109 protein-coding genes and 1 riboswitch are annotated in these 113,759 nt (G+C 74.7%); of the genes, 68 read left to right on the plus strand and 41 right to left on the minus strand.

Annotated elements, in window-relative coordinates; all coding sequences use genetic code 11:
* The 3 genes from ACI78Z_RS04690 to ACI78Z_RS04700 all read left to right on the plus strand — a co-directional run.
* Positions 1-143 (plus strand): copper amine oxidase (locus ACI78Z_RS04690; protein ID WP_457035491.1); only part of this gene is annotated, 143 nt, incomplete at its 5' end.
* On the plus strand, positions 140-1,750 hold the full coding sequence (locus ACI78Z_RS04695; RefSeq protein ID WP_457035361.1) for an APC family permease: 1,611 nt from the start codon (positions 140-142) through the stop codon (positions 1,748-1,750). The genes ACI78Z_RS04690 and ACI78Z_RS04695, both read left to right, overlap by 4 nt.
* 81 nt (positions 1,751-1,831) lie before the next feature.
* Positions 1,832-2,452 carry a DUF5134 domain-containing protein gene (locus ACI78Z_RS04700; RefSeq protein ID WP_457035362.1) on the plus strand — a complete coding sequence of 207 codons (621 nt, stop codon included), beginning with the start codon at positions 1,832-1,834 and terminating at the stop codon, positions 2,450-2,452.
* A gap of 46 nt (positions 2,453-2,498) precedes the next feature.
* Here ACI78Z_RS04700 and ACI78Z_RS04705 read toward each other — a convergent pair whose 3' ends face one another.
* The gene (locus ACI78Z_RS04705) at positions 2,499-2,918 is read right to left on the minus strand and encodes a DUF1232 domain-containing protein (protein ID WP_457035363.1); all 420 of its coding nucleotides are present in this window, start codon (positions 2,916-2,918) and stop codon (positions 2,499-2,501) included.
* Positions 2,919-2,988: 70 nt separating this feature from the next.
* On the opposite strand from ACI78Z_RS04705, the gene ACI78Z_RS04710 reads away from it, so the two are divergent.
* Genes ACI78Z_RS04710 through ACI78Z_RS04725 form a run of 4 tightly spaced genes read left to right on the plus strand, consistent with a single transcriptional unit; the run spans position 2,989 to position 6,957 of the window.
* On the plus strand, positions 2,989-3,804 hold the full coding sequence (locus tag ACI78Z_RS04710) for a thymidylate synthase (RefSeq protein WP_457035364.1): 816 nt from the start codon (positions 2,989-2,991) through the stop codon (positions 3,802-3,804).
* 5 nt (positions 3,805-3,809) lie between these two features.
* A complete protein-coding gene (locus ACI78Z_RS04715; protein ID WP_457035365.1) occupies positions 3,810-4,340 on the plus strand; it encodes a dihydrofolate reductase in 531 nt (176 codons plus the stop codon).
* Between the two features lie 9 nt (positions 4,341-4,349).
* Positions 4,350-5,246, plus strand: coding sequence for a 4-hydroxy-tetrahydrodipicolinate synthase (gene dapA, locus ACI78Z_RS04720; protein WP_457035366.1), 897 nt, complete (start codon positions 4,350-4,352; stop codon positions 5,244-5,246).
* Positions 5,247-5,256: 10 nt separating this feature from the next.
* Positions 5,257-6,957, plus strand: a complete 1,701-nt coding sequence (locus ACI78Z_RS04725; RefSeq protein ID WP_457035367.1) for a ribonuclease J — start codon at positions 5,257-5,259, stop codon at positions 6,955-6,957.
* 24 nt (positions 6,958-6,981) lie between these two features.
* Here the strand turns inward: ACI78Z_RS04725 and ACI78Z_RS04730 are convergent, their stop codons facing one another.
* Both ACI78Z_RS04730 and ACI78Z_RS04735 read right to left on the minus strand, forming a co-directional pair.
* Positions 6,982-7,644 (minus strand): anti-sigma factor family protein, encoded by a 663-nt coding sequence (locus ACI78Z_RS04730; RefSeq protein WP_457035368.1) that lies wholly within the window; start codon positions 7,642-7,644, stop codon positions 6,982-6,984.
* On the minus strand, positions 7,641-8,177 hold the full coding sequence (locus tag ACI78Z_RS04735) for a sigma-70 family RNA polymerase sigma factor (RefSeq protein ID WP_457035369.1): 537 nt from the start codon (positions 8,175-8,177) through the stop codon (positions 7,641-7,643). The genes ACI78Z_RS04730 and ACI78Z_RS04735 overlap by 4 nt, the downstream gene beginning before the upstream one ends.
* A 185-nt stretch (positions 8,178-8,362) precedes the next feature.
* On the opposite strand from ACI78Z_RS04735, the gene ACI78Z_RS04740 reads away from it, so the two are divergent.
* From ACI78Z_RS04740 to ACI78Z_RS04785, 10 genes are all read left to right on the plus strand, one after another.
* A complete protein-coding gene (locus tag ACI78Z_RS04740; RefSeq protein ID WP_457035370.1) occupies positions 8,363-10,894 on the plus strand; it encodes a DNA translocase FtsK in 2,532 nt (843 codons plus the stop codon).
* Positions 10,895-11,023: 129 nt separating this feature from the next.
* Positions 11,024-12,451 carry a 30S ribosomal protein S12 methylthiotransferase RimO gene (gene rimO, locus ACI78Z_RS04745; protein WP_457035371.1) on the plus strand — a complete coding sequence of 476 codons (1,428 nt, stop codon included), beginning with the start codon at positions 11,024-11,026 and terminating at the stop codon, positions 12,449-12,451.
* Positions 12,448-13,110 carry a CDP-diacylglycerol--glycerol-3-phosphate 3-phosphatidyltransferase gene (gene pgsA, locus ACI78Z_RS04750; RefSeq protein WP_457035372.1) on the plus strand — a complete coding sequence of 221 codons (663 nt, stop codon included), beginning with the start codon at positions 12,448-12,450 and terminating at the stop codon, positions 13,108-13,110. The genes rimO and pgsA overlap by 4 nt, the downstream gene beginning before the upstream one ends.
* A gap of 180 nt (positions 13,111-13,290) precedes the next feature.
* Positions 13,291-13,698 carry a helix-turn-helix domain-containing protein gene (locus ACI78Z_RS04755; protein ID WP_457035373.1) on the plus strand — a complete coding sequence of 136 codons (408 nt, stop codon included), beginning with the start codon at positions 13,291-13,293 and terminating at the stop codon, positions 13,696-13,698.
* 163 nt (positions 13,699-13,861) lie between these two features.
* Complete coding sequence (locus tag ACI78Z_RS04760; RefSeq protein WP_457035374.1) at positions 13,862-15,097, plus strand: DUF4032 domain-containing protein; 1,236 nt, start codon at positions 13,862-13,864, stop codon at positions 15,095-15,097.
* A gap of 146 nt (positions 15,098-15,243) precedes the next feature.
* Positions 15,244-16,587 carry an extracellular solute-binding protein gene (locus ACI78Z_RS04765; RefSeq protein WP_457035375.1) on the plus strand — a complete coding sequence of 448 codons (1,344 nt, stop codon included), beginning with the start codon at positions 15,244-15,246 and terminating at the stop codon, positions 16,585-16,587.
* The gene (locus ACI78Z_RS04770) at positions 16,584-17,546 is read left to right on the plus strand and encodes a carbohydrate ABC transporter permease (protein WP_457035376.1); all 963 of its coding nucleotides are present in this window, start codon (positions 16,584-16,586) and stop codon (positions 17,544-17,546) included. The genes ACI78Z_RS04765 and ACI78Z_RS04770 overlap by 4 nt, the downstream gene beginning before the upstream one ends.
* Positions 17,546-18,379, plus strand: coding sequence for a carbohydrate ABC transporter permease (locus tag ACI78Z_RS04775; RefSeq protein WP_457035377.1), 834 nt, complete (start codon positions 17,546-17,548; stop codon positions 18,377-18,379). Before ACI78Z_RS04770 ends, ACI78Z_RS04775 begins: the two co-directional genes overlap by 1 nt.
* A gap of 36 nt (positions 18,380-18,415) precedes the next feature.
* Positions 18,416-19,693, plus strand: coding sequence for an ABC transporter ATP-binding protein (locus ACI78Z_RS04780; protein WP_457035378.1), 1,278 nt, complete (start codon positions 18,416-18,418; stop codon positions 19,691-19,693).
* A gap of 83 nt (positions 19,694-19,776) precedes the next feature.
* Entirely contained in the window at positions 19,777-21,432 is a 1,656-nt protein-coding gene (locus ACI78Z_RS04785) for a glycoside hydrolase family 13 protein (RefSeq protein ID WP_457035379.1), read from the plus strand.
* Here the strand turns inward: ACI78Z_RS04785 and ACI78Z_RS04790 are convergent.
* Together ACI78Z_RS04790 and ACI78Z_RS04795 are read right to left on the minus strand one after the other, a co-directional pair.
* Complete coding sequence (locus tag ACI78Z_RS04790) at positions 21,429-21,899, minus strand: GNAT family N-acetyltransferase (protein WP_457035380.1); 471 nt, start codon at positions 21,897-21,899, stop codon at positions 21,429-21,431. The genes ACI78Z_RS04785 and ACI78Z_RS04790 overlap by 4 nt on opposite strands.
* Positions 21,896-22,912, minus strand: a complete 1,017-nt coding sequence (locus ACI78Z_RS04795; RefSeq protein WP_457035381.1) for a carbohydrate kinase family protein — start codon at positions 22,910-22,912, stop codon at positions 21,896-21,898. The genes ACI78Z_RS04790 and ACI78Z_RS04795 overlap by 4 nt, the downstream gene beginning before the upstream one ends.
* Before the next feature lie 149 nt (positions 22,913-23,061).
* Between ACI78Z_RS04795 and ACI78Z_RS04800 the strand changes: the two genes are divergently transcribed.
* Positions 23,062-23,898, plus strand: coding sequence for a PspA/IM30 family protein (locus tag ACI78Z_RS04800; RefSeq protein WP_457035382.1), 837 nt, complete (start codon positions 23,062-23,064; stop codon positions 23,896-23,898).
* A gap of 94 nt (positions 23,899-23,992) precedes the next feature.
* Here the strand turns inward: ACI78Z_RS04800 and ACI78Z_RS04805 are convergent, their stop codons facing one another.
* Positions 23,993-24,847: a DNA-formamidopyrimidine glycosylase family protein gene (locus ACI78Z_RS04805; RefSeq protein ID WP_457035383.1), complete on the minus strand. Its 855-nt coding sequence runs from the start codon at positions 24,845-24,847 to the stop codon at positions 23,993-23,995.
* Positions 24,848-24,961: 114 nt separating this feature from the next.
* On the opposite strand from ACI78Z_RS04805, the gene ACI78Z_RS04810 reads away from it, so the two are divergent.
* Positions 24,962-25,558: an antibiotic biosynthesis monooxygenase gene (locus tag ACI78Z_RS04810; protein WP_457035384.1), complete on the plus strand. Its 597-nt coding sequence runs from the start codon at positions 24,962-24,964 to the stop codon at positions 25,556-25,558.
* 97 nt (positions 25,559-25,655) lie between these two features.
* Here ACI78Z_RS04810 and ACI78Z_RS04815 read toward each other — a convergent pair whose 3' ends face one another.
* Positions 25,656-30,263: an ATP-dependent helicase gene (locus ACI78Z_RS04815; protein WP_457035385.1), complete on the minus strand. Its 4,608-nt coding sequence runs from the start codon at positions 30,261-30,263 to the stop codon at positions 25,656-25,658.
* Between the two features lie 87 nt (positions 30,264-30,350).
* Between ACI78Z_RS04815 and ACI78Z_RS04820 the strand changes: the two genes are divergently transcribed.
* The 5 genes from ACI78Z_RS04820 to ACI78Z_RS04840 all read left to right on the plus strand — a co-directional run bounded on the left by ACI78Z_RS04820 (position 30,351) and on the right by ACI78Z_RS04840 (position 35,026).
* Positions 30,351-31,496, plus strand: a complete 1,146-nt coding sequence (locus ACI78Z_RS04820; protein ID WP_457035386.1) for an acyl-CoA dehydrogenase family protein — start codon at positions 30,351-30,353, stop codon at positions 31,494-31,496.
* 12 nt (positions 31,497-31,508) lie between these two features.
* Positions 31,509-32,786, plus strand: coding sequence for an MFS transporter (locus ACI78Z_RS04825; protein WP_457035387.1), 1,278 nt, complete (start codon positions 31,509-31,511; stop codon positions 32,784-32,786).
* A 156-nt stretch (positions 32,787-32,942) separates the two neighbouring features.
* Positions 32,943-33,137 (plus strand): DUF3046 domain-containing protein, encoded by a 195-nt coding sequence (locus ACI78Z_RS04830; protein ID WP_170856611.1) that lies wholly within the window; start codon positions 32,943-32,945, stop codon positions 33,135-33,137.
* A 186-nt stretch (positions 33,138-33,323) separates the two neighbouring features.
* The gene (recA, locus tag ACI78Z_RS04835; RefSeq protein ID WP_457035388.1) at positions 33,324-34,358 is read left to right on the plus strand and encodes a recombinase RecA; all 1,035 of its coding nucleotides are present in this window, start codon (positions 33,324-33,326) and stop codon (positions 34,356-34,358) included.
* A 2-nt stretch (positions 34,359-34,360) separates the two neighbouring features.
* Positions 34,361-35,026, plus strand: coding sequence for a regulatory protein RecX (locus ACI78Z_RS04840; protein ID WP_457035389.1), 666 nt, complete (start codon positions 34,361-34,363; stop codon positions 35,024-35,026).
* A gap of 45 nt (positions 35,027-35,071) precedes the next feature.
* Here the strand turns inward: ACI78Z_RS04840 and ctaD are convergent, their stop codons facing one another.
* The 6 genes from ctaD to ACI78Z_RS04870 all read right to left on the minus strand — a co-directional run bounded on the left by ctaD (position 35,072) and on the right by ACI78Z_RS04870 (position 40,750).
* On the minus strand, positions 35,072-36,832 hold the full coding sequence (gene ctaD / locus ACI78Z_RS04845; protein WP_457035390.1) for an aa3-type cytochrome oxidase subunit I: 1,761 nt from the start codon (positions 36,830-36,832) through the stop codon (positions 35,072-35,074).
* A 121-nt stretch (positions 36,833-36,953) separates the two neighbouring features.
* Positions 36,954-37,376 (minus strand): hypothetical protein, encoded by a 423-nt coding sequence (locus tag ACI78Z_RS04850; RefSeq protein ID WP_457035391.1) that lies wholly within the window; start codon positions 37,374-37,376, stop codon positions 36,954-36,956.
* Positions 37,377-37,433: 57 nt separating this feature from the next.
* The gene (locus ACI78Z_RS04855; RefSeq protein WP_457035392.1) at positions 37,434-38,333 is read right to left on the minus strand and encodes an amino acid ABC transporter permease; all 900 of its coding nucleotides are present in this window, start codon (positions 38,331-38,333) and stop codon (positions 37,434-37,436) included.
* Complete coding sequence (locus ACI78Z_RS04860; RefSeq protein WP_457035393.1) at positions 38,330-38,980, minus strand: amino acid ABC transporter permease; 651 nt, start codon at positions 38,978-38,980, stop codon at positions 38,330-38,332. Before ACI78Z_RS04860 ends, ACI78Z_RS04855 begins: the two co-directional genes overlap by 4 nt.
* Before the next feature lie 91 nt (positions 38,981-39,071).
* Positions 39,072-39,965 (minus strand): glutamate ABC transporter substrate-binding protein, encoded by an 894-nt coding sequence (locus ACI78Z_RS04865; protein ID WP_457035394.1) that lies wholly within the window; start codon positions 39,963-39,965, stop codon positions 39,072-39,074.
* A 29-nt stretch (positions 39,966-39,994) separates the two neighbouring features.
* A complete protein-coding gene (locus tag ACI78Z_RS04870; protein WP_457035395.1) occupies positions 39,995-40,750 on the minus strand; it encodes an amino acid ABC transporter ATP-binding protein in 756 nt (251 codons plus the stop codon).
* A 120-nt stretch (positions 40,751-40,870) separates the two neighbouring features.
* Between ACI78Z_RS04870 and miaB the strand changes: the two genes are divergently transcribed.
* Both miaB and ACI78Z_RS04880 read left to right on the plus strand, forming a co-directional pair.
* Positions 40,871-42,322 (plus strand): tRNA (N6-isopentenyl adenosine(37)-C2)-methylthiotransferase MiaB, encoded by a 1,452-nt coding sequence (gene miaB / locus ACI78Z_RS04875; RefSeq protein ID WP_457035396.1) that lies wholly within the window; start codon positions 40,871-40,873, stop codon positions 42,320-42,322.
* 43 nt (positions 42,323-42,365) lie between these two features.
* Positions 42,366-43,220 (plus strand): alpha/beta fold hydrolase, encoded by an 855-nt coding sequence (locus tag ACI78Z_RS04880; protein WP_457035397.1) that lies wholly within the window; start codon positions 42,366-42,368, stop codon positions 43,218-43,220.
* A gap of 18 nt (positions 43,221-43,238) precedes the next feature.
* Here ACI78Z_RS04880 and ACI78Z_RS04885 read toward each other — a convergent pair whose 3' ends face one another.
* On the minus strand, positions 43,239-44,726 hold the full coding sequence (locus ACI78Z_RS04885; protein ID WP_457035398.1) for a DUF349 domain-containing protein: 1,488 nt from the start codon (positions 44,724-44,726) through the stop codon (positions 43,239-43,241).
* Between the two features lie 40 nt (positions 44,727-44,766).
* Here ACI78Z_RS04885 and ACI78Z_RS04890 point away from each other — a divergent pair, with 40 nt between their 5' ends.
* Genes ACI78Z_RS04890 through dapF form a run of 3 tightly spaced genes read left to right on the plus strand, consistent with a single transcriptional unit; the run spans position 44,767 to position 47,245 of the window.
* A complete protein-coding gene (locus ACI78Z_RS04890; protein ID WP_457035399.1) occupies positions 44,767-45,456 on the plus strand; it encodes a hypothetical protein in 690 nt (229 codons plus the stop codon).
* Positions 45,453-46,376 carry a tRNA (adenosine(37)-N6)-dimethylallyltransferase MiaA gene (miaA, locus tag ACI78Z_RS04895; RefSeq protein ID WP_457035400.1) on the plus strand — a complete coding sequence of 308 codons (924 nt, stop codon included), beginning with the start codon at positions 45,453-45,455 and terminating at the stop codon, positions 46,374-46,376. The genes ACI78Z_RS04890 and miaA overlap by 4 nt, the downstream gene beginning before the upstream one ends.
* Entirely contained in the window at positions 46,373-47,245 is an 873-nt protein-coding gene (dapF, locus tag ACI78Z_RS04900; RefSeq protein WP_457035401.1) for a diaminopimelate epimerase, read from the plus strand. Before miaA ends, dapF begins: the two co-directional genes overlap by 4 nt.
* Before the next feature lie 23 nt (positions 47,246-47,268).
* Here dapF and ACI78Z_RS04905 read toward each other — a convergent pair whose 3' ends face one another.
* Positions 47,269-47,499, minus strand: coding sequence for a hypothetical protein (locus ACI78Z_RS04905; RefSeq protein ID WP_457035402.1), 231 nt, complete (start codon positions 47,497-47,499; stop codon positions 47,269-47,271).
* 150 nt (positions 47,500-47,649) lie between these two features.
* Here ACI78Z_RS04905 and hflX point away from each other — a divergent pair, with 150 nt between their 5' ends.
* Genes hflX through ACI78Z_RS04920 form a run of 3 tightly spaced genes read left to right on the plus strand, consistent with a single transcriptional unit; the run spans position 47,650 to position 50,981 of the window.
* Positions 47,650-49,140, plus strand: a complete 1,491-nt coding sequence (gene hflX, locus ACI78Z_RS04910) for a GTPase HflX (protein WP_457035403.1) — start codon at positions 47,650-47,652, stop codon at positions 49,138-49,140.
* Between the two features lie 58 nt (positions 49,141-49,198).
* Positions 49,199-49,945 (plus strand): phosphatase PAP2 family protein, encoded by a 747-nt coding sequence (locus ACI78Z_RS04915; RefSeq protein WP_457035404.1) that lies wholly within the window; start codon positions 49,199-49,201, stop codon positions 49,943-49,945.
* Positions 49,946-49,988: 43 nt separating this feature from the next.
* A complete protein-coding gene (locus tag ACI78Z_RS04920) occupies positions 49,989-50,981 on the plus strand; it encodes a hypothetical protein (RefSeq protein ID WP_457035405.1) in 993 nt (330 codons plus the stop codon).
* A 78-nt stretch (positions 50,982-51,059) separates the two neighbouring features.
* On the opposite strand, the gene lexA is transcribed toward ACI78Z_RS04920, so the two are convergent.
* Positions 51,060-51,863: a transcriptional repressor LexA gene (lexA, locus tag ACI78Z_RS04925; protein WP_457035406.1), complete on the minus strand. Its 804-nt coding sequence runs from the start codon at positions 51,861-51,863 to the stop codon at positions 51,060-51,062.
* Positions 51,864-52,158: 295 nt separating this feature from the next.
* On the opposite strand from lexA, the gene ACI78Z_RS04930 reads away from it, so the two are divergent.
* From ACI78Z_RS04930 to ACI78Z_RS04945, 4 genes are all read left to right on the plus strand, one after another.
* Positions 52,159-52,779, plus strand: a complete 621-nt coding sequence (locus tag ACI78Z_RS04930; protein WP_457035407.1) for a LysM peptidoglycan-binding domain-containing protein — start codon at positions 52,159-52,161, stop codon at positions 52,777-52,779.
* Between the two features lie 125 nt (positions 52,780-52,904).
* Positions 52,905-53,573 (plus strand): hypothetical protein, encoded by a 669-nt coding sequence (locus tag ACI78Z_RS04935; protein ID WP_457035408.1) that lies wholly within the window; start codon positions 52,905-52,907, stop codon positions 53,571-53,573.
* Positions 53,574-53,964: 391 nt separating this feature from the next.
* Positions 53,965-54,513, plus strand: a complete 549-nt coding sequence (nrdR, locus tag ACI78Z_RS04940) for a transcriptional regulator NrdR (protein WP_457035409.1) — start codon at positions 53,965-53,967, stop codon at positions 54,511-54,513.
* Positions 54,514-54,610: 97 nt separating this feature from the next.
* Positions 54,611-57,472 (plus strand): vitamin B12-dependent ribonucleotide reductase, encoded by a 2,862-nt coding sequence (locus ACI78Z_RS04945; protein WP_457035410.1) that lies wholly within the window; start codon positions 54,611-54,613, stop codon positions 57,470-57,472.
* Positions 57,473-57,753: 281 nt separating this feature from the next.
* On the opposite strand, the gene ACI78Z_RS04950 is transcribed toward ACI78Z_RS04945, so the two are convergent.
* On the minus strand, positions 57,754-58,377 hold the full coding sequence (locus tag ACI78Z_RS04950; protein ID WP_457035411.1) for an antibiotic biosynthesis monooxygenase: 624 nt from the start codon (positions 58,375-58,377) through the stop codon (positions 57,754-57,756).
* A gap of 749 nt (positions 58,378-59,126) precedes the next feature.
* On the opposite strand from ACI78Z_RS04950, the gene ACI78Z_RS04955 reads away from it, so the two are divergent.
* The 4 genes from ACI78Z_RS04955 to ACI78Z_RS04970 all read left to right on the plus strand — a co-directional run bounded on the left by ACI78Z_RS04955 (position 59,127) and on the right by ACI78Z_RS04970 (position 62,736).
* On the plus strand, positions 59,127-59,885 hold the full coding sequence (locus tag ACI78Z_RS04955; protein ID WP_457035412.1) for a DNA alkylation repair protein: 759 nt from the start codon (positions 59,127-59,129) through the stop codon (positions 59,883-59,885).
* Between the two features lie 51 nt (positions 59,886-59,936).
* Positions 59,937-61,148, plus strand: a complete 1,212-nt coding sequence (locus ACI78Z_RS04960; protein WP_457035413.1) for an MFS transporter — start codon at positions 59,937-59,939, stop codon at positions 61,146-61,148.
* A gap of 226 nt (positions 61,149-61,374) precedes the next feature.
* Entirely contained in the window at positions 61,375-62,319 is a 945-nt protein-coding gene (locus tag ACI78Z_RS04965; protein ID WP_457035414.1) for a quinone oxidoreductase family protein, read from the plus strand.
* A gap of 36 nt (positions 62,320-62,355) precedes the next feature.
* Complete coding sequence (locus ACI78Z_RS04970) at positions 62,356-62,736, plus strand: hypothetical protein (RefSeq protein WP_457035415.1); 381 nt, start codon at positions 62,356-62,358, stop codon at positions 62,734-62,736.
* Positions 62,737-62,797: 61 nt separating this feature from the next.
* Here ACI78Z_RS04970 and ACI78Z_RS04975 read toward each other — a convergent pair whose 3' ends face one another.
* On the minus strand, positions 62,798-63,337 hold the full coding sequence (locus tag ACI78Z_RS04975; RefSeq protein WP_457035416.1) for a hypothetical protein: 540 nt from the start codon (positions 63,335-63,337) through the stop codon (positions 62,798-62,800).
* 691 nt (positions 63,338-64,028) lie between these two features.
* Between ACI78Z_RS04975 and ACI78Z_RS04980 the strand changes: the two genes are divergently transcribed.
* On the plus strand, positions 64,029-64,169 hold the full coding sequence (locus ACI78Z_RS04980; protein WP_457035417.1) for a hypothetical protein: 141 nt from the start codon (positions 64,029-64,031) through the stop codon (positions 64,167-64,169).
* Here ACI78Z_RS04980 and ACI78Z_RS04985 read toward each other — a convergent pair.
* A complete protein-coding gene (locus ACI78Z_RS04985; RefSeq protein ID WP_457035418.1) occupies positions 64,163-65,068 on the minus strand; it encodes a ketopantoate reductase family protein in 906 nt (301 codons plus the stop codon). The two genes, ACI78Z_RS04980 and ACI78Z_RS04985, sit on opposite strands and share 7 nt — an antisense overlap.
* A complete protein-coding gene (locus tag ACI78Z_RS04990; RefSeq protein ID WP_457035419.1) occupies positions 65,065-65,598 on the minus strand; it encodes an N-acetyltransferase family protein in 534 nt (177 codons plus the stop codon). Before ACI78Z_RS04990 ends, ACI78Z_RS04985 begins: the two co-directional genes overlap by 4 nt.
* Before the next feature lie 79 nt (positions 65,599-65,677).
* On the opposite strand from ACI78Z_RS04990, the gene ACI78Z_RS04995 reads away from it, so the two are divergent.
* On the plus strand, positions 65,678-66,247 hold the full coding sequence (locus ACI78Z_RS04995) for a dihydrofolate reductase family protein (protein ID WP_457035420.1): 570 nt from the start codon (positions 65,678-65,680) through the stop codon (positions 66,245-66,247).
* Between the two features lie 139 nt (positions 66,248-66,386).
* Here the strand turns inward: ACI78Z_RS04995 and ACI78Z_RS05000 are convergent, their stop codons facing one another.
* Together ACI78Z_RS05000 and ACI78Z_RS05005 are read right to left on the minus strand one after the other, a co-directional pair.
* On the minus strand, positions 66,387-67,205 hold the full coding sequence (locus ACI78Z_RS05000) for an alpha/beta hydrolase (RefSeq protein ID WP_457035421.1): 819 nt from the start codon (positions 67,203-67,205) through the stop codon (positions 66,387-66,389).
* Positions 67,206-67,305: 100 nt separating this feature from the next.
* The gene (locus tag ACI78Z_RS05005) at positions 67,306-67,461 is read right to left on the minus strand and encodes a hypothetical protein (protein WP_457035422.1); all 156 of its coding nucleotides are present in this window, start codon (positions 67,459-67,461) and stop codon (positions 67,306-67,308) included.
* Positions 67,462-67,545: 84 nt separating this feature from the next.
* On the opposite strand from ACI78Z_RS05005, the gene mgrA reads away from it, so the two are divergent.
* The gene (gene mgrA / locus ACI78Z_RS05010; RefSeq protein WP_457035423.1) at positions 67,546-68,577 is read left to right on the plus strand and encodes an L-glyceraldehyde 3-phosphate reductase; all 1,032 of its coding nucleotides are present in this window, start codon (positions 67,546-67,548) and stop codon (positions 68,575-68,577) included.
* Between the two features lie 77 nt (positions 68,578-68,654).
* Here the strand turns inward: mgrA and ACI78Z_RS05015 are convergent, their stop codons facing one another.
* Positions 68,655-69,128, minus strand: a complete 474-nt coding sequence (locus ACI78Z_RS05015; RefSeq protein WP_457035424.1) for an SRPBCC family protein — start codon at positions 69,126-69,128, stop codon at positions 68,655-68,657.
* Between the two features lie 92 nt (positions 69,129-69,220).
* Here ACI78Z_RS05015 and ACI78Z_RS05020 point away from each other — a divergent pair, with 92 nt between their 5' ends.
* Positions 69,221-69,679, plus strand: coding sequence for an ArsI/CadI family heavy metal resistance metalloenzyme (locus tag ACI78Z_RS05020; protein WP_457035425.1), 459 nt, complete (start codon positions 69,221-69,223; stop codon positions 69,677-69,679).
* A gap of 30 nt (positions 69,680-69,709) precedes the next feature.
* Positions 69,710-70,669, plus strand: a complete 960-nt coding sequence (locus ACI78Z_RS05025) for a hypothetical protein (RefSeq protein ID WP_457035426.1) — start codon at positions 69,710-69,712, stop codon at positions 70,667-70,669.
* Between the two features lie 36 nt (positions 70,670-70,705).
* Here ACI78Z_RS05025 and ACI78Z_RS05030 read toward each other — a convergent pair whose 3' ends face one another.
* The 3 genes from ACI78Z_RS05030 to ACI78Z_RS05040 form a co-directional block, all read right to left on the minus strand.
* Entirely contained in the window at positions 70,706-71,893 is a 1,188-nt protein-coding gene (locus tag ACI78Z_RS05030; protein WP_457035427.1) for an MFS transporter, read from the minus strand.
* Entirely contained in the window at positions 71,890-72,414 is a 525-nt protein-coding gene (locus tag ACI78Z_RS05035; protein WP_457035428.1) for a MarR family winged helix-turn-helix transcriptional regulator, read from the minus strand. The genes ACI78Z_RS05030 and ACI78Z_RS05035 overlap by 4 nt, the downstream gene beginning before the upstream one ends.
* Positions 72,415-72,494: 80 nt before the next feature.
* Positions 72,495-73,013: a DinB family protein gene (locus ACI78Z_RS05040; protein ID WP_457035429.1), complete on the minus strand. Its 519-nt coding sequence runs from the start codon at positions 73,011-73,013 to the stop codon at positions 72,495-72,497.
* Between the two features lie 94 nt (positions 73,014-73,107).
* Here ACI78Z_RS05040 and ACI78Z_RS05045 point away from each other — a divergent pair, with 94 nt between their 5' ends.
* Both ACI78Z_RS05045 and ACI78Z_RS05050 read left to right on the plus strand, forming a co-directional pair.
* A complete protein-coding gene (locus tag ACI78Z_RS05045; protein WP_457035430.1) occupies positions 73,108-74,115 on the plus strand; it encodes a helix-turn-helix transcriptional regulator in 1,008 nt (335 codons plus the stop codon).
* Positions 74,112-74,291, plus strand: a complete 180-nt coding sequence (locus ACI78Z_RS05050) for a hypothetical protein (protein WP_457035431.1) — start codon at positions 74,112-74,114, stop codon at positions 74,289-74,291. The genes ACI78Z_RS05045 and ACI78Z_RS05050 overlap by 4 nt, the downstream gene beginning before the upstream one ends.
* 20 nt (positions 74,292-74,311) lie before the next feature.
* On the opposite strand, the gene ACI78Z_RS05055 is transcribed toward ACI78Z_RS05050, so the two are convergent.
* Positions 74,312-75,187 (minus strand): transposase, encoded by an 876-nt coding sequence (locus tag ACI78Z_RS05055; RefSeq protein WP_457035432.1) that lies wholly within the window; start codon positions 75,185-75,187, stop codon positions 74,312-74,314.
* Between the two features lie 113 nt (positions 75,188-75,300).
* Complete coding sequence (locus ACI78Z_RS05060; RefSeq protein ID WP_457035433.1) at positions 75,301-75,927, minus strand: CAP domain-containing protein; 627 nt, start codon at positions 75,925-75,927, stop codon at positions 75,301-75,303.
* A 136-nt stretch (positions 75,928-76,063) separates the two neighbouring features.
* On the opposite strand from ACI78Z_RS05060, the gene ACI78Z_RS05065 reads away from it, so the two are divergent.
* The 3 genes from ACI78Z_RS05065 to ACI78Z_RS05075 all read left to right on the plus strand — a co-directional run bounded on the left by ACI78Z_RS05065 (position 76,064) and on the right by ACI78Z_RS05075 (position 78,718).
* Positions 76,064-76,870 (plus strand): SDR family oxidoreductase, encoded by an 807-nt coding sequence (locus tag ACI78Z_RS05065; protein WP_457035434.1) that lies wholly within the window; start codon positions 76,064-76,066, stop codon positions 76,868-76,870.
* Between the two features lie 275 nt (positions 76,871-77,145).
* A complete protein-coding gene (locus ACI78Z_RS05070) occupies positions 77,146-77,424 on the plus strand; it encodes a hypothetical protein (RefSeq protein ID WP_457035435.1) in 279 nt (92 codons plus the stop codon).
* Positions 77,393-78,718 carry a DUF222 domain-containing protein gene (locus ACI78Z_RS05075; RefSeq protein ID WP_457035436.1) on the plus strand — a complete coding sequence of 442 codons (1,326 nt, stop codon included), beginning with the start codon at positions 77,393-77,395 and terminating at the stop codon, positions 78,716-78,718. The genes ACI78Z_RS05070 and ACI78Z_RS05075 overlap by 32 nt, the downstream gene beginning before the upstream one ends.
* Before the next feature lie 64 nt (positions 78,719-78,782).
* Here the strand turns inward: ACI78Z_RS05075 and ACI78Z_RS05080 are convergent, their stop codons facing one another.
* Both ACI78Z_RS05080 and ACI78Z_RS05085 read right to left on the minus strand, forming a co-directional pair.
* Positions 78,783-79,712, minus strand: coding sequence for a diguanylate cyclase (locus tag ACI78Z_RS05080; protein WP_457035437.1), 930 nt, complete (start codon positions 79,710-79,712; stop codon positions 78,783-78,785).
* Positions 79,713-79,856: 144 nt separating this feature from the next.
* The gene (locus ACI78Z_RS05085; protein WP_457035438.1) at positions 79,857-80,825 is read right to left on the minus strand and encodes a S1C family serine protease; all 969 of its coding nucleotides are present in this window, start codon (positions 80,823-80,825) and stop codon (positions 79,857-79,859) included.
* A gap of 101 nt (positions 80,826-80,926) precedes the next feature.
* Here ACI78Z_RS05085 and ACI78Z_RS05090 point away from each other — a divergent pair, with 101 nt between their 5' ends.
* From ACI78Z_RS05090 to ACI78Z_RS05110, 5 genes are read left to right on the plus strand one after another with little or no spacing between them, the layout of a single operon-like run.
* Entirely contained in the window at positions 80,927-82,900 is a 1,974-nt protein-coding gene (locus tag ACI78Z_RS05090) for an alpha-amylase family protein (RefSeq protein ID WP_457035439.1), read from the plus strand.
* On the plus strand, positions 82,897-84,021 hold the full coding sequence (locus tag ACI78Z_RS05095) for a carboxylate-amine ligase (protein ID WP_457035440.1): 1,125 nt from the start codon (positions 82,897-82,899) through the stop codon (positions 84,019-84,021). The genes ACI78Z_RS05090 and ACI78Z_RS05095 overlap by 4 nt, the downstream gene beginning before the upstream one ends.
* Before the next feature lie 30 nt (positions 84,022-84,051).
* Positions 84,052-84,843, plus strand: coding sequence for an SDR family NAD(P)-dependent oxidoreductase (locus tag ACI78Z_RS05100; RefSeq protein WP_457035441.1), 792 nt, complete (start codon positions 84,052-84,054; stop codon positions 84,841-84,843).
* A 3-nt stretch (positions 84,844-84,846) separates the two neighbouring features.
* Positions 84,847-86,130 (plus strand): erythromycin esterase family protein, encoded by a 1,284-nt coding sequence (locus ACI78Z_RS05105; RefSeq protein WP_457035442.1) that lies wholly within the window; start codon positions 84,847-84,849, stop codon positions 86,128-86,130.
* Entirely contained in the window at positions 86,130-86,861 is a 732-nt protein-coding gene (locus ACI78Z_RS05110; protein WP_457035443.1) for an alpha/beta hydrolase, read from the plus strand. Before ACI78Z_RS05105 ends, ACI78Z_RS05110 begins: the two co-directional genes overlap by 1 nt.
* Positions 86,862-86,896: 35 nt before the next feature.
* On the opposite strand, the gene ACI78Z_RS05115 is transcribed toward ACI78Z_RS05110, so the two are convergent.
* Positions 86,897-88,321 carry an NAD(P)/FAD-dependent oxidoreductase gene (locus tag ACI78Z_RS05115; RefSeq protein WP_457035444.1) on the minus strand — a complete coding sequence of 475 codons (1,425 nt, stop codon included), beginning with the start codon at positions 88,319-88,321 and terminating at the stop codon, positions 86,897-86,899.
* 119 nt (positions 88,322-88,440) lie between these two features.
* On the opposite strand from ACI78Z_RS05115, the gene ACI78Z_RS05120 reads away from it, so the two are divergent.
* The 7 genes from ACI78Z_RS05120 (at position 88,441) to ACI78Z_RS05150 (ending at position 96,903) form a co-directional block, all read left to right on the plus strand.
* A complete protein-coding gene (locus ACI78Z_RS05120) occupies positions 88,441-89,100 on the plus strand; it encodes an alpha/beta fold hydrolase (RefSeq protein ID WP_457035445.1) in 660 nt (219 codons plus the stop codon).
* 65 nt (positions 89,101-89,165) lie between these two features.
* Positions 89,166-90,332: an ROK family protein gene (locus tag ACI78Z_RS05125; RefSeq protein WP_457035446.1), complete on the plus strand. Its 1,167-nt coding sequence runs from the start codon at positions 89,166-89,168 to the stop codon at positions 90,330-90,332.
* 386 nt (positions 90,333-90,718) lie between these two features.
* Entirely contained in the window at positions 90,719-92,266 is a 1,548-nt protein-coding gene (locus ACI78Z_RS05130; RefSeq protein ID WP_457035447.1) for a sugar ABC transporter ATP-binding protein, read from the plus strand.
* A complete protein-coding gene (locus ACI78Z_RS05135) occupies positions 92,263-93,429 on the plus strand; it encodes an ABC transporter permease (protein WP_457035448.1) in 1,167 nt (388 codons plus the stop codon). The genes ACI78Z_RS05130 and ACI78Z_RS05135 overlap by 4 nt, the downstream gene beginning before the upstream one ends.
* A gap of 100 nt (positions 93,430-93,529) precedes the next feature.
* Positions 93,530-94,582, plus strand: a complete 1,053-nt coding sequence (locus ACI78Z_RS05140; RefSeq protein WP_457035449.1) for a substrate-binding domain-containing protein — start codon at positions 93,530-93,532, stop codon at positions 94,580-94,582.
* A 72-nt stretch (positions 94,583-94,654) separates the two neighbouring features.
* On the plus strand, positions 94,655-95,818 hold the full coding sequence (locus ACI78Z_RS05145) for a Gfo/Idh/MocA family protein (RefSeq protein WP_457035450.1): 1,164 nt from the start codon (positions 94,655-94,657) through the stop codon (positions 95,816-95,818).
* A 77-nt stretch (positions 95,819-95,895) separates the two neighbouring features.
* Positions 95,896-96,903: a sugar phosphate isomerase/epimerase family protein gene (locus ACI78Z_RS05150; protein ID WP_457035451.1), complete on the plus strand. Its 1,008-nt coding sequence runs from the start codon at positions 95,896-95,898 to the stop codon at positions 96,901-96,903.
* 75 nt (positions 96,904-96,978) lie between these two features.
* Here the strand turns inward: ACI78Z_RS05150 and ACI78Z_RS05155 are convergent, their stop codons facing one another.
* From ACI78Z_RS05155 to ACI78Z_RS05165, 3 genes are all read right to left on the minus strand, one after another.
* Complete coding sequence (locus ACI78Z_RS05155) at positions 96,979-97,497, minus strand: cupredoxin domain-containing protein (protein WP_457035452.1); 519 nt, start codon at positions 97,495-97,497, stop codon at positions 96,979-96,981.
* A 105-nt stretch (positions 97,498-97,602) separates the two neighbouring features.
* A complete protein-coding gene (locus ACI78Z_RS05160; protein WP_457035453.1) occupies positions 97,603-98,532 on the minus strand; it encodes an alpha/beta hydrolase family protein in 930 nt (309 codons plus the stop codon).
* A 1-nt stretch (position 98,533) separates the two neighbouring features.
* Positions 98,534-98,872, minus strand: a complete 339-nt coding sequence (locus ACI78Z_RS05165) for a hypothetical protein (protein ID WP_457035454.1) — start codon at positions 98,870-98,872, stop codon at positions 98,534-98,536.
* Positions 98,873-98,935: 63 nt separating this feature from the next.
* Here ACI78Z_RS05165 and ACI78Z_RS05170 point away from each other — a divergent pair, with 63 nt between their 5' ends.
* Positions 98,936-99,463, plus strand: a complete 528-nt coding sequence (locus ACI78Z_RS05170; protein WP_457035455.1) for a helix-turn-helix domain-containing protein — start codon at positions 98,936-98,938, stop codon at positions 99,461-99,463.
* Positions 99,464-99,504: 41 nt separating this feature from the next.
* On the opposite strand, the gene ACI78Z_RS05175 is transcribed toward ACI78Z_RS05170, so the two are convergent.
* From ACI78Z_RS05175 to ACI78Z_RS05185, 3 genes are all read right to left on the minus strand, one after another.
* Positions 99,505-100,005, minus strand: coding sequence for a hypothetical protein (locus ACI78Z_RS05175; protein WP_457035456.1), 501 nt, complete (start codon positions 100,003-100,005; stop codon positions 99,505-99,507).
* Positions 100,006-100,101: 96 nt separating this feature from the next.
* Entirely contained in the window at positions 100,102-101,679 is a 1,578-nt protein-coding gene (locus tag ACI78Z_RS05180) for a DEAD/DEAH box helicase (RefSeq protein ID WP_457035457.1), read from the minus strand.
* A gap of 225 nt (positions 101,680-101,904) precedes the next feature.
* Positions 101,905-102,906, minus strand: a complete 1,002-nt coding sequence (locus ACI78Z_RS05185; RefSeq protein WP_457035458.1) for a GlxA family transcriptional regulator — start codon at positions 102,904-102,906, stop codon at positions 101,905-101,907.
* Positions 102,907-102,978: 72 nt separating this feature from the next.
* Between ACI78Z_RS05185 and ACI78Z_RS05190 the strand changes: the two genes are divergently transcribed.
* The 3 genes from ACI78Z_RS05190 to ACI78Z_RS05200 all read left to right on the plus strand — a co-directional run bounded on the left by ACI78Z_RS05190 (position 102,979) and on the right by ACI78Z_RS05200 (position 105,675).
* Entirely contained in the window at positions 102,979-104,295 is a 1,317-nt protein-coding gene (locus tag ACI78Z_RS05190; protein ID WP_457035459.1) for an MFS transporter, read from the plus strand.
* 135 nt (positions 104,296-104,430) lie between these two features.
* The gene (locus tag ACI78Z_RS05195; RefSeq protein WP_457035460.1) at positions 104,431-105,297 is read left to right on the plus strand and encodes an endonuclease domain-containing protein; all 867 of its coding nucleotides are present in this window, start codon (positions 104,431-104,433) and stop codon (positions 105,295-105,297) included.
* A 105-nt stretch (positions 105,298-105,402) separates the two neighbouring features.
* Positions 105,403-105,675: an FmdB family zinc ribbon protein gene (locus tag ACI78Z_RS05200; protein ID WP_457035461.1), complete on the plus strand. Its 273-nt coding sequence runs from the start codon at positions 105,403-105,405 to the stop codon at positions 105,673-105,675.
* Between the two features lie 146 nt (positions 105,676-105,821).
* Here ACI78Z_RS05200 and ACI78Z_RS05205 read toward each other — a convergent pair whose 3' ends face one another.
* A complete protein-coding gene (locus ACI78Z_RS05205; protein WP_457035462.1) occupies positions 105,822-106,655 on the minus strand; it encodes an aggregation-promoting factor C-terminal-like domain-containing protein in 834 nt (277 codons plus the stop codon).
* Positions 106,656-106,875: 220 nt separating this feature from the next.
* Positions 106,876-107,022, minus strand: a riboswitch (cyclic di-AMP (ydaO/yuaA leader).
* 231 nt (positions 107,023-107,253) lie between these two features.
* On the opposite strand from ACI78Z_RS05205, the gene ACI78Z_RS05210 reads away from it, so the two are divergent.
* Together ACI78Z_RS05210 and ACI78Z_RS05215 are read left to right on the plus strand one after the other, a co-directional pair.
* Positions 107,254-108,357: an LLM class flavin-dependent oxidoreductase gene (locus ACI78Z_RS05210; RefSeq protein ID WP_457035463.1), complete on the plus strand. Its 1,104-nt coding sequence runs from the start codon at positions 107,254-107,256 to the stop codon at positions 108,355-108,357.
* On the plus strand, positions 108,354-108,974 hold the full coding sequence (locus ACI78Z_RS05215) for an FMN reductase (protein ID WP_457035464.1): 621 nt from the start codon (positions 108,354-108,356) through the stop codon (positions 108,972-108,974). The genes ACI78Z_RS05210 and ACI78Z_RS05215 overlap by 4 nt, the downstream gene beginning before the upstream one ends.
* A gap of 45 nt (positions 108,975-109,019) precedes the next feature.
* Here ACI78Z_RS05215 and ACI78Z_RS05220 read toward each other — a convergent pair whose 3' ends face one another.
* The 3 genes from ACI78Z_RS05220 to ACI78Z_RS05230 all read right to left on the minus strand — a co-directional run bounded on the left by ACI78Z_RS05220 (position 109,020) and on the right by ACI78Z_RS05230 (position 113,716).
* The gene (locus tag ACI78Z_RS05220) at positions 109,020-110,594 is read right to left on the minus strand and encodes an FMN-binding glutamate synthase family protein (protein WP_457035465.1); all 1,575 of its coding nucleotides are present in this window, start codon (positions 110,592-110,594) and stop codon (positions 109,020-109,022) included.
* Positions 110,595-110,681: 87 nt separating this feature from the next.
* Positions 110,682-112,139: a GntP family permease gene (locus ACI78Z_RS05225; protein ID WP_457035466.1), complete on the minus strand. Its 1,458-nt coding sequence runs from the start codon at positions 112,137-112,139 to the stop codon at positions 110,682-110,684.
* Positions 112,140-112,168: 29 nt separating this feature from the next.
* Positions 112,169-113,716, minus strand: coding sequence for a gluconokinase (locus tag ACI78Z_RS05230; RefSeq protein ID WP_457035467.1), 1,548 nt, complete (start codon positions 113,714-113,716; stop codon positions 112,169-112,171).
* Positions 113,717-113,759 lie beyond the last annotated feature (43 nt).

Here is a 113,759-nt window from a genome sequence, read left to right on the forward strand (position 1 = left end):
TGCGTCTCGAGGACTGGCCGGTCATGCCCCGCTCGCACGTCGGGTTCTCGATCCAGCCGTTCGGCTTCTTCGACCGCAACCCGGTCCTCGACCTCCCCCGGTCGGCCGGCAACGGCCACTGCCACGCCGGCGGTGAGTCGTGACCGACACCGTCCGCAGGCCCGCCTCCGCCCCCGTGGCGACGGAGGCAGCGCCGGACCGCCTCAAGCCCAACGCGCTCGGGCTCGTCGACGTCGTCTTCATGGCGGTGGCGACCTCGGCGCCGATCACCGCCATGAGCGGCAACGTGCCCTTCTCGGTCGGTTACGGCGTCGGGACCGGGACGCCGTCGACGTACATCTACGCCACGGTGATCCTCACCGTCTTCGCCGTCGGCTACGTGGCGATGGCGCGGTACGTGACGTCGACGGGGGCCTTCTACGGCTTCATCTCCCACGGTCTGGGGCGGATCGTCGGACTGGGCTCCGGTTACATGGTGACGTTCGCCTACACCGTGTTCGAAGCCTCGCTGATCGGGATCTTCTCCTACTTCGGGCAGCAGGTCTTCGCCCAGCAGCTCGGGGTGGACGTGCCGTGGCCGGTGTTCGCCGCCCTGTGCATCGCGGTCAACGCCGTGCTGGCCTACTTCGACATCAGCCTCGCGGCCAAGGTGCTGTCGGTCTTCCTCGTCACCGAGATCGCCATCCTCGCGATCATGGCCGTCGGGGTGTTCGTCGAGGGCGGCGGTCCCGACGGCCTGATGGTCTCGACGCTGAACCCCGCGGGCGCCTTCTCGGCGAACGGCCTGGCGGTGGCGGCACCCGGCTTGGCGATGTTCATCGCCTTCTGGTCGTGGACCGGCTTCGAGTCCACCGCCATGTACGGCGAGGAGTCCCGCAACCCGAGGAAGATCGTCCCGATCGCCACGTTGATCGCGGTGACCGGGGTGGGTGCCTTCTACATCTTCGTCTCGTGGATGAGCGTGGCCGGCAACGGGGCCGAGGGCGCGATCGCACGTGCGCAGAGTGCGGACCCGCTGAGCATGTTCTTCCACCCGACCGAGGTGTTCGTCGGGCACTGGGCCGTGCTCGTCTTCCAGTGGCTGATGATCTCCGGCTCGTTCGCCTGCGCCCTGGCCTTCCACAACTGCGCCTCGCGGTACATGTACGCCCTGGGCCGGGAGGGTCTCCTCCCACGGCCCCTCGGGCGCACCCACCGGAAGCACGGGTCCCCGCACGTCGCGTCGTTCGTCCAGGCGGGGATCGCGACCTGCTGGGTGGCCGGGTTCTGGGTGTTCGACAAGGACCCCTACCTGGACGTCTTCGTGCTGCTGGCGGTGCTCGGGACCTTCTGCCTGCTCATCGTCCAGACCGTCACGATGGTCGCGGTGTTCGCCTACTTCCGGCGGCACCACCCGGGCGAGAGCGTCTGGCGGACGAAGGTGGCACCGGTCGTGGGTGGCGTGGGGATGCTCTCCGTCGTCGTCCTCATGGTGCAGAACCTGTCCACGGCGGCGGGCTCCGCGGCGGAGTCCCTCCTCTTCCGGCTGATCCCGTACATCGCAGCCGGGTTGTTCCTCGCCGGAGCCGGCTGCGCGCTGTACCTGCGCAGCCGCAACCCGGGCAAGTACGCGGTGATCGGGCGGGTGGTCCTGGCCTCGGACGGCCACGGCCCCACCGTCGACGAGGACGGCGAGGGCGACGGTGCCGGCGGCGTGCCGCTGGGCGGTCAGGCCGCTGCCCGGCGCGCTGGCGGAGCGCCGACCGCCTGATCGGCGAGCGCACCGGGCGGGTCCGCGGTCAGGGCCCGCCCGGTGCACCACCTGCGGTCGACGGAGAGACGAGGAGTCGAGATGGGCCTGTCCTGGTGGACCGCCGTCAGCCTCGTGGTCAGCCTCGGGCTGGCAGGGGGCTCGCTCGTCGGCCTCGCGAGGGGATCGGGGGCGCGGGTGCTCTGCGCCGGCCACGCGCTCATGGCCCTCGGGATGGCCGTGATGTGGTCACCGTGGGCTGCGGTCGTACCGCCGGCCGGAGGGGCCGCCGTCTTCGGTGCGTTGTGCCTGTGGAGCGGCGGACTCGTCGTCCGTCGACCAGGGGCGCGTGCCGGCGCTGCCGTGCAGCTGTGCCTGGGCAGCGCGGTCATGGCGGGCATGTACGGACTGGAGCAGCACGGCGGTCACACCCCGGTGCACCCGGACGCCGCGCCGCCGTCCGTCCTCCTGACGCTCGTCGCGCTCGCCTGCGCCGGGGGCTTCGTGCTCCACGTCGGGCGGTGCCTCGGTCGGTTGGCGATGCTGCCCGCCGGCTCCGTGTGGTCGCAGACCTCGGCCGCCGGGCAGCGGACGGATCTCGCCAGGCAGGCCGCCATGAGCGCACTGATGGTCCTCATGCTGGCCTCTCAGGCGGTCGGCCCCGCCCACGACCTCCCGCGACCGGTGGGCGGCGAGCACACCGCGGTCCAGCACACGGGGTGAGCCCCCGGTACCTCCCTCGCCCCCCGGTTCCGCGGGGTGACGGGTGTCAGGACGGGTCGTCGGCGCTGGTGAGGCCGGCCAGGCGCCGGACGACCGCCAGCCCGGCCGCGCCGCCCGGCCAGGACCGCTCCACAGCCGCGTCCCCGGCCGCCCGCACCACCGAGCGCAGGGCCAGCGCGACCACGACGACGTCGTCGGCGTAGCCGAGGACCGGGACGACGTCCGGCACCAGGTCCACCGGCGAGAGCAGGTAGCCCAGCAGGAGCCACAGCCGCACCCGTACACCCCGCGGCAGCGACCGGTCGGCGGCGAGCCGGCGCACCAGGCGCACCAGGTCGGGCAGCAGCCGCAGGGCCTCCCCGACGGTGAGGTCCGCCGGGCGCGCCCGCCACAGCAGCAGGAGCAGCACCGCCCACAGCAGGAGCAGTCCGGCTCCCACCGACAGCACCAGCTCCAGCCACCCCACGTGCTCCAGTCTGGTCGGTGGCTCCGCCTACCCTGGGCCCGGCAGTCGTTCGGCGAGGGGATCGGGTCTGGTGGGCACCTACGGAGAACAGGTCGACACGCAGTACGAGGACCTGCTGCGCCGCGTGCTCGAGCAGGGCACCCCCAAGCAGGACCGGACGGGCACCGGCACGGTGAGCCTGTTCGGCGAGCGGCTGCGCTTCGACCTCTCCGAGCGGTTCCCCCTGGTCACGACCAAGCGGGTGCACTTCCGGTCGGTCGCCTACGAGCTGCTGTGGTTCCTGCGCGGTGACGGCAACGTGCGCTGGCTGCAGGATCACGGGGTCAGCATCTGGGACGAGTGGGCCTCGCCGGAGGGCGAGCTCGGTCCGGTCTACGGCGTCCAGTGGCGGTCGTGGCCCACGCCCGGCGGCGAGCACGTCGACCAGATCGCCGGCGTCCTCGAGACGCTGCGCACCGACCCGGACTCGCGGCGCATGGTCGTCTCCGCCTGGAACGTGGCCGCGCTGCCTGAGATGGCGCTCGCGCCCTGCCACGCGCTGTTCCAGTTCCACGTCGCCGACGGGCGGCTGTCCTGCCAGCTCTACCAGCGCAGCGCCGACATGTTCCTCGGCGTGCCGTTCAACATCGCCAGCTACGCGCTGCTCACCCGCATGGTCGCCGACCAGGTGGGCTTGGCCCCCGGCGACTTCGTCTGGGTCGGCGGCGACTGCCACGTCTACAGCAACCACGTCGACCAGGTCCGCGAGCAGCTCTCCCGCGAGGTGCTGCCCTTCCCGGCCCTCGACCTGGCCCCGGCCCCGTCGCTGTTCGAATACACCTACGAGCACCTCACGCTGCGCGACTACCGGCACCACCCGGCCATCCGCGCCGCGGTGGCGGTCTGACCCGGGTGCCCGTCGGGCTGGTCTGGGCCCAGGCCCGCGGCGGGGTCATCGGCGCGGGCGGCCGGCTGCCCTGGCACCTGCCCGAGGACCTCCGCCTGTTCCGCGAGCTGACGACGGGCAGCACCGTGGTCATGGGCCGCCGCACGTGGGAGTCGCTGCCTGAGCGGTTCCGCCCGCTGCCCGGACGGCGCAACGTCGTCCTCACCTCCGACCGGTCGTGGGCCGCCGACGGCGCCGCACGGGCCGGGAGCGTCGAGGAGGTGCTGGCGGGGGAGGGGGACGGCGACCTGTGGGTGATCGGCGGCGGCCGGGTCTACGCCGCGTTCCTCCCGCACGCCGACCGGGTGGTCGTGACCGACGTCGACACCGACGTGGACGGCGACACGTGGGCCCCGCAGCTGGGCGGCAAGTGGGTGCGGATCTCGCGCGCCCCCGAGACCGGCTGGGCGACGTCGGTCACCGGGCTGCGCTACGCCGTCTCGGAACACCACCGTTCTGCGACCGACGCCGGCGTGCCGTCCGGGGCGGGTCGGTAGATTCGGGGCATGACCAGTGACCCCGCCCGGCCCTTCGGGCGTGTGCTCACGGCGATGGTGACCCCCCTCGCCGAGGACGGCTCGATCGACCTCGCGGGAGCCCAGGAACTGGCCGCCCACCTGGTCGACCGCCAGGCGCACGACGGCCTCGTCGTGCTCGGCACGACCGGCGAGGCGCCCACCCTCAGCGACGGTGAGCAGCACGCCGTCCTCGAGGCGGTGCTCGACGCGGTGGGCGACCGTGCCACCGTGGTCGCCGGCGTCGGCACCAACGACACCGCGCACACCATCGAGAACGCGCGCCGGGCCGAGCGGCTGGGCGCGCACGGCCTGCTGGTCGTGACGCCGTACTACAACAAGCCCCCGCAGGCCGGCCTGCTGCGGCACTTCACCGCCGTCGCCGACTCCACCGACCTGCCGGTGATGCTCTACGACATCCCGCCGCGCTCGGTCGTCCCCATCGAGGTCGACACGCTCGCCCGGCTGGCCGAGCACCCGCGCATCGTCGCGGTGAAGGACGCCAAGGGTGACCTCGGCGCGGTCATGCAGACCCTCGCCCGCACCGACCTCGCCTACTACAGCGGCGAGGACATGCTGAACCTGCCGCTGCTGGCGGTCGGCGCCGTGGGTGTCGTGAGCGTCGTCGGGCACCTCGCCGGCCCGCGGCTGGCCGAGCTGATCGCCGCCGTCGAGTCCGGCGACCTGGTGAAGGCCCGCTCGGTCAACGAGAGCCTGCTACCGCTCTACACGGGCGTCTTCCGCACCCAGGGCGTCATCCTGACCAAGGCGGCGCTGCGCGAGCTGGGCCTCCCGGGCGGACCGGTGCGCCCGCCGCTGGTCGACGCCACCCCCGAACAACTCGCGCAGCTGCGCGCCGACCTCGCCGACGGAGGCATCCACCTGTGAGCGCGACCCCGTGACCACCTCGACCACCCAGCCGCACCTGGACCTGCAGGCCCCGCCCGCGCTGCCCGAGGGCGGCCTGCGGGTCATGGCGCTCGGCGGTCTCGGGGAGATCGGCCGCAACATGGCCGTCCTCGAGTTCGACGGCAAGCTGCTGGTCATCGACTGCGGCGTGCTGTTCCCCGAGGCCGAGCAGCCCGGCGTCGACCTGATCCTCCCCGACTTCGGCATCATCGAGCACCGGCTCGACGACGTGGTCGCCGTCGTCCTCACCCACGGGCACGAGGACCACATCGGCGCCATCCCCTACCTGCTGCGGATGCGCGGCGACATCCCGCTGGTCGGTTCCCGGTTCACCCTCGCGCTGGTCAAGGCCAAGCTGCGCGAGCACCGGCTGGACCCGGTGCTGGTGGAGGTGGCCGCCGGCGACGACCACATCGCGGGCCCGTTCCACTGCGAGTTCATCTCGGTCAACCACTCGATCCCCGACGCGCTGGCCGTCGCCGTGCACACCCCGGCCGGGGTACTGGTGCACACCGGTGACTTCAAGATGGACCAGCTGCCGCTGGACGGCGTCCTCACCGACCTGGGCGCGTTCGCCCGGCTGGGGCTCGAGGGCATCGACCTGCTCCTGGCCGACTCCACCAACGCCGAGATCCCCGGCTTCGTCACCCCCGAGCGCTCGATCGGCCCGGTCCTGGAGGACGTGTTCCGGCGGGCCACCCAGCGGCTGATCGTGTCCAGCTTCGCCAGCCACGTGCACCGCATCCAGCAGGTGCTCGACGCCGCCGACATGCACGGCCGCAAGGTCGCCCTCGTCGGCCGCTCGATGGTCCGCAACATGGGGGTGGCCCGGGACCTCGGGCTGCTGCGCGTCGCACCCGGCCTCATGGTGAGCCTGGACGAGGCCACCAGCATGCCGCCGGAGCAGGTCGTCCTGGTCAGCACCGGGTCCCAGGGCGAGCCGCTGTCCGCGCTCGGGCGGATGGCCCGCGGCGAGCACCACCAGGTGACCATCGAGGCGGGCGACACCATCGTGCTGGCCTCCTCGCTGGTCCCGGGCAACGAGACCGCGGTCTACAAGGTCATCAACGGCCTGGCCCGGCTCGGCGCCACCGTCGTGCACAAGGAGACCGCGCGGGTGCACGTTTCCGGGCACGCGCCGGCCGGCGAGCTGCGCACGCTGCTCAACGTGGCCAAGCCGCGGCACCTGATGCCGGTGCACGGCGAGTGGCGGCACCTGCGGGCGCACGCGGCCCTGGCCGAGGAGACCGGCATGGCCGGCGACCGGGTGTTGCTCGCCGAGAACGGCGTCGTGGTCGACCTGGTCGACGGCAAGGCGACGATCGTCGGGTCGGTGCCGGTGGGCGACGTCTACGTCGACGGGCTCAACGTCGGCGACGTGGGGGAGGAGTCGCTGCAGGAGCGGCGGATCCTCGGCGACGAGGGGTTCGTCGCGCTGACCGTCGTCATCGAGCCCTCGACGCGCACCATCGTCCGGCCGGTGCACCTGTCCGCCCGGGGCTTCGCCGACGACCCCGCGGTGTTCAACCCGGCGCTGCAGCTGGTCGAGGAGGCCCTGCGGCGCACGCTGGGTGACGGCGAGACCGACCCGCACCGGCTGTCCCAGGTGATCCGCCGGACGATGGGCAAGTGGGTGTCGGACACCCACCGCCGCCGTCCCATGATCATCCCGACCGTCCTCGAGGTCTGACGAAGGTCCCGGCACCGCCGCTCGTCAGAGCTCCGAGCTCGCCACCACGGTGCCGTCGGCGGCCAGGACCCGGAACCCGGTGGCGTCCTCGCGCAGCACCGAGGCGTTGAGGTTGCAGCGCAGCTCCGCCGGGCCCACGCCCAGGAACTGGCCGGCGGGCACCGCGGTGCCGTCCTCGTCGGTGACCACGACCCGGTACACGGCACCGGCGGTGAAGCCCTCGCCGGTCAGCTTCACCTCCACCCCCCACGTGTGCGGGACGACGTCGGCCGTGGCCTCGATGCCGGGGCCGGCCTGTACCGCGACCGGCTCCAGCGGCAGCGGGTCGGGCACCGGCCGGGCCAGCCAGCCGACGCCGAAGCCGGCGGCGGCCACGCCCACGACGGCGGCCGCCGCCAGCGCCCGGCGGGACGACGCCCGGCGCCGCCGCAGCGGGGCCTCGGCCGCGATCCGGGCCAGCACGGCCTCACCCAGCCCGGCCGGCGGCGCCGGCTCCTCGTCGAGGCGGTCGGGGTCGGCGCGCCCCAGCCGGGCGGCCAGCGGCGCCAGCCCGGCGAGCTCCGCGCGGCAGGCGGCACACCCGTCCAGGTGCGCGCGGACGCCGGCCCGCTCCTCCGGCGTCCCGTGTCCGAGGGCGTACCAGCCCAGCTGCTCGCGCAGCTCCCGGTGCTCTCCCCGCTCGGTCACGGTTCCACCCCCATCTCCTCCATCGCCAACCGCAGTGCCTTGAGGCCGTAGAACACCCGGCTGCGCAGCGTCCCGACCGGGATCCCCAGCTCGGCGGCCACCTCCGCGTGCGGCCGACCGCGCAGGTGGGTCTGCACGATCGCCGTCCGGTGGTCCTCGCCGATCCGGCGCAGCGCCTCCTCCACCACCCACGCGTCCACGACGGCCTCGTCGATGCCCGCCACGGTGGGCACGTCGGTCCCCGTGCCGTCGGTCAGCGTCCGCTGCCACGGCCGGACGGCGAACCGGCGCGCCTCGTCGACGACGACGTTGCGGGCGATCGCGAACAACCAGGTGCGCAGGCTGGCCAGCCGCGGGTCGTAGGCGCCGGCGGACCGCCAGGCCCGCAGGAACACCTCCTGGACGACGTCCTGCGCGGCCCCGCCGTCCCCCAGCTGGCGCAGCGCGAAGCGGTACAGCTCGGCGCCGTGCGCGGCGTAGGCCGCCCGGACGTCGAGTTCGGGGCTGCCCAGCCGTCCGTGGTCCGGAGCCATCCGCCACCTCCCGTCAGCAGGTGTACGGCTGCCGACGCGTCCTGGTTCACCGGCCGGCGCGGTCGCCGTCGACCGGCCCGGCGCCTCGCTGTAGTCGAAACGTGCCGAACCGTTCCGCGCGGTCCCGGCACGCGGACACGCTGCGCCTTCCGTCGGGGCGGACCCGCGGCCATTACCGTCGACGCATGCCTGCTCGCACGACGACGACCCGACCCTCGGGCCGGTCGTCCGCGCGCGGCCGCTCGGGCTCCGGGTCGACCGCGTCCCGGAAGCGCCCGCCCGCCAAGCGACCCGCCGCCGGCGGCCGCAAGCCCGCCGCCCGCAAGCCCGCGTCGAAGGGGACCGGTCCCGGTCTGTGGGGCGTCGTCAGCGGCGGCTGGTCGCTGCTGGCGCGGGGCGCCGGCGGGCTGGCCCGCTCGGTGGCCCGCCCGGAGGAGGCCGAGCCGCTCGCCCCGGAGCACCGCCGCGACGGCGTCGGCCTGGCCGTGCTCGGGCTGGCCGTCGTCCTCGGCGCGGCCGCCTGGAGCAACGGCATCGGTCCGGTCGGCGCCGCGCTCGCCGGCGGTGTCCGGTGGGTGATCGGCTCGCTAGTCATGGTGCTGCCGGTCGTGCTCTTCCTGGCCGCGCTGCGGCTGCTGCGCCGCGGGCCCCGGCCCGAGGCGCGCGGCCGGCTGGCCATCGGCTGGCTGTGCACGGTGGTGTCGGTGCTGGGCATCGCCGAGGTCGTCGGCGAGGGCGCGGTCGTCGCCGAGGACCGGCCGGGCTCCGGCGGGCTGGTCGGCTGGGCGGCGGCGACCCCGCTGGTCGCGGGCGTCGGCGCCGTCGTGGCCGTCGTCCTGCTGGTGCTGCTGGCCTTCTTCGGCCTGCTGGTGCTGACCGCGACGCCGGTGCACCAGATCCCCGAGCGGCTGCGCGAGCTCGGTGACCGCCTGCTGGGCCAGGCCGACGACGAGGACGCCTACGACGACGAGGACTGGGAGGACGACGAGGAGCCGGTGCAGGCGCCGGCGCCGCGCTCCCGCCGCCGGTCGCTGTCGGACGACCTGATGGACACCGGCCCGGTGGAGACCGTGCCGGCGATCGACCACGCGGCCCTCGACGAGGCGCCGGAGGCCGTGCGCCGCGAGCCCCCGCCGCCGCCCCCGCCGGTCCCGACCCGCCGGCCGGAGGTGGTCGACCGGACCGCCCCGGCGGAGGAGCTCGAGCCGATCACCGAGCCCGAGCAGCTGCGCATCGAGCCGGTCGAGGGCCAGTACACGCTGCCCTCGGTCAGCGTGCTGCGTGCCGGGGACCCGCCCAAGAAGGGCTCGAAGGCCAACGAGGCGGCGATCGAGGCGATCACCGGGGTGCTCGAGCAGTTCAACATCGACGCCGCCGTCACGAGCTTCACCCGCGGCCCGACGGTCACCCGCTACGAGATCGAGCTGGGCCCGGCGGTCAAGGTCGAGAAGATCACCGCGCTGACCAAGAACATGGCCTACGCGGTGGCCAACGACAACATCCGCATCCTCGCGCCGATCCCGGGCAAGTCCGCCGTCGGCGTCGAGGTGCCCAACGTCGACCGCGAGATGGTCAGCCTCGGCGACGTGCTGCGCTCCCAGGTGGCCAAGCAGGACCCACACCCGATGCTGGTCGGGCTGGGCAAGGACATCGAGGGCGGGTTCGTCTGCGCCAACCTGGCCAAGATGCCGCACCTGCTGGTCGCCGGTGCCACCGGTGCGGGCAAGTCTAGCTGCGTCAACTCGCTGCTGACCTCGCTGCTGCTGCGGGCCGCCCCCGATCAGCTGCGGATGATCCTCATCGACCCGAAGATGGTCGAGCTCACGCCCTACGACGGCATCCCGCACCTGATCACGCCGATCATCACCGACCCGAAGAAGGCCGCCACCGCGCTGGCTTGGCTGGTCGAGGAGATGGAGCAGCGCTACCAGGACATGCGGGCCACCGGCGTCCGGCACATCGACGACTTCAACCGCAAGGTGGAGCGCGGCGAGATCGTGGCGCCCCCGGGCAGCGAGCGGGTGTACCGGCCCTATCCGTACATCCTCGCCATCGTCGACGAGCTCGCCGACCTCATGATGGTCGCTCCCCGCGACGTCGAGGAGTCGATCGTCCGGATCACCCAGAAGGCCCGTGCGGCCGGCATCCACCTGGTGCTGGCCACCCAGCGCCCCTCGGTCGACGTCGTCACCGGCCTGATCAAGGCCAACGTGCCGTCGCGGCTGGCGTTCTCCACCTCCAGCCTCACCGACAGCCGGGTCATCCTCGACCAGCCGGGCGCGGAGAAGCTGATCGGCATGGGCGACGCCCTGTTCCTGCCGATCGGCGCGGGCAAGCCGATGCGCGTGCAGGGCGCCTACGTCTCCGACGCCGAGATCGAGGCGGTCGTCGAGTTCACCAAGCGCCAGGCCGAGCCGGAGTACCGCGAGGAGGTCTTCAGCGCCGCCGCCGGCGAGCAGAAGGAGATCGACGAGGACATCGGCGGCGACCTCGAGCTGCTCATCCAGGCCGTGGAGCTCGTCGTCACCAGCCAGTTCGGCTCGACGTCGATGCTGCAGCGCAAGCTGCGGGTCGGCTTCGCCAAGGCCGGCCGGCTCATGGACCTCATGGAGAGCCGCGGGATCGTCGGCCCGTCCGAGGGGTCCAAGGCCCGTGACGTGCTGGTCAAGCCCGACGAGCTGGAGTCGGTGATGTTCACCCTGCGCGGCGGCGAGTAACCGCCGGTGGCCCCGCCGCAGGGGCCCGTCGCCGGCCCCGTCCCGAGCCTCACCCCGAGCGTGCGAGGGGTGAGGGGACGGGGTCTCTCACGGCGGGGGACAGCGGGGTCCTTCACCTACGATGGACCGGTGACACCTCCGAACGACCCTGCCCGCACCGTGGCGGTGGTGACCCTCGGGTGTGCCCGCAACGAGGTCGACTCGGAGGAGCTGGCCGGCCGGCTGGCCGCCGGCGGGTACCGGCTGGTCGAGGACGCCGACGGTGCCGACGCCGTCCTGGTGAACACCTGCGGCTTCATCGAGTCGGCCAAGAAGGACTCCGTCGACGCCATCCTGACCGCCACCGACTCCGGCGCCCGGGTGGTCGCGGTCGGCTGCATGGCCGAGCGGTACGGCTCCGAGCTGGCCGGGGCGTTGCCCGAGGCGACGGTGCTCGGCTTCGACGACTACGCGGCGATCGGCGACCGGCTCGACGACGTGCTGACCGGCCGCGCGCTCGTCCCGCACGACCCCCGCGACCGGCGCACCCTGCTGCCGATCAGCCCCGTGGACCGCACCGCCGCGGTGACTGCCGGCGACGCGCCGGCGATCCCGGGGCACGGCTGGCTGCAGCGGCGCCGGTTGGCGTCGGGCCCGTCGGCGGCGCTGAAACTCGCCTCCGGCTGCGACCGGCGCTGTGCCTTCTGCGCCATCCCGGCCTTCCGCGGCTCGTTCGTCTCCCGCCCGCCGGCGGAGGTGCTCGGCGAGGCGCAGTGGCTGGCGTCCCAGGGCGTCACCGAGCTGGTCCTGGTCAGCGAGAACTCCACGTCCTACGGCAAGGACCTCGGCGACCTGCGCTCGTTGGAGCGGCTGCTCGCGCAGCTGGCCGCGGTCGAGGGCATCGCCCGGGTGCGCGTCGCCTACCTGCAGCCGGCCGAACTGCGGCCGGGCTTGCTGGAGGTCATCGCCGCGACCGACGGCGTCGCCCCCTACTTCGACCTGTCCTTCCAGCACTCCTCGCCGACGCTGCTGCGCCGGATGCGCCGCTTCGGCGGCACCGACGACTTCCTGGCGCTCATCGAGCGGGCCCGCGCGCTGGCGCCGACGGCCGGCTTCCGCACCAACGTCATCCTGGGCTTCCCCGGGGAGACCGAGGACGACGTCGCCGAGCTGGAGCGCTTCCTCGTCGAGGGTCGCCTGGACGCCGTGGGGGTGTTCGGCTACTCCGACGAGGAGGGCACCGAGGCGATGGGGCTGCCCGGCAAGCTCGACCAGGCGGAGATCGAGGCCCGCGTCCGGCGGATCACCGACCTGGTGGAGGAGCTCACCGCCCAGCGCGCCGAGGACCGCGTCGGCGAGCGGGTCGAGGTGCTGCTCACCGAGGACCTCGCCGCCGACGAGGGTCCCGGCGTGTGGGCCGGGCACGCGGCCCACCAGGACCCCGAGGCCGACGGGACGACGACGGTCGCCGGCGTGCCCGACGGCGCTGTCCCGGGCATGCTGGTCGCAGCGGAGGTCGTCGACACCGAGGGGGTCGACCTGGTGGCCACGGCACTGGTGCCCGCGGTGCGCGCATGAGCGCTCCGGTGGACCCGGCCGCCACGCCGCCCCAGTCGGCGCGGGTGGTCAACCTGCCCAACGCGCTGACCCTGTTGCGGCTGGCCGTGGTGCCGGTGTTCGCCGCCCTGCTGCTGGCCGACGGCGGGATGGACGACGAACGCCGCTACTGGGCCACCCTCGTCTTCGCGCTGGCGATCATCACCGACCGCTACGACGGGATGATCGCCCGGCGCACCGGCCAGGTCACCGAGTTCGGCAAGCTCGCCGACCCCATCGCCGACAAGGCGCTGACCGGCACCGCCCTCATCGGCCTCTCGGTGCTGGCGCTGCTGCCCTGGTGGGTCACGCTGACGATCCTCGTCCGCGAGGTCGGCGTGACCCTGCTGCGCTTCTTCGTCCTCCGGCACGGCGTGATCGCGGCCAGCCGGGGCGGCAAGGCGAAGACCGTCGTCCAGTCGCTGGCGATCGGGCTGTACACCCTCCCGCTCGACGGCCTCTTCGGCACGGTCCGCTGGTGGGTGATGGCCGCCGCCGTGGCGCTCACCGTCGTCACCGGCCTCGACTACGTCCACCGCGCCCTCGCGCTGCGGCGCACCAGCATCCGGGCCATGCGTGCCGCGGCCGCCCGCCGCGCGGCCGGGCCGGCCGGCGGGTCGCGGACCGACGCCGCCGCCTGACGGAGGACCGCGTCCCGGGACGCGGCGGCCACGGAAGAGGGCCCCGGCCTCCGGCGTTACGCCCAGAGCGGACGCGCCCCCCACCGTCCGGTGGCTGTCGGTGCCGCCGCGTACCGTGAGCGCACGGCCCCCTCTCACCGGGGTGCCGCCGCTTCCGCACAGGCAGGACAGGAGACGGCGATGACGCTGCTGCGCACCCAGCTCGGGACCACCCTGCGCGGCCACCGGCTGCGCCAGCGTCGGACGCTGCGCGACGTCTCCGGTGCCGCCCGGGTGAGCCTGGGCTACCTCTCCGAGGTGGAGCGGGGGCAGAAGGAGGCGTCCTCCGAGCTGCTCGCCTCCATCTGCGACGCCCTGGAGCTGGAGCTCGCCGACCTGCTCGCCGAGGTCAGCCTGGGGCTGCGCGGCGACGACGTCCGCGTGCGCCCGCTGGTCCCCGCGGCCGATGCCGTCGACGTCCCCGCCGAGGAGCAGACCGCCGCGGCCGCCACCGAGGAGCGGCTGGTCCCCGAGCCCGCCCTCGCGCTGGTCGGCGCGCCGGCCCGGGCCACGGCCCGCCCGTCCGGCGCGGTGTCGCTGGCCGCCTGAGAGAGGCCCCGCCCTCCCCGTCCCTTCGCAGGCCCGGGGCGGGGTCGACCTCCGCATGCCCCGTGGGCGGGACCGGGCGCGCTGCCGCGCTCGGGTCGTGGCAGGCTGACGCGCGGAGTCCACAGCGGGTGACAGGTTGCTGCGCGCCACAACGGAGGTCGCCGTGCGGTACCTCTTCCGGCCACCGGCCACCGACGGTGCAGGCCTGCTGACCCTGCCCTTCCACCTGCCGCTCGAGCAGTGGGACCCCGAGCTGCTGCTCGTGGTCCCACAGCGCGGCATCTCGCGGCACGTCGTCCGCTTCACCGCGCAGGGCGGGCACGTCTACGCGCTCAAGGAGATCCCCGAACGGCTGGCCCGGCACGAGTACGCCCTGCTCGGCCAGTTCGAGGAGGAGGGGCTGCCGTCGGTCTCGGTCCTGGGCATCTGCGTCGACCGCCCCGACGGACAGGACGCCGTCCTGGTCACCCGCTACCTCGAGTACTCGATGTCCTACCGGTACCTGTTCTCCCGGCCCCACGGCGACCACTCCGAGGAGCAGCTGCTCGACACGATGGTGGTGCTGCTGGTCCGGCTGCACCTGGCCGGCGTCTTCTGGGGCGACTGCTCGCTGTCCAACACCCTGTTCCGGCTCGACGCCGGCGCCTTCACCGCCTACCTGGTGGACGCGGAGACCTCCGAGCGGCACCCGCAGCTGAGCCCCGGGCAACGGCGCTACGACGTCGACCTCGCGCGCGAACGGGTGGGCGCCGAGCTGCTCGACCTGCAGTTCGGCGGACTGCTGCCGTCCCACGTCGACCCCATCGAGGTCGCCGACAGCCTGCCGGTGCGCTACGAGGCGCTGTGGGAGGAGGTGACCCGCGAGGAGGTCTTCGCGCTGTCCGAGCAGCGCCAGCGGGTCGCCGAGCGCCTGCAGCGGCTCAACGACCTCGGCTTCGACGTGGGCGAGATCGACCTCGTCACCGACCCCGAGGGCGGCGCGCGGCTGCGCGTGGAGACCCGCGTCTCCGAGCCCGGGCAGAACCGCCGGGAGCTGTTCCGGCTGACCGGTCTGGAGGTGCAGGAGCGCCAGGCCCGACGGTTGCTCAACGACCTGCGCGCCTACCGGGCCACCCTGGAGCAGAAGCTCGGCACGCCGGTCCCGGAGACCGTCGCGGGGTACCGGTGGCTGGCCGAGGCGTACCAACCCGTGGTGGACGCCATCCCGCCGGACCTCGCCGGCCGGCTGGCGCCGGCCGAGGTCTTCCACGAGATCCTCGAGCACCGCTGGTTCCTGTCGGAGAAGGCCGGCCACGACGTCGGGACGACGAGGGCCGCGCGCTCCTACTTCGAGACCGTGCTGCCCCGCACACCCAAGGAAGTGACCACGCCCTCGGCCATCGTCGGGCACCGCGACTGACGCCGGGCGGGGCACCTCCACACGCCGGAGGAGGGGGTCACGACCTCGGTCACGGGCCGGTTTCGTTCGAGTTGACACCCATGGTGACCTGGGCCACGGTACGAAAACCGCGGTGATCTCAAGCTCACTGCTCCCCACGGAGGCGGATGACGGTGTCGAGGAACGGCAAGGGCAGTTCGTCCGGCGGAGCCGCGACGCGGGGGCGCAGACGCCAGCTGGGCGGAGCGGCGGCAGCCGCGGTCCTGGCCTCGACGCTCGCCGCCTGTGGCGGTGGGGAGACGAGTGGCGCCCCGGTGCTCAACTGGTACATCAACCCCGACTCCGGCGGCCAGGCCGAGATCGCGGCCCGATGCTCCGACGAGTCCGGCGGGGCGTACTCGATCGAGGTCTTCCCGCTCCCGCGCAACTCGCCCGGTCAGCGGGAGCAGCTCATCCGCCGGCTGGCCGCCGAGGATGCGTCGATCGACCTGATGAGTCTCGATGTGATCTTCGCGCCGGAGCTGGCCCAGGCCGGCTTCCTCGCCCCCGTCCCGGAGGACGTCGCCCAGCGGGTGTCCGAGGGCGTCGTGGCGAGCCTCGTGGACTCGGCGACCTGGGAGGACGAGCTCGTCGTCATCCCGTTCTGGGCGAACACCCAACTGCTCTGGTACCGGCAGTCGGTGGCCGAGGCAGCCGGGCTGGACATGACGCAGCCGGTCACCTGGGACCAGTTGGTCGAGGCGGCGCGGAGCCAGGACAAGATCCTCAGCGCCCAGGGGATCCGTTCCGAGTCCCTCATGGTCTGGCTCAACGCCCTCATCGAGTCCGCGGGGGGCAGCGTCATCGAGGAGAACTCCGACGACCCCGGGGAGATCGTGTTCGGGCTCGACTCGCCTGAAGGTGAGCGGGCTGCCGAGGTCCTGAACGCGGTCGCCACCTCCGGCGTGGTGGGCGCTGGCTTCTCGACCGCGAACGAGGACACCAACGCGACGCAATTCGAGAGCGAGGACGCCGGCTTCATGGTCAACTGGCCGTTCGTCTACGCGCGGGCACTCTCGGCCGTGGAGGCCGGGACGTTGGACGCCTCGGTACCGGAGGACTACGGCTGGGCGCTCTATCCGCGGGTGGAGCAGGATCAGCCCAGTGCTCCGCCTCTCGGTGGGATCAATCTCGGAGTATCGGCGTTCAGCCCGAACGCCGACCTGGCTTACGAGGCGACCGAGTGCATCACCAGCGACGAGAACCAGGCGTACTACATGATCACCAACGGCAACCCCGCCTCGTCGGTCGCGGTGTACGACGATCCCGAGGTGCAGGAGGCCTACCCGATGGCCGACACCATCCGGGAGTCGCTGGAGGCAGCGGCCCCCCGTCCACTGACGCCCTACTACAGCGAGGTCCTGGGAGCCGTCCTCCGGACGTACCACCCGACGGACGCCGTCGGACCGGACACCGGTGCGCAGGCCCAGGCCCTGATCAGCGCCGTCCTGTCGGGAGATGAGCTGCTATGAGCACCACCACGCTGCCACCCACTGAGAAGACCCAACCGGTCGCGGCTCCACGCGGGTCGATCAGCGACCGCTCGCGCGCCGAACGCCGACTCGGCTGGCTGCTGGCCGGCCCGGCGTTCGTGGTCATGCTGCTGGTCACCGCCTACCCCATCCTGCAGGCGGTCTGGTACTCGCTGTTCAGCTACCGGCTGACCGACCCGGAGAACCGGTCGTTCCGGGGACTGGGCAACTACGCGGTGATCCTGTCCGACGGCCTCTGGTGGCAGGCGCTGCTCGTCACGCTGTTCATCACGGTGGTGACCGTCGTCGTCGAGCTGGTCCTGGGCTTCGCGCTGGCGCTGGTGATGGCCAAGGCCCTCAGTTCCATCCGCCCCGTCGTCCGGGCGGCGATCCTCATCCCGTACGCGGTCATCACCGTCGTCTCCGCCTTCGCGTGGGCGTTCGCGTTCCGGATCGAGACCGGCTTCGTGAACAGCTGGTTCGCCTGGCTCCCCGGGGTCGCGGCGGACACCGACTGGTTCGGCGGCCAGTGGACCTCGCTCCTCGTGATCTGCCTGGCCGAGATCTGGAAGACCACGCCGTTCATCTCGCTGCTGATCCTCGCCGGCCTCGCGCAGGTCCCCGAGGTGCTGCAGGAGGCGGCCAAGGTCGACGGCGCCAGCTGGTGGCAGCGGATGTGGCGGGTGACCATCCCGAACATGAAGGCGGCGATCATGGTCGCCCTGCTGTTCCGCACGCTCGACGCGTTCCGCATCTTCGACTCGATCTTCATCATGACGGCCGGCGCCAACGGCACGGAGTCGGTCTCGTTCCTGGCCTACCGGCAGACGATCGCGCGGGTGGAGATCGGCCTCGGCTCCGCGGTCTCCGTGCTGCTGTTCCTCTCCGTCGTGCTGATCGCGTTCAGTTTCATCAAGGGCTTCCGGATCAACCTGGCGCAGGCGAGGGGTGAGGGCTGATGTCCCAGCGGGAGAAGACCTGGTGGATCGTCGGGGGGATCCTGATCGTCCTCTACGCGCTGTTCCCGATCGCGTGGATCGTGTCGCTGTCCCTCAAGGCGTCGGCGGACATCGCCAACCAGTCGTTCCTACCGACGTCGGCGACCTGGGAGAACTACTCGACGATCCTCACCGGTGCAGCGAGTGACCTCTTCCTCCCGGCGCTGCGGAACTCGTTCGGCATCTGCCTGATCGCGACGTTCATCTCCTGCGTGCTGTCGATGTTCGCCGCGTACGCCATCGCCCGGCTGGACTTCCCCGGGAAGCGGCTGATCCTGTCGACGGCGCTCGGCGTGGCGATCTTCCCGGTGATATCGATCGTGACGCCGCTGTTCAACCTCTGGCGGCAGATCGGCCTCTACGACACCTGGCCCGGGCTGATCATCCCGTACCTGTCGCTGACCCTGCCCATCTCGATCTGGACCATGTCGGCGTTCTTCCGGGAGATCCCCTGGGAGATGGAGCAGGCGGCACAGGTCGACGGTGCGACCACCTGGCAGGCCTTCCGCAAGGTCATCGTCCCGCTGGCCGCACCCGGTGTGTTCACCACGGCGATCATCGCGTTCTTCATCGCCTGGAACGACTTCGCGTACGGCATCTCCCTGACCTCGACGAGCGCCTCCCGGCCGGTGCCTGCCGCGCTCGGCCTGTTCTCGGGGGCGTCGCAGTTCGAGGACCCGACCGGTGCGATCGCGGCGGCCGCCGTGATCGTCACCATCCCGGTCGTCGTCCTGGTCCTGCTCTTCCAGCGGCGCATCGTCGCCGGTCTCACCAACGGCGCGGTCAAGGGCTGACCCCGACCCATCCACCCATCGAGGGGACGAGATCTCATGGCATCGATCGAGATGCGCAACATCGTCAAGCAGTACGGCGACGGCTTCCCGGCCGTGAACGACGTCAGCCTGGACATCGCCGACGGGGAGTTCATGATCCTCGTGGGCCCGTCCGGCTGCGGGAAGTCGACGCTGCTGAGGATGATCGTCGGGCTCGAGGACATCACCAGCGGCGACATGATCATCGGCGGCAAGCGGGTCAACGACCTCGCCCCCCGCGACCGCAACCTGTCCATGGTGTTCCAGAACTACGCGCTGTACCCGCACATGACGGTGTACGAGAACATCGCCTTCCCGCTCCGGCTGTCCAAGACGCCCGACGAGGAGGTGCGCCGCCGGGTCACCGAGGCCGCCGAGGTGCTCGAGCTGAGGGAACACCTGGAGCGCAAGCCGGCGAACCTCTCCGGTGGCCAGCGGCAGCGGGTGGCGATGGGCCGCGCCATCGTGCGCCAGGCGGAGGCGTTCCTCTTCGACGAGCCGCTGTCGAACCTCGACGCCAAGCTGCGCGGCCAGATGCGCACCGAGATCTCCCGGCTGCAGCGCCGGCTGGGCATCACCACGGTCTACGTCACCCACGACCAGACCGAGGCGATGACCCTCGGCGACCGGGTCTGCGTGCTGCGCAAGGGCAGGATCCAGCAGGTGGCGTCGCCGCGCGAGCTCTACGAGCAGCCGGTCAACCTGTTCGTCGCCGGCTTCATCGGCTCCCCGCCGATGAACTTCCTGCCCGCCACCCTCGAGGGCGACCGGCTGCGGACGCCGTTCGGGGAGATCGCGCTCGACGAGCGGCGCGCCGCGGCCGTCCGGGGCCGCGACCTGCTCCTGGTCGGCATCCGGCCGGAGTACTTCGAGGACGCCTCACTGGTCGACGAGGCGAAGCGCCCGCTCGGCTCGCTGTTCCGGGCGCGGGTCGACGTCACCGAGTGGCTGGGCGACTCGCAGTACGCCTACATCCCCTACGAAGCGCCGGAGGCGATCCGCAACCAGTTGCGCGACCTGTCGCGGGAGCTGGACGCCGAGGAGCTGCGCACCCAGGCGATCGTCTCCATCGACGCCACCAGCCGGATCCGGGAGGGGCGCGAGGCCGAGTTCTGGCTGGACGCCCGGAAGGTGCACGTCTTCGACCCGCAGACCGGTGAGAACCTCACCCGGGACGCGGAGGCCGGCGCGCGGCTGACCCAGATGGCCACCGAGGACCGGGTCGAGCAGGTGCAGGAGGCGCAGACCCAGGGGACGACGGTCGGGGGCGGCGCCAGCCGCGCCGGAGCCGCCTAGCCCATCGGCACACGGCGCCGGCGGCCGGAGCGGCCGCCGGCGCCGCTGCACGTACGGAGCGAGCCGGGCACGTCAGGAGCGCCATGCACCCCCCTGACCGGGAGCGGAGCCGTCCGTGGTGGCGGACGGCGGTCGTCTACGAGGTCTACCTGCGCAGCTTCGCCGACTCCGACGCGGACGGCGTCGGTGACGTGAACGGGCTGCGCAGCCGGCTGCCGTACCTCGTCGACCTCGGCGTCGACGCCCTGTGGGTGACGCCCTGGTACCCCTCGCCGATGGCCGACGGTGGCTACGACGTCAGCGACCACCGCGACATCGACCCGCGCCTGGGCACTCTCGCCGACGTCGACGCGTTGCTCGCCGAGGCCCACGACGCGGGCCTGCGACTGATCGTCGACCTCGTCGCCAACCACACCTCCGCCGAGCACCCGTGGTTCCGCGCCGCCGTGGCGGGCGGCCGGGACGCGCCCGAGCGGGCGCGGTACTTCTTCCGGGACGGCCGGGACGGTGGGGACCGGCCGCCCAACGACTGGATCAGCGCCTTCGGTGGTCCGGCCTGGAGCCGCGTCCGCGAGCCGGACGGGCAGCCGGGGCAGTGGTACCTGCACCTGTTCGCTCCCGAGCAGCCGGACCTGGACTGGGACGACCCGGTCGTGCAGGAGGAGTTCGACGGCATCGTGCGGTTCTGGCTCGACCGCGGCGTCGACGGGATCCGGGTGGACGCCGCACCAGCCCTGGCCAAGGTCCCCGGGCTGCCGGACGCCGGCCACGCACCCGGGGCGCTGTTCGAGTCGGCCCGGTGGGTGGACAACCCGCACTGGGACCGCGACGAGGTGCACGAGGTCTTCCGGCGCTGGCGGGCGATCAGCGACGGCTACGACGGGGACCGGTTGTTCGTCTCCGAGGCGGTGGTCGCGGGTCCCGAGCGGCTGGCGCGCTACGTCCGGCCCGACGAGCTGCACACGAGCTTCAACTTCGACTACCTCCGGGCCTCCTGGGACGCCGCGAGCCTCCGGGCGGCGATCGACGGGACGCTCGCCGCGCTGGCACCGGTCGGCGCGCCGGCCACCTGGGTGCTCTCCAGCCACGACGAGACCCGGCACGTCACCCGCTTCGGCCGGGCGGCCAGCGGCGCGGCGACCATGGGTTTCGACGCGTCGGGCCCGGCCGACCTCGTGCTCGGGCTCCGGCGGGCGCGGGCCGCCGCGCTGCTCACACTCGCGCTGCCCGGCGGCGCCTACCTGTACCAGGGCGAGGAGCTCGGCCTGCCCGAGGTCGAGGACCTGCCCGAGGACGTGCTGCAGGACCCGACCTGGGAGCGTTCGGGGCACACCGCCCGCGGCCGGGACGGCTGCCGGGTGCCGCTGCCGTGGTCGGGGGACCGGCCGCCGTTCGGCTTCACCGCGGACGGGGTCCGCCCGTGGCTGCCCCAGCCCGAGGCGTGGCGGGCGCTGACGATGGCCGCGCAGCGGGAGGACCCGGCATCCACCCTGTCGCTGTACCGCGCCGCGCTGGGCCTGCGCCGCCGCCTGCCGGGCCTCGCCGACGACGAGCCGCTGACCTGGTGCGACCTGGGGGACGGCGTGCTCGCCTTCGACCGCGGCAGCCGGTTCCGCTGCGTGGTCAACCTCTCGGGGCGGCCGGTGTCGCTGACCGGTCAGGGCGAGCCGATGCTCACCAGCGAGGCGATCGGCGGGGAGCTGCCGCCGGACACGGCCGCCTGGCTGCGGACGGGCTAGCGGGCGAGCGAGCGGGTCAGGACCAGGCGGTCCTCGCCCGGCCCGGCGCGGTCCGGGGCCAGGTGCGCGCCGGCGCCCAGCGCGGTGTGGAGGGCGACGGCGGCGGTGTCCTCCGGCCGGACGACCGCCTGGACCACCCGGGCACCGGTGGCGCGCGCCAGGTCGTCGAACCACGCCACCAGCCGGCGGCCCAGCCCGGTGCGACGCCGGTCGTCGCGCACGGCCAGCAGGTGCACGAGGGCCAACCGGTCCGCGGTGACCGCTCCGAGGAGGTAGCCGACGTCCTCCCCGCCGGCGCTGCGGGCCAGCGCGCCGAAGCCGCCGAACTGGTCGAACCAGACCGGGTCGTGCATCGGCCGGGTGTCGACGTCCCAGAACCGGTCGTGCGCGGCGAGCAGGCGGGCGCGGACGACGGTGGCCGACAGCTCGGCGAACCCGACCAGCGTCACGTCGTCGGGGGTGCTCACCGGCGGGCCGCCGCCAGCTCGTCGCGGGTCGGCGGGTCGGCGCCCTCGCGGGTGCAGTTCAGCGCCGCGACCAGGGCGGCGTCGTCGACGATGGGCAGCAGCTGCTCGTCGGGCAGCTCCTCCAGGGCGGCGCGGGTGGTGATCCCGGCGTCGAGAAGCCCGGCGAACAGCCCCGCGGCCAGCGAGTCGCCGGCGCCCACGGTGTCGGCCACGGTCACCCGCGGGGGTTCGCGGCGCAGCAGCTCACGTCCGGGCCGCGCGATGCGCAGCGGCGCCCCGCCGTCGGTGAGCAGCACCAGCGCCGCGCCGCGGTCGGCCCAGCGCAGCGCCGTCCCGTCGAGGTCGGCGGCGCTGCCGGGCTCGAGCCAGGCGAGGTCCTCGGCGCTGACCTTGACGATGTCGGCGCGCGACAGCAGCCGGTCGAGCCGGGCGCGCACCGCCGCCGAGGAGTTGCCCAGCGCCGCCCCGACCGGGCCGTCGGCCAGCATCGGGCGGACGTTGGGGTCGACGCTGACCAGCGCCCGGCCGTCGCTGGCCACCTGCTCCACCAGCCGGGCGATCGCCTCGCAGCCGGGTGGGGTCCAGCTGGAGATCGAGCCCACGTGCAGGATCGCCGTCCCGGGAGGGAGGACGGCAGCGAGCTCCTCGTCGGTCCACTGCCAGTCGGCGGCGCCCTGCACGTGGAAGCCGTAGTCCGGCGAGCCGTCGGGGCCCAGACCCACCACGGCGAGACTGACCGGCTCGGTGGCCGGCACCAGCCCGGCGAGGTCGACCCCGGCCAGCTCCACGTGCCGCCGCAGCCCCGTGGCCAGCGGCCCGGTGCCCACCCGGGCCAGCAGCCGCACCGGGACGCCGAGGCGGCCGGCGGCCACCGCGACGTTGAGGGCGTTGCCGCCGGGGCGGGCGACGTAGTGCGGTGCCGTGCCGTGCGGTCCGGCGCCGGCCGCGGCGTCGGGGAGCAGGTCGACGACGAGTTCACCGAGGACGCTCAGCACCGAGCGGTCACTGGTCACGCCCGCGACCCTAGCGATCCGGACCGCCCCGTACCGCGCCGCTGGCCCACCCGCGGTCGCACCTGGGACGATGACGGGGACGACGATCACTGCGGTGCGCCGGACGGGTAGTCCCCTGGCGGACGACCGCTACCTGCGCAGGAGGACCGATGCCGAACCCGTTCGTGAAGCTGTGGAGGTACCTCACGGCCTCCGCCAACGCCAAGATCGACGAGAAGGCCGACCCGAAGATCCAGATCCAGCAGGCGATCGAGGCCGAGCAGCAGCGGCACCAGGCGCTGGCCAACCAGGCGGCCGCCGTGCTGGGCAACCAGCGGCAGCTGGAGATGCGGCTCAACCGGCAGCTCGGCGAGGTGGAGAAGCTGCAGGCCTCGGCGCGGCAGGCGTTGGTCCTGGCCGACCAGTCGCGCGCCGGCGGGGACGCAGCCAAGGCGGGGGAGTACGAGAACGCCGCGCAGGCCTTCGCCACCCAGCTGGTCGCTGCCGAGCAGGCGATGGAGGACCTCAAGCGCAGCCACGACGAGGCGCTGCAGGCCGCCGAGCAGGCGCGCGGCGCGGTCGAGCAGAGCCGGATGCGGCTGCAGACGACGCTGGCCGAGCGCACCAAGCTGATGAGCCAGCTCGAGCAGGCCAAGATGCAGGAGCACGTGGCGGCCTCGCTCAAGCAGGTCAACGAGCTCTCCGCGCCGGGCAACACCCCGAGCCTCTCCGAGGTGCGGGACAAGATCGAGGCCCGCTACGCCAACGCCCTGGGCCAGGCGGAGCTGGCGCAGACGTCGGTCGAGGGCCGGATGCTCGAGGTGCAGAAGGCGACCCTCGACGTCGCCGGCGCCTCCCGGCTGGACCAGATCCGCGCCTCGATGGGGAAGCCGGCGGTCACCGGGGGCCAGAACGCGACCGCGGCGCTGGAGGAGGGGACGCCGTCGGTGCCGACGTCGGCCGCGCAGCCGGCGGCCCAGCCTGCCGACCGCCCCGACCAGCAGTAGGAGCAGGACTCCCCGCTCTGTCCCCCTCGCCACCGGCAGGCTCGTGGCGACTTCTGGACGAGGCCGGCCGTGGCGGGGAGGGGGCCGCCGTCAGTCAGTGCGCGCCGGGCAGCGGCGGGGGGTGGTCGGGCTCGCCGGTCCGTGCCGCCGGGTCGACGGGGGCGTCGGTGGCCTGGCAGGTCGGGCACCAGTAGGTGATCCGCTCCTGAAGGTCCGGACCCTGGTCACCGCGCAGGATCGGCGTGCCGCAGCGGTAACAGGGACGGTCCTTGCGGCCGTAGACCCAGTGGTCCCGGCCGCGGCGCAGGTCGCCGGTGGTGCTCTGCTCCGGACGGTCGCGGTTGGCCAGCATCAGCGAGCGGGTCCGCTCGACCAGCCCCGGCAGGTCCTCGACGTCGGCGACCCGCATCCACGGGTGCACGCCGCAGACGAACAGGCCCTCGACCTTGTAGAGGTTGCCGGGGCCGCACAGGTTGCGCTGGTCGAGGATGGCCACGCCGATCTGCTCGTCGGGCTGCGCCTGCAGTCGGCGCAGCGCCTCGTCGAGGTCCCAGTCGGGGCCGAGGACGTCGGGGCCGAGGTGGCCGACGACCTGGTCCTCGTGCTCGGTGCGCACCATGGCGACGTCGTGCAGCCGGTATCCCACGCACTCCCACTCGTCGGTGGCGAGGACGGCGCGGATGGCGAAGGCCGGTCCGCCGCGCCACCGCGCCCCCTTCCGGTAGATGTGCCAGCTGCCGTCCATGCGGTAGTGGGTGCGCAGCGTCCAGCCGTCGGTGAAGCGGGTGAGCATGTGCTTGCCGCGCGGGACGACCTCGGACACGGTGCGGCCGGCGAGGTCGGTGGCCGCCAGCTGCGGCACGCGCAGCTCGCCGCGGCGCAGGGTGGCGCCGGCGAGGGCGGTGTGCATCCGCTTCGCGGCCAGCCAGACGGTGTCTCCCTCGGGCACGCGCTCCAGTGTCCCGCCTCGCCGGCCCCATCGCCGCGTCCGCCCTGCTCCGACGCGGTGCAGGTCACCCTCCGCCGCGGGAAGGCGGAGGTCCGGCTCGGTGCTGAGCCTGCCGTGCAGCGACGCGACGCAGCTCCGAACGCCCCGGTCACCGCACCCGAGGCGGTGGTCGCCGCCGCCGAGCCGGTGACGGTCACCGTCGCCCGCGACGTGCGCGCCGACCAGCGGGAGGCCTTCGAGGGATGGGCCGCCGAGGTGCTGGAGCTGGCCGCCCGGTTCCCGGGCAACCTGGGCACCAGCCTGCTGCGTCCCGGCCCGGGCTCGACGCGCTACCACCTGGTCTACCGGTTCGCCGACGGCGAGTCGCTGGCCCGCTGGGAGCGCTCGACCGAGCGGCAGGCCGCGCTGCAGCGCGTCGAGCACCTGACCGACCGGGTCGACTACGCACACGTGGCCGGCCTGGACAGCTTCTTCACGGCCCTGACCCCGTCGCGGCCGGGGCCCCGCTGGCGGCTGACGGTCCTCACCGTGGTCGCCGTCTTCGCCATCACGCTGGGCTTCCAGCTGCTGGTCGCCCCGTACGTGTCGGGGTGGCCGGTGCCGGCGCGGCTGCTGCTGTCGGCCGTCGTCGTGGTGGTGCTGCTCGGCTACGTCGTCATGCCGGCGCTGTCCCGCCTGTTCCGCCGCTGGCTGCACCCCTCCCGCGGCTGAGCACGGACCTCCCTGCCTCCGCCCCTCGTCGGAGGACCCCCGTCCTGCGCACCCTCGCATGCTCGTGGCGGGTGCCGGGAAGGTGCCGGCGCCGCTCTCAGGCGCGCACGCGCAGACCCCGGGGGGTGGCGGCGAAGCCGGCCGCCTGGAGGGCGGCCGACAGCGGGGTCGACTCGTGCACCGACGCGCCGTCGGCCTTCTGCACCACCATCCGGCCCAGCGCGCCGGCCGCGACCGCCCCGGACAGCGCCGTCGCGGCCTCCTTGAGCGCGGTCTCGTCCTCGGTCCAGGACAGCAGCGTCTTGCCGCCACGCTCGACGTAGAGCACCAGCTCGCCGTCGACCAGCACGACCAGCGCGCCGGCCTTCCGCCCGGCCCGGTGCCCCGCGCCGCGCCGTCCGCCTCCGGTGCCCTCACCCACGTCGACGGCGCCGGCCGCACCGCCGTCGTCCTCGCCGGTCGTGTTCCCGGGGCGCTCGGGCCACGGCAGGGCCGCGCCGTAGACGTTGGCCGGGTCGGTCGCCGCGAGCACCACCGCACCGCCGGGCACCCGGTCCGGCGAGGCGAAGCTGCGCAGCCGGTCGACCGACCCCGGGGTGCCGAACTGCGCGGCGCCGAGGGTCTCCACGAAGTAGCCGCGCCGGGCCCGGCCGTTCTCCTCGAACGCCCGCAGCACCGGGTAGACTGCGGAGAAGCCGCCGGCCACCTGCTCGGCCACCACCGCGCCGCGGGTGAGGACGCCGTGCCGTTCGAGCAACGCCTCGGCGCGGGCCGTTGTCCGCTTGGTGGCGTTGGCCTCGCGGTCGGGCAGCCGGGACCACCGGCCGGCCATCGTGGGCGGTCCGCTGCGGGTCGGCATGGCCGGCCGGCCGAGCCGGGTGCGGCCGTAGCGGCTGCGGTCCAGCCGGGCCCGGGGCGGGGCGGGCTGGCGCTTGTGCGTGCCGCCGCCGGAGAGGCTGGTGCGCAGCGGCGCCAGGGTGTCGTTGGTGAGCGCGCCGGACCAGACGAGGTCCCACACGAGGTCGGCGAAGGCGGCGTCGTCGGTGGAGCCGGCCAGGTCCGACAGCCCGCGGAAGAACAGCGCCTGCCCGCCGGCCAGGTGCTCGAGCACCGCGGGACCCGCCTCGGGCAGCTCCAGCGGCTCCGGCAGCAGCAGCGGTGCGAGGTCGGCCGGCACGAGGCTGACCCAGCCGTCGCCGCCGGGCAGCCCCCCGGCGCCGGCCCACAGCACCTCGCCGGCGCTGGTCAGCTCGTCGAGCATCGCGGGCGAGTAGTCGCGGACCCGGGCCGGCAACACCAGCGACTCCAGCGCGCTCGCCGGGACCAGCGCCCCGGCGAGCTGCTCGACCACCGCGAGGACGCCGTCCGGACCACGCATCCGGCTGCCCACCGACTGCCAGGACGGCGTGAACCGGGCCAGGGTGTCGACCGGCACCGGCTCGACCTCCTGGCGCAGGCGGGCCAGGCTGCGCCGGCGGACCGACCGGAGCACGTCGGCGTCGCACCACTCCTGGCCGGTACCGCCGGGGCGGAACTCCCCGGTGACCAACCGGCCGGTGCCAACCAGCCGCTGCACCGTGGCCACCACCACCGCGACGCCCAGCCCCAGCCGCTGTGCCACCTCACCGGGCTGGAAGGGGCCGTGCGTCCGGGCGTAGCGGCCGACGAGGTCGCCGAGCGGGTCGGGCACCGGCTCGGTGAAGACCTCGGGCACCCCCACCGGCAGGGCGGTGCCGAGGGCGTCGCGCAACCGGCCGGCGTCCTCGATCGCCACGTACCGCTCCTCGCCGGCGATGCGCACCACCAGCGCGCGGCGGGCGGCCACCAGCTCGTCCAGCCACTCCTGGCTCAGGCCGCGCGCGGCGGCTTCGGCCGGGGTGAGGTCACCGACGATCCGCAGCAGGTCCGCCGCGCCGTCGGGATCGCGCGGGTGCCGTTCGGCGGGCAGTCGCTGCAGCTCGGTCTCGACCTCGGTGAGCGCCTCGGCGTCGAGCAGCTCCCGCAGCTCCGAGCGGCCGAGCAGCTCGGCGAGCAGTCCGGTGTCGAGCGCGAGCGCGTGCGCCCGCCGCTCGGCCAGCGGGGCGTCGCCCTCGTAGAGGAACTGCCCGACGTAGCCGAACAGCAGCGACTGGGCGAACGGGGAGGCCGCCTGGGTCTGCACGTCGACCACCCGCACCCGGCGGGAGCGGACGTCGCGCATCAGCTCCACCAGGCCGGGCACGTCGTAGACGTCCTGCAGCACCTCGCGGGCGGCCTCGAGGGTGATGGGGAAGCTGGAGAACTCGCTGGCCACCGAGAGCAGCTGGGCGGCGCGCTGCCGCTGCTGCCACAGCGGCGTGCGTCGGCGCGGGTCGCGGCGGGGGAGCAGCAGCGCCCGCGCCGCGCACTCGCGGAACCGGCTCGCGAACAGCGCCGAGCTGCCCACCTCGGCGGTCACCTCGCGCTCGACGTCATCGGGGTCGAGGACGGCGAGGTCGGCCTCCGGCGGCTCCCCGGTGGTGTCGGGCAGGCGCAGCACGATGCCGTCGTCGGAGTGCATCGAGGCGACGTCCACGCCGTAGCGCTCCCGCAGCCGGGCGGCGAGCACCAGCGCCCACGGGGCGTTGACCTGGGCGCCGAAGGGGGAGTGGACGACCAGCCGCCAGTCGCCGAGCTCGTCGCGGAAGCGCTCCACCAGCAGCGTCCGGTCGTCGGGCAGGTGCCCCGTGACCTGCTTCTGCTCGGCGAGGTAGGCCAGCAGGTTGGCCGCGCCCCAGTCATCGAGCCCGGCGGCACGGGCGCGGTCGAGCCCGGCCTCGGGCGTCGCGTTGCCGACCTCGCGGAGGAAGGCGCCGAGCGCGCGGCCCAGTTCCAGCGGGCGGCCGGGCGCGTCGCCGTGCCAGAACGGCATCTTCCCGGGCTGCCCGGGCGCCGGGCTGACCAGCACGCGGTCGTGGGTGATCTCCTCGATGCGCCAGGACGACGAGCCGAGGAGGAAGACGTCGCCGACCCGCGACTCGTAGACCATCTCCTCGTCCAGCTCACCCACGCGGCGGCCGCCGCGGCTGTCCTCGCCGCCGACGAGGAAGACGCCGAACAGGCCCCGGTCGGGGATGGTGCCGCCGCTGGTGACGGCCAGCCGCTGGGCGCCACCGCGGGCGGTGAGCGTGTCGGTGACCCGGTCCCACGTCAGCCGCGGCCGCAGCTCGGCGAAGGCGTCGGACGGGTAGCGGCCGGCCAGCATGTCGAGCACCGCGTGCAGCGCGGAGTCCGGGAGCGAGGCGAACGGCGCGGACCGGCGGACCAGCGCGGCGACCTCGTCGACCGTCCGCGGCCGCTCGGAGACGATGGCGACCACCTGCTGGGCCAGCACGTCCAGCGGGTTGCGCAGGTAGCGGATGGACTCGATCGCCCCGGCCTTCATCCGCTCGGCGACCAGCGCACACTGCACCAGGTCGCCGCGGTACTTCGGGAACAGCACGCCCCGGCTCACCGCCCCCACCTGGTGGCCGGCACGACCCACCCGCTGGAGGCCCGAGGCGACGGTGGGCGGCGCCTCGACCTGGACGACCAGGTCGACCGCGCCCATGTCGATGCCCAGCTCCAGGCTCGAGGTGGCCACCACCGCCGGCAGCCGCCCGGACTTCAGGGCCTCCTCCACGATCGCCCGCTGCTCGCGGGACACCGAGCCGTGGTGGGCGGCGGCCACCGGCTGGACGCCGTCGGGCACGCCGCCGCCGGAGCCGGCCTGCGCCATGAGCGCGGCGGCGTTGGTGCCCGGCGGCACCGGCTCCCCGGTCGCCCGCTCGTAGGCCAGCTCGTTGAGCCGGCTGGTCAGCCGCTCGGCCAGCCGCCGGGAGTTGGCGAACACGATCGTGCTGCGGTGGGCTCCCACGAGGTCGAGCACGCGCTCCTCGACCGCCGGCCAGATCGACGTCCGCGGCTGGTCGCCCGCCGCCGAGCCGTCGAGCTCCCCGGTGGGCTGACCCAGGGTGCTCATGTCCTCGACCGGGACGACGACCGAGAGGTCCCACTCCTTGGCCGACCCGGGGGCGACGACCTCCACCGGGCGACCGCCGGCGAGGAACGTGGCCACCTCCTCGACGGGCCGCACGGTCGCCGACAGGCCGATCCGCTGCGCCGGGCGCTCCAGCAGCTCGTCGAGCCGGTCGAGGGAGACGGCCAGGTGGGCGCCGCGCTTGGTGTCGGCCACCGCGTGCACCTCGTCGACGATCACCGTCTCGACACCGCGCAGCGCCTCGCGCGCGGAACTGGTGAGCAGCAGGAACAGCGACTCCGGCGTGGTGATCAGGATGTCGGTGGGCCGCCGGGCGAAGGCGCGCCGCTCCTCGGCGGGGGTGTCGCCGGACCGGGTGCCCACCCGGATGTCCGGGCGCGGCAGGCCCAGCCGCGCCGCGGCCTGTCCGATGCCGGCCAGGGGAGCGCGCAGGTTGCGCTCGACGTCGACGGCCAGCGCCTTCAGCGGCGAGACGTAGAGGACCCGGCAGCGGGCCTGCTCGTCGGCCGGCGGCGGGGTGCCGGCCAGCCGGTCCAGCGACCAGAGGAAGGCGGCGAGGGTCTTGCCCGAGCCGGTGGGGGCCACGACGAGGGCGTGGCCCCCGCTGCTGATGGCCTGCCAGGCGCCCTCCTGCGCGGCGGTGGGCTCGGCGAAGGCGCCGGTGAACCACGCCCGGGTGGGCTCGGAGAACCGGTCGAGGGCGGGCACGGCTCCCAGTGTCCACAGGGGTACGACACTCCGCTGACCTGCGCGGGACCGACCGGGCCCGACCTGGTGTGCGGCACACTGACCGCCATGCGCCGATCCCTGTACGAGGCCGAGCACGAGGACTTCCGGGGGACCGTCCGCGCCTGGGCCGAGAAGCACGTCGTCCCCTTCCACGACCAGTGGGAGCGCGACGGCATCGTGCCCCGCGAGGTGTGGACCTCGGCGGGCGCGCAGGGCCTGCTCGGCACCGACATGGACGAGCGGTACGGCGGTGGGGGCGTGCGCGACTTCCGCTACCAGGCGGTCCTCGACGAGGAGCTCATGCGGATCGGCGCCACCGGCCTGGGCTTCGGCCTGCACAACGACGTCGCCGGGCCCTACCTGCGCGACCTCGGCACCGAGGAGCAGAAGCAGCGCTGGCTGCCCGGGTTCTGCAGCGGTGAGCTCATCACCGCCATCGCGATGACCGAGCCGGCGGCCGGCAGCGACCTGCAGGGCATCCGGACGACGGCCCGCCGCGACGGCGACGCGTGGCTGCTCACCGGCTCCAAGACCTTCATCACCAACGGCATCAACGCCGACCTGGTCATCGTCGTGGCCCGCACCGACCCCGACGCGCCCGGCTCGCGCGGGCTGAGCCTCCTGGTCGTCGAGCGGGACATGCCCGGCTTCACCCGGGGCCGCAACCTCGCCAAGATCGGGCTCAAGGCGCAGGACACCGCGGAGCTGTACTTCGACGACGTGCGGGTGCCGGCCGAGAACCTGCTGGGCACGGAGAACCGCGGCTTCGCGCACCTGATGGAGAACCTGCCGCAGGAACGGCTGTCGATCGCCGTCGGTGCGGTGGCCGCGGCCGAGACCGTCCTGGCCCAGACCATCGAGTACGTCACCGGGCGCACCGCCTTCGGCCGGCCGGTGGGCAGCTTCCAGAACAGCCGGTTCGTCCTGGCCGAGCTCCACACCGAGGTCACCATCGCCCGCACCTTCGTCGACGAGTGCGTGCGGCAGCTCGACGACGGCGAGCTCACCCCGGTGGACGCCGCGATGGCCAAGTACTGGACGACGGAGCTGCAGAACAAGGTGGCCGACCGCTGCCTGCAGCTGCACGGCGGCTACGGCTACATGGACGAGTACCCGGTCTCGAAGGCCTGGCGGGACGCGCGCATCCAGCCCATCTACGGCGGCACCAACGAGATCATGCGGGAGATCGTCGGCCGCTCGCTGGGCCTGTAGGCGGGCCGGGCCGTGACCGCGCAGACCCGGACGGCCGACCCGGCCGCCGTCCAGCGCCGGACCCTCGGCGTGCTCAGCGGGGGAGTCGCCCTGAGCGGGCTCGGCATCACGGTGGGCATCACCGTCGGCGGCCTCCTCGCCCGCGACGTGGCCGGCACTGAGACCGCGGCCGGTCTCGGCCAGACGGCCGGCGTGCTCGGCGCCGCCGTCCTCGCCGTGCCGCTGGCGCAGATCAGCGACCGTGCCGGGCGGCGAGCCGGGCTGGCGGCCGGGTACGCCGTCGCCGTCCTCGGGTCGCTGGTCACCGTGGTGGCGGCGATCCTCTCCTCCCTCCCGCTGCTGCTCGCCGGCCTGTTCGCCTTCGGCGCGGCCACCGCCTGCGGCCTGCAGGCCCGCTACGCCGCGGCCGACCTCGCCACCCCGGAGCACCGGGGGCGGGCGCTCTCCCTGGTGGTGTGGGCGACCACGGTCGGCTCGGTGCTCGGCCCGAACCTCGCCGGCCCCGGCGAGGCGCTCGGCGAGGTCCTCGGACTGCCGCCGCTCACCGGCTCCTTCGCCATCTCCGTGGCCGTCTTCGCCGTGGTCGCGCTGGGCCTGCTGGCCCTGCTGCGGCCGGACCCGCTGCTCATGGCCCGCCGGCTGCGCGGCGCGGGGGTGGACGCCGGCCGGCCCCGACGGGCGACCACGGCCGCCGTCCGCACGGTCTGGGCCGACCCCCGCGGCCGGCTGGGCCTCGCCGCGGTCGTGGTCTCCCACGCCGTGATGGTCGGCGTGATGGTGATGACGCCGGTCCACATGGGCCATGACGGCGGGACGACCCTGCGCGTCATCGGCCTGGTCATCAGCGTGCACGTCGCGGGGATGTACCTCTTCTCGCCGCTGGTCGGGATGCTGGCCGACCGGGCCGGACGGCGGGCGACCGTGGCCGTGGGGGCGGGCCTGCTGCTGGCGGCGGCCCTGCTCGCGGGGACGGCGCCCCCGAGGGCGGCGCTGCAGCTCGGCGCCGGGCTGCTGCTGCTCGGACTCGGCTGGTCCTGCGGACTGATCGCCGGCTCCACGCTGGTCACCGAGGCGGTCGCCGAGGGGCAGCGGCCGGCGGCGCAGGGCGGCACCGACCTGCTCATGGGCCTCGGCGCCGCGGTCGCCGGCGTGGCGGGGGGCCCGCTGCTCGCCCTCGGCGGCTACGGGCTGGTCGCGACGGTCTCGGCCGCGCTCGTGCTGCCGCTGCTGCTGGTGTGGGCGCGCACCGGCCGTCGCCGGGGAGCGGTGAGGGCTCAGCGCCCCCGGTAGTTGCGCCAGAGCAGGACCAGCGAGAGCAGGAGCGCCAGGGCTATCCCGATCTCCAGGACGAGGTCCAGGGTGTCGGAGCCGGTACCGATCACCGCCCCAGCGTAGGAGCCGGACGGCCTGAGCCGGACCCTCCGGGTGCGCGCTAGCGTCGAGGGCGTGCGACTGCAGGATTTCTGGTCCCGGCTCCGCGAGCAGTTCGGTTCGATGCGCGCCGAGAGCGTGGCCCGCGACCACGTCTTCTCCTCGCTGGGCGGTCGCAGCGCCGTCGAGGCGATCGAGGCCGGCCTGCCGGTGCGGCGCGTGTGGCTGGCGATCTGCGAGGAGTTCGACGTGCCGCGCAAGGAGCGCTGAGTCGCAGGAGCGGCGTGTCACGCTGGCAGTCGAACACACGTTCGGGCTAGATTGGGTGCCGCAGTCCACAGGCCGGGCGTTCCTCCACAGGTCGGCCGGATCCCCCGGAAGTGTCAGACCCCCGCTCTAGCGTCGACACCGACCCGCTCGAACACACGGCATCGCGACTTCCCGAAGGTGAGCACCATGGCAACGCTCGACCGCGACAAGGCCCTCGACATGGCCCTCGCCCAGATCGACAAGCAGTTCGGCAAGGGCTCGGTCATGCGGCTGGGCGACAACGCCGCGCAGGCGATCAAGGTCATCCCGACCGGCTCCATCGCCCTCGACATCGCCCTCGGCATCGGTGGCCTGCCGCGCGGCCGCGTCATCGAGGTGTACGGCCCCGAGGCATCCGGCAAGACGACGGTCGCCCTGCACGCGGTGGCCAACGCCCAGGCCGCCGGCGGCATCGCGGCGTTCATCGACGCCGAGCACGCGCTGGACCCCGAGTACGCCCGGGCGATCGGCGTCGACACCGACGCGCTGCTGGTCAGCCAGCCCGACACCGGTGAGCAGGCGCTGGAGATCGCCGACATGCTCATCCGCTCCGGCGCGCTCGACGTCATCGTCATCGACTCGGTGGCCGCCCTCGTGCCCCGCGCCGAGATCGAGGGCGAGATGGGTGACAGCCACGTCGGTCTGCAGGCCCGGCTGATGAGCCAGGCGCTCCGCAAGATCACCGGTGCGCTGAACAACTCCGGCACCACCGCGATCTTCATCAACCAGCTGCGCGAGAAGGTCGGCGTGGTCTACGGCTCGCCGGAGGTCACCACCGGTGGCCGCGCGCTGAAGTTCTACTCGTCGGTCCGGCTCGACGTCCGCCGTATCGAGACCCTCAAGCAGGGCACCGAGGCGGTCGGCAGCCGTGTCCGCGTGAAGATCGTCAAGAACAAGGTGGCCGCGCCGTTCAAGCAGGCCGAGCTCGACCTGCTGTGGGGTCAGGGCTTCAGCCGTGAGGGCGGCCTGATCGACGCCGGCGTCGAGCAGGGCTTCATCCGCAAGTCCGGCGCCTGGTACACGTACGAGGGCGACCAGCTCGGCCAGGGCAAGGAGAACGTCCGCACGTTCCTGCGCGACAACCCCGACCTCGCCGACGAGATCGAGAAGAAGGTCAAGGAGAAGCTCGGCATCGGCGCGAAGCTGGATGAGCCGGCCGCGGCCGACCAGCCCGACTTCTGACGGTGGGCGGCTGGCCCGAGGCCCGGGAGCGCTCGGCTCCCGGACGCCGACGCGGTCGGCGCTCCGGTTCGTCCCCTGACCCGGACGGTCCGGACGCCGCCCCGCCAGCCGGTGGCCCGCACCCCGAGGACGACCCGGGCGATCCCGAGCAGGTCGCCCGGTCGATCTGCCTGCGGGCGCTGACCGGCGCACCCAAGACCCGTCAGCAGCTGGCCGACCTCCTCGCCAGGCGTGGGATCCCCGACGACGTCGCCGAGCTGGTCCTGGACCGCTTCGGCGAGGTCGGGCTCATCGACGACGCCGCCTTCGCCCGGGCCTGGGTGACCTCACGTCAGACCGGGCGCGGTCTGGCCCGGCGCGCACTCAAGGCGGAGCTGCGCGCCAAGGGCGTCGACGGCGAGGTCGCCGAGGAAGCGGTCGCGCTCGTCGACGACCAGGACGAGTGGGACGCCGCCCGCCGCCTCGTGCAGCGCCGGCTGCCCGGGCTGCGGCGGGTCGACCGGGTCACCGCCGAGCGCCGGCTGGTGGGCATGCTCGCCCGCAAGGGCTACGGCTCCGGACTGGCCGCCTGGGTGATCCGGGAGGCCCTCGACGAGGACCGGACCGGCGGGGACGCCGAGGAGCCGGGTGCGCACGACGAGCCGGGCCTGGACGCATACCTGCCCTGACCGGGCGCCCGCGCGTCCCGTGGGGAGCCTGCAGGGGGTCGGTGCTCAGGTCGGGTCGGGGTCCCGGCTGCCCTGCCGCGGACCTGCGCTCAGGCCGACGTCGCTCACGCCGGCGTAGGGCTCGTGCCGCTTCCCGACGTGCTTCTCCTGCTCCAGGCGGTCGATGAGGTGCGGGTAGTGCGCCTCGAACGCCGGCCGCTCGGAGCGGATCTTCGGGATCTCGGTGAAGTTGTGCCGCGGCGGCGGGGACGACGTCGCCCACTCCAGCGAGTTCCCATGCCCCCAGGGGTCGTCCCGCAGCGCCAGGGGGCCGTAGCGCCACGAGTGCACGACGTTGTACAGGAACGGGATGATCGAGGCGCCGAGGACGAACGAGAAGATCGTCGACACGGTGTTCAGCGTGGTGAAGCCGTCGGTGGGCAGGTAGTTGACATAGCGCCGCGGGAAGCCCTCGGCGCCGAGCCAGTGCTGCACCAGGAACGTGCCGTGGAAGCCGATGAACGTCATCCAGAACTGCAGCTTCCCGAGCCGCTCGTCCATCATCCGGCCGCACATCTTGGGGAACCAGAAGTACATGCCGCCGTACGCGGCGAACACGACGGTGCCGAAGACCACGTAGTGGAAGTGGGCCACGACGAAGTAGCTGTCGTTGACGTGCCAGTCCAGCGGCGGTGAGGCCAGCAGCACACCGGTGAGGCCGCCGAGCAGGAAGGTCACCATGAACCCGACGGCGAACAGCATCGGGGTCTCGAAGGTGAGCTGGCCGCGCCACATGGTGCCGATCCAGTTGAAGAACTTGATCCCCGTGGGCACCGCGATCAGGTAGGTCAGGAACGCGAAGAACGGCAGCAGCACCGCGCCGGTCGCGTACATGTGGTGCGCCCACACGGTGAACGACAGGAAGGCGATCGCGATGAGCGCGAAGATCATCCCCTTGTAGCCGAACAGCGGCTTGCGGCTGAACACCGGGACGATCTCGCTGATGATCGCGAAGAACGGCAGCGCGATGATGTAGACCTCGGGGTGGCCGAAGAACCAGAAGAGGTGCTGCCACACCATCGGGCCGCCGTTCTCCTCCGAGTACACGAGGGCACCCAGCTGCCGGTCGGCGAGCAGCGCCATCAGCGCCGCGGTGAGGATGGGGAACGCGACCAGGATCAGGAGGGTCGTGACCAGCGTGCCCCAGCAGAAGATCGACATCCGGAACATCGTCATGCCCGGCGCCCGCAGGCAGACGATCGTGGTGAGGAAGTTGACCGCGCCGAGGATCGTGCCCAGGCCACTGACCGCGAGCCCCGTGATCCACATGTCCGCCCCGACCCCGGGGCTGTGGGTCACGTCGGACAGCGGCGTGTAGGCGTACCAGCCGAAGTCCGCGGCGCCACTCGGGGTGAGGAAACCGCCGGCCGCGAGCATCGAGCCGAACAGGAACAGCCAGTAGGAGAAGGCGTTCAGCCGGGGGAAGGCGACGTCCGGCGCGCCGATCTGCAGCGGCATGATCAGGTTGCCGAACGCGAAGAACAGCGGCGTCGCGAAGAACAGCAGCATCACCGTGCCGTGCATGGTGAACAGCTGGTTGTACTGCTCCGGCGACAGGAACTGCAGGCCGGGCCGGGCCAGCTCGCCGCGCATGAGCATCGCCATGAGACCGCCGACGAGGAACCACGCGAACGCCGTCGCCGTGTACATCAGGCCGATGGTCTTGTGGTCGGTGGTCCGCAGCAGGCTGAGGAAGCGTGAGCCTCTGGCCACCGGTGCAGCCGCGCTCGGCCGGGAGACGATCGGATGCGGGGCCAGAGCGGTCATCGGGGCTCCCAGGGACCGGCAGCGCCCCACGGGCTCGGGAGCGCCAGACCCATGGTGGACCCGAGGGTGCGACCCAGGGAAGCAGGAATCCCCTGCTGTGCCTGCCCGGCGCGGGAGCGGGTCAGCCGGTGGTGCGCGCGGCCGCCGACCAGGCGGTCACGTCGACGGCGACGCCGTCCGGAGCCTCGTCGTCGGCGACCAGCCAGCTGCCCTCGCTGCCGAGCCCGGAGGACAGCCACGCTCGGATCTGCAGGTCGAAGGCCCGCTCGGGGGCAGCGGCCGCCGAGCTCACCGGCCCCAGGAAGGTCAGGTCGGTCTCCTCGCCGCCGGCGAAGCGGAGCACCACCCGGCAGCGCGACCGCCGGTGCCGGGCCGGCGGCACGACCTCGCGCACGACGGCCGTGGCGGCGCCCGCGGCGGAGGCCAGTGAGGACGCGGAGGCGCGCAGCCGGGTCACGAACTCCTGCGCGGCGTCCATGGGCGCCGCCGGGCGGCGCACCGGCGCCGGGAGCGGGGGCACGGCGGGGCGGAGGGCGGTGTCCACTCCTGCGCTATCGGCAGGCGCGGCCTCGGCTGTGACCGGCCCGTCCCGCCCCGCCGGTCAGGCCCCGCCGCCCACCGGCACCCGGCTGTCCTCGTCGGCGGTTGCTCCGGCCCGGCCCGCGGTCCGCGTCTGCCGGCTCTCGAGGTACTGCGCCAGCCGGCCGAGGGCGTAGTTGATCGCGATGTAGATCAGTGCGACGACGACGAACGTCTGGATCGGGTTGTCCAGGTTGCGGCGGATGCTCTCGCCCTGGCTCAGCAGCTCGTCGTAGTTGGCCACGAAGGTCACCAGCGAGGTGTCCTTGAGCACCACCACGAGCTGGCTGATGATCGCCGGCAGCATGACGCGGAAGGCCTGCGGCAGCAGCACGAGGCGCATCGCCTGGCCATTGGTGAGCCCGGTCGCCAGCGCCGCCTCCCGCTGACCACGGGGCAGCGACTCGACACCGGCCCGCACCACCTCGGCGAAGATCACCATGTTGTAGGCGGTCAGGCCGATGACGAGGCCCCAGAACGTCTGCCCGCCTGGCAGCTGCTCGAGCGGGACGCCGACGTCGTCCAGCACGCGGGCGCCGAAGTAGACGAGCACCACGACCGGCAGCCCACGGAACAACTCGACCAGGCCGATCAGCGGGATGCGCCCGGCGCGGCCGAGTGAGAGCCGGGCCACGGCGATCAGCGTCCCGAGCACGATCGACAGCGTCATCGCCACGGCCGCGGCCCTGAGCGTGTTGACCACGCCCTCGCCGAGCAGCTGCCACACGGGCTCGAAGGCCTCGTTGGAGGGGTCGACGAGCGGGCCCCACTTCTCCATCGAGAACTCACCCTGGGCGGCCAGGCGACGGACGACCAGGAACGCCAGCCCGGCCAGGGCCAGCAGGGCCACCACGGTGGCGATGCGGGTGCGGCGCCGGGCGCGCGGGCCCTGGGCGTCGTACAGCACGGACGTCTGGCTCATCGGGCGATCGCCACCCTCCGCTCGATGACCTGCAACAGCGCCCCGGCCGGCAGCGTGATGCAGAGGTAGCCGATGGCGACCCCGATGAAGACCGGCAGCGTCTCGTACCCGCGGGCGCTGGTGAGGGTCTGCCCGGTGCTCCACAGGTCGCCGCCGACCCCGAAGGCGCCCACGACCGCGGAGTTCTTCATCATGGCGATGACGACGCTGCCCAGCGGCGGGACGACGGTGCGCAGCGCCTGCGGGAGCACCACGAAGCGCAGCCCCTGGGTGAAGTTCAGCCCGATCGAGCGGGCGGCCTCGGCCTGGCCGGCGGGTACCGAGTTGATGCCGGACCGGATCGCCTCGCAGACGAAGGCGGAGGTGTAGAGCACCAGCCCGAGCACGCCGAAGAAGAAGAACGTGCGGTTGATGCCGAGCTCGGGCAGGCCGAACGCGCATGCGAACAGGACGACCGACAGCGGGGTGTTGCGGAAGGTCGTCACCCAGAAGGTCCCGAACGTCTGCAGCGGCGGCACGGGGGAGACGCGGCAGGCCGCGATCAGCAGGCCGAGCACCAGGGACCCGACGAGCGCCACCAGGATGATCTGCAGCGACGTCAGGTACCCCTCGACGAACAGGCCGAGGTTGTCGGTCACCGCGTCCACGCGCGCTCGCTCTCGGTCGGGTGGTCGGGGGTCAGGGGGTCGGGACCGCGGCCGGCCGGACGTCGCCGGCCGGCCGCGGTCCCGGGACGGGTCAGGAGCAGGGCGCGGGCTCGGGCAGGGTGGGCGTCTCGGCGCCCTCGACCTGGCCGGCGGTGGACTCCCACGCCTCGGTGTAGGCCTCCTCGTTCGCCGCGAGGGTCTCGTTGATGAACTCGCAGAAGGCGACGTCGCCCTTGGCGATGCCGATGCCGTAGGGCTCCTCGGTGAACTGCTCACCGACGAGCTTGAAGGCGCCGTCGGACTCCGAGACGAAGCCCAGCAGGATGACGTTGTCGGTGGTGACGGCGTCGACCTGGCCGTTGCCCAGCGCGTCCGCGCACTGCGAGTACTCCTCGAACAGCACCAGCTGCCCGTCGTTGGCCAGGTACTGCCGGATGTTCTCCGACGGCGTCGACCCGGTGACCGAGCAGACCGTGGCGTCGGGGTTGTCGCGGAAGGACTCCGGCCCGGTGATCGTGTCGTTGTCCGAGGCAACCATGATCTGCTGGCCGGCCACGTAGTACGGCCCGGCGAAGGAGACCCGCTCCTTGCGCTGGTCGTTGATCGTGTACGTGGCGACGACCATGTCGACCTCGTCGCCCTCGAGGACCTCCTCGCGCACGGCCGACGGCGTCTCGACGAACTCGATGTCCTCGGGCGCGATGCCCAGACCACCGGCGATGATCTTGGCGATCTCGACGTCGAAGCCCTCGACCTCGCCCGACAGGTTCTCCAGGCCGAAGCCGGGCTGGTCGAACTTGGTGCCGACCGTGATCGTGCCCTGCTCGGCGAGCTCGGCCATCGTCGTCCCGGGCTCGAACTCGGGGGCCTCGGCGACCGACGGCTCGGCGGCGGTCTCCTCGCCCTCGTCACCGCCGCCGCAGGCGGTCAGGACGAGAGCGGCGACGGCGACCGTGGCCGCCAGGGTCGTGCGGCGGGTCCTCATGTGCGGGTCCTTCCGATCGGGGAACGCGGTCAGTGGGTGAGGATCTTGGACAGGAAGTCCTTGGCCCGCTCGGACTGCGGACGGGTGAAGAAGGTCTCGGGGTCGGCGGACTCGACGATCCGGCCGCCGTCCATGAACACGACCCGGTTGGCCGCCCGGCGGGCGAAGCCCATCTCGTGGGTGACGACGACCATCGTCATGCCGTCGCGGGCCAGCGAGGTCATCACGTCGAGGACCTCGTTGATCATCTCCGGGTCCAGCGCGGAGGTCGGCTCGTCGAAGAGCATCACCTTCGGGTCCATCGCCAGCGCGCGGGCGATGGCGACGCGCTGCTGCTGGCCGCCGGACAGCTGGGCGGGGTACTTGTCGGCCTGCGTCCCGACGCCCACCCGGTCGAGGAGCTCGCGGGCCCGCTGCTCGGCCTCACCCCTGGACTTCCTGCGCACCTTGACCGGGCCGAGGGTCACGTTCTCCAGCACGGTCTTGTGCGCGAAGAGGTTGAAGCTCTGGAAGACCATGCCCACGTCGGCCCGCAGCCGGGCCAGCTCCCTGCCCTCCGCAGGCAGCCGCTGGCCGTCGATGGTGATCTCACCCGCGTCGATCGGCTCCAGGCGGTTGATCGTGCGGCACAGCGTCGACTTCCCGGACCCCGACGGCCCGATGACGACGACGACCTCGCCGCGGTCGATCGACAGGTCGATGTCCTGCAGCACGTGCAGGTGGCCGAACCACTTGTCGACCCCGGACAGGCGGACGAGAGGCTCTCCGGCGGTACGGCTGGTCACCCGGGGAACCCTAGAGGCGGCGGACGACGGCATCCGCCCCGCGCGATCACGAAGGCGTAACGAAGCCCCGGCCGTGTGAGGCGGGGACACCCGATCGGGTCGCCGTACCCTCGGTGCGTCATGACGACCGACCTGCAGGCTGCCGGGCGGACCTACCGGGTCCGCACCTACGGCTGCCAGATGAACGTGCACGACTCCGAGCGCCTCTCCGGGCTGCTGGAGGCCGCCGGCTACAGCGCCGCCCCCGAGGGCACCGACGCCGACGTCGTCGTCCTCAACACCTGCGCGGTGCGGGAGAACGCCGACAACCGGCTCTACGGCAACCTCGGCCACCTCCGTCCGGTCAAGGACGCGCACCCGGGGATGCAGATCGCCGTCGGCGGCTGCCTGGCGCAGAAGGACCGCGGCGAGATCGTGCGGCGCGCGCCGTGGGTGGACGTCGTCTTCGGCACCCACAACGTCGGCTCGCTGCCGGCGCTGCTGGAGCGCGCGCGGCACAACGCCGAGGCGCAGGTCGAGATCGCCGAGGCCCTGGAGGTCTTCCCGTCGACCCTGCCGGCGAAGCGGGACTCCGCCTACTCCGGCTGGGTGTCGATCAGCGTCGGCTGCAACAACACCTGCACGTTCTGCATCGTCCCGGCGCTGCGCGGCAAGGAGAAGGACCGCCGACCGGGCGAAATCCTGGCGGAGGTGCAGGCGCTGGTCGACCAGGGCGTGCTCGAGGTGACGCTGCTCGGCCAGAACGTCAACGCCTACGGCGTGGAGTTCCGGGACCGCGGCGCCTTCGCCGACCTGCTGCGCGCGACCGGGCGGATCGAGGGCCTGGAGCGGGTCCGGTTCACCAGCCCGCACCCGCGCGAGTTCACCGACGACGTCATCGACGCGATGGCCGAGACGCCGGCGGTCTGCCACCAGCTGCACATGCCGCTGCAGTCCGGGTCGGACGACGTCCTGCGCCGGATGCGCCGCGGCTACCGGCAGGAGCGCTACCTGGGGATCCTCGACCGGGTGCGCGCGGCGATGCCGGACGCGGCGATCACCACCGACATCATCGTGGGCTTCCCCGGCGAGACCGAGGCCGACTTCGAGCAGACCCTCGACGTGGTGCGGGCCGCCCGCTTCTCCAGCGCCTTCACCTTCCAGTACTCCCGGCGGCCCGGGACGCCGGCCGCCGAGATGGCGGGCCAGCTGCCCAAGGAGGTCGTGCAGGAGCGCTACCTGCGGCTCACCGCGCTGCAGGAGGAGATCAGCTGGGCGGAGAACCGCGTGCAGGTCGGGCGGGCCGTCGAGCTGCTGGTCGCCGCGGGGGAGGGCAGCAAGGACGCCCGCACCGGGCGGCTGTCCGGCCGGGCCCGCGACGGCCGGCTGGTGCACTTCACGGCGGCGGACGGCGTCCGGCCGGGTGACGTGGTCGAGACCGTGATCACCCAGGCCGCGCCGCACCACCTGGTCGCCGACGGCCCGCTGCGATCGCACCGGCGCACCCGCGCCGGGGACGCGGCCGAGGCGGGCACCCGCCCGACGACGCCGGGCGTGCTGCTGGGCATGCCCCGCGTCGGCGCGCCCGTGTGAGAACGGCGCGGTCGGACGACCGCGGCCCGACGGCGGAGGTGCGGTGTCCCGGACCCATCCCCCACCAGGTCGCCCGCCGGTGCGGCGGGTGGACGTCGGCGGGGCGGAGCTGGAGACCGAGGTCCGCGGCGCCGGGGAGCCGCTGGTCCTCGTCCCCACCGCGCTGACTGCGGACGAGCTGCGGCCGCTCGCCGAGCAGCCGGCGCTCCGGGACCACCACCGCATCGTCTCCTACCGCAGACGGGGATACGGGGGGAGCAGCCCCGTCCGGGGGCCGGGCTCGGTCGCGCGGGATGCCGACGACTGCCGGCGGCTGCTCGCCGCGCTCGGCATCGCACGGGCGCACGTCGTGGGGGTGTCCTACAGCGCGGCCGTCGTCCTGCAGCTGGCGGCGGACGCCCCGGAGGTCGTGCACACGCTGACCGTCATCGAGGCCCCGCCGGTGTTCACACCGCGCGCCGCCGAGTTCCGTGCGGCCAACGCCGCGTTGGTCGAGGACTCCCGCGCACGTGGCCCGCTGGCGGCCCTGGACTCCTTCCTGAACCGGGTCGTCGGACCGGGCTGGCGCCACGCGGTGGAGCGTGACCTCCCGGGGGCGGTCGCCCAGATGGAACGGGACTGCGCGACGTTCTTCGAGACCGACGTGCCGGCGCTCATGTCCTCGGCCTTCGGGCCGCGGGAGGCCGGCCGGATCCGGCAGCCGGCTCTGTGCGTGGCCGGAGGCGACAGCATGCCGTGGTTCGCCGAGGCCCGGGACGCCGTCCTCCGCTGGCTACCGCAGGCCGAGGACGTCGTCTTCCCCGGCGCGGGCCACGACCTGGCGCTCACCCACGCGGGGCCGCTGGCCACGGTGCTGGCCGACTTCCTCGGCCGCCACCGGATGGGCCGCTCGAGGTGACCGGCCCGGTGCGGGGCCTCAGCGGCGGTTGGCGCTCTTCTCCGCCTCGGCCAGCCACTCCTGCCGCGTGACGAGGTTCGCGCGGGCCTCCTCGACCCGCCGCGCGTCGCCGGCGGCCTCGGCCTTGGCGAGCTGCTCCTCGGCCTTGGCGACCGCCTGCCGCATCGAGGTGACCATCGGGTTCTCCGGGGCCACCCGCGGGCGAGAGGTGTCGACGGCGCCGCGGATGCGCTGCTCGACGGCCTGCATCCGGTCCTCCAGCTGGCGCATCGCGCCGCGCGGCACGTGGCCGATGGCGTCGTAGCGCTCCTGCAGCTTGCGCAGCACGTTCTGCGCCCCGCGCAGGTCGCTGGACGGATCGAGCTTCTCGGCCTCGGCCAGGATCTCCTCCTTGGCCTGCTGGTTGGCCAGCTGCTCGGCGTTGCGGGCCTTGTCCGACTCCGCGCGGGCGCTGAAGAAGACGTCCTGCGCCGCGCGGAACTGCTTCCACAGGTCGTCGTCGCCGTCGCGGCCGGTGCGGGGCACGGCCTTCCAGCGGTCCATCAGCGAGCGCATGGCGGCGCTCGTGGGGCCCCACTCGGTGGACGTCGACAGCCGCTGGGCCTCGGCGATCAGCTCCTGCTTGGCCGCTCGGGCCTCGCCGCGCTGGGCGTCGAGGGCGGCGAAGTGCGCGCCGCGGCGGCGGCCGAAGGCGTCACGGGCGGCGGCGAACCGGCTCCACAGCGCCTCATCGGTCTTGCGGTCGATGCCGCGGATGGTCTTCCACTCCTCGACGATGGCCTTGAGCCGGTCGCCCGCGGCCTTCCAGGCGGTGGACTCGGCGGCGATCTGCTCGGCCTCAGCGGCCAGTGCCTCCTTGCGGGCGACCTGCGCGGCCCGCGCGGCGGCCTTCTCCGCCCGGGACTCGGCGGCCGCGGAGTCCGCGGTCTCCACCATCGCCCGGGCGCGGGCGGCCAGCCCGTCGAGGTCACCGACGGCGGTGGCGGTGGGGATGGACTCGGCCAGCGCCTGCGCCTTGGCCTTGATCTCGCTGGGGTTGCCGGTGTGCGCCTTGAGCCGCGCCTCGAGCAGGCCGACCTCGGTGGCCAGGTCGTCGTAGCGGCGGGCGTAGTGGGCCAGCCCCGCCGCCGGGTCGCCGGCCTGCCACGAGCCGACGGCGCGCTCGCCCTCGGCGGTGCGGACGTACACCGTCCCGTCCTCGTCCACCCGCCCCCACCGGGCGGGGTCGGACGCCGGGGCCGCATCTGCGGGCGGGTGCGGGACGGCGTGCGGTGCCGCGGGGGCCTCGGGTGCGGTCGTCTCCGGCGCAACGGCCTCCGGCGCGGGCTGCTCGGCGGCCTCCGGCGCGGGCTGCTCGCCGACTCCCGCGGTCGGGTCGGCGAGAGCGGCGTCACCCGGGGTGGGCGCCGCCGCCGTCCCCGCGTCGGGGGCGACCGCCTCGGATCCGGCCGTCTCGGGCTGGGTCAGCTGCTGCGAGGGGTTTCCGGCGTTCTCCGTGCTGGACACGTGTCGGAGTGTCCCACGACGCATCCGGGACACTGCTGCGGTGAGCTCGGTCCCGGCCGCCGTCGCCTTCTGCCCGTGCCCGCCGCTGCTGGTACCGGCCGTCGCCGGGCGGGCGGCGGCGGACACCGCCGCGCTGCGGGCGGCCTGCGCGACGGCGGTGGACGCGGTGCTGAGCACGCGGCCGGACGCGGTCGTGGTCGTCGGCGGCGAGGCGGGCTGCGGGCGGTTCGGCGCGGGCGACGGCGGGGACCTGCACGGCTTCGGGGTGGACGTGGCGGTCCCGTTCTGCGGTCCCGTCCGGGCCTCCGGGCGCCGCACCCCGCTGGCGCACACGCTCGGCGCCTGGCTGCTGGACGCGGCCGGGTACGGCGGCGCCCGCCTCGGGGTGGGGCCCGACGACCTCGCCGACGTGCTGGCCGGCCTGCCCGGGCCGGTCGCCGTCGTGGCGATGGGCGACGGCTCGGCGCGGCGCTCGCTCAAGGCGCCCGGCCACCTCGACGCGGCCGCCGGGCCCTTCGACGACGCCGTCGCCGCCGCGCTGGCCGCCGGCGACCCGGCCGCCCTGGCCGCGCTCGACCCCGCCGAGGGCGCCCGGCTCCTCGCCGCCGGCGTCCCCGCCTGGCGGGCGGTCGGCGCCGCGCTCGCCGGCCGGGAGGTCGCCGGCCGGCTGCACGCGCACGAGGCGCCCTTCGGCGTCGGCTACCTGGTGGCCGACTGGAGCGTGCGATGAGCGGTTCCCCACCCGTCGTCGCGCTGGTGGGCCCGACCGCCACCGGCAAGACCGCCCTCGGGGTCGCCCTCGCGCACGCGCTGGGCGGCGAGGTGGTCAACGCCGACTCGATGCAGCTCTACCGCGGCATGGACATCGGCACCGCCAAGCCCGACGCCGCCGAGCGGGACGGCGTGCCCCACCACCTGCTCGACCTCTGGCACGTGCGCCAGGCGGCGTCGGTCGCGGAGTACCGGCGGCTGGCCCGCGCCGAGGTCGACCGGCTGCGGGCGGCGGGGGTGGTGCCGCTGCTGGTCGGCGGCTCCGGCCTCTACGTGCGCGCCGTCCTCGACGAGCTGGACTTCCCCGGCACCGATCCCGCGGTGCGGGCCCGGCTGGAGGCCGAGCTCGCCGACGCCGGCCCGGCCGCGCTGCACGCCCGGCTGGCCGCGCTCGACGCCGCCGCTGCGGCCGCCGTCCTGCCCTCGAACGGTCGGCGGATCGTGCGGGCGCTCGAGGTCGTGGAGCTCACCGGCGGTCCGTTCCGGGCGACGCTGCCCGACCCGCGGCCGCACTACCCGGCGGTCGTCGTCGGACTGGACCGCGAGCCGGCCGAGCTCGACGAGCGGGTCGCCGCGCGGGTCGACCGGATGTGGGCCGCCGGGTTCGCCGCCGAGGTGGAGGCGCTGGCCGCCGACGGCCTGCGCGAGGGGCCCACGGCCTCGCGCGCGCTGGGCTACGCGCAGGTGCTGGCGCAGCTCGACGGCGCGCTGACAGCGGCCGAGGCGCGGGAGCGCACCGTGAGCGCCACCCGCCGGTTCGTGCGCCGGCAGCGCTCCTGGTTCCGCCGCGACCCGGCGACCACCTGGCTCGACGCCGCCCGGCCGGACCTGGTGGACGCCGCCCTCGGGGTGATCACCCCTCGTACGCTGGACCGGTGAGTGCGCACCGGGTGCTGATCGGCCACGGCACGGAGAACGACTTCGTCGTCCTGCCCGACCCCGACGGCACCGGCTGGCCCGAGAGCCGGCTGGACGCGGCGATGGTGCGGCGGCTGTGCGAGCGCCGCTCCGGCCTCGGTGGGGACGGCGTGCTGCGCGTCGTCCGCAGCGCGCACGTGCCCGACGCCCCCGCCGTGCTGGGCGAGGCGCTGGCGCGGTGCGAGTGGTTCATGGACCACCGCAACGCCGACGGCTCCACCGCCGAGATGTGCGGCAACGGGATCCGGTTGTTCCTGCACGTGCTGGTCACCGAGGGCCTGGTCGAGCGCGCCGCCTGCGCCGACGGCATCTGGGTCGGCACCCGCGGCGGGCCCCGCCGGGTCGGGGCGGCGGCCGACGGCGGCTACTGGGTGGACATGGGCCCGGCCCGGCCGTTCGGCGCCGGCGCCGCCGACCTCGACGGCACCTCGTTCCCCGGCCGCGCGGTGTCCATGGGCAACCCGCACCTGGCCGTCCTCACCGACGTCGACGTCGACGGCCTCGACCTCAGCACGGCGCCGGCGGTCGACCCCGAGCTGTTCCCGGACGGCGTCAACGTCGAGTTCGTCAACGTCCTGGAGGCCGGCCGGCACGTGCGGCTGCGGGTGTCCGAGCGCGGGGTGGGGGAGACCCGCTCGTGCGGCACCGGGGCCTGCGCCGCGGCCTGGACGGCGCTCGAGGCCGCGGGCGCGGCCACGGGCACGGTCACCGTCGACGTCCCCGGCGGCCGGCTGCGGGTGACCGTCGACGAGCGGACGACGGTGCTGTCCGGCCCCGCGGTCGTGGTCGCGGCCGGCGAGCTCACCCCGGAGTGGCTCCGGGCCGGGTGAGGTGCTGGAGGGGGGGTCCTCCGTCAGTCCTTCGTGTTCTCGGTCTCCTCCGGGGCCTCGGGCATCATCGACTGCCCGGCGATGCCCGGGCTGCCCTCGGGCTCGCCGCGGCCGCTGTCCTGGTCCGGTCCGCCGGTCGTGCTGCCCAGCCCGCCGGACAGCGGGTTCCGCGGCGGGTTGAGGCCCTGGGGGTCCCGGCCCGGGTCGTCGATCTCCTCGTTCGCTCCCGCTGTGCTGCTGCCCGTCTCGCTCATCTCGAGCCTCCTCGGAGTGTCGGTCGTCGTCCGGCCCTACCCGGTGGCGACCCGGCCACGCGCGCGGGATGCTCCGCGACGGTCACGGTGTTGCACCGGGTGATGACAACTCGGATGCCCCAGGTGCTGGGGTCTGCCACGCTGGAGACGATGACGACCGCACAGAACCGCGCCGTGCTCGCCGACGCCGAGGAGCGCGCCCCCCGCGCCGCCCCCGCGCCCGCCGAGGAGGCGCCCCGCCCGGACGAGGGGTGGGACGAGCCGGACGACACCACCGGCTCCTACGCCCTCGAGGCCCGCGGCGCGCTGCGCCGCGTCGCCGGCCTGTCGACCGAGCTCGCCGACGTCACCGAGGTCGAGTACCGGCAGCTGCGCCTGGAGCGCGTGGTGCTGGTCGGGGTCTGGACCGAGGGGACGCAGGCCGACGCCGACCGCTCGCTCGCCGAGCTGGCCGCGCTGGCCGAGACCGCGGGCTCGCAGGTCCTGGAGGCGGTGAGCCAGCGGCGCGACAAGCCCGACGCCGGCACCTACGTGGGGTCGGGCAAGGCCGCGGAGATCCGGGACATCGTCGCGGCCGCCGGCGCCGACACGGTGATCTGCGACGGCGAGCTGACCCCCGGCCAGCTCAACGCGCTGGAGAAGATCCTCAAGGTCAAGGTGGTCGACCGGACCGCGCTGATCCTCGACATCTTCGCCCAGCACGCCTCCAGCCGGGAGGGCAAGGCGCAGGTCGAGCTGGCGCAGATGCAGTACATGCTGCCGCGGCTGCGCGGCTGGGGTGAGTCGCTGTCCCGGCAGGCCGGTGGCCGGGTCGCCGGCGGTGGCGGCATCGGCACCCGCGGTCCCGGTGAGACCAAGATCGAGACCGACCGGCGGCGGATCCGGGCGCGGGTGAGCAAGCTGCGTCGCGAGATCGCCGGCATGGCGACCGCCCGGGCCACCCAGCGGTCGGCCCGCGGGCGCAACGCCGTCCCCAGCGTGGCGATCGCCGGGTACACCAACGCCGGCAAGTCCAGCCTGCTCAACCGGCTCACCGGTGCCGGCGTGCTGGTCGAGAACGCGCTGTTCGCGACCCTGGACCCGACGGTGCGCCGGGCGCAGTCCCCGGACGGCCGCGAGTACACGCTCACCGACACCGTCGGCTTCGTGCGGCACCTGCCGCACCAGCTGGTCGACGCCTTCCGCTCCACGCTGGAGGAGGTGGCCGCCGCCGACCTGCTGCTGCACGTCGTCGACGGCTCCGACCCCGACCCGCTGGGCCAGATCGACGCCGTGCACATCGTCCTCCGGGACATCGACGCGTCGGCGGTGCCCGAGCTCGTCGTCGTCAACAAGGTCGACGCCATGAGCGAGGAGGACATCCTCACCCTGCGCCGGGCGCTGCCGGGCGCGGTGTGGGTGTCGGCCCGCACGGGAGCAGGGATCGAGCAGCTCCGCGACATCGTCGCGGCCCGGCTGCCGCACCCCGACGTCGAGGTCGACGTTCTGGTCCCCTACGACCGGGGCGACCTGGTGGCCCGGGTGCACCGGGACGGCGAGGTGCTCCGGGAGACCCACGAGGCCGGCGGGACCCGGCTCAGCGCACGGGTGGACGGCGGACTGGCGGCCGCGCTCGAGGAGTTCGCGGCGCCGGTTGCCTGACACGCTGACCCCATCGAGCGAGGTCACGGGCAGGTCACGGCCCGGTACCGTGGCCGACGTGACCAGCGGCGCGGTGCGGCGGCGTCCCGGGGCGTCCCCCCCGGACGCCGCCGGCCCCGCACCCGCCGCCCCGGCGGTCTCCGTCGGCCGCCCCCCGCGGTGGCTGCTGGTGCTCGCGGTGGCCGTGACCCTCGCCGTGACCGTCGACCTGCTCACCCGCGGTGTGCTGGAGCGGATGGACCTGCGGGTCTCCGAGGTGGTGAGCGCCTGGGACCTGAAGGACTCGGCCGCCTACTGGCCGGTCTGGGCGGTGACCCAGCTCGGCGGGCGCGGGTTCATCCTCATCGTGCTCGCCGGCCTGGTCGGCTACCTCGGATGGCGTTCCCGCACGGTGCTCCCGCTGGTGCGGGTGCTGCTCGCGCTGGTGCTGCTGACCGCCGTCGTCTACTCCTTCAAGTACGGCACCGGCCGCACCGCGCCCGCCTACCCCGGGTCGTTCTTCCACCGCGACGGCGCCTCCTACCCCTCCGGGCACGTGGCCAACGCCGTGCTTATGTGGGGGGTGGCCCGCTGGCAGGCCGTGCAGTACCGGCTCGCGCCGTGGGTGCAGCGGACCACGTGGGTGCTCAGCGTGGCCGGCCCGGTGGCGACCGGCGTCGCCATGGTCTCGCTGGACTTCCACTGGGTCACCGACGCCGTGGTGGGTGCGGCGGTCGGCATCCTGCTGCTGGGCGTGGTTCACCTGCTGGACGCGGTCCTGGTGTCACGCTGGGCCGGTGCCCGAGCAGGCCGGTCCTCCGCGTAGCGGTGCCGGGGGGCGACGTCTGGCGGCGGGCACCGGCCTCGCGGTGACGCTCGTCCTCGGCGCCGCCCTGCCGGCGTACGCGCAGGCGGCCGACCCGACCGGGCCCGTGGTGCGCTGCCAGCTCACCGACCCCCGGCTGCCCGAGGTCTCCGGTCTGGTCGAGGTGGGCGACCGGATGCTGGCGCACAACGACGGTGGCGACTCGCTCGACGTCTACGTGCTCGACCGGACCTGCGCGGTGGTCACGGTGCACTCCGCGCCGGTGGACCCCTACGACCCGGAGGACATGGCCCTGGCCGTCGACGGGACGGTCTGGCTCGCCGACACCGGCGACAACACCGGCACCCGGACGACGGTGGCCCTGCTCGCCCTGCACGCCGACGGGAGCAGCTCGGTCTACCGGCTGGCGTACCCGGACGGTCCGCGGGACGTCGAGGCCCTGCTGCTCGCCCCCGACGGGACGCCGTACCTGGTCACCAAGGAGGTGCTGGGCGCCAGCGCGGTGTACCGGCCGGTGTCGGCGCTGGTGGAGGACGGCACCGTCGGGCTCACCGAGGTGGGTGGGGTCGACCTCGTGCTGACCGGGACGCCGGGCGGGCCGGTCGGCCGCGCCGGACAGCTGATGGTCACCGGCGGTGCGGTCTCACCCGACGAGCGGTACGTCGCGCTGCGCACCTACACCGACGCCTACGTCTGGCCGCTGAGCGGGTCCGACGTCGCGGGAGCGCTGGCCGGCGAACCCCGCCGGGTCGCCCTGCCGGAGGCCGCCCAGGGCGAGGCGGTGAGCTTCACCGGGGACTCCACCGCGCTCGTCGTCGCGGGGGAGGGGCTGCCCAGCGACGTCACCGTGGTCCCGCTGCCGGCCGCGGCGGCCCCGTCGAGCCCGTCCGCCGAGGCGCGAGCCGCGGAGGGATCGCTGTCCGGCCTGCTCGGCGGTGACGACGGACCGCCCCCGGTCGCGGCCGCCCTGGCCGCTGCCGTGGTGGCCGGCGTGCTGGTCTGGCTCGGCAGCCTGCTGTTCCGCCGGCGCGACTGACGCCGCGCCGGCGACCGGCCCTCCGGCTTCCTCCTGGCGTTCCCGAGCACGCGCAGGGCTCGGGGAGGAGGTCCCTCCTCAGACCCGGCGGAGCACCGTGACGACGCGGCCCAGGACGGTGGCGTCGTCACCCGGGATGGGCTCGTACGCGGGGTTGTGCGGCAGCAGCCAGACGTGGCCGTCGCGCCGCTTGTAGGTCTTCACCGTCGCCTCGCCGTCGATCATCGCGGCGACGATCTCGCCGTTCTCGGCGGTCGGCTGCTGGCGCACGACGACCCAGTCGCCGTCGCAGATGGCTGCCTCGACCATCGAGTCGCCGGTGACCCTGAGCATGAACAGCGTGCCCTCGCCGACCAGCTCGCGGGGGAGCGGGAACACGTCCTCCACCGCCTGCTCGGCCAGCACCGGGCCACCCGCGGCGATCCGGCCGACGAGCGGGACGTAGGTCGGGGTGGGGGTCTCCTCGCCGCCGGCCGGTGCGCTCGCCGTGGGCGCCGCGGTGCCGGGAACGTCGCCGGGCAGGCGCACGTCGAGCGCGCGCGGGCGGTTCGGGTCGCGGCGCAGCCAGCCCTTCTTCTGCAGCACGCTGAGCTGGTGGGCCACCGAGGAGGCCGAGGACAGCCCGACGGCCTCCCCGATCTCGCGCACCGAGGGCGGGTAGCCGCGGCGGTCGATCGAGTCCCGGATCACCTCGAGCACCCGCCGCTGGCGCTGGGTGAGCCCGTCCCCGGTCTCGCCCCGGTCGGGGAAGGTGCGCACCGTCGCCGCCTCGGCCGGCTCCGGTGCGGCCGCCGGCGTGCCGGTCCGGCTCCCGGACGCCCGCCGCGACGAGGTGCCGCCGCCCCGGGTGCCGCTGCCCGACGTCCCGCTCGTGCCCGCCACGTCTCCTCCTCGCCGGCTGTGCCGCCACAGCCCTCGTGTCCACACCCGCCCGGGCGCCGGGCCGGGCCTCCTGGACGGAGCCCCCTGCCGGCCCCCGGCTCCGCCGGCGCCTCCGGGGCGACGGTGGACGGGTGCTGATCGGACGGTAGCGCCTCGGGGCCGGGAGTTCAAACGTGTGTTCGAACCGCCTCGGTGAGGTGTCGGGTCGACCTCGTCGGTGGGATGCGGTAGACATCGCACGGACGTTCGATCGAACGCGTGTTCGATCCGATCGGGACGACGAGGAGGACGGGTCATGGGGAGCGTGCGGCAGGCCGTGCTGGAGTTCGACGCGGCGGTGCAGGTGCCGTGGCGGCCGTTGCTCGCCTCGGGCGACGTGGGGCGCGCCGCCCGGCCCGCCCGCGCGGCGCGGCCGCCGGCGCGCACCGCCCTGCCGGGCTCCGGTCCACGGGTCGCCGGGCACCTGCGTCCGGTGGCGGACCGTCCGGCGACCCCGGAGCGCCGGGCCACGGGTCCCGCCGCCGAGGTGACCCGCACGCGCCGCGACCCGGCGCGTCCCGGCGGTCGGCCGGTGCCGACCGGCCCGGCGGCGGGAGCCGTCCGCGGTGGGTGCACCGCCGCGCCGGCCTCCGTGCGGCTGACCCGCCGGGGGCGTCGGCTCGTCACCGCGCTGGCCCTGGGCGGCGCGGTCGCCCTGGGTTCGCTCATCCCGCCGCTCCTCGACGGCGGCGACGGGGGGCTGCGCCTGGCCGGCGGCAGCAGCGTCGTGGTGGAGCCGGGCGACACGGTGTGGTCGATCGCGGGCGAGGTGGCCGGCGACGAGCGGGACGTGCGGGTGGTGGTCGACGCCATCGAGGAGCTCAACGACCTCGAGGGCTCCGTCGTCGTGCCCGGCCAGGTCCTCCACCTGCCCTGACGGGCTGCGCGGTCCGGACGGGTGGCCGGGGTCGAGGAGCGACAAGGCGAGGCCTCCATGTTCGTCAACCCGTCGTGCCGAGTCGCTGACGCTCGGTGGTCGGAGGCCGATCTACCGTCGGAGCCGTGTCAGCGATCTCAGGCAGCCGGGCCGCCGTCTTCACCCAGCAGTCGCAGAGCGTCGAGGTCTTCCTCGACGGCGCCTGGTGGCCGGGGTCGCTCCTGGGGTGGCGTCACGACGGCGGCGGCTCCTGCGAGGTGTGGGTGCGGGTGAGCGTCGACGGGCGGGACCGGGAGACCTGGACCGACCTCGCCGAGGTCCGCCTGCCGGAGCCCCACCCCGCACCGGCGCCGGCATCCGACGTCGGGGCGGGCCCCTTCGCCGCGCTCGGCGAGGAGTTGCTCCCCGGGGCCACGGCCGTCCCGGCGGTGTCCCTGAGCGAGGCCGCCGCCCGCGAGCAGCGGGTGGCCGGCGTCCTCCCGGCGTCGGCTCCGGCCGCGGTGCGGCGCCGCCGCCGGCACGGCGGGGACGGGACCGCGGAGATGCCCGCCGCCCACGGCGGCACGGCGGGCCGGCACCGGGCCTCGGCCGTGGCGGGTCGCCACCGCGCGGCCGACGCGCTGCCGCAGCCGGAGGAGGCGCCGCGCCCGGCTGCCCGGGCCGAGGTGTCCGCCGACGCGACGGTGCTCATGCCGCGCGCCACCGAGGCCGACTGCCTGACCCGGCCACTGCGTCTCGGTGACCGCGTGCCCCGCCCGCGGCTGGCGCGCCCCGACGAGGCCGTCCGCGGCTGACGCGCCCCCCTTCCGCCCCTCCGGCGGCGCCCCGCACTACACCCCGCCACCCCACCGCGCGACCGGTGACCGTCCGCCGGCGGCGTGTCGCCGGGGCGGGTGTGACAGCTGTGCGCCGGTGGTCACGAAGTCGTCTCGACGGACGGCGCGCCTCGCGTTCCGGCTTGCAGATCTAGTGGAGCCGGACCTAGGGTTCCCCTACATCTAGTAGTTGCACCGCTGTAAGTCCGTCCACAGGCCGATCCTCAGGTCCTCCCCACGACGTCCACCGGATGTCCCCAGGAGGGTCCACAGTCGGCCTCCCGGCTCCGTCGCGCCGGCCGCTCCGGTGACCCCCGCGACGACCGGGCGGACGCGTGGCGGAACACCACCCGAGGGGAGGGGACCGGTCGTGCGCTGTCCCTTCTGCCACAACGCCGACAGCCGGGTCATCGACTCGCGTGAGGCCGACGAGGGGGCGACCACCCGCCGCCGCCGGTCGTGTCCCGCGTGCGGCCGGCGCTTCACCACGGTGGAGGAGGCCGTCCTCGCCGTCGTCAAGCGCAGCGGCGTGAGCGAGCCGTTCAACCGCAGCAAGGTCGTGGCCGGCGTCCGCCGGGCCTGCCAGGGCCGGCCGGTCGACGAGGACCAGCTGCAGAAGCTCGCCCAGCAGGTCGAGGACGCGATCCGCGCCACGGGCGCGGCGGAGGTCCCCAGCCACGAGGTGGGGCTGGCCATCCTGCGGCCGCTGCGGGAGCTGGACGAGGTCGCCTACCTGCGCTTCGCCAGCGTCTACCGCGCCTTCACCTCGCTCGAGGACTTCGAGAAGGAGATCACCGAGCTGCGGGCCCGGCACGTCGCTGCCGGCACCCCGCCGCTGCCTGGCATGCAGGACCCGCCGGTGCGCCGGCGGGGTGGGGGGCGCGGCCAGGCCGCCCCCGACGGCAGCCCCGGTCGATGACGCCCGCCGCTGCCGCCGAGAACGTCAGCACCACCCGCTAGAACGAGAGGCGGCTCTTCCCCAGCCGCCGCAACGCCCACAACACAGGGAGAGCTCCGTGACCGAGACCGAGGATCGCTTGACGGGCCGTACGCGTCGCGCCACGAAGGCGCCGACCAGGGGGAAGGGCCTGAAGGTCAAGCGGGTCTTCACCACCGCCGGGGTGCACCCGTACGACGAGGTGACCTGGGAGCGTCGTGACGTCGTCATGACCAACTGGCGGGACGGCTCGATCAACTTCGAGCAGCGCGGCGTGGAGTTCCCCGCCGAGTGGAGCGTCAACGCCACCAACATCGTCACCACGAAGTACTTCCGCGGCGCCGTCGGCACCCCGCAGCGCGAGACCAGCCTGCGCCAGCTGATCGACCGGGTCGTGCTCACCTACGGGGCGGCCGGCCGCGAGCACGGCTACTTCGCCAGCGAGGGCGACGCGGAGGTCTTCGAGCACGAGCTGACCTGGATGCTGCTGCACCAGTACTTCAGCTTCAACTCGCCCGTCTGGTTCAACGTCGGCACCAGCGCCCCGCAGCAGGTCAGCGCCTGCTTCATCCTCGCCGTCGACGACACGATGGACTCGATCCTGAACTGGTACCGGGAGGAGGGGCTGATCTTCAAGGGCGGCTCCGGCGCCGGCCTGAACCTCTCCCGCATCCGCTCCTCCAAGGAGCTGCTCTCCTCCGGTGGCACCGCCTCGGGCCCGGTCAGCTTCATGCGCGGCGCCGACGCCTCCGCCGGCACCATCAAGTCCGGTGGCGCCACCCGCCGCGCCGCGAAGATGGTCGTCCTCGACATCGACCACCCCGACATCGAGGAGTTCATCGAGACCAAGGCGCGCGAGGAGGACAAGATCCGCGCGCTCCGCGACGCCGGGTACGACATGGACCTCGGCGGCAAGGACATCACCAGCGTCCAGTACCAGAACGCCAACAACTCCGTCCGGGTCTCCGACGAGTTCATGCGCGCGGTGGAGGACGGCACGGACTTCGGGCTGCGCGCCCGCATGGACGGCTCGGTGATCGAGACCGTCGACGCCAGGGACCTCTTCCGCAAGGTCACCCAGGCCGCCTGGGAGTGCGCCGACCCGGGCATCCAGTACGACGACACGATCAACGACTGGCACACCAACCCCGAGACCGGGCGGATCAACGCGTCCAACCCCTGCTCGGAGTACATGAGCCTGGACAACAGCTCGTGCAACCTGGCGTCGCTGAACCTCATGAAGTTCCTCAAGGACGACGGCACGTTCGACGCCCGGACCTTCGTGAAGGCCGTCGAGCTGGTCATCACCGCGATGGACATCTCGATCTGCTTCGCCGACTTCCCGACCGACCCGATCGGTGAGACCACCCGCGCCTACCGGCAGCTGGGCATCGGCTACGCCAACCTCGGCGCGCTGCTCATGGCCACCGGTCACGCGTACGACTCGCGCGGCGGCCAGACCCTGGCCGCGGCGATCACCTCGCTGATGACCGGCACCGCCTACCGCCGCTCGGCGGAGCTGGCCGGCATCGTGGGTGCCTACGAGGGCTTCGCCCGCAACGCCGACGCCCACGCCCGCGTGATGCGCAAGCACGCCGCGGCCAACGACGCCATCCGCCCGGTCGGCGCCGACGACGCCGACGTGCTCAGGGCCGCGACCGCCGAGTGGCAGTCCTGCCTGGAGATCGGCGCCGACAACGGCTGGCGCAACGCGCAGGCCTCGGTGCTGGCCCCCACCGGCACGATCGGCTTCATGATGGACTGCGACACGACCGGCATCGAGCCGGACTTCTCGCTGGTCAAGTACAAGAAGCTGGTCGGCGGCGGGTCCATGCAGATCGTCAACCAGACGGTCCCGCGGGCGCTGCGCAGCCTGGGCTACCAGGACGAGCAGATCGAGGCGATCGTCGAGTACATCGCCGAGCACGGCCACGTGGTCGACGCCCCGAGCCTGCGCCCGGAGCACTACGAGGTCTTCGACTGCGCGATGGGCGAGCGGGCCATCTCCCCGATGGGCCACGTCCGGATGATGGCCGCGGTGCAGCCGTTCATCTCCGGCGCCATCAGCAAGACGGTCAACATGCCGGAGACGGCAACCGTCGAGGACGTCGAGAACATCTACTTCCAGGGCTGGAAGCTCGGCCTCAAGGCGCTGGCGATCTACCGCGACAACTGCAAGGTCGGCCAGCCGCTGTCCGACGCCAAGGCGAAGAAGGCCGACACCAAGGTCGAGGCCGCAGCGCCGGTGACCGCGCTGTCGCACCCGGTGCGCCGCCGGCTGCCGAAGAAGCGGCAGAGCATGACGACGTCGTTCAGCGTCGCCGGCGCCGAGGGCTACATGACCGCGGGGATGTACGAGGACGGCAGCCTCGGCGAGGTGTTCCTCAAGCTGGGCAAGCAGGGCTCGACCCTGGCCGGTGTGATGGACGCCTTCTCCATCTCGCTGTCGATCGCGCTGCAGCACGGTGTGCCGCTGGAGACCTACATCCAGAAGTTCACCAACATGCGGTTCGAGCCGGCCGGCATGACCGACGACCCGGACATCCGGATCGCCCAGTCGGTGATGGACTACATCTTCCGCCGCCTGGCGCTGGACCACCTGCCGGTGGAGACCCGCGCGACCCTCGGCATCTTCAGCGCCGAGGAGCGGGCCGCCCAGGTGTCCGGCTACGGCAGCTCCGCGTCGACCGCCGCGGTGGTCGAGGAGGAGGAGGTCGACCTCGAGGCGCTGCGCAGCTCGGCCCCGACCGAGGCGCCCACCAAGCCGGAGCCCAAGGCGGAGAAGCCGGTCACGGAGGCCCACTCCTCGGCCGAGCTGCTCGAGCTGGTCACCGGCACCGCCACCGACGCGCCGCTGTGCATGACCTGCGGCACGAAGATGCGCCCCGCCGGCAGCTGCTACGTCTGCGAGGGCTGCGGCTCCACCAGCGGGTGCAGCTGACCTGAACGGGCGGGGAAGTCCCGCTGAGCCGGACAGCGATGTCCCAGGACCGGCCAGCGGGACACCCCTGACCGCGGATCGGCCCGTCCACCGGCCCGGCCCCTCCTCGGGGGGCCGGGCCGGTGGCGTCTCGTGCGGCGACGGAGGGCCCTGATCCCCGTGCCGGCGCGCCCCGCGACCGCGGGCCGCCGACCGACGACCTGAGCGCCTCAGAAGACACCGCGTGCGTAGGCGCTCTGCCGCGTGCACGCGCCCTGCGTGCATGCGGCACCCGGAGACCGTCAGACGGTCTCGGGCACCCGCAGGTGCGCGAGGGCGACCTCGAACTCGCCGACGTCCAGGATCTCCGCGCCCATCCGCTGGGTGAACTCCTCGCGCATCTGCCGCCCCATGTCCCGGGTGCGCTCCAGCGCGTCCCGGCTGTCGAAGACGACGGCCCCGGCGCTGAGGCCTTCCCGCCGGTCGATCAGCAGGCTGTTGGCGCAGAATCCGGGCATGTCCTCGAGCCGGGGCATCAGGGCCATCTTGTAGGCGTCGAGGGCCTGCTCTGCCTTCTGCGGGTCGATGCGAGTCCAGGTGATCCGGGCGCAGGCGCCCTCCGGGACGTGGTGGGCGCGGTGCAGGACGGCGACCTCCCACTCCCGGACCTCCGGCTGGCTGCCCCCGAGCATCTGCGCGGCGCGCTCCCGCATGTCGCGCACCCGCTCCCGGGCCGCGGCCATCGCCTCCTCGGTCTCCCACGACGTGGTGACGATGCACCTGCCGCTGCCACGGTCGACGAGCATGGACAGGCCGACGCAGCCGTCCATCTCCCGTACCGCGGGCAGGACCTCGTCACGGACGTGCGCGATCCCCTGGTCCATCGACTGGAGGTCGGCCTGGAGGGTGGTGGTTCGGGCATACATGCCGTGCTCCTCTCGACTGCTGGCTGTCCCCCGTGGCACGGCGACACCCGGCGGCGTCGCCGCGCGACACACGGTCCTCCCCTCGGCCGCCCAGGGGGAGGTGCCGGGATCGCGGGCGCCGTGGGCCCGGCGTGTGCCGACGTGCGGCATGGATTCCATGACCGGTGGACACGGTCACCCCCAACGCCTCGGCCTGCGCACGGACGTGAGGGTGCATTTCCTCCTCGCCCCCAGGAAGTCGCACGGCGGCGGGGACCGCGAGCAGGGCGAGGCGCCCGGCCGACGAGACGGCCCCCGCCGCCACGCCGGGGCGCGCGGTTCGTCGACGGCTTCCGCAGGCCCGAGCCTGCGCCTGCTGCACCGGCGCTCCTGACGCCGCCCACGGCCCCGGCCGCGCCGCCGACGGCGCCAGCGGTTCCCCTCACCGGGCTGCTCGGCTTCGCCGTCATCGACGCGCAGACCACCGGCCTGTCCCCGACAGCCACCGCATCCTCGAGCTGGCCATCGTCGCGCACCGACCCGGCCGGGCGAGTGGTCGACGAGTGGGTGTGCCGGTTCCACCCCGAGGGCCCGGTCGGCGCCACCCACATCCACGGCAGCACTGGTGCCGAGGTCGCCGGCGCACCGCGCTTCGCCCAGGTGCGGCCCGAGCCGGTGGCGTCTCGCTGCAGGCAGCGGGCCGGCGGGTGCGGCCCTACCCTCCGCTGCAGCACGACGGCGCCGCGCTGCGCCGGCACCCGGGAGGCGCCGTGACCGACAGCCCGCGCGGACGGACCCGGCCCGACGTCGGATCCGTCGCCGCGATCCGCACCGAGCTGGCCGCGCTCGCCGACGCAGAGCGTGCCGCGGGCATGGCCCGCTACTTCCAGGTGCGGCCGGGCGGCTACGGGGAGGGCGACCGGTTCCTGGGGATCGCGGTGCCGCCGCAGCGGCGGATCGCCCGGCGGCACGCCGCGGCCGCGACCCTGGCTGACGTCGAGGAGCTGCTGGGCAGCCCGTGGCACGAGGAGCGGCTCACCGCGCTGTTCGTCCTCGTGCACCGCTTCGACCGTGCGGACGACGACGAGCGGGACCGGATCGTGCAGCTCTACCTCGCCCGGCGGAACAGGGTGGACAACTGGGACCTGGTGGACGCCTCGGCGCCGTACCTGCTCGGCCCCTGGCTGCTCGCCCGCGACCGGGCCGACGACTGGGCACTGCTCGACGAGTTGGCCGCCTCGGCGTCGGTGTGGGACCGCCGGATCGCGGTGATGGCCACGTTCGCCGGCGTCCGGGCGGGGCGTCCCGAGGCGACCCTGCGGCTGGCCGACCGGCTGCTCGGCGACCCCGCGGACCTGGTGCAGAAGGCCGTGGGCTGGATGCTGCGGGAGGTCGCGAACCGGGACCGGGTCCGGGTGGAGACCTTCCTCGCGCCGCGCTACCGCCGGATGCCGCGCACGATGCTCCGGTACGCGGTCGAACGGCTGCCCGCGGACCGGCGCCGCGACTACCTCGCCGGGCGGGTCTGACCGCCCGGCCCCTCGACGCGGGCCGGCCGGCGCCGTGCGAGCATCCGGGGCGTGCTGTGGCGGGGGCGGACGGAGCTGCCCCGCGAGGTCGGCATCCTCGCCGTCGTCGCCTTCGTCGTCGCGCTCGGCTTCGGCATCGTCGCCCCGGCCATCCCGCTGTTCGCCCGGTCCTTCGGCGTCGGGACGACGGCCGTCGGGCTCGCCGTCAGCGCCTTCGCGTTCTTCCGCTTCGTCTCCGCCTTCGGCGGCGGCTCCCTGGTCGAGCGGTTCGGCGAGCGCGCGGTCCTGTCGGCCGGCCTCGGCATCGTCGCGGTCACCACCGGGCTGGCCGGGCTGGCGACGTCCTTCCCGCTCTTCCTCGTCCTCCGCGCCGCCGGAGGCGTGGGCAGCGCCATGTTCACCGTCGCCGCCCTCTCGTTGCTGCTGCACGTCGCCCCGCCCTCGCACCGCGGACGCGCCGCGGCGACGTGGCAGGGCGGGTTCATCCTCGGCGGGATCGCCGGCCCGGCGGCCGGCGGGCTGCTCGCCGAGCTGTCCCCGCGGCTGCCCTTCTTCCTGTACGCCGCCTTCCTGGTCCTCGCCGGCTCGGTCGCCATGGTGCTGCTGCGCCCGTCGGTGAGCCCGCAGCGGTCCACCGCACCCGCGGCGACCGGTCCCGACCTCGGCGCCGACCCGGTCGGCCTGGGGACGGCCCTGCGCTCGCGCGTCTACCTGACCGCGCTGGTGGCCAACCTCGGTGTGGGCTGGGTGCTGTTCGGCGTGCGCAACTCGCTGGTGCCCCTGTACGTCACCGAGGAACTGGGCCGGACCGTCGCCTGGGCCGGCGCCGGCCTGCTGGCGGGCTCGGTGGCGCAGGCCCTCGGCCTGCTGCACTCCGGTCGCCTGGCCGACACGTGGGGACGGCGTCCCGCGCTCGTCCTCGGCGCCGCGCTGGCCACGGTCTCGACAGCGGCCCTGGTGCTGCCCCCGGCCCTGTGGGTGTTCCTGCTGTCGATGGCGCTCTTCGGCCTGGGCGCCTCGTTCCTCGCCAGCGTCCCGGCGGCGCTGGTTGCCGACGTCAGCCCGGCCCGCGGCGGCCGGGTGGTGGCGGTGTTCCAGATGTCGGCCGACCTCGGCGCGATCGCCGGACCGCTCGTGGCCGGCTGGCTCACCGACGTCGCCTCCTACCAGGCGGCCTTCGCCGTCACCGCGGCGGTGCTGGCCGCCGGGTTCGTCGCCGCCCTCACGCTCCCGCGGACGGCGGGCACAACCGTCCGGAGGTAGGCCGGGACGGACCGCGTGGCCCTGGCTGCTCGACCAGCCCCCGGTGTGGCTGTCGGCCGGCTTCGGGCTCGTCTGCGCCGTCGCCACCTGCGCGGTCCTGTGGGATCGCAGGACGGCTCCGCGGCCGGCGCTGGCTCCCCGGGCGGTGCTGACCGCGGCCTGGTCCACCGGCGGCCGGCCGGCGTCCGTGGTAGGCACCGGGCACGGCAGACGACAGGAGGACGACGTGCAGGCAGTGCTCGTGGAGCGGACCGGTGGCCCCGAGGTGCTGACGGTCCGGGAGCTGCCCGACCCCGAGCCCGGCGAGGGCACGGTGCTGGTCGACGTCGAGGCCGTGGGCGTCAACTTCCGGGACGTCTACGAGCGCGAGGGCCGTCGGCCCTACGGTGGCGACCTGCCCAGGGTCGTCGGCGCGGAGGGCGCGGGCACCGTCGTCGGCACGGGGGAGCGGGTGGCCTGGCTCGACGTCGCGGGCAGCTACGCCGCCCGGGTCGCCGCGCCGCGGGAGAAGCTCGTGCCGGTGCCCGACGGGGTGCCCCTCGACGTCGCCGCCGCCGTCCTGCTGCAGGGCTGCACGGCCCAGTACCTGGCCGCCGACTCGTATCCCGTCGCCGCGGGCGACTGGGTGGTCGTGCACAGCGCGGCCGGAGGCGTCGGGCTGCTGCTGACCCAGCTGGTCCGCGAGTGCGGGGGTCACGTGCTGGCCACCGTCTCGACCGAGGAGAAGGCCGAGCTCGCGCGGGGAGCCGGCGCCGACGACGTCGTGGTCGGGTACGACGGCTTCGCGGAGCGGGTCCGTGAGCTGACCGGCGGTGAGGGCGCCGCGGCCGTCTACGACGGCGTCGGGCGGACGACGTTCGCCGCGGGGCTGACCGCGCTGCGGCCGACCGGCCGGATGATCGTGTACGGCGCCGCCAGCGGCCAGCCCGAGCCGCTGGAGGTGCAGACCCTCGCGGCGCACGGCTCGCTCTACGTCCAGCGGCCGACCCTGGCCACGTACACGCGCACCCCGGAGATGCTGCGCGAGCGCGCCGGCGCGGTCCTGGAGATGGTCGCCACCGGCCGGCTCGACGTCCGCGTCGGCGGCCGGTACCCGCTGGCCGAGGCCCGGCGGGCGCACGAGGACCTCGAGGGACGACGGACCACCGGCAAGCTGCTCCTGACGGTCTGAGGTCAGCAGTCCGGGGAGGGGTGGTCCACTGTCGCGGTGAGCACCGCCGACCTCGACGTCCTGCTGGCGAAGCTCGCACCCGGGGTCGCCGACCTGGTGCGCGCTGCCGACGAGCTCGTCCACCGGGTGGACCCGGACGTCGTCCGGGTCGTCTGGCCGCACCAGGGCACCGTCGGCTACGGCGTCGGACCGGCCAAGACGCGTGAGCACTACGCCTACCTCGCCACGTTCGCCCGGCACCTGAACCTCGGCTTCAACCACGGCGCGTCCCTGGAGCACGGCGGCCTGCTCGACGGCACCGGCATCGCCTTCCGGAAGCTGACCGTGCGCCACGTCGACGACCTCGACGACCCGCGCCTGGTGCCGCTGCTGCGCGCCGCCCGTGCCGAGCGCCTCACGGCCCTCGGCCGGGACTGACCCCGGCCGGACGCGCTCGGGGCGACGCCCCGGACCCCTGGTCCGGCCGGTGGACGCCGGGTCAGCGCTGCTGCGCGCGGTCGATCGCCGCCTGCTCCCGGTCGGCCCGGGCGGCGGCCCGGTCCCGCGAGGCCTCCTCGCGGTCGGCCCGGGCCGCCTCCCTGTCCCGGGCGGCGGCGCTGCGGTCCCGTTGCGCCTCCGCGCGGTCCGCCTCGTCGGCGGCGCGGTCGGCCCGCGCGGCCTGCTCGCCGGCGGTCACCCACTCGTGCCGGGTGGCCCGCACCTGTTCGTCGATCAGGGACTGCTCGTCCTCCGCCTCGACCGGCCCACCGGCCGGCGACGTGCCCTGTGCGGCCCAGCGGGCGGCGTCGGCGTCCCACTGCTCGGCGTCGAGCGCCCGGTCCCCGGCAGCCCGCGCGCGATGGACGGCGCGGTGGTGGCGTCGGTCGGCGGTCCGGTCGCGTTGCTGGGCCGCCCGGTCGCGCGCATCGGCCGCGTCGTCCCGTTCCGCGGCCGCGTCCTCCCGGTCGTCGGCGGCCTCCACCCGTGCCCGGACCCGGTCGGCCGGGTGCTGTCCCGCCGTCGGTGCGTCGTCCGACACGGCGCGCTCCTCTCCTGGCCTGCGTTCCCCTGTCGGCTGCTGCGGCGCGGGTCCCGTCCGTCGCCGCGGGAGGTGGCGAGTGGCTACGGCTCCATCCTGGCCCCTCCCGGACCGTCCGTCATGGGGCCTCGGTCGGATGACCATGCGCAGCGGTGCATGACTGTGCTGCGATGATGCGCTCTCGTCGGTCGCCGCCCCTGCAGCCACCGCGGTGGCGGGATGAGCGCGATCGACGTGCGGGTGTGCTTGCTGGGGAACTCCTTCACGGCCGGCGTCGGTGACCCCACCGGCGCGGGCTGGGTCGGTCCGGTGGGGGCGGCCCGTCGCGCGGGCCGGCACCTGACCGGCTACGGCCTCGGCGTGCGCCGGGACACCTCCGTCGACGTGGCGCGGCGCTTCGCGGCCGAGGCGTCGTGGCGGCTGCGGGACGGCGACCGGTACGGGGTGGTCGTCGCGGTCGGCCTGAACGACGTCGTCCTGGACGGCGGGCGCCCGAGCGTGGCGCCCGAACGGTCGCTCGCCGCGCTGGCCGAGGTCCTCGACGGCGCGGCCGCGCGGGGCTGGCCGGCGATGGTGGTCGGCCCGCCCGCGGTTGCTGACGCGGGCGAGAGCGCCCGGGCCGCCGACCTCTCCACCCGGATGGCGGGGCTGTGTTGCGGCGCGTGCGGCACCGTTCGTCGACACGACGGCGTTGGCCGCGGACCCGGTGTGGGTCGGGGAGGTCGGCGCCGGCGACGCGTACCACCCGTCCACCCGCGGCTGCGCCCGCCTGGCCGCGCTCGTCGAGCCGGTGTTCCTGCGCTGGCTGGCCGCGCGGGTGGCGGCTCAGTAGCGCGCGCCCAGTTCGTCGACGTAGCGGGCGGTCACCGGGACGGCGATCCCGTGCCGGGCGGCCGCGCGGACGACCGCGCCGCCGATCGCGTCCAGCTCGATGGGTCGGCCGGCCGCGGCGTCGCGCTGCATCGACGAGCGCATGCCCGCGGGGACGCCGTCGAAGAAGTCGACGACCTGCTCCTCGTCGGCGGGCGCGCCCTCGGCGCGGGCGACGGCGGCGACCTCGCCGACGATGGCGATCAGGTCCTCGCGCCGCGACTGCCGGACCTCGCCGGCGGTCGCCTGTGCGGCCGTGGTGAGGAGGGCGAGCGGGGCGAGGAAGTTGAGCTTGCTCCACAGCGCGGCCGGCTCGTCGTCCCCGACCCGCGTGGGAACGCCCGCCTGCCGCAGCGCGTCGGCCAGTCGCTGCACCCGCTGCTCGAGCCCGCCGGCGGCGACGAGGTCGACGGTCACGAACGGACTGCCGTGCTCGATGACGCCCGGCGCGGTGCGGGTGCTCTCGACCCGGATCGTCGCCGGCACGACGCCGGCGGCCGGGTAGCGCCGCCGCAGCCGGTCGACGTGCTCGACGCCGTTGAGCAGCGGGACGACGAGTGCGTCGCCCAGGACGTCGGCCGGCACCCGCTCCAGGGCGTCGTCCAGGTGGGTGGCCTTGACGCACACAAAGAGGACGTCGACCGGCCCGGCCAGTCGCTCCGCGGCGTCCACCGGGGTGGTGAAGTCGCCGAACAGCCCGCTTCCCACCCGGATGCCGTCGGTGCGCAGCCGCTCCGCCGTCGTCGCGCTCGCGAGGCAGGTGACCGCCGCGCCCGCTCGTGCCAGCAGCGCCGCGAGCAGGCCGCCGACCCCGCCGGGGCCCAGCACCGCCACGCGCAGTCCGTCCACTCGGTTCGTCACGCCGACATGCAAGCAGAGCCCGGAGGGGGGACCAGCGGCACGGCCATGAGGACGTCGTCGACGTACTCGCCGTCCAGGAGGAACTCGCCGCGCCGCACGCCCTCCACCTCGAAGCCGCAGGAGGCGTACAGGGCCCGGGCGCCGGTGTTCGTGGCCAGCACCTGCAGCGACAGTCGCCGGGCGCCGCGCCGCCGGGCCTCCTCGATCGCGGCGACCAGCAGCGCCCGGCCCACGCCACGGCGCTGCGCGGCCGGGTCGACCGCCAGCCCGTTCACCTGGCGGACGTGCCGGTGGGACGGCAGCTCGGTGGGACGGCGCAGCTTCACGTAGCCCACCACCTCGCCGTCGAGCTCGGCCACGAGGACGTCCTCGGGCGGGTCCTTGGCGAAGAAGTCGACGTCCTCGGGCCACAGCGGCGCGGGGGCCACGGCAGGCGACCACGTCGCCCGGTCCAGGGCCGCGAGCCGGCGTTCGTCGTCCCCGGTGGCGACGCGGATGGAGAGCCCGCTCGCCGCTCGTGCACCGTCCACCCGGCGACGCTAACCGCCGGCGATGAGTCGGGCCCGGCCGGCCGGTCACACACCGGGAGGACGATGACGGGAGGACCCGATGGCCCGGGTGATCGCGGGGATGACCGTGTCGCTGGACGGCTTCGTGCAGGACGCCGAGGGCAGCGCGGCCGCGCTGTACCCGGACCTGGCGGACCTGCAGGACTCGCCCTACCTCAGAGCGGTGCAGGAGGAGACCGGCGCGGTGCTGATGGGCCGGCGGACCTTCGACATGGCCGGCGACACCGACAGCTACGCCGACACCTACGAGCTGCAGGTGCCGATCTTCGTCCTCACCCACACGCCACCGGCGGTCGCACCCAAGCGCAACGAGCGGCTGTTCTTCACGTTCGTGACCGACGGCGTCGAGTCCGCCGTCGCCCGGGCCGCCGAGGCAGCGGGGGAGCGCGCCGTGACCGTGGTCGGCGGCGTGGACCTCAACCGGCAGTTGCTCGCCGCGGGCCTGGTCGACGAGCTGCGCGTCGACGTCATGCCGGTCCTCCTCGGGGCCGGGCTGCGACTGTTCGACGGCACGCCGCCGATGGCCCTGGAGAAGCTCGGCATCGACGACGTCGGCGCGCGCACCAGCCTCCGGTTCGGCGTCCCGCCGTCCGCCCGCCGGTCCGGGTGAGACCTCCCGGCAGGTTCCGATGGCCACGCCCGCTCCCGTCCCCCGTCTCCGGAGCGCTGGTCCGTGGACAGCGGCACGACGGCGCGGCAGCCGTCCACCACGCCGGCCACGGTCGCCCGGGGCGGCGGCCGGTCCCGGCTCAGGTACGGGCGGCGGCCGGGCGCACCTGGGCGAGCACGAACCCGGCCACGACGTCGTGCACCGCGTCGCGGTCGTGCTCGTTGAGGACGTCGTGCAGGTCGCCGGGGAAGGTGCGCAGCGTCGCCCGGGGGAGCCGGGCGACCAGCGCCCGCGAGTGCTCGACCGGGACCATCGGATCGCACTCGCCGTGCAGGAACAGGGTCGGCATCGACGGCCGGCCCTCGGCCACCCCCGCCGCCACCGCGGGCCAGGCGGCCTCCACCGCCTCGATGGTCTGCCGGGGGACGGGCCCGCGGTGCACCAGCGGGTCGTGCCGCAGCGCGTCCAGGTACGCGGGGTGGGTGCTGAACATCGTGCTGGGGTCGGGGTCCGGGACGTCGTCGGCCTCCTGGGCCATCAGGGCCTCGACCCAGGGCAGGCACTGGGCCGGGGGGGCGGAGACGACCAGGGCCTGCGCCAGATCGGGGGACCGCTGGGCCAGCAGCAGTGCGGCCACGCCGCCACCGGAGTGCCCCATGAGCACCAGGGGCCGGTCGGGGTGCTGGGCCCGGGCCAGCTCGGCGAGGGTGCGGGCGTCGTCGACGTAGTCGTCCCAGGTGACCATCAGGTCGCGCTCGCCGTCGCTGCGCCCGTGCCCGATCGCGTCCAGCGCGTGCACCGCGATCCCGTCGGCGGCCAGCCGGCGTCCGAGGGGCTCGTAGAGGCCCAGGTGCTCGCCGAAGCCGCCGTGGCAGAAGACGACGACGGCGCGGACGTCTCCCTCGGGCAGCCAGGCCTCGTGGTGGATGCGGCCACGGGAGCCGTCGAAGAAGGGCATCGCGGCCCCTCCCTCCGGGTCGGGCGGACGGGACCCCCGCTGCGGGGATCCTCCTCGCCGGCCGCACCGGCCGGAGGGGTCCTCCGACCCCGCCCCGCGGTCAGACCCGGGGGTCGCGCCGCCTCCAGCCGGCCACCCCGGTGAGGACGACGAGGACCAGCCCCAGCACGGCCAGCCAGAACAGGCCCTCGACCACGGCGCCGACGACGGTGACCACCAGCCAGACGAGCAGCAGGACGCCGAGGAGTCGCAGCACGGCACACCTCCGGTGCAGCGGGGGTCCCAGCGTAGGACCGGGGCGGCCCGGTTCGAGACCTCGCGGTCGGGCAGGATCGCACCCATGGCGTACCGCGCAGCTGACGACCGCTACGACTCGATGACCTACCGGCGCACCGGCCACAGCGGCCTGGACCTGCCGGCGGTCAGCCTCGGTCTGTGGCACAACTTCGGGGACGACGTCCCCTTCGACCGGCAGCGCGACATCCTGCGCCGCGCCTTCGACCTCGGCGTCACCCACTTCGACCTGGCCAACAACTACGGACCGCCCTACGGCTCGGCCGAGACCAACTTCGGCCGGCACCTCCGTGACGACTTCCGCCCGTACCGCGACGAGCTGGTCATCTCCACCAAGGCGGGCTACGACATGTGGCCCGGCCCGTACGGCCAGGGCGGCGGTGGGCGCAAGTACGTGCTGTCCAGCCTGGACCAGTCGCTGGGCCGGATGGGCCTGGAGTACGTCGACCTCTTCTACTCCCACCGGCCGGACCCGACCACGCCGCTCGAGGAGACGATGGGCGCGCTGCACAGCGCCGTCCAGGCCGGCAAGGCCCTGTACGTCGGCATCTCGTCGTACGCCCCGGAGGACACCGCGAAGGCCGCGGAGATCCTCGCCGACCTCGGGACGCCGCTGCTGATCCACCAGCCGTCGTACTCGATGCTCAACCGCTGGATCGAGACCGAGGGCCTGCTCGACACCCTCGAGGACGTCGGGGCCGGCTGCATCGCCTTCTCGCCGCTGGCCCAGGGGATGCTCACCGGCAAGTACCTGGATGGCGTCCCGGAGGGCTCGCGTGCCAGCCAGGGCAAGTCGCTGTCGACCGACCTGCTCACCGGGGAGGCGCTGGGCCACGTCCGCGCGCTCGATGACATCGCGCAGAAGCGCGGGCAGAGCCTGGCGCAGATGGCGCTGGCCTGGGCGCTGCGCGACCCGCGCGTCACGAGCGTGCTCATCGGCGCCAGCAGCGTCGGCCAGCTGGAGCAGAACGTCGGCGCCCTGGACCGGCTGGACTTCTCCGACGACGAGCTCACCGCGATCGACGAGCACGCCGTCGACTCGGGCATCGACCTCTGGGAGGCCCCCCGCACGGCCTGAAAGAGGACCCCGTCCTCCCCACCCCTCGCAGGCTCGGGGCGGTGCCCTGGACGGGGCCGGGGACAGGGGGTCCTCTCTCAGGCGTCGCGCTCGACGAGCGTCGCGAGCCGGTCCAGGGCCATCCGCCAGCCGAGCTCGTTGTCGGCGGGGGCCACGGCGTCGGGCACCCCGTCGTGGACGGCGGTCAGCTCGGTGCCGCCGTCGTCGGCGTGGGCCAGCGTGATGGTGCTGGTCATCTCGCCCTGCAGGGTGGGGTCGGGGGTCTCGAAGACGTCGACCTCGACCACCAGCTCGTCGGGCACCAGGCGGACGAAGCGGCCGCGGTAGGTGTCGGTGTGAGCCGTCGTCTTGCCCTGCGCGCCCGGCTCGTCGTAGGTGAGCGAGACGCGCAGCGCGCCGCCCTCGCGGGCGTCGAACTCGTGTACCCGGCACGTCATGCCCGCGGGGACCTTCCACCGCGCGACGGCCTCGGGGTCGAGCAGGGCGCGGTAGACGGCGGCGCGCGGCGCGGCCAGGTGCCGGCTCACCCGGGTCGTGGTCACGGGCGCCATCGTGCCGCACGGTATTGACGGTCGTCGATCCCTGTCGTCATGCTGGGCCTTGCATCGACGAGCGTCGATGTCCTATGCCCGAGGAGGTCCCCGTGTCCCGGATCCAGCTCGCCCTGCGCGTCGCCGACCTCGACGCCGCCGTCGACTTCTACGCCCGGCTGTTCGGCACCGCGCCCGCCAAGCGCCGTCCCGGCTACGCCAACTTCGCCGTCGCCGAGCCGCCGCTGAAGCTTGTCCTGCTCGAGGGCGCCGCCGGGGAGCCCACGCGGATGGACCACCTCGGCGTCGAGGTGCCCACGACCGACGAGGTCGCCGCGGCCACCGTCCGGCTGGCCGACGCCGGCCTGGCCACCCGCGTCGAGGAGGGGACGACGTGCTGCTACGCCGTCCAGGACAAGGTGTGGGTGACCGGCCCGGGCGGGGAGCCGTGGGAGGTCTACACGGTCACCGCCGACGCCCGCCCCGACCTGGAGGGCCGCACCGAGGAGGAGCTGTCCGCGGTGGGCGGCGACGGCCGCTGCTGCGCCGGCTCGGCGGCCGGCTGCTGCTGACCGCTGCGGCCGCGTGGCAGGGTCGGCCGCGTGGATCTCGACGAGGTGGCCGATGAGCTGTACGCGGTGCCACCCGGCGAGTTCGTCGCCGTCCGCACGCAGCGCCAGGCGGACGCCCGCGCCGCGGGGGACCGCACCCTCGCCCGCGAGATCGGCGCGCTGCCCAAGCCCACCGCCGCGGCGTGGGTGTGCAACCTGCTGGTCCGCGGGCAGCGCGCGGAGATCGAGGGGCTGGTCGAGCTCGGTGGGCTGCTCCGCGAGGCGCAGGAGAACCTCGCCGGGGACCAGCTGCGGGCGCTGGACCGCCAGCGCTCCCAGCTGCTGACCGCGCTCACCCGCCAGGCGACCGCGCTCGCCCGGGAGCACGGCATGCGGGTGGGCGGCACCGTGGAGACCCAGGTCGCGGACACGCTGCGCGCCGCGATGGCCGATCCGGAGGCCGGCGAGGCGCTGCTGTCCGGGCGGCTCACTGGCGCAATGTCCTACAGCGGCCTGGGGACGACGGGCAGCCGGCCGGCGCTGCGGCTGGTGCCGGCGCGCCCGGAGCCGCAGCAGGAGCCGGCCCGGTCGCGCGGCGGCACCGCGGCCGCCCGCCGACCCCGGGAGGAGGAAGCGCGGGGGGCCGCCGAGGAGGTATCGCGCCGCCCCGAGGAGGAGGCACGCCGGGCGGCCGAGGAGCGCCGCCGGCGGGAGCTCGAGGAGGCGCGCGCCGCGGCGGAGGAGGCCGCCGCGCTGGCCGCCGAGGCCGTCGCCGCGGCCGAGGAGGAACGGCACCGGGTCGACGACCTCGACGCGCGCCGCGCCGACCTGCAGGCGCGGGCCGAGGAGCTGGCCGACGAGCTCGCCCGCACCGAGGAGGAGGCCGCGCGGACCGCCGAGGAGCTCGCGCGGGCCGAGCGGCACCGGCGGACCGCCGAGCGGCACGCCACCGAGGCGACCGCCGCCCGTGACCGCGCCCTGGCCGCGCTCCGGGCCCTCGAGGAGGGCTGACCCGGACCCGCCGACCGGCCCCCGTGCCCGCGGTGGTCACGGCCCCGGCGTGGTGCGGGGCCGACGCCGGGGGAGGGCGAGCACCCCGATGGTGACGGCGGGGGGAGCACAGGCGACGAACACCGTGGTGAGGCCCGCCGCCCCGGCGACGGCGCCGGCCAGGGGAGGGCCGACGACGAGTCCGAGGGCCATGGCCAGCATCGCGGTGGTGATCCCGGTGGCGGGGGTCCGCGGGACCAGGGTGTTGTTCCAGATGAGGAGCAGTCCGACGATCGCGATGAAGCTCGCGCCGTAGAGGACCGCGGAGACCAGGACGAGGCCGGGTGCGGCAGCCAGGAGCAGGCAGGACGCGGCGAGGGTCGATGCCGTCACCGCCAGCAGGCGGGGGAGCGAGGTCCTCTCCAGCAGCGCCCCGATGATCCCTCCGGCGACACCGCTGACGCCGACGAGGGTCTGGAAGACCCCGCCGCTGATCTCCCCCAGTGGCGCCTGGGCGGTGGCGGCCTCCACCCCGAAGGTCGAGTAGCAGCCGGCGACGAGACCGGCGAGGAACGCCGCGACCAGCAGCCGCGCCCCCTGCTCCCGGGCCACCGCCACCAGGCCTCCGCCACCGGTGGAGCCGTGGGTGCGGGGGGCCCGCTGGGGCAGGGTGCGGACCGCCCAGATCGTGGCCAGGAGTGCCGCGGCGGCGAATGTCCACCAGGCCACCCGCCAGGAGCCCGTGGCGAGCAGGCTCACCGGCCCGGCCACGGCGACGCCGTAGGCGGTACCCGAGTTGATGACCCCGTGGCCGCGTGCCCGGCGGTCCGCGGGCAGCTGTTCCTCGACCGCGTCCACGTAGGCGGGCCACACCAGCGCCGGGCTCGCGCCGGCGACGGCGACACCGACCCCGAGGCTGAGCGGGCCGCCGGCCGCGGCGCACACCGCCATCCCCGCGGCGGCGGCCGCCCCGCCGGCCATCACGGTGACCCGCGACCCGAACCGGGACAGCAGGGCGGGGCAGGCGAGGGACGCGACCAGGTAGCTGCCGTACCCGGCGCCGCCGATGACGCCCAGCTGGCCCAGCGACAGGGCCAGGGTGTTCCGCATCTGCGGCAGCAGGAGCCCGTAGCCGTAGCGGGCGAGCCCGAAGGCGACCGCCACCACGGCCAGTCCCGACCCGATCAGCGCCCACGGTCGGACCTGGTCGGCGCTGGTCGCGGTGCCGGCCGGGGCGGCGCTCACGCCGGGTCGCCGTCGTCCCGGGGGCTGCAGTCGAACGGGCACCCCGGCGCCTGCCGGCAGGCGGTCACGTCGCACAGCCGGCAGGTGCGCAGCACCTCCGTCCGGCTGCTCGCCAGCGCGGTCACCAGGTCCGGGAGCAGGTGCTCCAGCACCGAGCGCTCGTCCGCACCGAGGACCTCCACCACCTGCCGCACCGCGTCCTCGCGGGCCCGCAGGACCCGTCGGGCCGTCTCGGTCCCCGCGTCGGTGAGCCGCAGCAGGACGGTGCGCCGATCGGTGGGGCTGGATCCCCGCGTGACGAGGCCCTGGCCCTCGAGACGGTCGACCAGCCGCACGCCACCGGAGCCGCCCACCCCGACCACAGCGGCCAGGTCGGACACGGACCTGTCGGGGTGGTGGTGCAGGTGCACGAGGACGGCGGCCGCCGCGCCACCCGCGCCGACGGCCGCCTCGGTCGCGGCGGCCACCCGATCGCCGACCGCGAGGGCGAAGGCCCCCAGCAGGTTCTCCAGCCGCTCCATGGCGTGATCCTATGACTGACTCAGTCATATATCACGCCGGGTGTGGCAGGGGCGCTGTCCGGCCGGTGGGCTCCGCCGGCTCAGCCCATCGTCTTCTGACCGTCCAGGGACTCACGCAGGATGTCGGCGTGCCCGGCGTGCTGGGCGGTCTCGGCGATGATGTGCAGGAACACGCGGCGGGCCGAGCGGGTGGCGCCCGGCTCGAACCACGGCGCCTCCGGCAGCGGGTGGGAGGCGTCGAGGTCCGGCAGCGTGCGCACCAGCTCGTCGGTGCGCCGAGCGACCTCCTCGTAGTGGGCCAGGACGCCGTCCAGCGTCTCGTCGGGGCCCAGCCGGAACTCCTGGGCCCAGCGCTCCATCTGCTCCGGGTCGTCGGGCCCCGGCATGGAGCTCGGCCCCTCCAGCACGAACCGCACCCAACCGGCCTCCTGGGAGGCGACGTGCTTGAGCAGCCCGCCGAGGGTGAGTTCGCTGGCGGTGGTCCGCTGCCGGGCCTGCTCCTCGGTGAGGCCCCGGACGGTGAAGCGGAGGAAGTGCCGGTGGGCGGCCAGCGCCTCCAGCAGGTCCGCCCGCTCGCCGGTCGGTGTCGTCGTGGCCATGGGATCGCCTCTCGGATGTCCTGCGTGCTGGCGAGGACGACGCTAGGGACGGCAACGGTCAGATCCTGACCGCAATGCGCGGCAGGATCCCGGCATGAGCGATCCGTCCGCGCGCACCCTCCGCCTGCTCTCCCTGCTGCAGCAGCGCCGGTACTGGGCCGGACCCCACCTCGCCGACCGGCTCGGCGTCTCGGTGCGCACCCTGCGCCGGGACGTCGACCGGCTCCGGGAGCTCGGCTACCCGGTCGAGGCGCAGCGCGGTGTCGACGGGGGCTACCAACTCGCCCCGGGCGCCGCCCTGCCCCCGCTGGTGCTCGACGACGAGGAGGCGGTGGCCCTGGCCGTGGGCCTGCAGACCGCCGCGCAGAGCGCCGTCGCCGGGACGGCGGAGTCGTCGGTGCGGGCGCTGGCCAAGGTCGTGCAGGTGATGCCCGCGCGGCTGCGGCGCCGGGTGGAGGCGCTGCGTGCGGTGACCGATCCCGTGCCGTGGGCGGGTCCGGGGCAGCTCGTCGACCCGGAGGCGCTGACCGTCGTCGCCCAGGCCTGCCGCGACGGCGAACGGCTGTCCTTCGCCTACACCGCCGCCGACGCCACCCCGTCGGATCGCCGGGTCGAACCGCACCGGTTGGTCACCCTCGGCCGGCGCTGGTACCTGGTCGGCTACGACCTCGACCGCGGCGACTGGCGCAGCTTCCGCCTCGACCGACTGACCCGGCCGCGGCCGACCGGCGCGCGGTTCGCGCCGCGGCGCCTGCCGGCCGAGGACGCCGTCGCCTTCGTCCGGGCCGGCACGACCGGACTCGGCGCCCCGGTCTCCGTCGAGTTCCTCGTCGCGGCCCCCGCCGACCGGGTGCGGGCCCGGATCGGCCGGTGGGCGCGGGTCGAGGACGACGCCCCCGGCTCCAGCCGGGTGCAGATGGAGGCCGACGGGCTGGACTGGCCGGCGTTCGCCATCGGCACGGTGGGCGCCGAGGTGTCCGTCGTCTCGCCGCCGGAGTTGCTGTATCAGCTGCACGAGTGGGGACATCGGTTCAGCAGGGCCGGTTCTGTCGTACCCCAGGGCGAGCATGGGGACCGTCCCACCGAGGGGAGGTCGCAATGACCCGCACCGTGACCAGCATCGAGACGCTGGACCTGGAGATCGCCGTCGCCTACATCGCGCTCGGTGTCGCCCGGAGCGCCGCGACCCACAGCCCGTCGGCGGAGAACGTGCGGCGGGTGGCGGAGGCCGAGGCCGACGTCGACGCCCTGCTCGACCAGCGCCTCACGGCCGCCTGAGGCGCGTTATGTGTGTTGACCTATGCAATCTCGAGGTCGGCGGCGTGAACGCGTAGCAGGGTGTGCGCGGCGATCGTGGCGGCGGTGCGGGTCAGCAGGCCCCAGAAGGTGTGGGCGCCGTGGGGGGCCAGCTCCATCCGGTCGGTGAGGTCGCCGAAGGTGACCTCGATGTAGTTGCGCCAGCAGGCGATCACCCGGCGCAGCGTTCTGGGCATGTTGGGCCGCTGGGCCTTGGTGGGCGGGGTGAGCACGGCGATGCCACGGGCGGCGCATGAGGCGGCGAAGGCCCGCCCGGCGAAGCCCTTGTCGACGAGCAGGTCGCACGGGGGTGGACCGACCTCGAGCAGGTCGGCGGCGACGTCGCGTTCGTTGACCGCGGCCGGCACGATGCTCCAGGCGCGCACCAGCCGGGTCCCCAGATCGGTCCGGATCGCCAGCCGGAAGCCGTAGAACCACTCGCCGTGCGCGCCGTCGCGGCCGAACCGGGCGACCAGGGCGTTGGGGCCGATCCAGCCGTCGGGGCCGCGGACCCGGGAGGGGTGCTTGACCGGCAGCGCGCTGGTGTCGATCTGGGCGCAGTCATCGACCGGGCACCCGGCCGTCAGCGCGGCGCGCAGCTGCTCGAAGGCCGCCCACAGCCAGCGGATGCGCCGGTTGGCCTGGGACTGGTGGGGCAGCCGGGGGAACAGCGGCGCCCAGTCGCGGGCCACCTCGCCCAGGAAGCCGGCCTCGCTGCGCCGGCCCAGCAGATGGCGCACCAGCGCGATGGTGAGCAGTTCGGCGTCGCTGCAGGCCGGGGGCGGACCCGGCCGGGCCGGGATGGTGACCTCCCCGGCGGTGATGGCGTCGTCGACGAGCACGTAGACGTGGACGAACAGGTCCTCGGTGGGCAGCATGATGGGCGCCTCTGCGGGCGAGGGGTCTTCGACAACCGCCACGTTCCGCAGAGGCGCCCTCATGTCAAGCGATCAGTTGCCGTGGGCAACCCACATAACGCGCCTGAGGCCCGTCACCCACAGGTGGGTCCGTCGTCCCCGGGGTGCACGAGCGGCTCCGGCGGCGGAGTGGTGGTGGCAACGGCGGGCCGGTCGGCGCCCGCCGTCCGGCCGAACTCCTGAGTGGCCCACACCGAGCCGTCCTCCGCGCAGTGCACACCGACGCCGAGTTGGTTCCAGCCGGGGTTGAGCACGTTGACCCGGTGGTCGTCGGAGCGCATCCAGCCCGCGTGGATCGTGCCCGCCGGTACCGGACCGGTGGCCTGGAACACGTTCTCGCCGATGCCCTGGAGATGCGAGAGGTCCTCACGCGCGAGCAGTGCTCCCATGTCCTGATGCCGTAGCTGCTCGGTGCGTGCCATCTCGGCGCTCCAGCTGCGGGCCACTGCCGCGAGCTCCTCGCCCCACTCCACCGGTGCGAGCCTCCGCTCGACGCGCTCGTCGTTGACCCGGTCGAAGATGTCCCGCGCCATGTCCTGCTCCGCACCGGAGGACTCCACGGGCGGCGGGGTGGAGGCCGGGGCGGCCGGCTCGGGAGCCGGTCCGGACACCGGGACCTCCACCGCCACGCACCCGCTGAGCAGCACGGCGAGCAGCGCAGCGACAGCGACGCGCGCGGAAGGTCGTCGGCCTGGGGTCATGCTCGCTCGATACCCGGGGCAGCCCCGGTCGCATTGCGATCCGGTGTCGGTCGGTCGTCCGGCCGGCCCTCTGCAGGGTCCCGCCGCGAGCTTGCGAGCGGTGGGGGCAGAGGGGTCCTTCATCTAGCGTCGGGCCATGACCGCAGCCGCGCCCCGCGTTGCCATCGTCACCGGCTCCGAGTCCGGCATCGGCCGGGCCACCGCCGTGGCCCTCGCCGAGGCCGGCTGCGACGTCGGGATCACCTGGTACCGCGAGCGCGAGGCCGCCGAGGCCACCGCCGACGAGGTGCGGGCGGCGGGCCGCCGCGCGGAGGTCCGGCCCGTCGACCTCACCCGGCTGCCGCAGGCCGCCGACGTCGTCGACGAGCTCGCCGAGGCACTGGGCGGGGTCGACGTCCTGGTCAACGACGCCGGCACCGGACACATGTCGACCGTCCTCGACACCGACTTCGCGACCTGGCGCGAGGTGCTGGCCACCGACCTCGACGCCGCCTTCCTCTGCCTCCAGCGGGCCGCCCGCCGGATGGTCGCCGCCGGCCGCGGTGGGCGGATCGTCAACGTCACCAGCGTCCACGAGCACCAACCGCGGGTGGGCGCCGCCGCCTACTGCGCGGCCAAGGGCGGGCTGGGCCTGCTGACCCGGGTCGCCGCGATCGAGCTGGCCGAGCACGGGATCACGGTCAACGCCGTCGCGCCCGGCGAGATCGCCACCCCGATGACGGGTCAGGAGGACGAGGACCCGACCGCGCCCGGGCACGAGCGGCCCGGCGTCCCGCTGCGCCGGCCCGGCGACGCCCGGGAGGTCGCCGCAGTCATCGCCTTCCTCGCTTCGCCGGCAGCCGCCTACGTCACCGGGTCCTCCTACGCCGTCGACGGCGGCATGCTGCAGATGGGCCCGATGGCCGGCTCGCACATGACCGGCGACGACTGGCGTCGCCCCTGACCTGTCGGCTGACCCCAGCCGGCGGTGCGGTCGGGGCGGCCGCGGCGACTCGTCGGTGCGGGGTGCCGGCGGCTCGGGCATGTCGGCCCGCGCACGCCCGGCGCGGGCCGCTTGAGCCCCACCATGTTGATCAGGGGGTTGTTGTCGGCTGCTGCGGCGTGGCGGCGCGTGTCGCCGGCGCCGACCCCATGATCGACTTCCTCGGGGCGCCCCGATCCGCGTCTTCGCTGGTCAGCGGCCGGAAAGTGTCGTACCCCCCGGCCTAGTGTGGGGGCGTGTTCGGGAGTGGGTACGGCGTCGGCCTGACGGTGGCCGACCTCGCGCCGTGCCCGCCGGAGTTCGGGCCTCCGGTCATCTCCTCCCCGCCGCTGGGTGAGCTGCCGGTCTGGGCCCGGTCGCCGGAGGAGAAGGCGCTCGAGCTGCAGCGGGTGCAGCGGGCCAGGGCCGACCTCGCCGCCTACGAGCTGGAGCTGGTCGCCGCATTCGCCGCCGACCGGCCGGCGTCGGCCGACCGGCGGCCCGGTGGGCCGGGGGGCGGCGGATGCCGGGGATGACTCGGCGCCGGAGGGCATCAGTGCGTTCTTTCCCGACGAGCTGGCGCTCACGCTGCACTGCTCCCGGGCGTCGACGACCACGCTGACCGAGCACGCGCTCACCCTCACCCGGGCGCTGCCGGCCACCCTGGCCGCGCTGGCGGCCGGGGCGCTGGACTGGCCGCGGGCCCGCACCCTCGCCGAGGAGCTCGGCTGGCAGGTGCGCGGCACCGACCCGGCGGTGCTCGCCGCGGCCGAGGCGGTGGTGCTGCCGCAGGCCGCGGACCTGTCGATCCGCCGGGTCAAGGCGCGGCTGCGGGCGGAGCTGACCGCCCGCGACGCCGCGGCCGCCGACCGCCGCCGGGACCGGGCGCACCGGGCGGTGACCGTGCGCCGCCGCCCGGTCGGCGACGGGGTCAGCGAGCTGGTCGCCGGCCTGCCCGACGAGCTGGCCGCGGCCTGCCAGGCGACCATCGACGAGCTCGCCCGGCGGGCCAGGAAGGCCGGGGACGACCGGCCGCTCGGCCTGCTCCGCTCGGGCGTCCTGGCCGATCTGGTGCTGCGCCCCTGGCGGGTGCCCGACCCGGTGGCCGCGCACCTCGAGGTGCAGGTGCCGCCGGGGGCGCTGACCCCCGGAGCGGTTACTCGCCGGCGGCGCCCCACCTCCGCCGGCCTTCACGCCGGCGGGCAGCGACGCGGAGCCGACCGGGGCGGTGGCCGGCACCCCGGTCACCGCCGCCCACGCGCGCGACCTGCTCGCCCGGCTCGACGCGATCGGCCTCCAGACGCCGCCGGGCGGCAGCCTCAGCGCCGCCTGCACCGACGACACCGGCGCCCCGCAGGCGGTCGCCACGCTGCGGGAGCTGCGGCAGGCGGCCCGCCGCGGCTGCCCCACCCCTCCGGCCGGGGCCTGCGGCTGCCCGCTCATCGGCCGCCCGGAGCCGACCGACGCGTACCAGCCCAGCGCCGCGCAGCGCCGGTTCCTGCACACCCGGGACCGCACCTGCCGGCATCCCGGCTGCGACAACCGGACCGGCTGGGCCGACGCCGACCACGTCCTCCCGCCCGCGGCGGGGCCACCGACTGCGCCACCCTGTGCTGCCTGTGCCGCCGGCACCACCGGCCCAAGACCCTCGCCCCCGGCTGGACCGACGCCATGACCCCCGACGGCATCCTCACCGTGCGGGCACCCAGCGGGGTGACCCGCACCAGCCGGCCACCGGACCCGCAGCTCACCGAACCGCGCGTCCTCACCCGACCACCCGACCGGCCACCACCGGCACCCGACCCCGCCGACGACCCGCCACCCTTCTGACCCGTTCGACCCGAGCCCCGCGGCGATGCCCCGCCCGCCGTGGGGCCGGCCGGCTCGGCCGCGCTCAGCCGCCGCGCTTGCTGCGCTTGGTGCGGTAGAGGTCGGCGTCGGCGCGCGTCAGCAGCTCGGCGAGGGTGTCCCCGGGTCGGGCGGTCGCCGTCCCCGCCGACCACGCCGCGGGGTGCGCGGCCCGCAGCCGGGCCAGCAGGTCCTCGGCGCGGGCGGCGTCGGTGGCCGGCAGGCTCAGCACGAACTCGTCGCCCCCGTAGCGGCCCAGCAGGTCCGACATCCGCAGCTGGGCGCTCCACCCGGCGGCCAGCGCCTGCAGCAGCGCGTCGCCGGCGCCGTGCCCGGCCTGGTCGTTGACCGCCTTGAAGCCGTCGAGGTCGATGAGCGCCACGGTGAACGGCTCGTCGCTGCGCACCGCGTGCGCCAGGCTGCGGTCGGCCGCGACCTGCCACGCGCGCCGGTTGGCCAGCCCGGTGAGCGGGTCGGTGCCGGCCGCCCGGTACAGGTCGCCGGAGAGCCGGGACTGCACCTCGGTGAGGACGACGACGGTGGCCACCGCCGTCAGCCACTGCGGCAGGAACCCGGAGGGAGCCGCGGCCACGGCGCCCGCCGTGGTCAGACCCAGCAGCAGGCCGACGTGCAGCCGCACGGCCCGGCGGGAGAAGAAGTGCGCGCTGAAGACCCCCACCGAGACCATGGCCGGGCCCAGCCCGACGATCCCCACGGCGGTCGCCGAGCGCCAGGCCAGCAGGCTCAGGGCGACCGAGCTCAGCAGGACCGCCGCGTGCAGCGCCCGCGGGCCCAGCCGGTCCCGCCGCAGCCCCAGCACGGCCGACCCGACGGTGCCGACCCCGGCCAGCCCCCACAGCAGCGCGACGGGGGAGCGCTCGGACGCCGGCACCACCGCGCCGACGGCGCACAGCACCGCACCCACTGCGTAGAGCAGCGAGAGCAGCGCGAAGCCGCCCGGTCGCAGCGGATGCATCGTCCCCCCGTTCGTCCGGGCCAGCATCGGTTGCCCGGACGACGCTCCGCAGTGCAACGGAACCGACCAGACCCGTTGGGGGGAGGCGCCGCCGCCCGACCGGGGGAGGCGGCTTCACTCCGCGCCACCCGCCCGTGTGTCCGCTCACCCGCCGGTGAGCTCGGTCGGCACCGTGATGACGTCGACCATCGCGCCGTTGCGGTGCACGGTCACCGGCAGGGGCCGGCCGATCGCCTCGGCGAACAGCAGCCGCTGCAGGCTCTGCGCCTCGGCGACCGGCCGCCGCCCGGCCTCCAGCACCAGGTCGCCGGCCTTGAGCCCGGCCCGGTCGGCCGGCGAGCCGGGGACGACGTCGACGACGCGCAACCCCCGCCGGCGCCCGGTGCGCTCGGCCAGCGCCGCCGGCAGCGGGGCGGGCGTGCTGACCAGCCCGAGGTAGGCGCGGCGGACCCGGCCGTCGCGGACCAGCGCGTCGACGATCCGCCGGGTGGTGTCGTTGACCGGCACCGCCAGACCCAGACCCCAGCCGGCGACCGCGGTGTTCACCCCGACCACCCGGCCCGCGGAGTCGGCCAGCGCCCCGCCGGAGTTGCCGGGGTTCAGCGCGGCGTCGGTCTGGATGACGTCCTCGACCACCCGCGCGGTGCGGCCGTCACGGGTGGGCAGCGACCGGCCCAGCCCGCTGACCACTCCGGCGGTCACCGAACCCACCAGGCCCAGCGGGTTGCCGACCGCGACCACCAGCTGACCCACCCGCAGCGTCGACGCGTCGCCGAGCTGCGCCGGCGGGGGCGTGGCACCCCGCGCCCGCACGACGGCGAGGTCGGAGAGCGGGTCGGCGCCGACGACCTCGACCGGGGTCTCGGTGCCGTCGGCGAACACGGCCAGCCCGCTGCGGGAGCGACCGACGACGTGGGCGTTGGTCAGCATCAGCCCCTCGCCCGGGACGACGACCGCCGATCCCGCGCCGCCGCGCCCGTCGGGCCCGGTGACCTGCAGCGCGGCGACGTGCGGGGTCAGCTCGGCGGCGACGGCGGTGACCACCTGCGAGTAGGCATCCAGGGCGGCCCCCTCCAGGGAACCCGTGGCCGACGGCTCCGGCAGCACCCCCATGGCGCACCTCCTCCGATTACGCGCTTACACCAGTGAACGCCGAACCGGCCCGGTGTGGTGGCGGTCATGCCGTGGGCGAACAGCGGTCCGATACTGACGCCGTGACGATCCCGGCGACCGCCCGCCGAGCAGCGGCGGAGCACGCGTGGGCGCAGCTGCGGCCCGAGGTGGAGGCCGACGCGGTCGCCGCGCTCGGCCCGGCCGAGGGCGACGCCTTCCTGGCCCGCGCCGACCTCGCGCTCTACGACGTCCACGAACCGCTGGCCACCCTCTACGGCGACGCCGCCGACGAGCTGTTCGCCCGCGCACTGCGCGTCGCCCTGGCCGCCGCGGCCGAGCGGCCCGAGGCGCTGCGCCGGATCGACCGGCGCAGGGAGATCGACCCGGCCTGGTTCCAGCGCTCCCGGGTGCAGGGCTACGTCTGCTACGTCGACCGGTTCTGCGGCACCCTCGACCGGCTGCCGGAGCACCTCGACCACCTCGCCGAGCTCGGCACCACCTACCTGCACCTCATGCCGCTGCTGCGGCCGCGGCCGGGGGAGAACGACGGCGGCTACGCCGTGATGGACTACCGTGCGGTCGACCCGCGGCTGGGCACGATGGCCGACCTCGAGGACGTCGCCACGGAGCTGCACGACCGCGGCATGGCGCTGTGCATCGACCTGGTGCTCAACCACACCGCCCGGGAGCACGCCTGGGCGCGGGGCTGGCTGGCCGGCGACCCCGCGTACGCCGGCTTCTACACCGCCTTCCCCGACCGCACGCTGCCCGACGCCTACGACGCGACCATCCCGGAGGTCTTCCCCGACCGGGCGCCGGGCTCGTTCAGCTGGGTGCCGGAGGCCTGCGGCGGCGCCGGCGGCTGGGTGTGGACGACGTTCTGGCCCTACCAGTGGGACCTGGACTACTCGAACCCCGCGGTCACCCTGGCGATGCTCGGGGAGATCACCTGGCTGGCCAACCGCGGCGTCGACGTCTTCCGGATGGACGCCGTCCCGTTCATGTGGAAGCGGCTGGGCACCAGCTGCCAGAACCAGCCCGAGGGGCACAGCCTGCTGCAGCTGCTGCACGCGCTCACCCGGCTGGCCGCCCCCGGCGTCATCTTCAAGGCCGAGGCGATCGTCTCGCCCGACGACCTGGTCGGGTACCTCGGCGGGCACGACCGCTATCGGCCCGAGTGCGAGCTGGCCTACCACAACCAGCTCATGGTGCTGCTGTGGAGCAGCCTGGCCACCCAGGACGTCCGGCTGGCCCGCCAGGCGCTGCGCCGGATGCGGCCGGTGCCGCCGAGCGCCACCTGGTGCACCTACGTGCGCGGCCACGACGACATCGGGTGGGCGGTCGCCGACGAGGACGCCGCCGGGGTCGGCCTCTCCGGGTTCGCCCACCGCCGCTTCCTCAACGACTTCTACGCCGGCCGCTACCCCGGCTCCTTCGCCCGCGGCGCGCTGTTCCAGGAGAACGAGGTCACCGGCGACGCCCGGATCTCCGGCTCGGCGGCGTCGTTGTGCGGCATCGAGGCCGCGCTCGAGGCCGGGGACGACGCCGCGCTGGACGCCGGGATCCGCCGGCTGGTGCTGCTGTACTCGGTCGCCTACGCGTACGGCGGCATCCCGCTGCTGTACATGGGCGACGAGCTGGCCATGCGCAACGACCCCGGCTACCTCGCCGACCCCGCACTCGCCCCGGACAACCGCTGGATGCACCGCCCGCCGATGGACTGGGACGCCGCCGCCCGCCGCGGCGACCCCGCGACCGTCGAGGGCCGGGTGTGGCGGGAGATCCGCCGGCTGGGCGAGGTGCGCCGTGCGCTGCTGGCGCTGCGCGGCGGGGTGGAGTCCGCGGTGGTGGACGCCGGCAGCGACGCGGTCCTGGTGTGGCGGCGCAAGCACCCGCGCAGCGGCACCTTCGTGGGGCTGGCCAACGTCTCGCCGTCCCCGCAGGCGGTGGACGCCGACACCGTCACCGGCTTCGGCGGCTTCGAGCAGGTGCACGGCAGCGACGGCGTCCTCCCGGTGCGGGACGGGCAGCTCGTCGTCCCCGGCCTCGGCTTCGCCTGGTTCGCCGAGCCGTGACCGGGCCCGGTCCCGTGCCGGCCGGGACCACCGTCGGCGTCGAGGAGGAGTTCCACCTCGTCGACCCCGGCACCCTCGCGCTCACCCCGAGCGCGACGGTCGTGGCGGCGGCGCTCGCCGGCGAGGCCGGGGAGCACGTGCACCCCGAGATCGTCACCACCCAGCTGGAGACCTCCACCGGCGTCTGCACCACCCTCGCCGAGCTGCGCGCCCAGCTGACCGCCACCCGCGCGGAGGCCGCAGCGGCCGCGGCCGGCGACGGGCTGGCGCTGCTGGCGGCGTCCACGCACCCGTTCGGCACCTGGCGCGAGCAGCGGCTCACCGCGGCACCCCGGTACCGGGCCATGGTGCAGCGCTGGGGGGCGCTGGCCGACCGGCAGGACATCTGCGGCTGCCACGTGCACGTCGGCGTCCCCGACCTCGGGACGGCGGTCGCGGTCATGGACCGGGCCCGCCCGTACCTGCCGGTGCTGCTGGCGATGACGGGCAGTTCCCCGTTCCACGACGGCGCGGACACCGGCTACGAGTCCTGGCGCACGGTGTGGTGGTCGCACTGGCCCAACGCCGGGCCGCCCGAGCCGATGGGCGGGGAGCGGCGCTTCCGGGAGGTCCTCGAGGGGCTGGTCCGCTCCGGCGCGATCGAGGACGGCCGGCACCTGTACTGGGACGTACGGCCCTCGGCGCGCTGGCCGACGGTGGAGTTCCGGCTGGGCGACGTCTGCACCGACCTCGACGCCGCCGTCCTGCACGCGGCGCTGGTCCGCTCGCTGGTCCGGGTGCTGGCCGGCCGCGCCGAGCGGGGTGAGCCGTCGCCCGAGCTCCGCCCCGAGCTGCTGCGGGCGGCCCGCTGGCGCGCCGCCCGCGACGGCCTCGGCGGGGAGCTGGCCGACCCGGTGAGCGGAGAGCTGGTCGGCGCGCGCCATGCGGTGGACGGACTCGTCGCCGAGCTCACCGACGACCTCCGCACGCACGGCGAGGAGGACGACGTCGCCGCGCTGCTGGACCGGTTGTGGGAGCGGGGCACCTCGGCCACCCGGCAGCGGGCCACCTGGGCCGCCACCCGCGACCGGCGCGCGGTGGCCGCCGAGCTCGTGCGGGACGGCGCCGTCCCGGCCGGGTGATGCGCGGATCGGCGGGGTACCGGGACGGACATGACCGAATCGAGACCCCTGGCCCTCGTCACCGGCGCCTCCAGCGGCATCGGCCTCGAGCTCGCCCGCCAGTTCGCCCGGCACGGCTTCGACCTGGTGGTCACCGCCGAGGACGCCGAGCTGACCACCGCGGCCGGGCAGCTGCGGGAAGAAGGCACCACGGTGCAGGCGGTGCCGGCCGACCTGCGGTTGCGGACGGGGATCGACACGCTCTGGGCCGCGGTGCAGGCCACCGGCCGCCCCCTGGCCGCGGCCGCGCTCAACGCGGGGGTCGGGAAGGGCGGGCCGTTCGTGGAGAACGACCTGGCGGCCGAGCTCGGGATCATCGACCTGAACGTCACCTCGACCGTCGTCCTGGCCAAGTACGTGCTCCGCGACATGGTGGCGCGGGGCGAGGGCCGGGTGCTCATCACCTCGTCGGTCGCCTCGACGATGCCCGGGCCGTACCAGGCGGTCTACAACGCCTCGAAGTCGTTCGTGCAGTCGTTCGCCGAGGCGCTGGCGACCGAGCTGCGCGACACCGGGGTCACGGTCACCTCGCTGATGCCCGGCCCCACCGACACCGAGTTCTTCGAGCGCGGCGACCTGATGGACACGAAGCTCGGTCAGGGCCCCAAGGACGACCCCGCCCAGGTCGCGGCGCAGGGCTTCGAGGCGATGATGGCCGGCAGGGACAAGGTGCTGGGCGGCTCGGTGCTGAGCAAGGCGCAGGCGGTGGTCAACTCCGTGCTGCCGGACCGGCTGAAGTCGGCCGGCCACGCGAAGATGGCCGAGCCCGGGAGCGGGGAGTGACCCGTGCCCGGCATCGGTGACCTGGCGCTCCCGCTCCGGGACGCGGCCGACCTCGACCCGCTGCTCGAACGGATCGGCGACGCACGGATCGTGGCCGTCGGCGAGGCCAGCCACGGCACGCACGAGTACTACGCCTGGCGGGCCGCGCTGACCCGCCGGCTGATCACCGAGCGGGGCTTCCGCCTCGTCGCCGTCGAGGGCGACTGGCCCGACTGCTACAAAGTCAACCGCTCGGTCAGGCTCCGCCCCGGTGCCGACGCCGACCCGCGCGACGCCCTCGACGCCTTCTCCCGCTGGCCGACCTGGATGTGGGCCAACGACGACGTCGTCGACTTCTGCCGCTGGCTGCGCGACGTCAACGCCGGGCGCCCGGACGACGAGCGGGTGGGCTTCTACGGCCTGGACGTCTACAGCCTCTGGGACTCGATGCACGAGCTCGTCGGCTGGCTGCGGGAGCACGAGCCCGAGCACGTGGAGACGGCGCTGCGGGCGCTGCGCTGCTTCGAGCCCTTCGGTGAGGACGGCGCCGAGTACGCCTTCGCCAGCCGCTTCGCGCCCACCAGCTGCGAGCGGGCCGTCGTCGACCTGCTGCACCACCTGTGCGAGCAGCGCGGCCGGGTCGAGTTCGAGGATGATCCGGAGACCCGCTTCGCCGCCGAGCAGAACGCCGCGGTCGTCGTCGACGCCGAGCGCTACTACCGGGCGATGGTGCAGGGCTCGGCCGAGTCCTGGAACGTCCGCGACGTGCACATGGTCGACGTCCTCGACCGGCTGCTCGCCCATGCGGGGGACAAGGCCGTCGTCTGGGAGCACAACACCCACATCGGCGACGCCCGGGCCACCGACATGGCCCGTTCCGGGATGGTCAACGTCGGGCAGCTGCTGCGCGAGCGGCACGGGGCCGACGACGTCGTCCTGGTCGGCTTCGGCGGCCACCGCGGCGGGGTCATCGCCGGCAGCGAGTGGGGCGCGCAGATGCAGCGGATGCCGGTGCCCGAGGCCCGGTCCGGCAGCCTGGAGGCGCTGCTGCACGAGGCGGTCGGCCGCGACGCGCTGCTGGTGTGGGAGCGCGGCGGGCACCGCCCACCGGAGCTCGACCGGCGGCTGGACCACCGGGCGATCGGCGTCGTCTACCGGCCCGAGCGCGAGCGGTGGGGCAACTACGTGCCCACCGTGCTGGGGGAGCGCTACGACGCCTTCCTGTACCTGGAGGACAGCTCGCCCCTGCGGCCGCTGCACCTCGAACGGGCCGACGAGCACGTGCCGCCGCTGGCGCACACGGTCTGATGAAGGACCCCCTGACCCCCCACCACTCGCAGGCTCGCGGCGGGGCCCTGCAGGGGGCCACCCGCCGCGTGGCGGAGGGGCGGCTGGCCGCCCGCCCGGTCGCCGCGCCGGCCGCGGTCCCGTACCCGCCGGGGACCCGCACGCTGGAGCTGGGGCCGCACGCGCAGGCGCTGCTCGCCGTCCCCGAGGGGCCGCCCCGGCCGCGGCCGCTGCTGGTGTTCTTCCACGGCGCCGGGGGGACGGCGGCGCAGAGCGTGGGCCTGGTCGGCGGGCACGCCGCGGCCCGCGACGCCCTGGTGCTCGCCCCGTCGTCGGTGACCTCGACGTGGGACCTCATCGCGGGCGGCCTCGGCCGGGACGTCGCGGTGCTCGACGCCGCCCTCGAGCAGGTCTTCGCCCGGCAGCGGGTCACCGGGGTGGCGTTCGGCGGCTTCTCCGACGGCGCCTCGTACGCGCTCAGCCTGGGGCTCGCGAACGGTGACCTCGCCGAGGCGGTGCTCGCCTTCTCACCGGGGTTCGCCGTCCCGCCGCGGCTGGTCGGCCGGCCACGGGTGTGGATCTCCCACGGCACCGACGACCGGGTGCTGCCCGTGGCGCGGTGCGGCCGGCGGCTGGCCCGCGAGCTCGGCACCGGGGGCTACGACGTCACCTACGAGGAGTTCGACGGCGGCCACGTCGTCCGCCCCGGGGACGTGACCGCCGCCCTCGCGCTCTGGCTCGGCGACACCTGAGAGGTGCCTTTCGCGCGCGAGAGGCACCTCTCGGGCTAGGCGGACCGGCGCTCGGTCAGGTCCGTCGCCGGCGCCGCGACGTCCTTGGGGCCGCCGGTCTTGGCGACGACGAAGGCCGGGCCGAGGTGTTCCAGGGCCAGCCGGCCGTAGACCTGCTGCTGGGTGGCCACCCGCTCGGCGCGGCCCCGGCCCAGGAAGCTGACCACCCAGTGCAGCACCGCGGTCACCCGGCTCTTGAAGCCCACGATGTACATCAGGTGCACGACCAGCCACAGCACCCAGGCGAAGAAGCCCTCGAACTTCAGGTTCTTGATGTCGGCGACGGCGGAGAAGCGGGAGATCGTCGCCATGTTGCCCTTGTCGCGGTAGCGGAACGGGCCCTGCGGCTGCGTGCCGGCGATCCGCCGCCGGATCGCCTCGGCGGCGTACCGCCCACCCTGGATGGCCACCTGCGCCACGCCGGGCAGCTTGTCCAGAGCCATCATGTCGCCGACGACGTGCACCTCGGGGTGGCCGGGGAGGGTCAGGTCGGGCAGCACGCTGATGCGGCCGGCCCGGTCGATCCCGGCGCCGGACTGGTCGGCGAGGAGCCGGCCGAGCGGACTGGCCTGCACGCCGGCCGCCCACACCTTGGTGGCGGCGGAGATGCGGCGGACGTGCCCGTCGCGGTCCCTGACCTCCAGGCCGTCGGCGTCGAGGTCGGTGACCATCGCGCCGAGCTGGGTCTCGACGCCGATCTCGTTGAGGTGCCGGCGGGCGCGCTCGCCGAGCTTCTCCCCGAAGGGCGGGAGGACCTGCGGGGCGGCGTCGAGCAGGATCACCCGGGCCTGCGTGGGGTCGATGCTGCGGAAGTCCCGGCGCAGGGTGCGGTGGGCCAGCTCGGCGATCTGGCCGGCCATCTCCACACCGGTGGGACCGGCGCCCACGACGACGAAGGTGAGCAGCCGGTCGCGCTCGGCCGGGTCCGTGGCCAGCTCGGCCAGCTCGAAGGCCCCGAAGATGCGGCCGCGCAGCTCCAGGGCGTCGTCGATGCTCTTCATGCCGGGGGCGAACTCGGCGAAACGGTCGTTGCCGAAGTAGGACTGCCCCGCTCCGGCGGCGACGATGAGCTCGTCGTAGGGGTGCACCGTGGTGCGGCCGAGGATGGTCGAGGTGATCGTGCGCGCGGCCAGGTCGATGTCGGTGACCTCACCGAGGACGACGCGGGCGTTCTCCTGGTGCCGCAGGATCTCGCGGGTGGCCGGCGCGATCTCGCCCTCGGACAGGATGCCGGTGGCCACCTGGTACAGCAGCGGCTGGAACAGGTGGTGGCTGGTCTTGCCGATGACGGTGACGTCGACCGGCGCCCGCTTGAGCGCCTTGGCGGCGAACAGCCCGCCGAAGCCGGAGCCGACGATGACGACCCTGGGCCGACCGGACGGGGAATCGCCGAGCAGGTCGGCCAGAGGTGATGTCGTCATGATGAATCAGTCTCCCACCTCGGGGACCCGGGGGTGCGGATGCTCCGGAGCGATCCAGCTCACAGCCCGATGTCGTCCCTGCAGGTGAGTGCGGCACCCGGGCGCGGTAGACCGGTCCCGTGCCGACACCCGGAACCCGGCTGGTGCTCGTCCCCGGTCTGGGGCTCGACGAGCGCTCCTCGGCCCGGCTGCGGGAGCAGGTGGCGGCCGACGTCGTCCTGCTCCCGGGGATGGGGCTGCCCGGCCCGGTGCCGTCCCTCGAGGAGCTCGCCGACCTGCTGCAGCACCGGCTCGGCGAGGGGCCGGTGCTCCTGGTCGGCCACTCGCAGAGCTGCCAGGTGGTCGCCGCCCTGGCCGGCGACCCGCGGGTCGCCGGGCTCGTGCTGCTCGGGCCGACGACCGACCCGCGCCTCCGGTCGGGAACCGGCCTGCCCCGGCGGTGGCTGGCGACGGCGGTGCGCGAGCGGTGGCCGCACGCGCTGCTGGTGCTGCCGCAGTGGCTGCACACCGGACCGCGGGCGATGCGGCAGCTGTGGGTCGCGGCGGCGCCGGACCGCATCGACGCCCGGCTGCGGAGGGTGCGGGTCCCGGTGACCGTCGTCCGCGGCACCCGGGACCGGCTCTGCGCGCACGACTGGGCTGCCGCCGTGGCCGCGGCCGCGCCCGCCGGCCGGCTGGTCGAGCTGCCCGGCGCGGCGCACCTGACCCCGATGACGCACCCGGAGCAGGTCGCGGCCCTGCTGCGCGAGACCGCGGCGGAGCGGCGCCCGGGCGCCTGACCGCGGAGGACGCGGTCGCTCGCGCGCCACCCGGGGAGGTGGCCGGTGCGTGTCACGATGTGCACGTGGCCTCCTCCTCCGCCTCGGCCGGCGCGCTGCTGCGGCACGTCCGCACCGGGCGCGCGCACAGCCGGGCCGAGCTGGTCGCCCTGACCGGCGCGTCGCGCAACACGGTCAGCGCCCGGGTCGACCAGCTGATCGCGGCCAACCTCCTCGCCGAGGGCGGGCGGGGCTGGAGCACCGGCGGCCGCCCCCCGACCCTGCTGCAGTTCAACAGTCGGGCCGGCTGCGTGCTCGCCGTCGACCTGGGGGTCACCAGCGTCGACGTCGCCGTCACCGACCTCTCGGCGCAGGTCCTGGCCACCGTCGGCCACCCCATCGACATCGCCGAGGGCCCCGGCCCGGTGCTCGCCGAGGTCGACCGCCTGGCCCAGCTGGTCCTCGCCGAGGCCGGCCTGGAGCCGAGCGACGTGTGCGCCGTGGGCGTCGGCGTCCCGGGCCCGGTGGAGCACTCCAGCGGGCGCCCCTCCCACCCGCCGATCATGCCGGGCTGGCACGACTTCCCGATCCCCAGCGCCTTCGGCCGGTACGAGTGCCCGGTCTACGTCGACAACGACGTCAACGTCATGGCGCTGGGGGAGATCGGCGCGGCCGGGTCGGTGCAGGACGTGCTCGTCGTGAAGGTCGGCACCGGCATCGGCTGCGGCGTCATCGTCGACGGCCGGGTCTACCGCGGGGCGCAGGGCAGTGCGGGGGACATCGGGCACATCCACGTGACGACGCCCGACGGCCGGCTGGTCACCTGCCGGTGCGGCCAGGAGAACTGCCTGGAGGCCCTCGCCGGTGGCGGCGCGCTGCTCCGCGACGCGATCGCGGCGGGCCTGCCGGTCACCACCACCCGCGAGGTCGTCGAGCGCGCGGCGCACGGGGACGGCGCGGCGATCGAGCTGGTGCGCGAGGCCGGGCGGACGATCGGCACGGTGCTCGCGGCGCTGGTCAACTTCTTCAACCCGCACCGGATCGTGGTGACCGGCGGGGTGGCGCAGGCCGGCGTCCCGCTGCTCGCCGGTATCCGGGAGTCGGTGTACCGGCGGTCGATGCCGCTGGCCGCCCGCGCCCTGGAGATCACCGTCAGCGCGGCACCCGAGCTCTCCGGCCGGATCGGCGCCGCGCTCATGGCGATCGAGGGCTTCCTCGACGAGGACTCGGTCGAGCAGGCGCTCGCGAGATGACGCGGTGACACGGCGGTCCTCCGCACCGCACCGGTCATGACACTGCGGTCCTCCGGACCGCACCGCAGCCAGGTGCCGTGCCCGGCTGCCGCTGAGCCGCTCCCGGCACTCGATCACGGGAGCCTCCGGCCCCCACTCCTCGCGCCGCCTCGGGGGGCGTTCCACCTCGGTGCCGTCCCCGGCCGCCGCTGAGCCGGGTTCCGGAGGTCCCGGGTCTCGATTCGGCAACCCCCGTGGCGTGGCCTTGACCACAGTCGGCACCACCCTTATGTTCTCGCCTGCGCCGACTAATGGTCAGTGCTGAGCAGAAGTTTCCGGGTGGTGTCGCAGTGGTTCCCTCTCCCTCTCCCCGCACGGGGGCGCAGGACGCGCCTCCGCTGCTGGAGGTGCACGGCATCGTCAAGTCGTTCCCGGGCGTCCGGGCGCTGGACGGGGTCGACCTCGACGTCCGGGCGGGGGAGGTGCACTGCCTGCTCGGCCAGAACGGGGCCGGCAAGTCGACGCTGATCAAGGTGCTGGCCGGGGCGCACCAGCCCGACGCCGGGCGGATCAGCTGGCGCGGGGAGCCGGTGCGGCTCACCGACCCGCAGGCGGCGATGTCCCTCGGCATCGCGACCATCTACCAGGAGCTCGACCTGGTGGCCGGCCTCACCGTCGCCGACAACGTCTTCCTGGGCCGGGAGCACGCCCGGCTGGGGCTGACCCGGCCGTCCTCGGCCAACCGCGCCGCCGCCCGGCTGCTGGAGCGCCTGGGCCACTCGGACATCCGGCCCACCGCCGAGGTCGGTTCCCTGCCAGCGGCCGCGCAGCAGATGGTCAGCATCGCCCGGGCCCTGTCCCAGGACGCGAAGCTGATCATCATGGACGAGCCCTCGGCCGTCCTGGACAGCGAGGAGGTCGAGCGCCTCTTCGCGGTCATCCGCGACCTCACCGCGCACGACGTCGCCGTCGTCTACATCTCCCACCGCCTCGAGGAGATCCGCGAGGTCGGTGACCGGATCACCGTCCTCAAGGACGGGCGCACCGTCGCCACCGGCCTGCCCGCCCGCGAGACCGCCACCCGCGAGGTCATCACGCTGATGACCGGCCGGGACATCGAGTACGTCTTCCCCGAGCGGCGGGAGCACCCGGACCCCGGCGCCGTCCCGCTGCTCGAGGTGGAGGGGCTCGGGCTGCGCGGCGCCTTCACCGACGTCTCCTTCACCGTCCGTCCCGGGGAGGTCGTGGGCCTCGCCGGCCTGGTCGGCTCGGGTCGCTCGGAGATCCTCGAGACCGTCTACGGCGCCCGCCGCCCGACGTCGGGCACGGTCCGCGTCGGCGGCCGGCGGCTGCGACCGGGGGACGTCGCCGCCGCGGTCGCGGCCGGCGTCGGCCTGGCCCCCGAGGAGCGCAAGAGCCAGGGGCTGCTGCTCGGGGAGTCGGTCGCCCGCAACATCAGCGTCTCCAGCCTGGCCCGGTTCGCCCGCGCCGGCTTCCTGTCCCGGTCCGCGGAGGCCGAGGCCGCCCGGCAGCAGGTGACCGCGCTCGAGGTCCGCCCGGCCGACGTCGACCGGGAGGTCCGGACGCTGTCCGGCGGCAACCAGCAGAAGGTCGTGCTGGCCCGCTGGCTGCTGCGCGACTGCCGGGTGCTGCTGCTCGACGAGCCGACCCGCGGTGTGGACGTCGGGGCCCGCTCGGAGATCTACGCGCTGATCCGCGGGCTCGCCGACCGCGGCGTGGCCGTGGTCGTGGTCTCCAGCGAGATCCCCGAGGTGCTCGGCCTGGCCGACCGGGTGCTGGTCATCGGCGACGGCCGCGTGCTGGCCCAGGAGCCGGCCGGCGCGCTCGACGAGCACCGGGTGCTCGACCTGGTCATGGAGGACGCCGCCGCCCACGGCGGCGTGATGCACACGCGAGACGACGAGCACGCACAGCGCGAAGGGGACGTGGCATGAGCAGCACGACCGTGACGACGGGGACCGACGCCCCCCGGCAGCCGGCCGGCGCGGCCGCGCGCCGCAGCGGACCCGGCTTCCTCGCCGGGCCCGTCGGCCGCAACCTCGGCCTCGTCGTCGCCCTGGCGGTGCTCTGCGTCGTCGGCGCGGCCACCGCCCCCGACCGGTTCCTCGACGTCGACAACGTGCTCACCATCCTGCGGCTGGCCGCCGTCATCGGCGTGGTCAGCATCGGGATGACCTTCGTGATCATCGGCGGCGGGATCGACCTGTCGGTCGGCGCCATCGTGGCGCTGTCCTCGGTGTGGGCGACGACGCTCGCGACCCAGGCGATGGCCGCGGACGTCCACTGGATCGTCATGGTGGTCACCGCGCTCCTGGTGGGCGCCGGCTGCGGGCTGGTCAACGGCATCGTCATCGCCTACGGCAGGCTCGTCGCCTTCATCGCCACCCTGGCGATGCTGGCCGCCGCCCGCGGGCTGGCCGAGATCATCGCCAACCGGCGCACCCAGATCGTGCAGGACCGCGACTTCCTCGCCTTCTTCTCCGGCGACGTGCTCGGCGTCCCCACGCTCGTGGTCATCTTCGCGCTCGTCGCCGTCGCCGGGTGGGTGCTGCTCAACCGGACGACGTTCGGCCGGCGCACCTTCGCCGTCGGCGGCAACGCCGAGGCCGCCCGGCTGGCCGGCATCCGCGTGCAGCGGCACACCATGTGGCTGTACGTGCTCTCCGGCGTCACCTGCGGCATCGCCGCGGTCATGCTCATGGCCCGGACGACGACCGGCAGCTCCACCCACGGCACCCTCTACGAGCTGGACGCGATCGCCGCGGTGGTCATCGGCGGCACGCTGCTCATCGGCGGCCGCGGCACCATCGTCGGCACCGTCCTCGGCGTGCTGATCTTCACCACGCTGGGCAACGTCTTCACGCTGAACAACCTGTCCAGCTCCGCCCAGGCCGTCGCCCGCGGCGTGATCATCGTCGTCGCCGTCCTGCTGCAGATGCGGCTGGCGACCGGCTCGTTCAGCCTGCGCCGGCTCGGCCGCGGCGCGGACGGCGGCAGCCCGCCCGCCCCGGCCGGCGCGGCCGGGACCGTGTCCGGCGGCGCGACACCCGGCGGTCCCGGCGGCCCCGCGCCCGGCGCGACGACCGACCGCTCCTGACGCGGTCCGGGGCGGCACCCGTCCCCGGACCGGCACCACCCGCACCACCCCACGACCTGGCCCTCGACAGCCAGGGAGGCGATCCCCCGAGGAGAGAAACATGTCTGCAGCGAGGCAGCGCCCGTTCCGTCGTGTCACGTCGACCGCGCTCGCCGTTCTCGGCGCCGGCGTCCTGGTCGCCGGCTGCACGAGCAACACCCCCGAGGCCTCCGGCGGCGGGGGAGAGGCCGAGGCCGCCAGCCCCAACGACGAGGCCGGCGAGACCGTCCGCATCGGCTTCTCCGCGCCGGCCGCCGACCACGGCTGGATGGCTGGCATCAGCCAGGCCGCGCAGGCCGAGGCCGAGCGCTACGAGGACGTGGAGCTGAGCATCGCCGAGGGCACCAACGACGTCAGCACCCAGATCAGCCAGGTCGAGACCTTCATCAACGAGGGCGTCGACGCGATCGTGCTGCTGCCCTTCGACGGCGCCGCGCTCACCCCCGTCGCGCTGCGGGCGATGGAGGCCGGCATCCCGGTCATCAACGTCGACCGCGAGTTCAACAGCCCGTTCGCCGCCCAGGCCACGATCCTCGGCGACAACTACGGGATGGGCGTCTCGGCCGGCCAGTACATCTGCGAGCAGGTGGGCGACCAGCCCGACGCGGTCGTCGCGGAGATCGCCGGCATCGACTCGCTGCCGCTGACGCAGGACCGCAGCCAGGGCTTCGCCGACGCGCTGGCCGAGTGCGGCCTGAACGTCGACAACCGGGTGGCGGCGGACTTCACCGTCGAGGGCGGCGAGGAGGCCGCGGCCAACCTGCTGCAGGCCGCGCCGCAGATCGACGCCATCTGGAACCACGACGACGACCAGGGCGTCGGGGTCCTGGCCGCCGTCAGCAACGCCGGCCGCGACGAGTTCCTCATGGTCGGCGGCGCCGGGTCGGCCAACGCGATGCGCGAGATCCAGTCCGGTGAGTCGGTGCTCGACGCGACGGTCATCTACCCGCACACCCAGGCCGCGGACGGCATCGCGCTGGCCCGGCTGATCGTGCAGGGCAAGAGCCTGTCCGACCTCGCCTCGCAGGGGGTGCCGCAGCGGATCGTGCTCGACGCCCCGGTGGTCACCGCCGACAACGTCGACCAGTACATCGACGCCGCGTTCGAGTCCTGACCCGCTGATGCGGAGTCGCCGGGTGCCCGGACACCTGACCGGGCACCCGGCGACCCCGACCGAGGAGCCCGCATGACCCCGACCCTCGGCGTCGGCCTGATCGGCTACGCCTTCATGGGCGCCGCGCACTCCCAGGCCTGGCGCACCGCCCCCCACTTCTTCGACCTGCCGGTGCGCCCCGAGCTCGCCGTGCTCGCCGGCCGGGACGCCGTCCGCGTCGCCGACGCCGCCGAGCGCCTCGGCTGGGCGTCGACGGAGACCGACTGGCGCCGCGTGCTCGAGCGCGACGACGTCGACCTCGTGGACGTCTGCACCCCCGGCGACACCCACGCCGAGATCGCGATCGCCGCGCTCGAGGCCGGCAAGCACGTGCTCTGCGAGAAGCCGCTGGCCAACACCGTCGCCGAGGCCGAGGCCATGGCGGAGGCGGCGGCCCGCGCCGCGGCCCGCGGCGTGCGGTCGATGGTCGGCTTCACCTACCGGCGGGTGCCGGCGATCGGCCTGGCGCGGGACCTGGTCGCCCAGGGCCGGCTCGGCGAGATCCGGCACGTGCGCGCCCAGTACCTGCAGGACTGGATCGCCGACCCGGCCGCCCCGATGTCGTGGCGGCTGGAGAAGGACCGGGCTGGCTCCGGCGCGCTCGGCGACATCGGCGCGCACATCGTCGACCTGACCCAGCACATCACCGGCCAGCGGCTGACCGGGGTGAGCGCGCTGCTGGAGACCTTCGTCAAGGAGCGGCCGCTACCGGCCTCCGAGGGGTCGCTGTCCGGCGTCGCCGGGCAGGGCACCGGCACCGTCACCGTGGACGACGCGGCGGTCTTCCTCGGCCGGTTCGACGGCGGGGCGCTGGCCAGCTTCGAGGCGACCCGCTTCGCCCTCGGCCGGAAGAACGCCATCCGGATCGAGGTCAACGGCTCCCGCGGCAGCCTGGCCTTCGATTTCGAGGACATGAACGTCCTGCACTTCTTCGACGGCGACGAGCCGGCCACGACCGCGGGCTTCCGCCGCATCGTCGTCACCGAGCCCGACCACCCCTACGTCGGCGCCTGGTGGCCGGCCGGGCACGGCCTGGGCTACGAGCACGGCTTCACCCACCAGGTCGTCGACCTGGTGACCGCCATCGCCAAGGGCGAGGACCCCACGCCGTCCTTCGCCGACGGGCTGCAGGTGCAGCGGGTGCTCGACGCCGTCGAGCGCAGCGCCGCCGCGCGCTCCGTCTGGACCGAGATCTGATGAAGGACCTCGTCCTCCCCGCCGCTCGTGAGCTCGCGGCGGGGCCCCGGGACGAGGCCGACCGAAAGGACACCACAGTGCCCCGTCCCGTCACCCTGTTCACCGGTCAGTGGACCGACCTGCCGTTCGAGGAGGTGTGCCGGCTGGCCTCCGAGTGGGGCTACGACGGCGTGGAGATCGCCTGCTGGGGCGACCACCTCGACGTCGAGCGCGCCGCGAACGACGACTCCTACGTCCAGGAGAAGCTCGCCCTGCTCAAGCGGTACGGGCTGGAGGTCTGGGCCATCTCCAACCACCTCCATGGCCAGGCCGTCTGCGACGACCCGATCGACGAGCGGCACAAGGGCATCGTCAACCGGCGCGTGTGGGGCGACGGCGACCCGGAGGGCGTCCGGCAGCGGGCGGCCGAGGAGATGAAGACGACCGCACGGGCCGCGGCGAAGCTCGGCGTGAAGACCGTCGTCGGCTTCACCGGGTCGAAGATCTGGAAGACCGTGGCGATGTTCCCGCCGGTGCCCGCGTCGATGATCGAGGACGGGTACGCCGACTTCGCCGACCGCTGGAACCCGATCCTCGACGTCTTCGACGAGGTCGGCGTGCGGTTCGCGCACGAGGTGCACCCGAACGAAATCGCGTACGACTACTGGACGACGGTCCGCGCCCTGGAGGCCATCGGCCACCGCGAGGCCTTCGGGCTGAACTGGGACCCCAGCCACTTCGTGTGGCAGGACCTCGACCCGGTCGGCTTCATCTGGGACTTCCGGGACCGGATCTACCACGTCGACTGCAAGGACGCGAAGAAGCAGGTGGGCAACGGCCGCAACGGCCGGCTCAGCTCCCACCTGCCGTGGGCCGACCCGCGCCGCGGCTGGGACTTCGTCTCCACCGGGCACGGCGACGTGCCGTGGGAGGCCTGCTTCCGGATGCTCAACACGATCGGCTATGACGGGCCGATCTCGGTCGAGTGGGAGGACGCCGGCATGGACCGCCTGGTCGGTGCGCCCGAGGCGCTGGCGTTCGTCCGCCGGCTGGCCTTCGACCCGCCCGCGGCCGCCTTCGACGCGGCCTTCTCCAGCGGCAACTGACAGCCGGGGGGTGGGCGGCGGTCGGGGGTCCCGCCGTCCACCCCCCGGGGTCCGGGGGCCGGCCCGCTCGGGGGCTCAGGCCGAGACGGTCACCGACGTCTCCATGCCGGCCGCGCGGTGCGAGCCGACCGAGCAGTAGAAGACGTAGTCGCCGGGGGCGAGCTCGACCTCGAGCGTCGCCGACTGGCCCGGCCGCAGCACCTCGGTCGCGGCGACGTCGCTGCCGCCCTGCTCGACGACGAAGTCGTGCGGCATGTTGCCGGTGTTGGTCACCTCGAAGGTGTACGTGCCGGCGGAGTAGGTGTCCTCCGAGAGCTCGATGAACATCTCGCCCTCGGTGACCGACACCGTCTCGCTCTCGGCCTCCGCCACCGCCGGGCTCGACGCGGGCGCGGACGACGCCGGGGCGCTCGCCTCCGCGCTGCTCGACGGTGCGCTGCTCGCGGCCGCGCTGCTCGACGGGGCGCCGCTCGCGGCCGCCGCGTCGGAGGCGCCGTCGTCGCCGGAACAGCCGCTGACCAGGCCGATCCCGAGGGCCAGGACCAGCGGCGCGGCACGGCGGGCGGAGCGGGTGGGACCGGTCGTATGGGACACGCGGTACCTCCTGGGAGCCGGCGGGGCTCCGCCCCGGCGGCGGCTCCCCGTGGCGCCCGATGCTGCAGGGGTCAAGCACATCGGGGAACCCCCCGGACTCGGGGGTCACGACGACGCGGGCACTCCTGTGACGCTCCGGCACCAGGCGGTCACGCTGGCGCGGACGTCGGCGTCGACCGGACGGCGCAGCTCCTCCCGATAGCGGCGCACGGAGGGAGCGCGCTCCTGCCGGCGCAGCGTGTGCGTCAGGTCGGGCACGCGGTGCGCCTCGACCGGTCCGGGGACGGTCGCGGCGAGGACGGCGAGGTCGTCCGCCGGCACCTGCAGGTCCTTCTCGCCGGTGATCGCCAGGACCGGGACGGTCAGCCGGGCGAGGTCGGCCCGCGGGTCGTGGCGCAGGAACTCGCGGGTCCACCGGGCGTTGAGCCGGACGCCGCCCAGCCGTGCGACGTCGGTCGTGGTCGCCAGGATCCTCCGGTGGTTGGCCGCGACCCTCTGCTCGAGGTCGGTGCGCAGCAGCCGGAGCAGGCCGCGGACCGGCGCCGGCAGGGTCGGTCCGATCCGCCGGGCCTGCCAGCGGAGCAGCTCCGCGCCCGGCGTCGCGCTCATGGCGAGCAGGACGACGCCGGCAACCGCGACGCCCTCCCGCGCGGCCAGCGCCGCGGCCAGCAGAGCGCCCTCGCTGTGCCCCGCCAGCAGCACCCGCCCAGGGTCGACCTCGGGCCGGGCGGCCAGCGCCTCCCGCGCCCGGGCCAGGTCGTCGACGTTGTCGTGCAGGCCGGCGGCCCGCCAGTCGCCGGGGCTGCCGCCGACGCCGCGCTTGTCGTAGCGCAGCGAGGCGAGGCCGCCCTCGGCCAGGGTGTGCGCCAGTGCACGGGTGACGTCGAAGCGCATGCGGCGGTGGTTCGAGTCGCGGTCGAGCGGGCCGGACCCGGTCGCCAGCAGCACCGCGGGCACCGGCGTCGGGACGTCGGGCAGGGTCAGCGTGCCCGCCAGCGGGGGCTCTCCGGGCACCCGCACCGGCAGCTCGCGCACCTCAGCGGGCCGCGAGGAGTGCGCCGGCCACCGCGGCCGGGTCGTCGACCCCGAGCAGCAGGGTGTCGTAGCGCTGGCCGGTCAGCCGCACCCGCACGGCCGGCTGACCCCGCCGCACGGACACCAGGGTCTTCTCCCCGCGCCCGCGCCAGGTGCCGATCTTCCGCCGTCCGGGCAGGGCCAGGCCCGGCGCGCGCAGACCCCGGGTGGCGGCCAGCCCGTCAGGGACGACCTCCACCGCCTGCACGGCCGACAGCGGGACCTCGAGGTCGCGGAGCAGGCCCAGGAAGCGCTCGGCGCGGGAGAGGGAGACGGTCAGGGTCTGAGGTGTCGTGGTCACGGTCGCCATGGCATGATCGTTACCAACAACGATAACGTTGTCAACTATGAGAACGGTGGCGTCATGGCGACGGCGGACCTGCTGCTCCACCCAGTGCGGCTGCGGATCGTGCAGGCCTTCCTCGGCGACCGCACGCTGACCACGGCCGACCTGCGCACCGAGCTGGCCGACGTCCCGCCCGCGACGCTGTACCGGCACGTCGGGGTGCTGGCGGAGGCTGGCGTGCTGGCCGTCGTGGGGGAGCGGAGGGTGCGCGGAGCCGCCGAGCGCAGCTACCGGCTGGTCACCGAGGCGGCGTCGGTCGGCCCCGCGGAGGCCGCGTCGATGTCGGTGGACGAGCACCGGCGTGCCTTCGCGACCTTCGTCGCCGCCCTGCTGGCCGACTTCGACCGGTACGCCGACGCGGCCGGCCCGGCCCTCGACCCGGCGGCCGACGGCGTCGGCTACCGGCAGGTGGCGCTCTGGCTCGACGACGAGGAGTTCACCGGGCTGGTGACCGAGCTGCGTGCGGTGCTCACCGCGCGGCTGGCGCTGGAGCCCGACGGCGTCCGCCGGCGCCGGATCGTCAGCCAGGTCTTCCTGCCGGGGTGATGCGCGGGGGCCAGGGGGTCGGCCCCGGCCCCCGCGCGGGGTCACTCGGCGCGGGCGGCGGCCCGGGCGACCTTCTTGTTGGCCTTGGCCAGCGTCTTGGCGGCCTTGCGCATCCGGCGCGGCTCCCGGTCGATGGTGCCGCGGGTGAGCAGGCCGATGCCGATGCCGAGCAGCCACACGTCCTTGGCGACCGTCAGCCCCTCCTGGGTCGGGGCGAGGCTGCCCGGCTTCCGCATCCCGGGGGTGTTCAGGTAGAGCCCCAGCAGCCCGCCGGAGAAGGCGGTGAGCACAGCACCGGCCACCGCGGTGGGCACGAACGGCGTCAGCAGCGTGGCCCCGACGGCGATCTCGCCGTAGGCCAGGGCCTTGGCGAACGTCGCCGGGTCGACGCCCTTGAGGAACGGGTAGGTGCCGGAGGCGAAGCCGTGCAGGCCCGCTGCGGTGCCCTCGTCGGCGCCGCGCTTGCCCAGGCCGCTGTTGAGGATGAACGCGCCGGCCGAGATGCGCGGAGCGATCTCGGACAGGGTGATGGGCAGTGGCATGGGTACTCCTCGCTGGTCACGGACGGACAGGGCCCGGCCTGACCCTGGTCGAGGGGTCCAGTGCCCACCACCCGGGGCGTCAACCCTGGGTGCCGGTCAGCGGCCCCCGCGGCGGGACCGGCCGCTGAACGACGCGGCCGAGTGCGTCCCGGCGCGCGCGGCGAGCTCGGCCCGGGTGCGCGCCGGACCCGAGGCCCGGCCCGCACCGCGCGCGGCGGACGTCGTCCCGCCGCCCGACCCGGCGCCGGTCTGGCCGCCGGAGCGACCGGACCCGGTCGCCGGCCGCCGACGCCGGCCGCCGCCCTGGCCCTGCGGCTGGGGTTCCGGCGCGGGCGCCGGCTCCACGTACGGCGCGGCCGGCCCGGTCAGCGCGGTGATCTCCGCGGCGCCCGGGCGCACGGCGCTCACCGTGGGGGTGATGCCGGCCTGCCGGGCGAGGGTGCGCACCTCGCCGGCCTGGTCCTGGGTGGAGACGGTGACCACGGTGCCGCCGGCGCCGGCCCGGGCGGTGCGGCCCGAGCGGTGCAGGTAGGCCTTGTGCTCGGCCGGCGGGTCGACGTGGACGACGAGCGCGACGTCGTCCACGTGGATGCCGCGCGCGGCGATGTCGGTGGCGACCAGCACCCGGGTGCTGCCGTTGCTGAACGCCTCGAGGTTGCGCTCCCGGGCGTTCTGGCTGAGGTTGCCGTGCAGGTCGACGGCGGGGACGCCGGCCGCGGTCAGCTGCCTGGCCAGCTTCTTGGCCTGGTGCTTGGTGCGGGTGAACAGCACGCTGCGGCCCAGGCCGGAGGCGAGCTCCCGGACGACGGTCGGCTTGTCGGCGGCCTCCACCCGGAGCACGTGGTGGGTCATCGTGGACACCGGCGCGACCGCGGGATCGACCGAGTGCGTGGTCGGGGCGGACAGGTAGCGCTTGACCAGGACGTCGACGCCGTTGTCCAGGGTGGCTGAGAACAGCAGCCGCTGGCCGGTGGCCGGGGTGCGGTCCATCAGCCGCTTGACGCCGGGCAGGAAGCCGAGGTCGGCCATGTGGTCGGCCTCGTCGAGGATCGTGATCTCGACGGCGGAGAGGTCGCAGTGACCCTGGCCGATGAGGTCCTCGAGCCGGCCGGGGCAGGCGATGAGCACGTCGATGCCGCCGGCCAGCGCCTGCACCTGCGGGTTCTGGCCGACCCCGCCGAAGACGGTGGTCGCCTTCATGCCGAGCGCGCGGGCCAGCGGGTCGACGACGGCGAGCACCTGGTTGGCCAGCTCGCGGGTCGGCACCAGCACCAGCGCCCGCGGCCGCTTCGGCTGCCGGCGGCTGTCGGAGGCGGCCAGCCGGGCGACCAGGGGCAGGCTGAAGGCCAGCGTCTTGCCCGAGCCGGTGCGCCCGCGGCCGAGCACGTCGCGCCCGGCGAGGGTGTCGGGCAGCGTGGCCACCTGGATGGGGAACGGGGCGGTGATGCCGCTGGCGGCGAGCACCTCGACCAGCGGGGCGGGGACACCGAGGTCGGCGAACGTGGCGTCGGTGGGTACGACGGTGGCAGGGGCGCCCACGGGGACGACGGGGGCCTCCGGCGTGGGCTGCTGGGCCTGGGGAGCGGCAGCGGGGCCGGTGCCCCGGCCGCGGCCGCCGCGGCGGCGACGGCGGGAGCCCTCGGGGGCAGGGGTGGTCTGGTCGTGCAGGGTCATCAGGTGTGTCCTCGGGCTCGGTTCGCCGTCGGGCGCCCGGCCCCGTCCAGAGGCTCGCGCCGAGCTTGCGAGGCGCGAGGGGGACGGGGTGCTCTTCGGGACGTCGGACAGCCGGGCGCGCCGGGGTGGCGCTGCCGCGGTCCGACGTCGAGTCCCGCGCCCCGGATGGGCGGCAGGGCAACGCCGGTACCGCTACTCAACCAGACGCGGCGCCGACCTGTGCCCTCACACGGGGGAGGGGCCGGTCACACCGCGCCCGCGGTAGCTGCGCCGGTAGCTGCCCGGCGCGACCCCGATGGTGGCCCGCAGGTGCTGCCGCAGGGACGCCGGCGTGCCGAAGCCGGCATCGGCGGCGACCCGGTCGATCGGCGCGTCGGTGGACTCCAGCAGCTGCCGCGCCAGCGCCAGCCGCTGCCCGGCCAGCCAGCGCAGCGGGGAGAGGCCGGTCTCCTCGCGGAAGCGGCGGGTGAAGGTCCGCACGCTCATCCGGGCGTGCGCGGCGAGGTCGGCCAGCGTCAGGGGCTCACCCAGCCGCTCGGCAGCCCAGGCGCGGGTGGCCGCCGTCCCGACGTCGCCCGCTTCGGGCAGCGGCCGCTCGACGAACTGGGCCTGGCCGCCCTCGCGCCACGGCGCGACGACGTTGCGCCGGGCCGCCCGGTTGGCCACCCCCGAGCCGTGGTCGCGGCGGACGAGGTGCAGCAGCAGGTCGATGCCGGCGGCGTTGCCCGCGGAGGTGAGCACGTCGCCGTCGTCGACGAAGAGCACGCCGGGGTCCAGGCGGACGGCGGGGAACAGCCGCCGGAACGCCTCGGCGTGCATCCAGTGCGTGGTGGCCGGCCGCCCGTCGAGCAGCCCGGCGGCGGCGAGCACGAAGGCGCCGGTGCAGATGGACACCATCCGCGCATGCCCGGCGGCCGACCGCAGCGCCTCGGCGAGCCCGTCGGGCAGCGAGCCCTCGGTCATGGCCGGCCCGCCGTGCACCCCGGGGACGACGACCGTCCCGGCGCCCGCCAGCAGCGCGGCGTCGTGCTCGGGGGTGATCGAGTACCCGGCCGAGGTGCGGACCGGCCCGCCGTCCAGCGTCGCCACCCGCACCCGGTAGAGCCGGTGCCCGTCGGCGTCGACCGCGGACTCCAGCAGCCGGTGGGGGAGACCCAGCTCGAAGGCGACGGAGCCGGGCAGCGCCAGGACGGCGACGTCGTGGGCCGGACCCGGGCCTGCTGTCATGGCCGGATCCTGGCAGGTGTTGGCCGTCGGGCCGCTGTCCGGCCGCGTGGAGCGTCCGCCATGCTCGTCGGCGTGACGAGGACCGCCGCTGCGCGCACCTACCGCATCCACCCGGCCTGGTGGGTGGCCGCGGTGACGTTCCTGGCCCTCGTCGGCGCCGCGGCGTTCCGGGCCGTGCCCGGGGTGCTCATCGAGCCGCTGCGGGCGGAGTTCGGCTGGTCGGTCACGACGATTTCTGCCGCCGTCGCGGTCAACATGGCGCTCTACGGGCTGACCGCGCCGTTCGCCGCCGCGCTGATGGAGCGCTTCGGCATCCGCCGGGTCGTCGTCGCGGCGCTGCTGCTGACCGCCACCGGCAGCGGCCTGACCGTCTTCATGACCGCGAGCTGGCAGCTGGTGCTGCTGTGGGGCTTCCTCGTGGGCCTCGGCACCGGGTCGATGGCGTTGTCGCTGGTGGCGACGGTGACCGGGCGCTGGTTCGTGGCCCGCCGCGGCCTGGTGTCCGGCATCCTCACCGCCGGCGGGGCGACCGGGCAGCTGGTGTTCCTGCCGCTGGTCGCCTGGGCCGACACGACCTGGGGCTGGCGGTCGGCGTCGCTGGGCACGACCGCGGCCGCGCTGGCCGTCGTCCCCTTGGTGCTGTGGCTGCTGCGCGACCGGCCGCGCGACGCCGGCGTCGTCCCCTACGGCGGGACGGCGGCCGACGACGTCGACCCGGTGCGCACCGGCGCGGCGCGGACGGCGGTGCGCGGGCTGCTCTCGGCTGCGCGGACGACGCCGTTCTGGCTGCTGGCCGGGGGTTTCTTCATCTGCGGGCTGTCGACCAACGGGCTGGTGCAGCCGCACTTCATCCCCGCGGCGCACGACCACGGCATGCCGATCACCACGGCGGCCGGGCTGCTCGCCGTCGTCGGCATCTTCGACATCGCCGGCACGGTGCTGTCGGGCTGGCTGACCGACCGCACCGACCCGCGGGTGCTGCTGCTGGCCTACTACGGGCTGCGCGGCCTGTCGCTGTTCCTGCTGCCGGCCCTCTTCGGACCCGACCTGCACGTCAGCATGGTCGCGTTCATCGTCTTCTACGGCCTGGACTGGGTGGCCACGGTGCCGCCGACGCTGGCGCTGTGCCGGGAGTTCTTCGGGCCGCGGGCGCCGGTGGTGTTCGGCTGGGTGTTCGCCTCGCACCAGCTGGGGTCGGCGTTCGCGGCGTTCGGCGGCGGCGTGATCCGCGACGTCACCGGCTCCTACGACCCCGCGTGGCTCATCGCCGGCGCGCTCTGCATCGCCGCGGCGGCCATGTCGTTCCTCATCCCACGTCGTCCGCCGGCCGCCGGGACCGTCCTGCCCACCGACCGTGAGGAGGCCGCGGCCGCCCAGGCCCACGGCTGAGCCAAACCCCCGCGAGGTGCCTTTCGCGCGAAAGGCACCCGTCAGCAGGTGCCTTTCGCGCGCGGAAGGCACCTGGCACGTCCGGGCCTGTGGACGACGGGAGCCCGCGGCGCCGCGATCGGACAGGCTGCGCCGGTGCCCACCCCCCGCCGCCTCCTCACCGGCGTCTTCCTCGGCAGTGCCGCCGTCGCCGAGGGCTTCCTGACCCGTGGCCAACTGCGCGTCCGCAGCTACCACCGGCTCGCTCAGAACGTCTACGCCGACCCGTCACTGGAGCTCGACCACCAGTTGCGCTGTCGTGGGGTCGCCCTGCTGCTGCCGCCCGAGGCGCGGATCGGCGGGCACTCGGCAGCAGCCTGGTACGGGGCTCCCTTCGCCGGCCTGATCGACCCGGTCACCGTCGTCTGCCCGGAGTCCACGCGGTGGACCGGCCCGAGGGGCGTCCGGGTGCACCGCACCGTCCTGGACCCGGGGGACCTCGCCGTGGTCGACGACGTCCCGACGACCACGGCACTGCGGACGGCCTGGGACGTCATGGCGCTCGAGCCCCTGACCACCGCGGTGGCCGCCCTCGACGCGATGGCCCGCGCGCACCACGTCGCGGTCCCCGGCCTCCTCGCCATGGCCGACCGGGGTGCCGGCCGCTGGGGCGTCAGCCGGGTGCGGCGGGCCGTCAGGTACGTGGACCCCCGCGCCGAGTCGGCCCCGGAGTCGCGCCTGCGGGTCTGCCTCGTCCTCGACGGCCTGGAGCCGGTGCCCCAATACGAGGTCTTCGACGGCGGGCAGTTCATGGCTCGTGTCGACCTGGCGTTTCCGGAGGCCCGCCTCGCCGTCGAGTACGAGGGGGCCCACCACTTCCTCGGGACGCAGGTCGACGAGGACGCGGAGCGCCTGGCGCGACTCCGTGCGGCCGGCTGGCGGGTCATCCGCGTGGCCGCCGCGGACATGCGGGACCTCGCGACCCTCATCGCCCGGATCCGCGCCGCGCTCGCCACCGTCTGAGGTGGGGGGGGGGGGGGGGGGGGGGGGGGGGGGGGGGGGCGCCCCGGGGGGGGGGGGGGCCCCCCCCCCCCCCCCCCCCCCCCCCGCCACCGGCAGGAGACGCCCGTGCCCCTCTACGAGTTCCGCTGTCCGCAGTGCGGCCCGTTCGACCTGCGCCGCGACATGGCTGACGTCGCCGACGCCGCCGTCTGCCCCTCCTGCGACCGGCCGGCCCAGCGGGTCTACACCGTCTCGGGCGGCCGGCCGTGGAGCGGGCCCCTGCGCGACGCCGGGAAGGCCGACCGCGCGCGCGTCGAGCGGGCGCGCAGCGGCGAACCGGTGGTCACCGGCCCGCCGTCCGGGCGCCGGCTCTCGCGGCGGGGCGGCCACCACCACTGAGGACGGCCGAGGGCCGCCCCCGCGGTGCGGGGACGGCCCTCGGCGGCCCTCCTGCACGGTCCCGCCGCCAGTGTGGTGAGGTGCTGGAACGGCCTCCTTCAGGGGCCCGCGCCGAGCGTGCGAGGCGCGGGGGAAGGGTGGTCCTTCTAGTACCAGCCCTTGGCCTGCGAGTGCGCCCAGGCGTCGCAGGGGGTGCCGTAGCGGTTCTCGATGTAGATCAGGCCGGCGTCGATCTGCCGGTAGCCGTCCGACGTCTTGGCGATGCCGGTGCTGGCCCAGGTCGAGTTCAGGAACTGCGGGATGCCGTAGGCGGTGCTGGTGGGGTTCTGCGCGTTGGGGTTCCAGCCGCTCTCCTTGCCCCACAGCTTCTCCAGGCAGCTGAACTGCTCGGCGCTGCCGACCTTGCTCATCGCGTAGTCCTTGAAGGAACCGCGCGGCGCCGGGGACGACGAGCCGCTGCTGGCCGCGGGGGCCGGGGCAGCGGCGGAGGAGGCGGCGGCCTGCTCGGCGGCCGCGCGGGCGGCGGCCTCGGCGGCGGCCTGCTCGGCGGCCGCGCGCTCCGCGGCCTCGCGGGCGGCCTGCTCGGCGGCGGCCTGCTCGGCGGCCTGGCGGTCCAGCTCGGCCTGCTCGGCGGCGGCCTGGACCTGCGCGGCCTGGGCCTCGGCGGCCTCGCGCTGGCTGCGGGAGGCGGCGAGGTCCTGCAGCGGGGCCAGCTCGGGGGCGCCCGGGGCGGCGAGCGGCGCCTCGGCGGTGATGCCCAGCTGCTCGGCGACGCTCACGGAGGCGGGGACCGTCTCGGTCTCGGCCTCGGCGGCGGGCTGGTTGCCGACGACGGTGCTGACGACGATCGCGCCGGCCGCGGCGGTGGCCAGCAGGATCGCCGGACGCCGGCCGCGGGCGGGCAGCCCCAGGCGGCGGGCGGGGCGGTTGGTGGCGGGATCGGTGGTGGCCGGGACGGCCGGGAACTGCTGGGTGTCCATCAGGTGGGGGTGCTCCGTGGCGAGAGGGCGCGCGGGATGGACCCCCCTGGCGGAGGGCAGCCCGGTGCGGCGCGGTCTACGGGGGGTGCCGGCGGATCAGGAAGAGCCGGCGGGCGCGGTCGGGTGCCGGGTCAGCTGGCCGGGGAGGAGGCGCGAGGCGCGCGTGGCCGGGCGGACCGGCGAGCCGCGAGGGCCCGGGGGCGGGGCATGCGGAGTGCTCCGTTCTTCCGTGAGCCGCCTACCGAGTTAGCTGACGGGTTCGGGCGGGAAGCAGCCCTACCGGCCCGCGAGAAGGACTCGCGGGCGGGATTCACCCCAGTACTGCGGTGGGTCCCCGGCTCGCGCCCGCTGGCGGCGGACACGACTCGGCGGCGCCCGGTCAGGCTCCCCGAACGGGGACGAGACGACCGACCGGACGTCAGCCACCGTAGGCGTCGTTACCGTCCCGTGACAATGCCGCGAACCACATCCGAAACGTGAGTGACGTCGCACTCCGGCACCCGCCGCCCCTCTCGGGTGAGCCGGACGTGGGGAATACCGGCCGGCCGGATACGTTGCACCGGCCGGTAGTTGCACTCTCAATCACACGGAGACCGACATGCAGTTCGGCGTCTTCTCGGTCAGCGACATCACGACCGATCCCACCGACGGCCGCACGCCCAGCGAGGCGGAGCGGGTCCAGGCGATCGTCACCATCGCGAAGAAGGCCGAGGAGGTCGGGCTCGACGTCTTCGCCCTGGGCGAGCACCACAACCCGCCGTTCTTCTCCTCCTCGCCGACGACCACGCTGGCCTACATCGCCGCGCAGGCCACGCGGCTGCAGCTGTCGACGGCGACCACGCTGATCACCACCAACGACCCGGTGAAGATCGCCGAGGACTACGCGATGCTGCAGCACCTGGCCGGCGGCCGGGTCGACCTGATGATGGGCCGCGGCAACACCGGCCCGGTGTACCCGTGGTTCGGGCAGGACATCCGCAACGGCATCCCGCTGGCGGTGGAGAACTACGCGCTGCTGCGCCGGCTGTGGGACGAGGAGGTCGTCGACTGGTCCGGGCAGTTCCGCACGCCGCTGCAGGGCTTCACCTCGACCCCGCGGCCGCTGGACGGCGTCCCGCCGTTCGTGTGGCACGGCTCGATCCGCTCCCCGCAGATCGCCGAGCAGGCCGCCTACTACGGCGACGGCTTCTTCCACAACCACATCTTCTGGCCGAAGGAGCACACGGCCCGGATGGTGCAGTTCTACCGCCGCCGCTTCGAGCACCACGGCCACGGGGCCGCCGACCAGGCGATCGTCGGGCTGGGTGGGCAGGTGTTCATGCGGAAGAACTCGCAGGACGCGGTGGACGAGTTCCGGCCGTACTTCGACAACGCGCCGGTCTACGGCCACGGCCCCTCGCTGGAGGACTTCTCCCGCGAGACGCCGCTGACCGTAGGCTCCCCGCAGCAGGTCATCGAGCGCACGCTCGGCTTCCGCGAGTACGTCGGCGACTACCAGCGGCAGCTGTTCCTCATCGACCACGCCGGCCTGCCGCTGAAGACCGTGCTCGAGCAGCTGGACATGCTCGGCGAGGAGGTCGTGCCGGTGCTGCGCCGCGAGTTCGCCGCGCTCAAGCCCGCGCACGTGCCCGACGCCCCGACCCACGCCTCGCGCGTGGCCGCCCGTGCCGCCGTCACCACCCCGGAGGAGGTCTCGGCATGACCACCCGCACCCTCGCCGTCGTCAGCGGGGGGCTGTCGACGCCGTCGTCGACCCGGCTGCTGGCCGACCGGCTCACCACCGCGACCGTCGCCGCCCTGCGCGAGCGGGGGGACGACGCGACCGTGGAGGTCGTCGAGCTGCGCACGCACGCCCGCGACCTGGCCGACCACCTGGTCACCGGGTTCGCCGACGAGTCGCTGCGCGCCGCGATCGACACCGTCACAGGCGCCGACGGGCTGATCGCGGTGACGCCGGTGTTCTCGGCGTCCTACAGCGGGCTGTTCAAGACGTTCTTCGACGTCCTGGACAGGGACTCGCTCACCGGGACGCCGGTGCTGCTCGGCGCCACCGCCGGCACCGCCCGGCACTCGCTGGTGATCGAGCACGCCATGCGGCCGCTGTTCGCCTACCTGCGCGCCGTCCCGGCGCCGACCGGCGTCTTCGCCGCGTCGGAGGACTGGGCCGGTGCCGGTGGGGTGGACGCCGAGCTGGCCCGCCGGATCGACCGCGCGGCCGGTGAGCTGGCCGACCTGGTCGCCGGCCGACCGTCCGCGAAGCGTCCGCTGGACCCGTTCGCCGACGTGCCCTCCTTCGAGGAGCTGCTCCGCGGCGCGTGAGCCGGTCCCCTGGCGGCGGTTTCCGCGGGAACCGCCGCCAGGGCGTCACCGGACGGCGTCCTCCGAGGGGACGGCGGACCCGCCCTGCGGGGCCTCGGCCGTCATGATCCGGACGATCTCCGCCCGGTCGTCGGGTGAGGGCAGCCCCCACCCCGGCTGGTAGCCGTAGACCTCCCCCAGCGGTGTCGACGCCGTGCGCCCGGTGAGCACCTCGACCGAGGAGGAGTCGATCAGGCCCGGGTGCTCGACGCCGCAGGCCTCGGCGACCTTGACCAGGTCGCGGCGCAGCGTCCCGATGTAGTTCGCCGCCCGCACCGACTTCAGCTGCGGGTCCAGACCGTGCGCCAGCCAGGGGTTCTGCGTGGCGACGCCGGTGGGGCAGGTGTCGGTGTGGCACTTCTGGGCCTGGATGCAGCCGATCGCCAGCATCGCCTCGCGGCCGATGTTCACCATGTCGCAGCCGAGCGCGAAGGCCACGATCGCGTTGTCGGGCAGGCCGAGCTTCCCGGCACCGACGAAGGTGACCTGCTCGTGCAGCCCCGCGCGGGCGAACACCGCGTGGACCCGGGCGAAGCCGAGCTGGAACGGCAGGGACACCGAGTCGGTGAAGATCAGCGGTGCCGCGCCGGTGCCGCCCTCGCCGCCGTCGACCGTCACGAAGTCCACGCCGCGGCCGGTGGTCGCCATCAGGTCGGTGAGCTCGTGCCAGAAGGTCATGTCGCCGACGGCGGACTTGATGCCGACCGGCAGCCCGGTCTCGGCGGCGAGCAGCTCCACCCAGTCGAGCAGGCTGTCGGTGTCGGAGAACTCCGCGTGCCGCGACGGGCTGATGCAGTCCACGCCCTCCGGCACGCCGCGGGCGGCCGCGATCTCGGCCGACACCTTCGCGCCCGGCAGGACGCCGCCCAGGCTGGGCTTGGCGCCCTGGCTGAGCTTGACCTCCAGGGCGCGCACGGGCGCCCCGGCCACCAGGTCCTTGAGCCGCTGGAGGTCGAAGCGGCCCTGCTCGTCCCGGCAGCCGAAGTAGGCGGTGCCGATCTGGAACACCAGTTCCCCGCCGTGCCGGTGGTGCACCGAGAGCCCGCCCTCGCCGGTGTTCTGCATGCACCCGGCGAGCGCCGCCCCGCGGTTGAGCGCCTCGATCGCCGCGCCGGACAGCGACCCGAAGCTCATCGCCGAGACGTTCACGACCGAGGCCGGCCGGAACGCCTTCGCCCGGCCGCGCGGACCGCCGAGCACCTTGGCGCTCGGCAGTTGGACGTCGTGGCCCGCGTGCACGGAGGTGGGCGGCACGGCGCGGCCGAACGTGCGGTGGTTGATGACCGGGTAGCCGGCGGTGAACTCCAGGTCGTTGTCGGTGCCGAAGCCGAAGTAGTTGTTCTCGTGCTTCGCCGACGCGTACACCCAGCGCCGCTGGTCGCGGGTGAACGGGCGCTCCTCGTTGTTGCCCGCCACGAGGTACTGGCGCAGCTCCGGGCCGATCGACTCGAGCAGGTACCGGGCGTGGCCGATCACCGGGAAGTTGCGCAACAGGGTGTGCTCGCGCTGCAGCAGGTCACGGGCGGCGACCGCGGCGAGACCGGCGAGGCCGGCACCGGCGAGCCGGAGGGTGCGTCCCATCGCGCCACGATGTCACCACGGGCCCGGTCGCGGTGGGTCCGTCGCGACCGGGCCCGGCGGTTTCCGCGGAAATCGCCGGAGGGGGCGTCAGAGGAAGAGGCTGAGCACCAGCGCAATGAGGAAGCCGATGGTGCCCAGCAGCGTCTCCATGACCGTCCAGGTCTGCAGCGTCGTCTTCTCGTCCATGCGGAAGAAGCGGCTGACCAGCCAGAACCCCGAGTCGTTGACGTGCGACAGCACCGTCGCGCCGCCGGCGATGGCGAGCACGATGAGCGCCAGGTCGACCGACGACAACCCCTCGGTGGCCTCGACGACCGGGGCCATCAGCCCGGCCGCGGTGGTCAGCGCGACCGTCGCGGAGCCCTGCGCCACCCGCAGCAGCACCGAGATGACGAACGCGGCGACGATGACCGGCAGGCCGATGTCCCCGAGGACGTCGGCCAGCGCCGTCCCGATGCCGCTGGCCCGCAGCACGCCGCCGAACATGCCGCCGGCGCCGGTGATCAGGATGATCGCGCAGACTGGCCCGAGGGCGCTGTTGACGATCGACTCGACCTGCGCGCCGCTCTCCCCGCGCCGCACGCCGAGCACGATGCTCGCGACGAGCACCGTGGTGAGCAGGGCCACCGGGGTGGCACCCAGCAGCTGGCCGGCGCGGACGAGGAGCGAGGTCTCGTCGAGCGCCCCCGCGGTGGACAGCGTCGAGAGCCCGGTGTTGAGGAAGATCAGCACCAGCGGCAGCAGCAGGATGCCGACGACGATGCCGAACCGGGGCGGCGCCGGCCGGGTCGCGGTCCCCGTGCGCCGGCCACCCGACGACGCGATCGCCGGCGAGGTGCCCTCGACCGACGGGTCGGGGGTGTCGTCGAGCGGCTTCTCGTCGGCGAGGATGTCCGGCACCGCGACGTCGTAGCGGCGCCCGGCCCACAGCCCGAACAGGTAGCCGCCGAGGTACCAGGTGGGCAGGCCGACGAGCAGGCCGAAGACGAGGACCAGCCCGATGTCCGCGCCGATCAGCTCGGCGGCGGCGACCGGCCCGGGGTGCGGCGGCACGAAGGCGTGCATGACGGCGAAGGCGCCGGCGACCGGCAGCCCGTAGGTCAGCAGCGACCCGCCCAGCCGGAGGGCCACCGTGAAGACGATCGGCAGGAACACGACCAGCCCGGCGTCGAAGAAGATCGGGAAGCCGAACAGCAGCGCCGCCACGCCCAGCGCCAGCGGCGCCCGCTTCTCGCCGAACCGGCCGATCAGGCTGTCGGCCAGCACCTGCGCGCCACCGCTGTGCTCCAGCAGCCGGCCGAGCATCGCGCCCAGCCCGACCAGCAGCGCCACGCTGGCGAGGGTCGTGCCGAACCCGCCGGTCAGCGTGGTGACGACGTCCTCGAGCGGGATCCGGGTGGCCAGCGCGGTGAGCAGGCTGACCAGCACCAGCGCGAGGAACGCGTGCAGCTTCAGCTTCATGATCAGGAACAGCAGGACGCCGACCGCGGCCGCCGCGATGAGCAGCAGCGGGCCGGCGCCGAGCACCGGTTCGACCTCGGGCACGAGTTCCTCCTCGGGGATCGGACGGCGGGTCAGCCGGGGTGGGGCGGGTCGTCGAGGGCGTCCAGCGCGGTGAGGACGTCGGTCAGCGCGTCGGTGGAGCGCTCCACCAGCGGCCGCAGCTCCCGGTAGACCGCGGCCTCGTCGGGGTCGGGCTCGACCGGGTCGTGCACGGTCACCAGCGCGGTGGCAGCGTCGAGGTCCGGCAGCGCGCCGAGGGCGTGCAGCCCCAGCAGGCAGGCGCCCAGGCCGGTGCCCTCGGGTGAGTCGGCGACCCGCACCGGCAGGTCGAGCGCGGCGGCGAGCGTGCGCACCCACAGCGACGAGGCGACCGCTCCCCCGGTGGCGCGCACCTCGCACACCGGGACGCCGGTGGCCGAGAAGGCGTCGCGGACCAGCGCCAGCTGCTGGCAGACACCCTCCACCGCGGCGCGGACCAGGTGCGGCCGGCGGTGCTCCCGGCGCAGCCCCAGGTAGGCGCCGCGCAGCCCGGAGCGCCACCACGGCGCCCGCTCGCCGAGCAGGTAGGGCAGGCAGAGCAGCCCGGCGCTCCCCGCGGAGACACCTGCGGCCTCGTCGAGCAGCCGGGCGTCGAGCTCGTCGGCCTCCTCGCCCTGCGGCTCGGGCTCGCCGGGCTCCACGGCGAGCGCGTGCGAGGCCCAGCGGACCACCGAGCCGCCGTTGTTCACCGCTCCCCCGACCACCCAGTGCTCGTCGGTGAGGGCGTAGCAGAACAGCCGGCGGCCGGGGTCCACCGTGGGCGCGGGGACGACGACCCGCATCGCGCCGCTGGTGCCGAGGGACACCGCGGCGACCTCCGGGCGCACCGCGCCGACGCCGAGGTTGGCCAGCACCCCGTCGGAGGCGCCCACGACGACGGGGGTGTCGGCCGGCAGGCCGGTCGCGGCGGCGACGTCGGCGCGCAGCCCGGGCAGCACCGCGGTCGTCGGCAGCACCTCGCCGAGCTGGCCGGACCGCACCCCGGCGATCGCCAGCGCCTCGTCGTCCCACCGGCCGGCGCGGATGTCGTACAGCCCGGTGGCCGAGGCGCAGGAGCGGTCGACCACCTGCGGGCCGCCGCACAGCGCAGCGACGACGAGTTCCTTGACCCCGCCCCAGCGCGGCGTCCCGGCCACCCGGTCGGCGTCCTGCGCCCGCTCCCAGGACAGCTTCACCAGCGGCGACATCGCGTGCACCGGCGTGCCGGTGCGGGCGTGCAGGTCCGGCGCGCGCCCGTCGGCGTGCAACGCCCGCGCCCACGCGGCGGCCCGGGCGTCGGCCCAGGTCACCACCGGGCCCAGCGGCGCCCCGTCGCCGTCCATCCGCACCAGGCCGTGCATGGCGGCGCAGAGGCTGATCCCGACGACCCGGTCGCCGCGCTCGCGGGCGAGGGCGGCGACCGCGGTGAGCGCCTCCACGGCGGCCCGCTGCAGGCGGCCGGCGTCGAGCTCGGCGCGGCCGGGGGCGGGCACCAGCAGCGGGTACCCCACGCTGACCAGGTCGCGGACGCGCGCGTCGACGCCCGCGGTCACCGCCTTCGTCGCCGTCGTCCCGGAGTCCAGCCCGACGACGACGTCCACGCGCACCTCCCGCTGGGACCCTGCGGTCGGGCCCGACGCTAGT

It is taken from the genome of Geodermatophilus sp. SYSU D01176 (assembly GCF_054050015.1).

Coding starts and splice junctions, on each gene's coding strand:
- ACI78Z_RS04765 (WP_457035375.1), top strand. CDS start 15,244: ATGACGGTGTCGAGGAACGGCAAGGGCAGTTCGTCCGGCGGAGCCGCG.
- mgrA (WP_457035423.1), top strand. CDS start 67,546: ATGGCGTACCGCGCAGCTGACGACCGCTACGACTCGATGACCTACCGG.
- ACI78Z_RS04865 (WP_457035394.1), bottom strand. CDS start 39,965: ATGAGGACCCGCCGCACGACCCTGGCGGCCACGGTCGCCGTCGCCGCT.
- ACI78Z_RS05045 (WP_457035430.1), top strand. CDS start 73,108: ATGAGCGATCCGTCCGCGCGCACCCTCCGCCTGCTCTCCCTGCTGCAG.
- ACI78Z_RS04700 (WP_457035362.1), top strand. CDS start 1,832: ATGGGCCTGTCCTGGTGGACCGCCGTCAGCCTCGTGGTCAGCCTCGGG.
- ACI78Z_RS05000 (WP_457035421.1), bottom strand. CDS start 67,205: ATGCCCTTCTTCGACGGCTCCCGTGGCCGCATCCACCACGAGGCCTGG.
- ACI78Z_RS05215 (WP_457035464.1), top strand. CDS start 108,354: ATGACCACCCGCACCCTCGCCGTCGTCAGCGGGGGGCTGTCGACGCCG.
- ACI78Z_RS05050 (WP_457035431.1), top strand. CDS start 74,112: ATGACCCGCACCGTGACCAGCATCGAGACGCTGGACCTGGAGATCGCC.
- ACI78Z_RS05015 (WP_457035424.1), bottom strand. CDS start 69,128: ATGGCGCCCGTGACCACGACCCGGGTGAGCCGGCACCTGGCCGCGCCG.
- ACI78Z_RS04800 (WP_457035382.1), top strand. CDS start 23,062: ATGCCGAACCCGTTCGTGAAGCTGTGGAGGTACCTCACGGCCTCCGCC.
- ACI78Z_RS04905 (WP_457035402.1), bottom strand. CDS start 47,499: ATGAGCGAGACGGGCAGCAGCACAGCGGGAGCGAACGAGGAGATCGAC.
- ACI78Z_RS05085 (WP_457035438.1), bottom strand. CDS start 80,825: ATGGGGGTGCTGCCGGAGCCGTCGGCCACGGGTTCCCTGGAGGGGGCC.
- dapA (WP_457035366.1), top strand. CDS start 4,350: ATGACCAGTGACCCCGCCCGGCCCTTCGGGCGTGTGCTCACGGCGATG.
- ACI78Z_RS05175 (WP_457035456.1), bottom strand. CDS start 100,005: ATGCCACTGCCCATCACCCTGTCCGAGATCGCTCCGCGCATCTCGGCC.
- ACI78Z_RS05170 (WP_457035455.1), top strand. CDS start 98,936: ATGGCGACGGCGGACCTGCTGCTCCACCCAGTGCGGCTGCGGATCGTG.
- ACI78Z_RS05210 (WP_457035463.1), top strand. CDS start 107,254: ATGCAGTTCGGCGTCTTCTCGGTCAGCGACATCACGACCGATCCCACC.
- ACI78Z_RS04995 (WP_457035420.1), top strand. CDS start 65,678: ATGGCCCGGGTGATCGCGGGGATGACCGTGTCGCTGGACGGCTTCGTG.
- ACI78Z_RS04775 (WP_457035377.1), top strand. CDS start 17,546: ATGTCCCAGCGGGAGAAGACCTGGTGGATCGTCGGGGGGATCCTGATC.
- ACI78Z_RS04770 (WP_457035376.1), top strand. CDS start 16,584: ATGAGCACCACCACGCTGCCACCCACTGAGAAGACCCAACCGGTCGCG.
- miaA (WP_457035400.1), top strand. CDS start 45,453: ATGAGCGGTTCCCCACCCGTCGTCGCGCTGGTGGGCCCGACCGCCACC.
- ACI78Z_RS04855 (WP_457035392.1), bottom strand. CDS start 38,333: ATGAGCCAGACGTCCGTGCTGTACGACGCCCAGGGCCCGCGCGCCCGG.
- ACI78Z_RS05115 (WP_457035444.1), bottom strand. CDS start 88,321: ATGACGACATCACCTCTGGCCGACCTGCTCGGCGATTCCCCGTCCGGT.
- ACI78Z_RS04785 (WP_457035379.1), top strand. CDS start 19,777: ATGCACCCCCCTGACCGGGAGCGGAGCCGTCCGTGGTGGCGGACGGCG.
- ctaD (WP_457035390.1), bottom strand. CDS start 36,832: ATGACCGCTCTGGCCCCGCATCCGATCGTCTCCCGGCCGAGCGCGGCT.
- hflX (WP_457035403.1), top strand. CDS start 47,650: ATGACGACCGCACAGAACCGCGCCGTGCTCGCCGACGCCGAGGAGCGC.
- ACI78Z_RS05040 (WP_457035429.1), bottom strand. CDS start 73,013: ATGGCCACGACGACACCGACCGGCGAGCGGGCGGACCTGCTGGAGGCG.
- ACI78Z_RS05220 (WP_457035465.1), bottom strand. CDS start 110,594: ATGGGACGCACCCTCCGGCTCGCCGGTGCCGGCCTCGCCGGTCTCGCC.
- ACI78Z_RS05060 (WP_457035433.1), bottom strand. CDS start 75,927: ATGACCCCAGGCCGACGACCTTCCGCGCGCGTCGCTGTCGCTGCGCTG.
- ACI78Z_RS05180 (WP_457035457.1), bottom strand. CDS start 101,679: ATGACCCTGCACGACCAGACCACCCCTGCCCCCGAGGGCTCCCGCCGT.
- ACI78Z_RS04950 (WP_457035411.1), bottom strand. CDS start 58,377: ATGTATGCCCGAACCACCACCCTCCAGGCCGACCTCCAGTCGATGGAC.
- ACI78Z_RS04735 (WP_457035369.1), bottom strand. CDS start 8,177: ATGGCTCCGGACCACGGACGGCTGGGCAGCCCCGAACTCGACGTCCGG.
- ACI78Z_RS04930 (WP_457035407.1), top strand. CDS start 52,159: ATGGGGAGCGTGCGGCAGGCCGTGCTGGAGTTCGACGCGGCGGTGCAG.
- ACI78Z_RS05145 (WP_457035450.1), top strand. CDS start 94,655: ATGACCCCGACCCTCGGCGTCGGCCTGATCGGCTACGCCTTCATGGGC.
- ACI78Z_RS05140 (WP_457035449.1), top strand. CDS start 93,530: ATGTCTGCAGCGAGGCAGCGCCCGTTCCGTCGTGTCACGTCGACCGCG.
- ACI78Z_RS05185 (WP_457035458.1), bottom strand. CDS start 102,906: ATGACAGCAGGCCCGGGTCCGGCCCACGACGTCGCCGTCCTGGCGCTG.
- ACI78Z_RS05065 (WP_457035434.1), top strand. CDS start 76,064: ATGACCGCAGCCGCGCCCCGCGTTGCCATCGTCACCGGCTCCGAGTCC.
- recA (WP_457035388.1), top strand. CDS start 33,324: ATGGCAACGCTCGACCGCGACAAGGCCCTCGACATGGCCCTCGCCCAG.
- ACI78Z_RS05100 (WP_457035441.1), top strand. CDS start 84,052: ATGACCGAATCGAGACCCCTGGCCCTCGTCACCGGCGCCTCCAGCGGC.
- ACI78Z_RS05110 (WP_457035443.1), top strand. CDS start 86,130: ATGAAGGACCCCCTGACCCCCCACCACTCGCAGGCTCGCGGCGGGGCC.
- ACI78Z_RS04755 (WP_457035373.1), top strand. CDS start 13,291: ATGACGCTGCTGCGCACCCAGCTCGGGACCACCCTGCGCGGCCACCGG.
- ACI78Z_RS05055 (WP_457035432.1), bottom strand. CDS start 75,187: ATGCTGCCCACCGAGGACCTGTTCGTCCACGTCTACGTGCTCGTCGAC.
- ACI78Z_RS05080 (WP_457035437.1), bottom strand. CDS start 79,712: ATGCATCCGCTGCGACCGGGCGGCTTCGCGCTGCTCTCGCTGCTCTAC.
- ACI78Z_RS04820 (WP_457035386.1), top strand. CDS start 30,351: ATGCGCCGATCCCTGTACGAGGCCGAGCACGAGGACTTCCGGGGGACC.
- ACI78Z_RS04740 (WP_457035370.1), top strand. CDS start 8,363: ATGCCTGCTCGCACGACGACGACCCGACCCTCGGGCCGGTCGTCCGCG.
- ACI78Z_RS05205 (WP_457035462.1), bottom strand. CDS start 106,655: ATGGACACCCAGCAGTTCCCGGCCGTCCCGGCCACCACCGATCCCGCC.
- ACI78Z_RS05135 (WP_457035448.1), top strand. CDS start 92,263: ATGAGCAGCACGACCGTGACGACGGGGACCGACGCCCCCCGGCAGCCG.
- ACI78Z_RS04780 (WP_457035378.1), top strand. CDS start 18,416: ATGGCATCGATCGAGATGCGCAACATCGTCAAGCAGTACGGCGACGGC.
- miaB (WP_457035396.1), top strand. CDS start 40,871: ATGACGACCGACCTGCAGGCTGCCGGGCGGACCTACCGGGTCCGCACC.
- pgsA (WP_457035372.1), top strand. CDS start 12,448: ATGAGCGCTCCGGTGGACCCGGCCGCCACGCCGCCCCAGTCGGCGCGG.
- ACI78Z_RS05035 (WP_457035428.1), bottom strand. CDS start 72,414: ATGGAGCGGCTGGAGAACCTGCTGGGGGCCTTCGCCCTCGCGGTCGGC.